The sequence below is a fragment of the Pseudomonas cuatrocienegasensis genome (genome assembly GCF_900110925.1).
In the GTDB taxonomy this organism is placed as follows: domain Bacteria; phylum Pseudomonadota; class Gammaproteobacteria; order Pseudomonadales; family Pseudomonadaceae; genus Aquipseudomonas; species Aquipseudomonas cuatrocienegasensis.
Genome location: NZ_FOFP01000010.1, coordinates 113,916 through 208,132 on the forward strand (window position 1 = coordinate 113,916; position 94,217 = coordinate 208,132).

The 94,217-nt window shown below is 62.8% G+C and carries 77 protein-coding genes, 2 tRNA genes, 1 pseudogene and 1 riboswitch (1 of these 81 only partly in view); of the genes and pseudogenes, 22 read left to right on the forward strand and 58 right to left on the reverse strand.

Translation table 11 applies throughout. The annotated features are described in order from the left end of the window. A protein-coding gene (locus tag BMW49_RS14940; protein WP_425272766.1) for a diguanylate cyclase domain-containing protein crosses the window boundary here: on the forward strand, window positions 1-758 show its final stretch. It extends 1,120 nt beyond the left edge of the window; 758 of the gene's 1,878 nt are visible here — the last part of the coding sequence; the start codon falls outside the window, past its left edge; its stop codon occupies window positions 756-758. On the opposite strand, the gene alr is transcribed toward BMW49_RS14940, so the two are convergent. The 8 genes from alr to rnr all read right to left on the reverse strand — a co-directional run bounded on the left by alr (window position 755) and on the right by rnr (window position 8,985). Beyond that, complete coding sequence (gene alr, locus BMW49_RS14945) at window positions 755-1,831, reverse strand: alanine racemase (RefSeq protein WP_069519633.1); 1,077 nt, start codon at window positions 1,829-1,831, stop codon at window positions 755-757. The two genes, BMW49_RS14940 and alr, sit on opposite strands and share 4 nt — an antisense overlap. An 84-nt stretch (window positions 1,832-1,915) precedes the next feature. Continuing rightward, complete coding sequence (gene dnaB, locus BMW49_RS14950) at window positions 1,916-3,310, reverse strand: replicative DNA helicase (protein WP_069519634.1); 1,395 nt, start codon at window positions 3,308-3,310, stop codon at window positions 1,916-1,918. Between the two features lie 118 nt (window positions 3,311-3,428). After that, window positions 3,429-3,875, reverse strand: a complete 447-nt coding sequence (gene rplI / locus BMW49_RS14955) for a 50S ribosomal protein L9 (protein WP_069519635.1) — start codon at window positions 3,873-3,875, stop codon at window positions 3,429-3,431. Window positions 3,876-3,896: 21 nt separating this feature from the next. Then, window positions 3,897-4,790: a YybS family protein gene (locus tag BMW49_RS14960; RefSeq protein ID WP_069519636.1), complete on the reverse strand. Its 894-nt coding sequence runs from the start codon at window positions 4,788-4,790 to the stop codon at window positions 3,897-3,899. A gap of 34 nt (window positions 4,791-4,824) precedes the next feature. Continuing rightward, window positions 4,825-5,055, reverse strand: coding sequence for a 30S ribosomal protein S18 (gene rpsR / locus BMW49_RS14965; protein WP_069519637.1), 231 nt, complete (start codon window positions 5,053-5,055; stop codon window positions 4,825-4,827). A 28-nt stretch (window positions 5,056-5,083) separates the two neighbouring features. Next, entirely contained in the window at window positions 5,084-5,506 is a 423-nt protein-coding gene (rpsF, locus tag BMW49_RS14970; protein WP_069519638.1) for a 30S ribosomal protein S6, read from the reverse strand. A 231-nt stretch (window positions 5,507-5,737) separates the two neighbouring features. Continuing rightward, window positions 5,738-6,487: a 23S rRNA (guanosine(2251)-2'-O)-methyltransferase RlmB gene (gene rlmB / locus BMW49_RS14975; protein ID WP_069519639.1), complete on the reverse strand. Its 750-nt coding sequence runs from the start codon at window positions 6,485-6,487 to the stop codon at window positions 5,738-5,740. After that, window positions 6,484-8,985: a ribonuclease R gene (rnr, locus tag BMW49_RS14980; protein WP_069519640.1), complete on the reverse strand. Its 2,502-nt coding sequence runs from the start codon at window positions 8,983-8,985 to the stop codon at window positions 6,484-6,486. Before rnr ends, rlmB begins: the two co-directional genes overlap by 4 nt. Window positions 8,986-9,187: 202 nt before the next feature. Between rnr and BMW49_RS14985 the strand changes: the two genes are divergently transcribed. Next, window positions 9,188-9,274, forward strand: a tRNA-Leu gene (locus BMW49_RS14985). A gap of 79 nt (window positions 9,275-9,353) precedes the next feature. Then, a tRNA-Leu gene (locus BMW49_RS14990) sits at window positions 9,354-9,440 on the forward strand. 95 nt (window positions 9,441-9,535) lie between these two features. Here BMW49_RS14990 and BMW49_RS25655 read toward each other — a convergent pair. The 13 genes and pseudogenes from BMW49_RS25655 to BMW49_RS15050 form a co-directional block, all read right to left on the reverse strand. Continuing rightward, entirely contained in the window at window positions 9,536-10,420 is an 885-nt protein-coding gene (locus BMW49_RS25655; protein WP_371850879.1) for a methyl-accepting chemotaxis protein, read from the reverse strand. Next, window positions 10,394-11,461, reverse strand: a pseudogene (locus BMW49_RS25660) (HAMP domain-containing protein); the annotation flags it as partial. The pseudogene BMW49_RS25660 and the gene BMW49_RS25655, both read right to left, overlap by 27 nt. 156 nt (window positions 11,462-11,617) lie before the next feature. After that, window positions 11,618-12,913 carry an adenylosuccinate synthase gene (locus tag BMW49_RS15000; RefSeq protein ID WP_069519642.1) on the reverse strand — a complete coding sequence of 432 codons (1,296 nt, stop codon included), beginning with the start codon at window positions 12,911-12,913 and terminating at the stop codon, window positions 11,618-11,620. A gap of 88 nt (window positions 12,914-13,001) precedes the next feature. Beyond that, window positions 13,002-14,189, reverse strand: coding sequence for an ATP phosphoribosyltransferase regulatory subunit (locus BMW49_RS15005; RefSeq protein ID WP_069519643.1), 1,188 nt, complete (start codon window positions 14,187-14,189; stop codon window positions 13,002-13,004). Window positions 14,190-14,436: 247 nt separating this feature from the next. After that, the gene (hflC, locus tag BMW49_RS15010) at window positions 14,437-15,306 is read right to left on the reverse strand and encodes a protease modulator HflC (protein WP_069519644.1); all 870 of its coding nucleotides are present in this window, start codon (window positions 15,304-15,306) and stop codon (window positions 14,437-14,439) included. Continuing rightward, complete coding sequence (gene hflK / locus BMW49_RS15015) at window positions 15,306-16,463, reverse strand: FtsH protease activity modulator HflK (protein ID WP_069519645.1); 1,158 nt, start codon at window positions 16,461-16,463, stop codon at window positions 15,306-15,308. The genes hflC and hflK overlap by 1 nt, the downstream gene beginning before the upstream one ends. 96 nt (window positions 16,464-16,559) lie before the next feature. Next, the gene (gene hflX, locus BMW49_RS15020) at window positions 16,560-17,861 is read right to left on the reverse strand and encodes a ribosome rescue GTPase HflX (protein WP_069519646.1); all 1,302 of its coding nucleotides are present in this window, start codon (window positions 17,859-17,861) and stop codon (window positions 16,560-16,562) included. Between the two features lie 28 nt (window positions 17,862-17,889). Beyond that, window positions 17,890-18,150: an RNA chaperone Hfq gene (gene hfq / locus BMW49_RS15025; protein WP_069519647.1), complete on the reverse strand. Its 261-nt coding sequence runs from the start codon at window positions 18,148-18,150 to the stop codon at window positions 17,890-17,892. 103 nt (window positions 18,151-18,253) lie between these two features. Beyond that, window positions 18,254-19,249, reverse strand: coding sequence for a tRNA (adenosine(37)-N6)-dimethylallyltransferase MiaA (gene miaA, locus BMW49_RS15030; RefSeq protein ID WP_069519648.1), 996 nt, complete (start codon window positions 19,247-19,249; stop codon window positions 18,254-18,256). A gap of 1 nt (window position 19,250) precedes the next feature. After that, complete coding sequence (gene mutL / locus BMW49_RS15035; protein ID WP_069519649.1) at window positions 19,251-21,131, reverse strand: DNA mismatch repair endonuclease MutL; 1,881 nt, start codon at window positions 21,129-21,131, stop codon at window positions 19,251-19,253. Then, complete coding sequence (locus tag BMW49_RS15040; RefSeq protein ID WP_208600972.1) at window positions 21,128-22,558, reverse strand: N-acetylmuramoyl-L-alanine amidase; 1,431 nt, start codon at window positions 22,556-22,558, stop codon at window positions 21,128-21,130. The genes mutL and BMW49_RS15040 overlap by 4 nt, the downstream gene beginning before the upstream one ends. 8 nt (window positions 22,559-22,566) lie before the next feature. Next, window positions 22,567-23,034, reverse strand: coding sequence for a tRNA (adenosine(37)-N6)-threonylcarbamoyltransferase complex ATPase subunit type 1 TsaE (tsaE, locus tag BMW49_RS15045; RefSeq protein ID WP_069519650.1), 468 nt, complete (start codon window positions 23,032-23,034; stop codon window positions 22,567-22,569). After that, window positions 23,021-24,520: a bifunctional ADP-dependent NAD(P)H-hydrate dehydratase/NAD(P)H-hydrate epimerase gene (locus tag BMW49_RS15050; RefSeq protein ID WP_069519651.1), complete on the reverse strand. Its 1,500-nt coding sequence runs from the start codon at window positions 24,518-24,520 to the stop codon at window positions 23,021-23,023. The genes tsaE and BMW49_RS15050 overlap by 14 nt, the downstream gene beginning before the upstream one ends. A 58-nt stretch (window positions 24,521-24,578) precedes the next feature. On the opposite strand from BMW49_RS15050, the gene queG reads away from it, so the two are divergent. Continuing rightward, entirely contained in the window at window positions 24,579-25,670 is a 1,092-nt protein-coding gene (gene queG / locus BMW49_RS15055; RefSeq protein ID WP_069519652.1) for a tRNA epoxyqueuosine(34) reductase QueG, read from the forward strand. Here the strand turns inward: queG and orn are convergent. Beyond that, window positions 25,660-26,202, reverse strand: a complete 543-nt coding sequence (gene orn, locus BMW49_RS15060) for an oligoribonuclease (protein WP_069519653.1) — start codon at window positions 26,200-26,202, stop codon at window positions 25,660-25,662. The genes queG and orn overlap by 11 nt on opposite strands. Window positions 26,203-26,241: 39 nt before the next feature. Beyond that, window positions 26,242-27,024, reverse strand: a complete 783-nt coding sequence (locus BMW49_RS15065) for a class I SAM-dependent methyltransferase (RefSeq protein WP_341864817.1) — start codon at window positions 27,022-27,024, stop codon at window positions 26,242-26,244. Between the two features lie 108 nt (window positions 27,025-27,132). Here BMW49_RS15065 and rsgA point away from each other — a divergent pair, with 108 nt between their 5' ends. Beyond that, entirely contained in the window at window positions 27,133-28,164 is a 1,032-nt protein-coding gene (gene rsgA, locus BMW49_RS15070; RefSeq protein WP_069519655.1) for a small ribosomal subunit biogenesis GTPase RsgA, read from the forward strand. Window positions 28,165-28,222: 58 nt separating this feature from the next. Here the strand turns inward: rsgA and motB are convergent, their stop codons facing one another. Together motB and motA are read right to left on the reverse strand one after the other, a co-directional pair. Continuing rightward, the gene (gene motB / locus BMW49_RS15075) at window positions 28,223-29,242 is read right to left on the reverse strand and encodes a flagellar motor protein MotB (protein WP_069519656.1); all 1,020 of its coding nucleotides are present in this window, start codon (window positions 29,240-29,242) and stop codon (window positions 28,223-28,225) included. A gap of 8 nt (window positions 29,243-29,250) precedes the next feature. Then, window positions 29,251-30,102: a flagellar motor stator protein MotA gene (gene motA, locus BMW49_RS15080; protein ID WP_069519657.1), complete on the reverse strand. Its 852-nt coding sequence runs from the start codon at window positions 30,100-30,102 to the stop codon at window positions 29,251-29,253. A gap of 118 nt (window positions 30,103-30,220) precedes the next feature. On the opposite strand from motA, the gene BMW49_RS15085 reads away from it, so the two are divergent. From BMW49_RS15085 to BMW49_RS15105, 5 genes are all read left to right on the forward strand, one after another. Beyond that, on the forward strand, window positions 30,221-31,732 hold the full coding sequence (locus BMW49_RS15085; RefSeq protein WP_069519658.1) for an HDOD domain-containing protein: 1,512 nt from the start codon (window positions 30,221-30,223) through the stop codon (window positions 31,730-31,732). Window positions 31,733-31,804: 72 nt separating this feature from the next. Continuing rightward, window positions 31,805-32,620, forward strand: a complete 816-nt coding sequence (locus BMW49_RS15090) for a rhodanese-like domain-containing protein (RefSeq protein WP_069519659.1) — start codon at window positions 31,805-31,807, stop codon at window positions 32,618-32,620. Window positions 32,621-32,668: 48 nt separating this feature from the next. Continuing rightward, a complete protein-coding gene (asd, locus tag BMW49_RS15095; protein ID WP_069519660.1) occupies window positions 32,669-33,526 on the forward strand; it encodes an archaetidylserine decarboxylase in 858 nt (285 codons plus the stop codon). 168 nt (window positions 33,527-33,694) lie between these two features. Continuing rightward, the gene (locus tag BMW49_RS15100; RefSeq protein WP_069519661.1) at window positions 33,695-35,497 is read left to right on the forward strand and encodes a molecular chaperone; all 1,803 of its coding nucleotides are present in this window, start codon (window positions 33,695-33,697) and stop codon (window positions 35,495-35,497) included. Window positions 35,498-35,559: 62 nt separating this feature from the next. Further along, window positions 35,560-37,629, forward strand: a complete 2,070-nt coding sequence (locus BMW49_RS15105; RefSeq protein ID WP_069519662.1) for an EAL domain-containing response regulator — start codon at window positions 35,560-35,562, stop codon at window positions 37,627-37,629. 32 nt (window positions 37,630-37,661) lie between these two features. Here the strand turns inward: BMW49_RS15105 and serB are convergent, their stop codons facing one another. Next, window positions 37,662-38,876 (reverse strand): phosphoserine phosphatase SerB, encoded by a 1,215-nt coding sequence (gene serB / locus BMW49_RS15110; protein ID WP_069519663.1) that lies wholly within the window; start codon window positions 38,874-38,876, stop codon window positions 37,662-37,664. A 176-nt stretch (window positions 38,877-39,052) separates the two neighbouring features. On the opposite strand from serB, the gene BMW49_RS15115 reads away from it, so the two are divergent. Beyond that, a complete protein-coding gene (locus tag BMW49_RS15115; protein ID WP_069519664.1) occupies window positions 39,053-40,570 on the forward strand; it encodes an AhpA/YtjB family protein in 1,518 nt (505 codons plus the stop codon). A 302-nt stretch (window positions 40,571-40,872) separates the two neighbouring features. Here BMW49_RS15115 and BMW49_RS15120 read toward each other — a convergent pair whose 3' ends face one another. The 9 genes from BMW49_RS15120 to BMW49_RS15160 form a co-directional block, all read right to left on the reverse strand. Beyond that, window positions 40,873-41,577 carry a PqiC family protein gene (locus tag BMW49_RS15120; protein ID WP_170829060.1) on the reverse strand — a complete coding sequence of 235 codons (705 nt, stop codon included), beginning with the start codon at window positions 41,575-41,577 and terminating at the stop codon, window positions 40,873-40,875. 183 nt (window positions 41,578-41,760) lie between these two features. Further along, entirely contained in the window at window positions 41,761-44,013 is a 2,253-nt protein-coding gene (parC, locus tag BMW49_RS15125) for a DNA topoisomerase IV subunit A (RefSeq protein WP_069519666.1), read from the reverse strand. Window positions 44,014-44,020: 7 nt separating this feature from the next. Further along, entirely contained in the window at window positions 44,021-44,545 is a 525-nt protein-coding gene (locus BMW49_RS15130) for a retropepsin-like aspartic protease family protein (protein ID WP_069519667.1), read from the reverse strand. Continuing rightward, window positions 44,542-45,531 (reverse strand): esterase-like activity of phytase family protein, encoded by a 990-nt coding sequence (locus BMW49_RS15135; protein WP_069519678.1) that lies wholly within the window; start codon window positions 45,529-45,531, stop codon window positions 44,542-44,544. Before BMW49_RS15135 ends, BMW49_RS15130 begins: the two co-directional genes overlap by 4 nt. Continuing rightward, window positions 45,531-47,429, reverse strand: coding sequence for a DNA topoisomerase IV subunit B (parE, locus tag BMW49_RS15140; RefSeq protein ID WP_069519668.1), 1,899 nt, complete (start codon window positions 47,427-47,429; stop codon window positions 45,531-45,533). The genes BMW49_RS15135 and parE overlap by 1 nt, the downstream gene beginning before the upstream one ends. A gap of 14 nt (window positions 47,430-47,443) precedes the next feature. Beyond that, window positions 47,444-48,064, reverse strand: coding sequence for a YqiA/YcfP family alpha/beta fold hydrolase (locus BMW49_RS15145; RefSeq protein WP_069519669.1), 621 nt, complete (start codon window positions 48,062-48,064; stop codon window positions 47,444-47,446). An 85-nt stretch (window positions 48,065-48,149) separates the two neighbouring features. Further along, window positions 48,150-48,965, reverse strand: a complete 816-nt coding sequence (cpdA, locus tag BMW49_RS15150; RefSeq protein WP_069519670.1) for a 3',5'-cyclic-AMP phosphodiesterase — start codon at window positions 48,963-48,965, stop codon at window positions 48,150-48,152. A 109-nt stretch (window positions 48,966-49,074) separates the two neighbouring features. Beyond that, entirely contained in the window at window positions 49,075-49,527 is a 453-nt protein-coding gene (locus tag BMW49_RS15155) for a DUF1249 domain-containing protein (protein ID WP_069519671.1), read from the reverse strand. Next, on the reverse strand, window positions 49,518-50,135 hold the full coding sequence (locus tag BMW49_RS15160; RefSeq protein ID WP_069519672.1) for an NUDIX domain-containing protein: 618 nt from the start codon (window positions 50,133-50,135) through the stop codon (window positions 49,518-49,520). The genes BMW49_RS15155 and BMW49_RS15160 overlap by 10 nt, the downstream gene beginning before the upstream one ends. A gap of 194 nt (window positions 50,136-50,329) precedes the next feature. On the opposite strand from BMW49_RS15160, the gene BMW49_RS15165 reads away from it, so the two are divergent. Beyond that, window positions 50,330-51,070 carry an RsiV family protein gene (locus tag BMW49_RS15165; protein ID WP_069519679.1) on the forward strand — a complete coding sequence of 247 codons (741 nt, stop codon included), beginning with the start codon at window positions 50,330-50,332 and terminating at the stop codon, window positions 51,068-51,070. Here the strand turns inward: BMW49_RS15165 and cytX are convergent. Then, window positions 51,039-52,325 carry a putative hydroxymethylpyrimidine transporter CytX gene (cytX, locus tag BMW49_RS15170; RefSeq protein ID WP_083251772.1) on the reverse strand — a complete coding sequence of 429 codons (1,287 nt, stop codon included), beginning with the start codon at window positions 52,323-52,325 and terminating at the stop codon, window positions 51,039-51,041. The two genes, BMW49_RS15165 and cytX, sit on opposite strands and share 32 nt — an antisense overlap. A 99-nt stretch (window positions 52,326-52,424) precedes the next feature. After that, window positions 52,425-54,308, reverse strand: a complete 1,884-nt coding sequence (gene thiC / locus BMW49_RS15175) for a phosphomethylpyrimidine synthase ThiC (protein WP_069519674.1) — start codon at window positions 54,306-54,308, stop codon at window positions 52,425-52,427. Window positions 54,309-54,476: 168 nt separating this feature from the next. Then, window positions 54,477-54,584, reverse strand: a riboswitch (TPP riboswitch). A 487-nt stretch (window positions 54,585-55,071) separates the two neighbouring features. On the opposite strand from thiC, the gene BMW49_RS15180 reads away from it, so the two are divergent. Then, window positions 55,072-56,523 (forward strand): TolC family outer membrane protein, encoded by a 1,452-nt coding sequence (locus tag BMW49_RS15180; RefSeq protein WP_069521827.1) that lies wholly within the window; start codon window positions 55,072-55,074, stop codon window positions 56,521-56,523. Window positions 56,524-56,762: 239 nt separating this feature from the next. On the opposite strand, the gene waaA is transcribed toward BMW49_RS15180, so the two are convergent. Further along, on the reverse strand, window positions 56,763-58,049 hold the full coding sequence (gene waaA, locus BMW49_RS15185; protein ID WP_069521829.1) for a lipid IV(A) 3-deoxy-D-manno-octulosonic acid transferase: 1,287 nt from the start codon (window positions 58,047-58,049) through the stop codon (window positions 56,763-56,765). Window positions 58,050-58,349: 300 nt separating this feature from the next. Next, the gene (locus tag BMW49_RS15190) at window positions 58,350-59,225 is read right to left on the reverse strand and encodes a LysR family transcriptional regulator (RefSeq protein ID WP_069521832.1); all 876 of its coding nucleotides are present in this window, start codon (window positions 59,223-59,225) and stop codon (window positions 58,350-58,352) included. A gap of 91 nt (window positions 59,226-59,316) precedes the next feature. On the opposite strand from BMW49_RS15190, the gene BMW49_RS15195 reads away from it, so the two are divergent. From BMW49_RS15195 to BMW49_RS15210, 4 genes are all read left to right on the forward strand, one after another. Continuing rightward, a complete protein-coding gene (locus BMW49_RS15195) occupies window positions 59,317-59,649 on the forward strand; it encodes a DMT family transporter (protein ID WP_069521834.1) in 333 nt (110 codons plus the stop codon). A gap of 49 nt (window positions 59,650-59,698) precedes the next feature. Continuing rightward, entirely contained in the window at window positions 59,699-60,874 is a 1,176-nt protein-coding gene (locus BMW49_RS15200; protein WP_069521836.1) for an NAD(P)/FAD-dependent oxidoreductase, read from the forward strand. Beyond that, window positions 60,871-61,677, forward strand: a complete 807-nt coding sequence (locus BMW49_RS15205; RefSeq protein WP_069521838.1) for an aldo/keto reductase — start codon at window positions 60,871-60,873, stop codon at window positions 61,675-61,677. Before BMW49_RS15200 ends, BMW49_RS15205 begins: the two co-directional genes overlap by 4 nt. 134 nt (window positions 61,678-61,811) lie before the next feature. Next, the gene (locus BMW49_RS15210; RefSeq protein WP_069521840.1) at window positions 61,812-62,729 is read left to right on the forward strand and encodes a metal ABC transporter ATPase; all 918 of its coding nucleotides are present in this window, start codon (window positions 61,812-61,814) and stop codon (window positions 62,727-62,729) included. Window positions 62,730-62,783: 54 nt separating this feature from the next. On the opposite strand, the gene hldE is transcribed toward BMW49_RS15210, so the two are convergent. Then, window positions 62,784-64,208, reverse strand: coding sequence for a bifunctional D-glycero-beta-D-manno-heptose-7-phosphate kinase/D-glycero-beta-D-manno-heptose 1-phosphate adenylyltransferase HldE (gene hldE / locus BMW49_RS15215; protein ID WP_069521842.1), 1,425 nt, complete (start codon window positions 64,206-64,208; stop codon window positions 62,784-62,786). Between the two features lie 38 nt (window positions 64,209-64,246). Continuing rightward, complete coding sequence (msbA, locus tag BMW49_RS15220; RefSeq protein WP_069521844.1) at window positions 64,247-66,064, reverse strand: lipid A export permease/ATP-binding protein MsbA; 1,818 nt, start codon at window positions 66,062-66,064, stop codon at window positions 64,247-64,249. Window positions 66,065-66,099: 35 nt separating this feature from the next. On the opposite strand from msbA, the gene BMW49_RS15225 reads away from it, so the two are divergent. Both BMW49_RS15225 and BMW49_RS24590 read left to right on the forward strand, forming a co-directional pair. Beyond that, on the forward strand, window positions 66,100-66,726 hold the full coding sequence (locus BMW49_RS15225) for a phosphotransferase (RefSeq protein ID WP_069521846.1): 627 nt from the start codon (window positions 66,100-66,102) through the stop codon (window positions 66,724-66,726). After that, window positions 66,695-67,537 carry a BUD32 family EKC/KEOPS complex subunit gene (locus tag BMW49_RS24590; protein ID WP_139133848.1) on the forward strand — a complete coding sequence of 281 codons (843 nt, stop codon included), beginning with the start codon at window positions 66,695-66,697 and terminating at the stop codon, window positions 67,535-67,537. Before BMW49_RS15225 ends, BMW49_RS24590 begins: the two co-directional genes overlap by 32 nt. Here the strand turns inward: BMW49_RS24590 and BMW49_RS15235 are convergent. From BMW49_RS15235 to glnE, 17 genes are all read right to left on the reverse strand, one after another. Beyond that, window positions 67,534-68,262: a glycosyltransferase family 32 protein gene (locus BMW49_RS15235; RefSeq protein WP_069521850.1), complete on the reverse strand. Its 729-nt coding sequence runs from the start codon at window positions 68,260-68,262 to the stop codon at window positions 67,534-67,536. The genes BMW49_RS24590 and BMW49_RS15235 overlap by 4 nt on opposite strands. 52 nt (window positions 68,263-68,314) lie before the next feature. Then, entirely contained in the window at window positions 68,315-69,505 is a 1,191-nt protein-coding gene (locus tag BMW49_RS15240; RefSeq protein WP_069521852.1) for an O-antigen ligase family protein, read from the reverse strand. Beyond that, the gene (locus tag BMW49_RS15245) at window positions 69,505-71,514 is read right to left on the reverse strand and encodes a glycosyltransferase family 25 protein (RefSeq protein ID WP_244168352.1); all 2,010 of its coding nucleotides are present in this window, start codon (window positions 71,512-71,514) and stop codon (window positions 69,505-69,507) included. Before BMW49_RS15245 ends, BMW49_RS15240 begins: the two co-directional genes overlap by 1 nt. An 11-nt stretch (window positions 71,515-71,525) precedes the next feature. Further along, window positions 71,526-72,656 carry a glycosyltransferase gene (locus BMW49_RS15250; RefSeq protein ID WP_069521854.1) on the reverse strand — a complete coding sequence of 377 codons (1,131 nt, stop codon included), beginning with the start codon at window positions 72,654-72,656 and terminating at the stop codon, window positions 71,526-71,528. Then, window positions 72,643-74,397 carry a carbamoyltransferase family protein gene (locus BMW49_RS15255; RefSeq protein WP_069521856.1) on the reverse strand — a complete coding sequence of 585 codons (1,755 nt, stop codon included), beginning with the start codon at window positions 74,395-74,397 and terminating at the stop codon, window positions 72,643-72,645. The genes BMW49_RS15250 and BMW49_RS15255 overlap by 14 nt, the downstream gene beginning before the upstream one ends. A 183-nt stretch (window positions 74,398-74,580) precedes the next feature. Further along, a complete protein-coding gene (locus BMW49_RS15260) occupies window positions 74,581-75,480 on the reverse strand; it encodes a polysaccharide pyruvyl transferase family protein (protein WP_069521858.1) in 900 nt (299 codons plus the stop codon). After that, on the reverse strand, window positions 75,477-76,622 hold the full coding sequence (locus tag BMW49_RS15265; protein ID WP_069521860.1) for a hypothetical protein: 1,146 nt from the start codon (window positions 76,620-76,622) through the stop codon (window positions 75,477-75,479). The genes BMW49_RS15260 and BMW49_RS15265 overlap by 4 nt, the downstream gene beginning before the upstream one ends. Before the next feature lie 43 nt (window positions 76,623-76,665). Then, complete coding sequence (locus BMW49_RS15270; protein ID WP_069521862.1) at window positions 76,666-77,592, reverse strand: glycosyltransferase family 2 protein; 927 nt, start codon at window positions 77,590-77,592, stop codon at window positions 76,666-76,668. Window positions 77,593-77,665: 73 nt separating this feature from the next. Next, the gene (locus BMW49_RS15275; protein ID WP_069521864.1) at window positions 77,666-79,096 is read right to left on the reverse strand and encodes a lipopolysaccharide kinase InaA family protein; all 1,431 of its coding nucleotides are present in this window, start codon (window positions 79,094-79,096) and stop codon (window positions 77,666-77,668) included. Window positions 79,097-79,241: 145 nt separating this feature from the next. After that, the gene (locus BMW49_RS15280) at window positions 79,242-79,976 is read right to left on the reverse strand and encodes a lipopolysaccharide kinase InaA family protein (RefSeq protein ID WP_069521866.1); all 735 of its coding nucleotides are present in this window, start codon (window positions 79,974-79,976) and stop codon (window positions 79,242-79,244) included. Further along, window positions 79,976-80,956, reverse strand: coding sequence for a glycosyltransferase family 9 protein (locus BMW49_RS15285; RefSeq protein WP_244168353.1), 981 nt, complete (start codon window positions 80,954-80,956; stop codon window positions 79,976-79,978). Before BMW49_RS15285 ends, BMW49_RS15280 begins: the two co-directional genes overlap by 1 nt. Window positions 80,957-81,070: 114 nt before the next feature. Further along, window positions 81,071-81,904 carry a lipopolysaccharide core heptose(I) kinase RfaP gene (gene rfaP, locus BMW49_RS15290; protein ID WP_069521870.1) on the reverse strand — a complete coding sequence of 278 codons (834 nt, stop codon included), beginning with the start codon at window positions 81,902-81,904 and terminating at the stop codon, window positions 81,071-81,073. Then, window positions 81,901-83,025 carry a glycosyltransferase family 4 protein gene (locus BMW49_RS15295; protein ID WP_069521871.1) on the reverse strand — a complete coding sequence of 375 codons (1,125 nt, stop codon included), beginning with the start codon at window positions 83,023-83,025 and terminating at the stop codon, window positions 81,901-81,903. The genes rfaP and BMW49_RS15295 overlap by 4 nt, the downstream gene beginning before the upstream one ends. Next, window positions 83,025-84,041, reverse strand: a complete 1,017-nt coding sequence (gene waaC / locus BMW49_RS15300) for a lipopolysaccharide heptosyltransferase I (protein WP_069521874.1) — start codon at window positions 84,039-84,041, stop codon at window positions 83,025-83,027. The genes BMW49_RS15295 and waaC overlap by 1 nt, the downstream gene beginning before the upstream one ends. Further along, complete coding sequence (gene waaF / locus BMW49_RS15305) at window positions 84,041-85,084, reverse strand: lipopolysaccharide heptosyltransferase II (protein WP_069521876.1); 1,044 nt, start codon at window positions 85,082-85,084, stop codon at window positions 84,041-84,043. Before waaF ends, waaC begins: the two co-directional genes overlap by 1 nt. 198 nt (window positions 85,085-85,282) lie before the next feature. Next, the gene (gene ilvE / locus BMW49_RS15310; protein WP_069521878.1) at window positions 85,283-86,206 is read right to left on the reverse strand and encodes a branched-chain-amino-acid transaminase; all 924 of its coding nucleotides are present in this window, start codon (window positions 86,204-86,206) and stop codon (window positions 85,283-85,285) included. A 68-nt stretch (window positions 86,207-86,274) separates the two neighbouring features. Continuing rightward, a complete protein-coding gene (glnE, locus tag BMW49_RS15315; protein WP_069521880.1) occupies window positions 86,275-89,220 on the reverse strand; it encodes a bifunctional [glutamate--ammonia ligase]-adenylyl-L-tyrosine phosphorylase/[glutamate--ammonia-ligase] adenylyltransferase in 2,946 nt (981 codons plus the stop codon). A 269-nt stretch (window positions 89,221-89,489) separates the two neighbouring features. Here glnE and aceE point away from each other — a divergent pair, with 269 nt between their 5' ends. The 3 genes from aceE to BMW49_RS15330 form a co-directional block, all read left to right on the forward strand. Further along, a complete protein-coding gene (gene aceE, locus BMW49_RS15320; RefSeq protein ID WP_069521882.1) occupies window positions 89,490-92,135 on the forward strand; it encodes a pyruvate dehydrogenase (acetyl-transferring), homodimeric type in 2,646 nt (881 codons plus the stop codon). Between the two features lie 11 nt (window positions 92,136-92,146). After that, window positions 92,147-93,778 (forward strand): dihydrolipoyllysine-residue acetyltransferase, encoded by a 1,632-nt coding sequence (aceF, locus tag BMW49_RS15325; RefSeq protein ID WP_069521884.1) that lies wholly within the window; start codon window positions 92,147-92,149, stop codon window positions 93,776-93,778. Window positions 93,779-93,941: 163 nt separating this feature from the next. Continuing rightward, window positions 93,942-94,217: transposase (locus BMW49_RS15330; RefSeq protein ID WP_139205703.1), on the forward strand; the 276-nt coding region annotated here is incomplete at its 3' end.

Sequence of the window (94,217 nt, forward strand, 5' to 3'; positions counted from 1 at the left end):
TCGCCCTGGCCAACCGCATCCAGACCCTGAAACAGGAAAAGGCCAACGCCCTGCAGCAGGCAGACCGCGAAAAAACTGCACGCCTGACCCAGCTGCAGGCCAATGCTGACGAGTTTCAGGATGCCGTGGCTCAGCGCACGGCCGAACTGGCGGCCACCAACGAACGCCTTAGCCAGCGCGAGTGCGAGCTGCAGCATGCTGCCTTCCATGATCCGCTGACCGAACTGCCGAACCGGCGCTACCTGATCGAGCGTTGCGAAGCCGCCCTGGCCCATGCCGAACGCCAGGCAGAGCCCGTAGCCCTGCTGTTGATCGACCTTGATCACTTCAAACCGATCAACGACAAGTATGGCCATGATGCCGGCGACCTGATGCTCCAGGTAATCGCCAAACGCCTGCGCGAACATGTGCGTGCGGGGGATCTGGTGGCACGCCTGGGGGGGGATGAGTTTGCCGTACTGGTCTGCGGCCATGACGCCGAAGACCACACACGAGAAATCGCTACTCGCCTGCTGCATGAGCTGGCGCAACCGGTTCTTTACGGTGCCGAGCGTCTGGTGGTGACCATCAGCATTGGCGCCGCCCTCTACCCACGCCACGCCAGCCATTTTGCCGGGCTCTACAAATTGGCCGACGACGCGCTCTACAGCGTCAAAGGCCGCGGCCGTTCGGGCTGGGCCCTGCAAGGCGAAGACGGCGGCCTGAGTGCGCTCGAGCGCCTGCAGCTGGACGTCATCAAGGTTACCAGCGGGCTCTAGGCCAGATAGCGGCGTGCCACACGCGCAGTCAACTGACTGAGTAAGGCCCGCGGATCGCTACCGACAGCACGTGCCACCTCTTCGACGGGTAACTGCGGCCCCCACAGCTGCACGGTGTCGCCAATCTGCACGTCAGGCAGTTGGGTCACGTCCAGACTGAGTACATCCATGCCGACACGCCCGACCAGCGACACGCGCTGCCCGCGTAGCCACGCCGGCGTACCAGACGCGGCCTGGGCCGGGTAACCGTCACCATAGCCGCAGCTCACAGTGGCGATGCGCGAAGGCCGGGGCGCTGTCCAAGCCCCATCAGGACCTAAAGACTCGCCACAGGCCACTTCGCGGCAGGCAATAATCTGCGCTTGCAACTGCATGGCCGGACGTAGGCCCAGCTCCGCCGCCGATAGATCGGCAAACGGGCTGGCCCCATAGAGCATCAGACCCGGCCGTAGCCAGTCCAGGTGCGCGGCCGGCAACAGCAGCGTGGCAGCCGAGTCCGCCAGCGTGCGCGCCGCGAATGGCAAGTCGAGCAGTTCGGCAAATGCCTCGACTTGCGCCTCGGTCAGCGGATGGTTGCGCAGACCGGCGCAGCTCAGCTCGCTGAGCAGGTTGAGCGAGGCGACAGCCGGCGAGCCCTGTAGGCGCGCATACCAGTCGCGCAGCGCTGCCGCACTGAAGCCCAACTGGTGCACCCCACTGTCCAGGGCCAGCCAGATATCCAACGGCCTTGCCAACTCGGTCTCAAGCAGTTGCTCGGCTTGCCACTCGGCATGCAGCACCACATCAAGGCGCAGCTGCACGGCGAGACGGTATTCCTGCGCGGTAAAGCAGCCGCCCTGCAACAGAATCCGCGCCCCGGCATGCAGCGCGCGGACCTGCGCCGCCTCGTCGAGGCTGGCCACGGCAAAGCCGTCGGCCTGGTCATGCAGCCCGGTCACCACCTCGGCCAAACCATGGCCATAGGCATTGGCCGCAACCACGGCGAATACCCCACGGCCCGGCGCACAGCGCTGAACCAGGGCATGGTTGTGACGGATCGCGGCCAGATCGAGAGTGGCAAGCAGTGGACGCATGCAGGTGGCTCCGGAAACGCAAAACGGGCGATCAGTGTACTCACACTGATCGCCCGTTTTTATTGATCTGGGCAGGGTTGCGGGTCAGTCCTCGTCGAACTGGTAACTGCCCGGCGCGAGGTTCTCGAAGCGCGAATACTTGCCGAGGAATGCCAGGCGTGTGGTACCGATCGGGCCGTTACGCTGCTTACCGATAATGATCTCGGCCACACCCTTGTACTCGGTCTCCGGGTGATACACCTCGTCGCGGTAGACGAACATGATGATGTCGGCGTCCTGCTCGATCGCCCCTGACTCACGCAAGTCGGAGTTGATCGGGCGCTTGTTCGGGCGCTGCTCGAGGCCACGGTTGAGCTGTGACAGGGCGATCACCGGGCAGTTGAATTCCTTGGCCAGGGCCTTGAGCGAGCGCGAGATTTCGGAAATCTCGTTGACCCGGCTGTCGCCACTGGAGCCGGGAATCTGCATCAGTTGTAGGTAGTCGACCATGATCAGGCCGATCTCGCCATGCTCACGGGCCAGGCGGCGCGTGCGCGCACGCATCTCCGAGGGCGAGATACCAGCGGTGTCATCGATAAACAGCTTGCGGTCGTTGAGCAGGTTGACCGCGCTGGTCAGGCGTGGCCAATCGTCGTCGTCCAGGCGACCGGCGCGCACCTTGGTCTGGTCGATGCGCCCGAGCGAGGCGAGCATACGCATGACGATGGAGTCCGATGGCATCTCCAGGGAGTACACCATCACCACCTTGTCGCTGCGCATCAGCGCGTTTTCCACCAGGTTCATGGCGAAGGTGGTCTTACCCATCGAGGGTCGCCCGGCAACGATGATCAGGTCGGCCGGCTGCAGGCCGCTGGTCTGCGCGTCCAGGTCGGTAAAGCCGGTGGACAGACCGGTGATCGCATCGCCCGAATTGAACAGGGTGTCGATGCGGTCGATAGCCTTGACCAGGATGTCGTTGATGCTTATCGGGCCACCGGTCTTGGGCCGCGCCTCGGCGATCTGGAAGATCAACCGCTCGGCCTCGTCGAGGATTTCCTCGCCGGTACGCCCTTGCGGGGCGTAGGCACTGTCGGCGATCTCGTTGCTGATGCCGATCAGTTGGCGCAGGGTGGCCCGCTCGCGGATGATCTGCGCATAGGCCTTGATGTTGGCCACCGAGGGAATGTTCTTCGCCAGTTCGCCGAGATAGGCCAGGCCACCGACCTGCGACAGCTGCCCTTCCTTGTCCAGTTGCTCGGACAGGGTCACCACGTCGAACGGGTGGTTACGCTCGGCCAATTTGAAGATGGCGCGAAAGATCAGACGGTGGTCATGCCGATAGAAATCGCCATCGGACACCGCATCAAGCACGCGTTCCCAGGCGTTGTTGTCCAGCATCAAACCACCCAGCACCGCCTGCTCGGCTTCGATCGAGTGCGGCGGCACTTTCAGCGCGGAGGTTTGCAGGTCGTACTGTTCGGGCAGACTGATGTCGTTCATAGGCTCTGGCAGGCGTTGGTGATTCAAAAAAACAAAAGGCACGACATCGCTTGCGCAATGTCGTGCCTGATTGTCAGCAGGCTGGCACCGGAGTGCAAGCCCGCTAGTCGAGTGGCGATCAGGCCGCTACGACTACAACCCGTACGGTTGCTTCAACGTCGCTGTGCAGGTGCACGGCCACATCGTATTCGCCGATTTGACGAATGGTGCCGTTCGGCAGACGCACTTCAGCTTTGGCCACTTCAACGCCGGAGGCGGTCAGGGCTTCAGCGATGTCGTGGGTGCCGATGGAGCCGAACAGTTTGCCCTCATCGCCCGCGGTAGCGGTGATGGTGACTTCCAGCTCAGCCAACTGGGCAGAACGAGATTCGGCGTAGGCCTTCTTCTCGGCAGCCAGTTTTTCCAGCTCAGCGCGACGGGCTTCGAAAGCCGCAACGTTAGCCGGGGTAGCGGCAGTGGCCTTGCCTTGCGGCAGCAGGAAGTTACGGCCGTAACCGGCCTTAACATTCACTTTATCGCCCAGGTTGCCCAGGTTGGCGATTTTTTCCAGCAGGATCAGTTCCATTTGGTAATAACCTCTTAACTTTTAACCTTCACCGTCCGCGGAGCCTGAGCCGTTCTTGCGCTCGAAGCGTCCGCGAAAATCAAACAGGCTGTCGACAATGGCCAAAACCACCAGTAACGGATACGTCAGCTGCATGAAAATCAGCAGCGTGATGTACAGCCCCACCAACCAGAACCTGGCCAGTCGCCCCTGCGCCACCATGCCGTGTAACAGGGCAATGCCGGCGAACATCAGCGGCACACTGCACAACGGCGTCAACATGGCCATCTGCGCCCCAAGATTGGGGCCCACCAGCATGCCAACCACCAGCAGTATCGCCAGCCGGGGCGGCAGTCGCAGCGCGCGAAATTCGCGGCCAAAACCACCTGGGTTGTACAACAGCGCCTGCCAGTAACGCCCAAGCATCAGGCTCAGCAGGCTGACGATCTGCAACAAAGCTGCCAGCAATCCGGTCAGCACTGGCACGATCAGGCTCTCAAGGCGCGCTCGCTCGTCCACCGACATTTGTTGGTGAACCCCATCGAGCATCTGCGGAACCAGCTTACTCAGCTCGCCCGCCATGGCTTCGATGGGTGAGCGGAATACCGCACCCAAAACCAGACCGAATACCAGGCCCAGGGCCACGCTGCACAGCAGCACACGGGTCCAGGACATATTGGCGCGCAACAACAACGCCAACCCCAGCGCACCGAGCAACACCAACAGGGTGCGCGGTTCACCGAAATACCACCAGCCAATGGCCGGTAGCAGAGCCCAGACGAGGATGCCCAAGGCATCACTCACTCCGCGCCGCAGCAGCACCAGGCTCCCTGCGGCAGCACTCAACCAGAACAGCAGCGGCAATGCCGCAGAAACGACCACCACGAGGGTGGCCTGCATACGGCCGCGCATAATGAATTCAGCGATGGCACGCATGGGTTATCCCTTACTTCTTGTCGAACACCCGGTCTCAGCGGCCGTGGCTGTCGGTGTAGGGCAGCAGGGCCAGGAAGCGGGCGCGCTTGATAGCGGTAGCCAGCTGACGCTGATAACGAGCCTTGGTACCGGTGATACGGCTAGGAACGATCTTGCCGGTTTCCGAGATGTAGGCTTTCAGGGTGTTGAGATCTTTGAAATCGATCTCTTTCACTTCTTCTGCGGTGAAACGACAGAATTTACGACGACGGAAGAAACGTGCCATGGGATTGGCTCCTCAATAGATCCGTGGATTACTCGTCAGCGTTGTCGCTGTCGCTGTTGTCGCTGTCATCGCCATCGGCGGAGTCAGCGCTTTCAGGACGATCACGACGCTCACGACGCTCGCTACGATTTTCCTCAGCTTTCAGCATTTCGGACTGATCGGTAACAGCTTCGTCGCGACGGATGACCAAGTTACGGATCACAGCATCGTTGTAGCGGAAGTTGTCTTCCAGCTCGGCCAGGGCCTTGCCGGTGCACTCTACGTTGAGCATCACGTAGTGGGCTTTGTGGACGTTGTTGATGGCGTAAGCCAGCTGACGACGGCCCCAATCTTCCAGGCGGTGAATCTTGCCGCCGTCTTCTTCGATCAGCTTGGTGTAACGCTCAACCATGCCGCCGACTTGCTCGCTCTGGTCCGGGTGAACCAGAAAGATGATTTCGTAATGACGCATAAATGCTCCTTACGGGTTGTAGCCTGCCGCCAAACGCGGTCAGGCAAGGAGTGAATTTCACTGGTGTGTCTTGCCAAAACGTCTAGGCGCGCAAGCGCCTGCCGTGGCGGCAAGGGGCGCCATTCTAGAGAAGCCCCCGCGCACAAGCAAGGTGAACTGGTGAAAAATTGAGCAGACTGCAAGCGAGCGTGGGGGCGCCACGCTAATGGCGGTCACGCTTTGCTTTTCCGCTTACGACTTGGCGCTGCCTCTCTGACGCAATGCCTCGAACAGGCATACGCCCGTTGCCACCGACACGTTCAGGCTGCTGACGCTGCCCGCCATCGGCAGCTTGACCAGGTAATCGCAGTGCTCGCGGGTCAGGCGACGCATGCCTTTGCCCTCGGCGCCCATGATCAGCACAGTCGGCCCGGTCAGGTCCTGCTCATACAGCGAGCGCTCGGCCTCACCGGCCGTACCGACCACCCACAAGCCGCGCTGCTGGAGTTTCTCCAGCGTGCGTGCGAGGTTGGTCACAGCCACCAACGGAATGACCTCGGCCGCGCCACACGCCACCTTACGCACCGTGGCGTTGAGCGTGGCCGACTTGTCCTTGGGCACGATTACCGCAAGCGCACCGGCTGCATCGGCGGTACGCAGGCAAGCGCCCAGATTGTGCGGATCGGTGACGCCATCGAGCACCAACAGCAAGGGCGCGCCCTCGCTGCGATCGAGCAGCTCTTCGAGCATCTGCTCACCCCATACCTGACTGGGGCTCACATCAGCCACCACGCCCTGGTGCACACCTTCGACCCAGGCATCCATCTCGCGGCGCTCACACTGCCCGACCGCCACCCGCGCATCCGCAGCCAGCGCCAAAAGCACCTGCACCCGCGGATCATTACGCCCCTCGGCCAGCCAGATCTGCTTGACCCGCTTGGGGTGGTGGCGCAACAACGCCTCTACGGCATGCACGCCGTAGATTTTTTCCAGATTGCTCATGACTTGGCCTTGCGCTTGCGCGCACCACCCGCCGAGCCTGCGCCGCTCTTGGCTGGCCCTTTGCGCGGTTTGCTGTCGCTGTCCGTGCGCGCGGCCGGCTTGCCACCACGGCCCGCGGCAGGCTTGCTCTTGGATTCGGCGAGCAGGGCCTTCTTGATATCGCGGCTCTTCTGCACGTCGGTATTACTCGGCGCACTGCCTTCACTGCCACGACGCTTACGCCCAATGGGCGCATCGACAGTACCCTGGCCCAGTTCGAAGTCGATCTTGCGCTCGTCAAGATCGACCCGCATGACCTTGACCTCGACACTGTCGCCCAGGCGAAAGCTGCGCCCAGTGCGCTCGCCGGCCAGGCGATGGTGCACAGGATCGAAGTGGTAATAGTCACCCGGCAACGCGGTGACATGCACCAGGCCTTCGACATAGATGTCAGTCAGCTCGACGAACAGGCCAAAGCCGGTTACCGCGGTGATCACCCCCGGGAAAGTCTCGCCCACACGGTCCTTCATAAACTCGCACTTGAGCCAGTTGACCACGTCACGGGTGGCCTCGTCGGCACGCCGCTCGGACATCGAGCACTGCTCGCCCAACTGCTCGAGTACCGCCTCATCGTACGGGTAGATGCGTGCCTTGGGCATAGTGGCCGCGCCGGTACGCACCACGTGTGGCGTATCCTGCTTGGAGCGAATAACGCTGCGAATGGCCCGATGGATCAGCAGATCCGGGTAGCGACGAATAGGCGACGTGAAGTGTGCATAGGCATCGTAATTCAGGCCGAAGTGGCCCTGGTTATCGGCGCTGTACACCGCCTGGCTGAGCGAGCGCAGCATGACGGTCTGGATCAGGTGGTAATCCGGACGCCCGCGAATACTCTCCAGCAGCAGCTGGTAATCCTTGGGCGTCGGCCCTTCCTTGGATTTGCCGCGGTGCAGCGACAGGCCAATCTCGGTGAGGAAGGCCTTGAGCTTTTCCACACGCTCAGGCGGCGGACCGTCGTGCACGCGATACAGCGCGGGAATGCCGTGCTTTTGCATGAACGCCGCCGTGGCCACGTTGGCCGCCAGCATGCATTCTTCGATCAGCTTGTGTGCGTCGTTGCGCTGGGTCGGACGGATCTCGGCGATCTTGCGCCCGGCACCGAAGATGATCCGGGTTTCCTGGGTTTCAAAATCGATCGCACCGCGCTCATGCCGCGCCGCCAGCAACACCTGGTACAGCGAATAGAGCTGCTTGAGGTGCGGCAGCACTTCCTTGTACTCGCTGCGCAAGGCCTTGCCTTCGCTGCCCTTGGGGTCCTCGAGCATGGCGCTGACCTTGTTGTAGGTCAGCCGCGCGTGAGAGTGAATCACTGCTTCGGAGAACTTGTAGTCGGTCATCTTGCCGGTCTTGGAGATGCTGATCTCACAGACCATGGCCAGGCGGTCGACATGCGGGTTCAGCGAGCACAGGCCGTTGGACAGCTCCTCGGGCAGCATCGGGATAACCCGCTCTGGGAAATACACCGAGTTGCCGCGCACCTGGGCTTCGGCGTCGAGCGCCGAGTCGACCTTGACGTAATGGGAGACGTCGGCAATCGCCACATAAAGCTTCCAGCCGCCGGAGAACAGGCGCCAGTTGCTGCCGTTCTTCTCGCAATAAACGGCATCGTCGAAGTCGCGGGCGTCCTCGCCATCAATGGTGACGAAGGGCAGGTGGCGCAGATCGAGGCGCTTTTCCTTGTCCTTCTCTTCCACTTCGGGCTTGAGCTTGTGTGCTTCCTTGATCACCGCATCCGGCCAGACATGGGGGATGTCATAGCTGCGCAGCGCCACGTCGATTTCCATGCCCGGCGCCATATAGTTGCCAACCACTTCGACGATATCGCCCTGGGGCTGGAAACGCGGCGTCGGCCAGTGAGTGATCTTCACCTCGACGAACTGACCTTGTTTGGCCCCGGCGTTACGCCCCGGCGTCACCAGCACTTCCTGCTGGATCTTCGGGTTATCGGCGACCACGAAGCCCACACCACTCTCTTCGTAGTAACGCCCGACGATGGACTCATGGGCGCGGTGGATCACCTCGACGATGGCGCCTTCGCGGCGACCACGCCGATCCAGGCCCGATACCCGTGCCAGGGCACGGTCACCATCGAACGCCAGACGCATCTGCGCCGGGCTGAGGAACAGGTCATCACTGCCGTCATCCGGCACCAGAAAGCCGAAGCCATCGCGGTGGCCGCTGATGCGCCCCAGGATCAGATCCAGCTTGTCCACCGGTGCGTAGGTGCCGCGACGCGTGTAGATCAACTGACCATCACGCTCCATCGCGCGCAGCCGGCGCCGTAGCGCTTCGATCTGCTCTTCGGTGGTCAGGCCAAACTCGTCGAGCAGCTGCTCGCGGTTAGCCGGGGAGCCGCGCTCGGCGAGGTGCTGAAGGATCAGCTCGCGGCTGGGAATAGGGTTTTCGTATTTTTCCGCTTCACGAGCGGCCTCGGGATCGAGGGATTGCCAATCGGCCATTAGAGGTCATTCACCTTATGTACACAAATTCGTTTTGCCATGTGCCTATTGAAGCGCGAAAGCGCCCTCCGGGTCAGCTTTCAGCGACAATAATTTTTCACCACCGGGGGTTTACAAGGTAAAAGCGCGACCGTATAGTTCGCGCCCACAGCGTCGAGCAGACGTTGTAACACGGAACAGATGAGCAATCATCCGTTTCAGTGCCCAGGTGGCGGAATTGGTAGACGCGCTGGTTTCAGGTATCAGTGGCCGCAAGGTCGTGGAAGTTCGAGTCTTCTCCTGGGCACCAAATTCAACAGGTACGATGGCGACATCGAATCTAGTGTAACGGATGCAACGCTCCGTGTCGGTCACGACGAAGATTGCACGCCCAGGTGGTGAAATTGGTAGACACGCCAGCTTCAGGTGCTGGTGACCTTACGGTCGTGGAAGTTCGAGTCTTCTCCTGGGCACCAATACAAAAAACCGAGTCAGCTGACTCGGTTTTTTATTGCCTGCGATTTACCCCACCACCCTCAAGCGCAGGCCTAAGGCGGCCTGCGCTCAAGCGCTATACGCGAAATTGCCCCAGGCTTGCCTTCAACTGCGCCGCCAGGCCATCGAGCACGCGCCCACTGGCCGCCGTCGCCGCAACCGCCTGCGCCGCCTGCTCTGCCTGGGCATGAATCACTTCAACACGCACGCGCACATCATCAGCCCCCTGCGCCTGATGGGCCGAGGCCTGGGTCGCGGTGTTGATCGCCCCATGCACCTCCTCCACCGCCGCCTGTACCGATTGCTGCACCCGCGCACTCTCGCGCAATGCCTGCAGGCCCAGGGTCGCCTGCTCACCAGCTTGGCCGATGGCCGCCACCGCATCGCGGGCGCCTTTTTGCAGCGCACCGATGTGCGTCTGGATATCGCCGGTGGACTGCTGCGTCTTGCTCGCCAGGGCCCGCACCTCATCGGCGACCACGGCAAAGCCGCGGCCACTCTCGCCAGCCCGCGCCGCCTCGATGGCGGCGTTCAGGGCAAGCAGGTTGGTCTGCTCGGCAATCGACTGGATCACCGTCAACACCTCTTCGATCTGCTCACTCTGGGTTGCCAGCCGCTTGATAACGGTCGAGCCATCCTCGACCCGGCGTACCAGTTCGTCGATGGCACCACCCACCCGCGTGGCGATCGCGGCACTGTCATGGGTCGACTGGCGAATCGCCGCCACCTGCTGCAGCGCACCTTGCATCACCTGGCTTTCCGCCTGGGCTTCACTGGCCATGTGCGCCAATGCCTGCAGGCTCTCAGCCACCTCGTCACGCTGACGCGCCGTAGCCTGCTCTGCGGCAGCACTGCGCGCCGCCAGGCTGGCGATTTCCTGCCCGGTACGCGAAGCGACATCACCCGCCTCTCGCACCACCGGCTGCAGCTTGGCGACAAAGCGGTTAACCGCCTCGGCCATCTCACCCACCTCATCACGACTGTCGAAACTGACCCGTCGAGTCAGATCACCTTCACCCTCGGCCAGGTCGCGCAGCGCGACGATCAACAAGCGCAGACGGCTAAGCACCCGCCAACCAAGCACCGCTGCTACCACCAGTAGCGCCAGCAAGCCCACCACCAGCAAGCCGAGCGCAATGCGCCAACGCAATTGATCAGTCGCCTCGCGCAAAGCGCCCAAGCTGTTCTGCGCCATACCGCTCGCAGCCTGCTGCGCCTGCTCGAGGCGCGCCTGCAAGGCCTGGGTGCTGTCGCGGGCAGCGCCCGCCAGGCTGCTATCGACCAAGCTACCGGCGCTGTCGGTCAGCGCAGTGAAACGCTGATCCAGCGCCTGCAATTCCTGCTCGATGGCCGCCATGGAAATACCCAGCTGAACCTTGCCAATCGCATCCCCCATTGGGCTGATCGACGCCTCGACCACATACACTTGCGGGTTGCGCGAGGCAGCTTCGACGAGTTTCTCAAGGGGTGTTGCGCCCTGACCGTCAGCCACAAGCTCGCGCACCCGCGGGTCGCTGCGATTGAAGTTGCGCGTCAGCCGGTTGCCCTGGGCGTCGTAATACACCGCAAAAAGCACCGCCGGATCACGCTGCACGATCCGCGTGAACGCGGTCAGAGCAGGCACATCCGCATCCCAGATGGCCTTGGGCGCTACGCCGGCCAGCACCTGCGCCATGGAGGCGCCGGACTGCTTGAGATTTTGCTCAAGCACCTCACGCAACTGCGCCTGCTCACCCTTGAGACGCTCGGACAGCGATGCACTCAAACCTTGACGTGTGCTGCTCGCCAGACTCGCCAGGCCCTGCACCACCTCCTGTTCCGCAGCCTCCAGCTCACCGCCCAAACGTTGACCGTCTTCCTGCAAGCGAGCAGATAAGCCAAGCACCAGGCCATCGACCGTGCTACCGGTCAACCAGACAGAGACCACTACCTGAACACCAATGGCCACCACCAACGCAACGAACACCGGGCGCAACAGCCGGCTATGCAATAAGGACAACATGGCGAATACAGCGCTCCCTTCCCCAGATAAATGAAGCCCAACGCCAGATGCATCGGCCACGACACGAAATACTGTAATGCCAGCATCGGCACGCAAAGTCCGCACCAGAAACGACAAAGGGCCGCACGAAGCGACCCTTTGCTCAACAGCAACGGTTTAGGCGAACGGGTGACGCAGGACGATGGTCTCGTTGCGATCCGGCCCGGTGGAGATGATATCGATCGGCGCACCGACCAGCGCCTCTACGCGCTCAATATACGCACGGGCATTGGCGGGCAGCTCATCCAGGGTCTTGGCACCCAGGGTCGACTCGCTCCAACCCGGCAGCTCCTCGTACACCGGCTGCAAACCCAGGTAGCTGTCGGCATCGGTCGGCGCATCCACCAGCACCTGGCCGTCCGCGTCCTTGTAACCGACACAGATGCAGATGCTTTCCAGGCCATCGAGCACATCGAGTTTGGTCAGGCACAACCCGGAGATGCTGTTGATCTCGATGGCGCGACGCAGGATGACCGCATCGAACCAGCCGCAGCGGCGCGCACGCCCTGTGGTGGAGCCGAACTCGTGACCGCGCTTGGCCAGGAAGGCACCGGTTTCGTCGAACAGCTCAGTGGGGAACGGCCCCGACCCGACGCGGGTGGTGTAGGCCTTGGTGATACCCAGGATGTAGTCCAGGTACATCGGCCCGAACCCGGAACCGGTGGCGATACCGCCCGCAGTGGTATTCGAGCTGGTGACATAGGGGTAGGTGCCGTGGTCGATATCCAGCAGCGAACCCTGGGCGCCTTCGAACATGATGTCACGCGATTCGCGGCGCATCTCGTGCAGCACCGCAGTGACGTCGGTCATCATCGGCTTGAGCAGCTCGGCGTAGCCCATGCACTCATCGAGGGTCTTCTGGAAGTCGATCGCCGGCTCTTTGTAGTAATTGACCAGCACGAAGTTGTGATAGTCGAGCAACTCACCGAGCTTGGCGGCAAAGCGCTCGCGGTGGAACAGGTCACCGATACGCAGGCCGCGACGCGCCACCTTGTCTTCGTAGGCCGGGCCGATGCCGCGCCCGGTGGTGCCGATCTTCGCGTCGCCGCGGGCCTTTTCCCGCGCCTGGTCGAGGGCCACGTGGTACGGCAGGATCAGCGGGCACGACGGGCTGATACGCAGACGCTCGCGCACCGGCACACCCTTCTCCTCGAGCTTGATGATCTCGCGCATCAAGGCATCCGGCGCGACCACCACGCCATTGCCGATCAGGCACTGCACGCCTTCGCGCAGGATGCCCGACGGGATCAGGTGCAGAACGGTTTTCTCACCGTCGATCACCAGCGTGTGGCCCGCATTGTGGCCACCCTGGTAGCGCACGACAGCAGCAGCCTGTTCGGTGAGCAGGTCGACGATCTTGCCCTTGCCCTCATCGCCCCACTGGGTGCCCAGGACTACGACATTCTTACCCATAACACTTGTCCTCTTCGCGCAAGCTGGAAGCCGGCCGTGGCCGACACAAACAATTCAGGATAGCCAATCTGGTGATTTCAGCAGCGCCTCAGTGCGCCAACGGCATGACCTGCCAACGCCCGTCCTGCAGCACTAACTGACGGTCGCAATCGGCGGCGACGGCATCGCTCAGCGGCTGACCCGGCAGAGCCTGGACCACGCGCGCGCCTTCGCGGCGCAGGCGTTGCACGGCCTGCCACAGGTAAAGGTCATGATGATCGGGCGCCCAGATACCGCGCGGCGCCTCGCCCAACTCCATCTGCCCGAGCGTAACCAATGTCTTCAGGTCAGTGGAGAAACCCGTCGCCGGCCGCGCACGCCCAAAGTCAGCGCCAATGTCGTCATAGCGACCGCCCTGGGCAATCGCATAGCCCACGCCCGGCACGAACGCCGCAAACACCACACCCGTGTGGTAGTGGTAACCGCGCAACTCGCCCAGATCGAAATACAGCGGCAGCTCGGGGTGGCGCAACTCAAGCGCGTCGGCAATCGCCACCAGCTCGTCGAGCGCGCCATGCACTTCATCCGGCGCATCAACCAGACAAGCCTGGGCCAGGTCGAGCACGTCGCGACTGCCACACAGCTCGCCCAGTGCGCGCAGCATGCGCGCCAAGTGCTCGGGCAACTCAGCGGTGAGCGCATCGATTTCATCCAGCGCCTTGCGCTGCAGGGCGTCGAACAGCTGCTGCTCGACCTCGCCGGAGAGTTCGGCAGCGCGGGCCAGGCCGCGGTAGATGCCCACATGGCCAAGGTCCATGTGCACATCCGGTACAGCGGACAGCTCGAGGGTATCGACCAGCAGGCTGATGACTTCCACATCACTGGCCGGGCTGGCGTCGCCATACAGCTCGGCGCCCAGCTGAATCGGGCTGCGCGAGGTGGTCAGCGCACGCGGCTGCGCATGCAGCACGCTGCCGGCGTAGCACAGCCGGCTCGGCCCTTCGCGGCGCAGGGTATGCGCGTCAATACGCGCCACCTGCGGCGTGATGTCGGCACGAAAGCCCATCTGCCGGCCGGAGAGCGGATCGGTCACCTTGAAGGTGCGCAGATCCAGGTCCTGACCGGCGCCGGTCAACAGCGACTCCAGGTACTCGATATGCGGTGTTACCACGAATTCATAGCCCCAGCGCTGGAACAGATCCAGCACCTGACGGCGCGCGACTTCGATGCGCGCCGCTTCCGGCGGCAGTACTTCTTCGATGCCATCTGGCAGCAGCCAGCGGTCTACCGTTGCCATTTCGCCATTCCCCTCTTGAACCGGGCGGCACAAGCCTTCAGTGAAGCCAAAAGAATGTCGACCCACGCGGGCCCACTCATTGATTGCCGGGCTAAACCCAGGCGGCTGCATCAACATGAAACAGCGCCACAATCCGGCAACTTGAATACCACAGACGCAAAAAAGCCGGGATTTTCCCGGCTGCCGCATGATACCACGTTTTACCGAACGGTCACCCGGCGGACGACTGGCGTCCGCCGGGCGGCCCTCAGGGCTTGGACTGTTCCAGGTAACGGAAGAAGTCGCTGCTCGGGTCCAGCACCAGCACGTCACGCTTGTCCGCGAAGCTTTCACGGTAAGCACGCAGGCTGCGGTAGAACGCGTAGAACTCTTGATCCTGACCATAAGCCTGCGAGTAGATAGCTGCCGCCTGGGCGTCACCATCACCGCGCAGCTCTTCCGCCTGGCGGTAAGCCTCGGCCAGCAGCACACGGCGCTGACGGTCGGCGTCGGCACGAATACCTTCGGCCAACTCCTTACCTTTGGCGCGGTGCTCACGGGCCTCACGCTCACGCTCGGAGCTCATGCGATCAAACACGCTACGGTTCACTTCGCGGGGCAGATCAATCGCCTTGACGCGTACGTCGACCACTTCGATGCCCAGCTCGGTTTGGGCCGCGCGGTTAAGCGAAGCCGTTACGTCAGCCATTAGCGCATCACGCTCACCCGACACAGACTCGTGCAGGGTGCGCTTACCGAACTGGTCACGCAGCGACGCTTCAAGACGACGCGCCAGGCGCTCGTCGGCGATCTGCTTCATGCCCGATGTTGCGGTGTAGAAACGCTCGGCATCCTGAACACGCCATTTGGCGTAGGCGTCGACCATCAGCGCCTTTTTCTCCAGGGTGAGGAAACGCGAGCTGCTCGAATCCAGGGTCAGCAGACGCGCATCGAACTTGCGCACCTGGTTGACGTAAGGAATCTTCATGTGCAAGCCAGGCTGCACGTCCGGCTGGACGATACGACCGAACTGCAACAGCACCGCACGCTCGGTTTGCGAGACGATATAGAAGCTGTTGAAGCCGACGACAGCCACGACCACGATGGCGATCAAGGCAACCAGTGATTTATTGCTCATCAACGGCTCTCCCTTACACGCACATCAGGCTGACGCATGTCGCTACCGACGCGCGCACCGAGCTCACCAGCAGACGCGCCACCCGTAACCTGGCTAGGCGTCGAACCACTGCGGCTGTCGATCATTTTGTCCAGCGGCAGATAGAGCAGGTTGTTCTGCCCCTTGTCGCCGGTCACCAGGACCTTGCTGGTATTGCTCATGAGTTCCTGCATGGTATCCAGGTACAAGCGCTGACGAGTTACCTCAGGCGCTTTACGGTATTCGGCAACCAGTGCGGTAAAGCGGTTGGCCTCACCCTGGGCGCGGGAAACCACTTCGTCGCGATAACCGTTGGCGTCCTCGATCAGGCGCTGCGCCTGACCACGAGCCTCAGGCACCACACCATTGGCGTAGGTTTCGGCCTGGTTCTTCTCACGCTGCTCATCTTCACGCGCGCGGATCACGTCATCGAACGCTTCCTGTACTTCGCGCGGCGCCGCAGCGCTCTGCAAGTTGACCTGGGTCACCAGGATGCCGGTGCGATACGTATCGAGGAAACGCTGCAAGCGCTCCTTGACCTCACTGGCCATCAGCTCACGACCTTCGGTCAGCACCTGGTCCATCTCGGTGGAACCCACGACATGGCGAACCGCACTGTCGGTCGCGTGCTGCAGGCTAACCTCAGGCATGTCGACGTTGAGCACGAAGTCCTGCAGGTTGCTCACGCGGTACTGCACGGTCAGCGGCACTTCGATGATGTTTTCATCTTCAGTGAGCATCTGCCCTTGCTTACTGTAAGCACGCTCGCGCGTCACGTTTTCCTGGAACTTGCGATCGATCGGCGGGAAGTAGATGTTCAGGCCCGGCCCTACGGTTTCGTAGTACTTGCCGAAACGCAGGACAACCGCCTGCTCCTGCTCGTCGACGACATAGATCGCGCTGTACAGCCATACGGCCGCCAATACGGCCAAGCCGATAAACAGCAGGCCGAAGCCGCCGCCTTTGCCGGTGCCCTCGTCACTGCCACGTTTCTTGCCACCGCCGAACAAACCGTTAAGGCTGTCCTGCAGCTTGCGGAAGGCTTCGTCGAGATCCGGCGGACCCTTGCGATCGCCGCCTTTGCGGCCGCCCCACGGGTCCTGATTATTCGAGTTGCCACCCGGCTCATTCCAAGCCATAGCGCTCTCCATCTGATAAAGCAAAGGCGCGCCCACGGCGCGCCGACCAATGCTACCGAATGCCTGCCACCCACGGCAAAGTGACTGCCTCAGGCTTTATTGCAAAGTGTGTTGCTCGATGAACTGTGAAGGCTGCAAACCCTCGCGGCTGACCAGCCGGTTGAGTTCGGCGCGCGGCACCCGCACAGCCAGCAAACTGTTGCCATCTTCGCTGTGCGCTTCGCTTTGCACCACACCCAACTGGAAAAACTGTGCACGCAGACGCCCCAAGCCTTGCGGCAGGCTGAGCGTACCGATAAACAGATCATTGCCCAGCAGCTCGGCCACGGCCTGCTGCAGCAGGTCCAGCCCACGGCCTTCGCGGGCCGACAACCAGACGCGCTGCGGCTTGCCATCGGCATCGCGCTGAATCTGCGGCTCGACACCATCGAGCAAGTCCAGCTTGTTATACACCTCAAGCATCGGCAGGTCCTGCGCACCAATCTCACCGAGCACGGCCAGTACCTGCTCGATCTGCTGATCCCGCTCGGGCTCATGGGCATCGATCACGTGCAGCAGCAGGTCCGAGTTGCTCGACTCCTCCAACGTGGCGCGGAACGCCTCGACCAGCTTGTGCGGCAGATGGCGGATAAAGCCCACGGTATCAGCCAGCACGATAGGCCCGAGGTCGTCGAGTTCCAGACGGCGCAAGGTTGGGTCAAGGGTTGCGAACAACTGGTCCGCGGCAAATACCCGCGACTCGGTCAAGGCATTGAACAGCGTCGACTTGCCGGCGTTGGTGTAGCCGACCAGGGACACCGACGGAATATCCGCGCGACGCCGCCCCCGCCGTGCCTGCTCGCGCTGGCTGCGGACCTTTTCTAGTTTCTGCTTGATCTGACGGATACGCACCCGCAACAAACGGCGGTCGGTTTCCAGCTGGGTTTCACCCGGCCCACGCAAGCCGATCCCGCCCTTCTGCCGCTCAAGGTGGGTCCAGCCGCGTACCAGGCGCGTGCTCATGTGGTCGAGCTGGGCCAGTTCGACCTGCAACTTACCCTCATGGGTGCGGGCACGCTGCGCAAAAATGTCGAGGATCAGACCAGTGCGGTCCAATACTCGACACTCGAACACACGCTCAAGGTTGCGCTCCTGACTGGGCGTCAGCACATGGTTGAAGATCACCAGATCCGCCTCAGTGAGCTTGACCTGGTCACGCAACTCTTCAACCTTGCCGCTGCCAATCAGGTACTTCGCCGTCAGGCGATTGCTTGGCACGCTGAGGAAGGCCACCGCATCGGCGCCGGCAGAAATTGCCAGCTCACGAAATTCTTGCGGATCTTCGCTCGCCTCGGAGTCCTGACCATCCAGATGAACCAGAATGGCCCGCTCACCCCCTTCATGGCGCTCGAAAAACAATACAGCCTCCTTTGCTCAGACGCGTGGATCAGGCGTTACCGGGCTCGGCATCAGCCTGTTCGGTTTCGGATGCGCTCGGCAGACGGACCGGGCGGCTCGGAACCACGGTGGAAATGGCGTGCTTGTAAACCATCTGGCTGACGGTGTTCTTCAGCAAGATGACGAACTGGTCGAAGGATTCGATCTGGCCCTGCAGCTTGATGCCGTTGACCAGGTAGATGGAAACCGGGACGCGTTCCTTACGCAAGGTATTCAGGTAAGGGTCTTGTAGCGAATGCCCTTTTGACATGTGCCGCACTCCTTTAAGGATCAATAAACAAATAGTTTTTAGTAAACCAGCGAACGGCTTAAGGCAGCCATACCCCCAAGGATAGACGGCCAACGGCAAGGTCTCAGGTCAATATGGAGACCGACTTCAGGTATTTCAAGGCACGCGGCAGATTGTCACAGGCCAGGCTGTCCAGCCAGTGTAGATCGCCCCAACCGCGTAACCAGGTGAACTGTCGCTTGGCCAACTGACGCGTGGCGATCACGCCGCGCTCGAGCATTTCGGCCTCGCCAAACTGGCCATCGAGGTAATCCCAGACCTGGCGATACCCCACCGCCCGTATGGACGGCAGCCCAACATGCAAGTCACTGCGTTGGCGCAGGCGTTCGACCTCGCCGATGAAGCCCTGTTCCAGCATCAGCGAAAAACGTTGCGCGATGCGCGCATGCAGCACCTCCCGCTGGACAGGGGCAATGGCTAACTGGGCGACAGTATAGGGGAATTGCCCAGCGCCCGATGCCAACGCCGCGACATTTTCCGCAGCCTGCCGGGCACGGTGCTCGGTCATGGTCAGGCCGCTCACCCGATAGACCTCCAACGCACGGGTCAGGCGCTGCGGGTCATTGGGATGGATACGCGCCGCCGACACCGGGTCGAGCAGGGCCAGCTCGCGGTGCAAGGCCTCCCAGCCCTCGGCCTGACCGCGGGCTTCGAGCTCGGCGCGGACCTGCGCGTCGGCAGCCGGCATGTCCGCCAGCCCCTCAAGTAGCGCCTTGAAATAAAGCATGGTGCCGCCGACCAGCAGGGGAATCTTGCCCCGTGCGCTGATCTCGGCCATGGCAGCCAGTGCATCCGCACGAAACTCGGCAGCCGAATAGCTCTGCGCGGGGTCGAGAATATCGATCAACCGGTGCGGGTAGCGTGCCAGGGTCGCCGCATCGGGCTTGGCCGTGCCGATGTCCATACCGCGGTAAACCAGCGCGGAATCGACGCTGATCAGCTCGCACGGCAACACGTCGGCGAGCGCCAGGGCCAGATCGGTCTTGCCGGCCGCAGTCGGGCCCATGAGAAAAATGGCCGGGGGCCGCTGCGCAAGCACCCCGGTATCAGCATGCAGCATCTCAGCGCCCCCGTAGGAACAGCTTGTCGAGGTCATCCATGCCCAACTGGGTCCAGGTCGGCCGCCCATGGTTGCACTGACCGCTGCGCTCGGTGTTTTCCATGTCTCGTAACAGGCCGTTCATCTCAGGCAGGGTCAGGCGCCGATTGGCGCGCACCGCACCGTGACAGGCCATGGTGCCGAGCAGCTCATTAAGGTGCGCCTGGATGCGGTCACTGGTGCCGTATTCGAGCAGGTCACCCAGCACATCCGCGACCAGTCGCGTGGCCTCGGCCTGCTTGAGCAGCGCGGGAATCTGGCGAATGGCCAGACTCTCCGGCCCCAAACGCTGCAGCTCGAAGCCCAGGCGCTGGAACCACTCGGCATGCTCCTCAGCGCAGTCGGCTTCGCGCTGGCTCAGGGCGATCGACTCCGGCACCAGCAGCGGTTGGCTGCGCAAGCCTTCGGTGGCCATCGCCACTTTTAGACGCTCGTACATGATGCGTTCATGGGCGGCGTGCATATCCACCAGCACCAGGCCCTGGACGTTTTCCGCGAGGATATACACGCCCTTGAGCTGAGCAATGGCATAGCCCAGCGGCGGCACATCGCCCTGGGCCTCTGGCAGGCTGACAGGCGCCTGCGTCGGCAGCGGGGCGAAGAACGCCTGGTAAGCGCCCTGAGCCTCAGCCGCCGGCAACGCCGAGCCGGATGGCGGGCGCTGCCCCTGGTAACCGGCGCCTGGTGAGCGCCACACGGAATCACTCGCCGGGCGCTCAAGCACACTGGCTGCCAGGCCAATCTCGCCCTGCGGGCCGAACTCGCCAGCAGCCGGCCCGGACGGGCGCACCATGGGCGCGATGGCGGCCGGCGCGGCTAGCTGGTCTTCCGGGCGCACTTCACCGAGGGCGCGGTGCAAGGTGCCGTAGAGGAAGTCATGCACCATGCGCCCGTCGCGAAAGCGCACTTCATGCTTGGTCGGGTGCACGTTGACGTCGACCACCGCCGGGTCGATCTCGAGAAACAGCACGAACGTCGGATGCCGGCCGTTGAACAGCACGTCGCGATAGGCCTGGCGCACAGCATGGGCGACCAGCTTGTCGCGCACGGTGCGCCCGTTGACGTAGAAATACTGCAAATCCGCCTGGCTGCGGGAAAAGGTCGGCAGCCCGACCCAGCCCCACAGGCGCAGCCCGCTGCGTTCGATTTCGATCGGCAGCGCCTGCTCGAGAAACGCTGCGCCGCACACGGCGGCCACCCGGCGCGCGCGGCTGACATCATCCGGCGCCTCGTGCAGAGCAAGAATGGTCTTGGCGTTATGCCGCAGGTGGAAAGCAACATCGAAGCGCGCCAGGGCCAGACGCTTGATCACTTCCTGCAGATGATCGAATTCGGTTTTCTCGGCCTTGAGGAACTTGCGCCGCGCTGGTGTGTTGAAGAACAAGTCACGCACCTCGACCGAGGTACCCACCGGATGCGCTGCGGGCTGTACCCGCGGCTGCATGTCGCGGCCTTCGGTCTCCACCTGCCAGGCCTGATCGGCCTCGGCGGTACGCGAGGTGAGGGTCAGGCGCGCGACCGAACTGATCGAGGCCAGGGCCTCGCCACGAAAGCCCAGGCTCATGACCTGTTCGAGGTCTTCGAGCTCACGAATCTTGCTGGTGGCGTGGCGGGCCAGGGCCAGCGGCAGGTCATCGGCGGCAATACCACTGCCATCGTCGCGCACCCGCAGCAGCTTGACACCACCCTGTTCGACCTCGACTTCGATACGCCGGGCGCCCGAGTCCAGGCTGTTTTCCAACAGTTCCTTGATCACCGAGGCCGGTCGCTCGACCACCTCGCCGGCGGCGATCTGGTTCGCCAGCCGCGGGCTCAGCAGCTGGATGCGCGAACCGCCACTCATGGCTGTGCCGCCAGCGCTGTGGCCGGTACCTGCAGGGTCTGGCCCACCTTGATCACATCCGACTTGAGGTTATTGGCGCTGCGCAATGCGGCGAGGCTGACCTGGTAGCGCTGGGCGATCAATGCCAGGCTTTCCCCTGAGCTGACCACATGATCGCGCGGCCCCTGGGCGATCTTGCCGGTGTCACGCAGCCAGGCCACATAGGTCCCCGGCGGCGGATTCTGCTGGAAGAACTGCTTGGCGCCACTGGTAATTGAGCGCGCCAGCGCCTGCTGATGGCTGGCGCTGGCCAGTTTGCGCGCCTCGTTCGGATTGGAGATAAACCCCGTCTCGACGAGGATCGATGGAATGTCTGGGGACTTCAGCACCATAAAGCCCGCCTGTTCGACCCGGCGCTTGTGCAGCGGGGTGATGCGACCCATGTTGGTAAGGACCTTGTTGCCGACGTTCAGGCTGGAAGACAGTGAAGCGGTCATCGACAGGTCGAGCAACACACCAGCGAGCATACGGTCCTTGTCGTCCAGGCTGACGTTGCCAGCACCGCCGATCAGGTCGGACTGGTTTTCCGAATCCGCCAGCCAGCGCGCGGTCTCCGAAGTAGCCCCGCGGTCGGACAGGGCGTACACCGAGGCGCCAAAGGCTGCAGCGCGTGGCGCGGCATCGGCATGAATCGAGACGAACAGATCAGCGCCTTTCTTGCGCGCAATCTCAGTGCGTTTGCGCAGCGGAATGAAGTAGTCACCGGTACGCACCAGCTCACCACGGAAACCCTTCTCCGCATTGATCTGGCGTTGCAGTTCCTTGGCAATGGCCAGGGTCACGTGCTTTTCGTACTGGCCTTTGACCGGCGACAACGCACCCGGGTCCTCGCCGCCATGACCGGCGTCGATGGCAATCACGATGTCACGCTTGCCGTTGGGCACCGGCACCAGCTTGGTCGGCGCCTGGGTCGGCGTCACGGGCACGGGCGGTGCCGAGGCGACTGTGGTGTCGGGCAGGCTCGGCTGGGTATCGGCGCCCTGGTCGAACAAGTCGACTACCAGGCGATCACCGTACTGCTGATTCGGCGCCAGGGTGAAGCTCTTGGGCGTCACCGGTGCTGACAGGTCGATCACCACGCGCAGCTCTTCAGGGCCACGCTGAGCCGAGCGCACACCGGTGATGGGCGTATTGGCCAGGGCCAGGCCGTCAAAGCCGGTCATCGACTTGGCGCCAGTGATATCGACCACGATGCGGTTGGGCGACGTCAGGGTGAACACGCTGTGCTTCACCGGTCCCGACAGGTCGAACACCAGCCGCGTGTTATCCGGCGCCCGCCACAAGCGCACACTGCGCACATCCGAGGCGGCCAGGGCCTCGACAGCCAGCGCTGCCAGCACCATTCCCACCGCGATAACACGCGCGCTTATGCGCATACCCAACCCCATCTTGATAATCATGCTCCGGCGGCCAAAGCGGCACACCAGGCTTCACCACGCGGCCCTTGCGCCTGCAATTGCAGGCGCCGCCCCGCGGCATGCGGGCCAATGGTAATGTGCAGGTCGGCCTTTGGCAAAACGCCGACACCGCGCTGCGGCCATTCAACCAGGCACAATGCTTCGCCGTCGAAGTAATCGCGAATACCCAGGTATTCCAACTCTTCCGGGTCGACCAAGCGGTACAGATCGAAGTGATAGGCCCGCACACCCGGCAGCTCGTAGGGTTCGACCAGGGTAAAGGTCGGGCTTTTCACCGCGCCTACATGGCCCAGAGCGCGAATAATGCCGCGCGACAGGGTGGTCTTGCCGGCGCCCAGGTCACCTTCCAGATAGATCACCCCGCGACCAGCGGTCACACTGGCGATGCGCGCGCCCAGGGCCAGCATCGCCGCCTCGTCGTCGGCCAGCAGTTCAAGCTCGTTCAACGTCCAGCTCCTGTAATAAATGTCGAATGGCTACGCACAGGTCGCTGGCCGCCAGGCCGATCCCCTGCGCCGCCAGGTATTCGCCGGCGCGCGCGTGCAACCACACGCCCAGCCGCGCCGCGTCCAACGCCGATAGACCTTGCCCACGCAAGGCGCCGATCAAACCGGCAAGCACATCCCCTAACCCTGCACCCGCCATCACCGGGTCACCGTGATCGCACAGCCAGAGCTCGCCGCCCGGCGCTGCCACCAGGCTGCCGACGCCCTTGAGCACGCACACCACCTGATAACGGGCCGCCAGCGCACGCGCGGCAGCGGGTCGATCGGCCTGCACCGCCGCCGTGGTTATCCCCAGCAAGCGTGCCGCTTCCGCCGGGTGCGGTGTGACCACACTGCCGGCGGGGATCTGGACCACCCCGAGCGCCAGCAGGTTCAGCGCGTCCGCATCCCAGACCTGCGCAGCCGAACTAACCGCTGCAACCGACAGCAAGCTGCGCGCCCAAGCCTGCTGACCGAGCCCTGGCCCGACCACCCAAACACTGGCCCGCGCGCCCAATGCCAGCAACTGATTACCCGAGGCCACCGCAACTGCCATCACTTCGGGCAGGCGTGCCTGGGCCGCACTCTGGTGCGCCTCGCGGGTCGCCAGCGAGACCATGCCGGCACCGCTGCGCAAAGCACTTTGCGCCGACAACAGGGCCGCCCCCGCCATGCCGTGATCACCGCCCACTACCAACACATGGCCCAGCTGCCCCTTGTGAGTGCTGCGCGCCCGCGCTGGCAACCGCTGCAGATTATTGCGGCTGAGGCGCCGGGCACTGCAGCCCTGCTCGGCCACCAGTGCCGGCTCGGCCTGCAGCCCATCGAACAGCAGCGTGCCGACCTGATCCGGACCGGCCCCGGTAAACAGGCCAAGTTTCAGCCCAATCAGGGTTAGCGTGACATCGGCGCGTACCGCCACACCCAACACACAGCCGGTATCGGCGCAGAGTCCAGAGGGAATATCCACGGCCAGCACCGGCAAGCCACTGGTATTGATCCGCGCGATGGCCTCGGCGTAGGGCGCCCGCACCGCATCGCGCAGCCCGGTGCCGAGCAAGGCATCGAGCACCACGCCATCAAGCTCAGCCTGCCCACCCCACAGGTGTACCTTCACCCCAGCGTCGCGGGCAGCGGCATAGGCGCGTGCGGCATCGTCACGCAGCGCTGCGGGTGCAGCCAGTGCTAGCACCTGCACCCGCCAACCAGCACGCTGCGCCAGCTCGGCCACCAGGTAACCGTCACCGGCATTATTACCGCCGCCCGCCATGACCGTCAGGGCGCCTGCAGCCGGCCAGCGCTGGCGCAACAGGCGCCAGAGCGCATGGGCCGCACGGCTCATCAGGGTGAAGCCGGGAGTGCCGGCGGCGATCAGACGCGCGTCCAGCGCCCGCACTTGGGCAGCGCTGTAGAGCGCGTCGGGAAGATTGTCTGCTGAATGCGGCATGCGCGGGCTCCGATGTCTGGCAGAATTATACGCACCTCTGCTCCGGTTACCTGCCTGTATGCCCACGCCAATACCCGATCTCGCCCACCTCGCCCAGTCGATCAAGGACTGGGGCCGCGAGCTGGGCTTCCAGCAGGTGGGCATCGCCGACGTGAGCCTGGGCGAACACGAGGCACACTTGCAACGTTGGCTGGACGCCGGTTACCAGGGCGAAATGGACTATATGGGCGCCCATGGCAGCAAACGCTCGCATCCTGACGAACTGGTGCCGGGCACGTTGCGGGTGGTTTCGCTGCGTATGGATTACCTACCGGGCGATACGCAGATGGCCGAGCGCCTGGCTGCCCCCGAGCAGGCCTATGTCTCGCGCTACGCCCTGGGCCGCGACTACCACAAACTGATCCGCAAACGCCTGCAGCAACTGGCCGAACGCATTCAGGCGGCCATCGGCCCGTTTGGCTACCGGGCCTTCGTCGACAGCGCGCCGGTGCTGGAAAAAGCCATCGCCGAACAAGCCGGCCTGGGCTGGATCGGTAAAAACACCCTGGTGCTCAACCGCAAAGCTGGCAGCTACTTCTTTCTCGGCGAATTGTTCGTCGACCTGGCGCTGCCGGTGGACCCGCCCCATGCCACGGAGCATTGCGGACGCTGCACGGCCTGCCTGGACATCTGCCCCACCGCGGCCTTCGTCAGCCCTTATGTGCTCGACGCGCGCCGCTGCATCTCTTACCTGACCATCGAGCTGAAAGGTCCCATCCCGCTTGAGCTGCGCGCGCCCATCGGCAACCGGGTATTCGGCTGCGACGACTGTCAGATGGTCTGCCCCTGGAACCGCTTCGCCCGCCCAACTGAGCAAGCCGACTTCCAGCCACGCCACGGCCTGGACAACAGCTCGCTGGCCGAACTGTTTCTGTGGAGTGAAACGGAGTTTCTTGCCCGCACCGAGGGCTCGCCGCTGCGCCGCGCCGGTTACGAGCGCTGGCTGCGCAACCTGGCAGTCGGCCTGGGCAATGCGCCCTCAACCATTCCGGTGCTCGAAGCGCTGAACGCGCGCCGTTTACACCCCAGCGAGCTGGTGCGCGAGCACGTGAGCTGGGCATTGGCGCAACATGCCCAACGCGGCGCGCAGACTGCGGCGCTTACACCTTGAGGAAATGCTCGCGGTAGTAAGCCAGCTCGGCGATCGACTCGCGAATGTCATCCAGCGCCTGGTGCGTACCGCGCTTCTGGAAGCCGTCCTTGAGCTGCGGCGCCCACAGGCCGGCAAGGATCTTCAGGGTCGAGACATCCAGGTAGCGGTAATGGAAATAGGCTTCCAGGGTCGGCATGTAGCGATACAGAAAGCGCCGATCCTGGCCAATGCTGTTGCCGCAGATCGGCGACTTGCCCGCCGGCACCCACTGCTCAAGAAAGGCAATGGTCTGCGCCTCGGCCTCGGCCTGGCTGATGGTGCTTTCGCGCACCCGCTGGGTCAGGCCGCTGTCGCCGTGGGTACGGGTGTTCCACTCATCCATGGCGGCCAGGCGCTCATCACTCTGGTGCACAGCAATTACCGGGCCTTCAGCCAGGATATTCAGCTGGCTGTCGGTGACAATGGTGGCCATCTCGATGATGACATCGGTATCCGGGTCCAGACCGGTCATTTCCAGGTCGATCCAGATCAGGTTGGTTGGGTTCTGCATGGGGCGCTCCTCGGCTAGAGGGCACAGTCTAGCGAATAATCAGTGGCCCATGCGCCACAGCATCAGCCGCGACTGACGCCAATCGTGCAGCGCCAGGGTTTCATCGGCAGGTATATCCGGCACCTCGAAACTGTTGCTGATCAGCCAGGCGCCCGTAGGCAGTTCAGCACTCGCCTTACGCCACAGCGCTGCCATGGGTGCGGGTGAGAGAAAGCAGTAGGCCACATCGAAGTCGGCCAAGTCGGTGCGCCACAGGCTGACATAGCGAATGCGGCAGTTACTCCGACCCAGGCTACGCAGCCAGGCGATGGCAAAGGACAGCGGCGCGGTCTCGACACCGACGAACTGCGCCTCGGGAAACCGCCGTGCCAGGCATAACAACGCGCCTGCCGGGCCACAGCCGAGGTCAACAAAACGAAAATCTGGCGCGCGCCGCTCCAACCAGGTCGCCAGCGCATCGGTGCTACGGGCGCCTGTCAGGTAAAGCGGCACACGCTCACTGATGCTGTTCCAGTTGAGCAACAGCACCAGCACGAAGCCCAGCAAAAACAACCAGGAGGGCAGCGCTGCGCCGTTGGCCAGCAGCACGGCGGGTACAAACGCCAGGCTCAGCCCCCACCACCAAATCGACAACCCCATGCGCCGCACTAGCCAGGCAGCGACAGCGCCCTGCACCAGCCCCACGCTCAACGGACTGAAACGCCAACCCCCGAGCTGCAGCGCAGCGACCACAGCGATAGCCACCACCATACACGCCACCACTTGCGCCAGCAGCGCACCTAACGCCGGATAACGCCCAACCAGCCCCATCCATGCCGCCATCATCACCCTCCCCAGGCCAGGGCCTCAGTGTACCTGCTCGCTCGGGAGCCGGCTGCGCCATGCTAGACTCGCGCGCATCGCAACAATCGCTCATCACTCGGAAGCCCCATGGCCAAACGCCAACTCAACCGCCGGCAAAACTGGCGCATCGAAAAAATCCAGGGCGAGCGCGCCGCCCGCGCCGCCAAGCGCGAATCCCAGGCCGTGCAGATTCTCGAAGGCGGCGACCTCGGCCCCGAGCAGACCGGCCTGATCATCGCCCACTTTGGCGTACAGATCGAAGTCGAAGCGCTGGATGGCGAACTGGCGGGTCAGGTGTTCCGCTGCCACCTGCGCGCCAACCTGCCGACCATGGTCACGGGCGATCAGGTGGTATGGCGGGCAGGCAACCAGGGTATCGGCGTGATAGTCGCGCAGCTGCCGCGCAGCACCGAGCTGTGTCGTCCGGACACCCGCGGCCAGCTCAAGCCGGTGGCGGCCAACGTCGATCTGATCGTGATCGTCTTCGCCCCGCTGCCCGAGCCCCACGCCAACCTGATCGACCGCTATCTAGTGGCTGCCGAACACGCCGGCATTCGTCCGCTGCTACTGCTGAACAAGGCCGACCTGATCGACGAGCAAAACGCCGTGGCGCTCAACGCCATGCTCGCCGTCTACCGCCAGCTCGGCTACCCACTGCTGGAGGTGTCCGCCCATCAGGGCGATGGCATGGAGCAGTTGCAGCAGCAGCTGGACGGCCACGTCAGCGTATTCGTTGGCCAGTCCGGGGTTGGCAAGTCATCGCTGGTCAACAGCCTGCTACCGGAAGTCGACACCCGCGTCGGTCCGCTGTCGGAGCTGACCGGCAAGGGCACCCACACCACCACCACCGCGCGACTGTTCCACTTCCCCCGCGGCGGCGAACTGATCGACTCCCCCGGGATTCGCGAGTTCGGCCTGGTGCATGTCAGCCGTGATGACGTCGAAGCAGGCTTTATCGAATTCGGCGAGCTGATCGGCCAATGCCGCTTTCGCGACTGCAAGCATGACCGCGAACCCGGCTGTGCCCTGCTCAAGGCTCTTGAGGAAGGCCGCGTGCATCCCCAGCGCATGGCCAGTTATCGGCATATTCTGGCCAGCCTGCCCGAACCTGACTATTGACGGGATACACCTACAAAAAAGCCGCGTCGAACGCGGCTTTTTTGTAGGGCGCGGCGGCTTACTGCTGGTCCATCTGCAACACGCCATCTTCGAAGATATTCAAGCGCTCACGTAGCTCACCCGACTGCAGCGGCTCGGCGGCCGGCGGCTGAGCCGGGGCATCGCCTGGCGCCGCCGGAGGCGCTTCGCCGCCCGTTTGCTCACCCTCGATATCGCGCTGGGCACGCTTGGTCAGGACCGTGATGTCGATGCGCCGATTGACCGGATTGAGCGGGTCCTGCCGGTCGAACAGCGCCGACGAGGCATAACCCACCACCCGCGCCAGTTGATCCTCTTCATAACCGCCGGCGATCAGCACCCGCCGTGCCGCATTGGCGCGATTGGCAGACAGCTCCCAGTTACCGAAATCGCCTGCACCGGCAAACGGCTTGGCGTCGGTATGGCCACTGATGCTGATCTTGTTCGGCACGGCCTTGATGGTATCGACCAGGGCCAGCAGGATGTCTTCGAAATACGGCTGCAGCTGCGAGCTGCCACTGGCGAACATCGGCCGATTTTCGGCATCCATGATCTGGATACGCAAACCGTCCTGGGTGATCTCGAACAGAATCTGATCCTTGAAGCGCTGCAGCTGCGGGTCTTCCTCGACCTTGTTCTGCAGTTCCTGCAACAGCAGCTCCAGACGTTCGCGCTCAACTTCCTCGGCAATGCTCTCGGCCTGGGCCGCATCGATCTGCGCCTGGTCGGGTTGGTCGGTTGCTGCCTTCGAGTCTGTATCAAGGGCCTGGCTGTCGGGCTCCGACTCGGGATTGAGCGTGCGGTCCGGCGCCGGCGTCGGTGTGCCGCCCAGGTCAATCACATAGGGGCTGGCGCTTTCGGAAAAGCCGACGGGGTCCTGGAAATAACCGGAGATAAGTTTTTTCTGCTCCGGGGTCGCTGTGGTCATCAGCCACATCACCAGGAAGAAGGCCATCATCGCCGTGGCAAAGTCGGCAAAGGCGATCTTCCAGGCGCCGCCATGGTGACCACCGGCAACCTTCTTGACCCGTTTGACGATGATTGGCTGATTGTTTTCCATGACTGCTATCAGCCCCCACGCATGGCCTGTTCAAGCTCACTGAAACTGGGCCGGTGCGCCGGGTACAGGACTTTGCGGGAGAATTCCACCGCCAGCGACGGCGGCATGCCCGATGCCGAAGCAACCAGGCCAGCCTTGATCGCTTCATAGACGTTTATCTCTTCCTTGGCGTCATGCTCCAGGGCATTGGACAACGGCCCGAAGAAACCGTACGAGGCCAGGATACCGAGGAAGGTACCGACCAGCGCGGTACCCACCTTCTGACCGATTTCCGCGTTATCCGCCTCGGCCAGAATCGACATGGTGATCACGATCCCCAGTACGGCAGCCACGATCCCCATCGCCGGCATGCCATCGGCGACCTTGGCCACTGCATGGGCGGGATGCTCAAGCTCCTCCTTGAGGCTGGCGATTTCCATATCGAACAGCCCTTCCAGCTCATGGGGCGCCATATTGCCGGAGGACATGATGCGCAGGTAATCGCAGATAAACGCGGTCATGCGCTCGTCTTTCAGAATCCCCGGGTACTTGCTGAAGATCGGGCTGGCTGCCGGGTCTTCGACATCGGCCTCGATGGCCATCATGCCTTCGCGCCGACTTTTGTTGAGGATTTCATAAAGCAGGCGCAACACTTCCAGGTAGTAAGTGTGGGTGAAGCGCGAGCTGAACATCTTCAGCGACTTCTTGAACACGGTCATGAAAGCGCTGCCGGGGTTGGCCTGCAAAAAGGCACCCAGCGCGGCGCCGCCGATGATCAGCACCTCGAAAGGGTGGACCAGGGCCATGAACTGTCCGCCAGACAGGATGAACCCGCCCAGCACACAACCAAAAACAACGATGATGCCAAGAATTTTAATCATAAAAACGCAGGAGCCAGAGCCGGTAGTAAGGGTTTTGCAAAACAACCCTTCTATTTATCGGAAGTTGTGCGCGAGACTATAGCCAGTTAAGGCTAAAAGCCAGTTTGGCTCAACCCCCATGAACCTACCGCGCCCCCGCACTCTCGATGCCTGGCTCAAGCTGCTGGAAGGCCTGCAGCTGCCTGTTGCGAGCGAGACTCATCTACAGGTTTGTCGTGCTCTCGGCGACAGCCGCCGCTCGATCCGCGAGATCGCCGGCATGATGCAGGCCAGCCCTGCCTTGGTGCTCGCGGTGATGCGCGAAGCCAACCGCAAAGGCTCGGTGCTCAGCGAGCCAGCGGAAAGCCTGGAAAGCGCCCTGAACCGCCTGGGACTGCAGCGAGCGACGGCACTGCTGGAGCGCCAGCCCAGCCTGCCTGAAAGTGAGATTGCCCCCGCGCTACGCCAGGTGCTGCTGATCAGCCAGCATGCGACACAACAGGCAAACGGCCTGTTCAGCGGCCGCCTGGCCCGCTTGTGGCAGGAAATTCACTGGGGCAGCCTGCTGTTCCTCGCGCCCCTATGGTCGTTGCTGGCGGCATACCCGGAACTGCTAGAGGCCTGGGAGCAGCGGGTGCTGATCAAGGGTGAGCCGGCGATTCGTGTTGAACGGGAGCTGCTTGGCGTGCCCTTGCTCAAGCTCTGCCTGGCACTGGTCGAACGCTGGAATTTGCCAGAATGGATTATCGAGGGTTACCGCCTGCTGGTTGCCGATCGCCGCCTGCTGGTCAAAGCCCTGCATATCGCCCGTAACAACGACCATCCGCTGCAACAGCAGCAGTGCCTGGACGATGACAGTCACCTGCGGCGCTGGCTGACCCACCCGGGCAACAGCATTCTGCTGGCCAACGGCCTGGCGCTGTCGGCCCATGCATCCTGGAGCGGCCCGCACAGCCTGCGCTGGCAGCGTCTGGCTGGCTTGTACCTGCAGGTGCCATTGGACGGCTTGCAACAGCTGGTCCACCAGCAGGCAGTAAGCAGCGCACAAAGCCTGGCCGAACATGGCCTCTGGCACCCCGCCGAGGCATTGCTCTGGCCGACCGGCAGCAGCCATTTGCGCGCCCTGCAACCACCTGCAGCGAAACCTGCGAATGTCAGCCAATGGCGGCAGTTGTGCGGCCAGCTACTGGCCCAACCCAGCACCTTCAGTAACATCCTGCAACTCAGTACCACCGCCTGCGCAGCGCTGCAGGCCTGTGGCATGCAGCGCGTGCTGATTCTGCTTGCCGATCGTCAGCACACGCGTCTGCTCGCACAGCAGAGCGCCGGTCTGAGCAAGGCCGCGTCCGGCCTCAGCCTGGACCCGCAAAACAGCCAAGTGCTGCGTCGCTTGCTGCAGGCACCGGCGCAGTTGCGCCTGACGCCCGCCAATATCGCCCAGTTTTCGGCCCTGCTGCCCGGCGCACTGAAAGGGCTGTTTCCCAGCGAGCACCTGCTGATCCGTTCACTGGCCAACAATGGCCGGGTCGTCATGCTGCTATTCGCCGACCAGGGCGGCACCCCCATTGCAGAGCCAACCCTGCAGGCGGTGGGCAAGACCATGCAGTGCATCGAGCGCGCGCTGGACAGCTTCGCCCACCGTGCACGCTGAGCCCAGCCGTGATGGCAACGCGCGAATGGCCTTTGGGCTACAATCGGGCCTTTCGTTAGCCTGAGGCCGCGCATGTCCGCCTTCGATACTCTGCCGCTGGTGATTGAGCCAGCCGAACTGGCCAGCCGCCTGGACGCTCCCGAGCTGATTCTGGTCGACCTGACCAGCACCGCCCGTTATACCGCCGGCCACCTGCCAGGCGCTCGCTTCGTCGATCCCAAACGCACCCAGCTCGGTCAGCCTCCGGCCCCTGGTCTGTTGCCCGCGCAGGCTGACCTGGAAGCCCTGTTCGCCGAACTGGGGCACCGTGACGAGGCCGTCTACGTGGTGTACGACGACGAAGGCGGCGGCTGGGCTGGGCGTTTTATCTGGCTGCTCGACGTCATTGGTCACGCGCATTACCACTACCTCGACGGCGGCCTGCATGCGTGGCTGGAGGCAGACCTGCCGCTGAGCCAGGAACAACCAGCCGCCGCCAGCGGCACCCTGCAACTGACCCTGCACGAGGCACCCACGGCAACCCGCAGCTACCTGCAAAGCCGCCTTGGTGCCAGCGACCTGGCGATCTGGGACGCCCGTGGCCCGCTGGAGTACAGCGGTGAGAAGGCGCTGACAGCGCGAGCCGGGCATATCCCCGGTGCGGTCAATTTTGAATGGACCGCTGGCATGGACCCGAGCCGCGCCCTGCGCATGCGCCAGGACCTGCCTGCCATGCTGACCGCGCTGGGCATTACGCCCGACAAAGAAGTGATCACCCACTGCCAGACACATCACCGCTCAGGCTTCACCTACCTGGTCGCCAAAGCCCTGGGCTACCCCCGGGTAAAAGCCTACGCCGGCTCATGGGGCGAATGGGGCAACCACCCCGACACCCCTATCGAACGCTGATTATCTACTTCTCGCGCCGCCTCGCTTGCGGCTCTCAAGGAATGCCCCATGAAGCAACGTCTGTTCATCATCAGCCAGTACCTGCTGCCCCATCACCTGCTGTCGCGCTTGATCGGTTGCCTGGCCGAGTGCCGTATCGCGTGGATCAAGAATCCGCTGATCAAGGCGTTTGCCAAGCACTACCAGGTCGACATGAGTGAAGCCCAGGTCGAATCGCTGAGTGCTTACGAGCACTTCAACGCCTTTTTCACCCGCGCCCTCAAGGAAGGTGCGCGTCCACTGGACAACGCCGCCGACGCCGTTCTCTGCCCCGCCGACGGTGCCATCAGCCAGCTCGGGCGCATCGAGCATGGGCGTATCTTCCAGGCCAAGGGCCACAGTTTCAGCGTGGTCGAACTGCTCGGCGGCGACAGCGCCCTGGCCGCGCCCTTCATGGGCGGTGAGTTTGCCACCGTGTACCTCTCGCCCAAGGACTACCACCGTGTGCACATGCCGCTGAGCGGCACCCTGCGCGAGATGGTCTACGTGCCTGGCCGCCTGTTCTCGGTCAACCAGACCACCGCAGAAAACGTCCCAGAGCTGTTCGCCCGCAATGAGCGCGTGGTCTGCATCTTCGATACCGAGCGTGGCCCCATGGCGGTCGTGCTGGTTGGCGCGATGATCGTCGCCTCGGTGGAAACCGTCTGGGCCGGCCTGGTCACGCCGCCGGCACGCCAACTCAAGCGGACCCGCTATGACGAAACGGCGCGCGCGCCAGTTGTGCTGGAAAAAGGCGCCGAACTGGGGCGCTTCAAGCTCGGCTCCACGGCCATCGTGCTGTTTGGCCCCGACCAGGTGCAGTGGGCCGAGAGCCTGGGCGCCAATAGCGGCGTTCGCATGGGGCAGTGCCTCGGCAGCCGTGTCTGAATAAGTGATATTCGCCGTGGCGCCCCTTGGCGAAACGGCGAAGCTGCTGCCACTTATGGGGGCCGACTGAACCCGGCTTGGCTGCGGTGGTCGACAGATACTGCTAGAGTTCGGGACATTACCGATAATCAAAACCGCCCTGCGCCAGTGCTGGAGCCCCCGATTTAGATGGATAAACAGAGCCCCTTCTTGCTACTTCGTGTGCCCACACCGACCAAGCAGAGCCTGTCCTTCTGTGAAGCCACCCCGCGCGAATTGAAGCGCTGGATCGCCGGGTTACCCAAAGCCAATATTGGCGAAACGGCTCGCCAGCTGTACCAGGCACTGGTTGAAATCAATCAGTTGCTGACCCCCTCCGACAACCGCCTGCAACTGCTGGAGCTGCTGCGCCCAGAGGTGTATTTCGTCTGCAAACACCTGGAGCGGCACTTTCTCAGCCAGGCCATCGTCCTCGACGAGCGCCCGCGCAAGGTCGCCAACCTGTGTCAGGCACTGCAGAACCACCTCGCCGTCGGCTACAAGCTGATCATCGCGCGCATGGCTGCGCCGACCGGACGCGAGCGCAACCAGCTACTCAGCATTGCCCTGCAACGGGCCAGTCACAGCCTGTGTGGGCCACTCATTCGCGCCAGCCAGCTGTACTGCCCAGTTCCCGAAGGGCTCTGGCTGGAGCTGCATCAGTTGTATCAGATCGCTCAGGACGCCCAGCTGCAGACAGCGATCATTCGCGACCCACTGGCCAAACACACCGAAGGCCTCAGCGTCGAGCAAACCTACCTGGTTGCCCTGCTGCTGGGCTGCGCACGCTGCAATCAGATGCGTCAAAGCGCAATCGCACGCCTGGCCGAGGTGCTCGAACCCTGGAGCGCCCTGGTGCGCCTGCAACCGCGCAAAGCCAGCGCCAGCCTGTTTGCCGTGGCGCCACAGCTCGACGGCCCGCCGCGTTACACCTCGCTGTACCAGCCGAGCGAATTGCAGAATGCGCTGGGCATCGACCCCACACCCCTGGTCGACGCGATCAAGGAACACCTGGAGGGCACTGCTAGCCCGCGCCTGCTTGTGCCCGAAGGTTTCAGCATCGACATGCTCCAGCACCTCAGCGCCGCCTGGGGCGATATTTCCGAGCGGACCTTCCAGCGTACCCAAGGCCAGGGCGGCATGACCCTGTGCATTGGCATGAGCGCGCTGCACTTCTACCTGGCAGGCAAAAAACCGTTCAAGGATGTCCTGCAGCTACCGGTCGAGGCGAGCCCGACTGCAGTCTTCAAGCTACAGACCGGTGCATCGGACATCTGGGCCAACGCCTTCGATGCGCAAAAGCACAATAACTGGGAAAACGGCATGCCCTTCGAGGAAATCGAATATGCCAAGCCGCCCAGTGGCGATGCCCCTGCCAGTGAAACAAATGGTACAGGCGATAGTTTTCCGACCTTCGAGCTGCCCATCGTCAACCACAGCCCGGGCGGCTACTGCCTGTCCTGGCCCAAGGATGTCCCCAGCCAATTGCAGGCCGGCGAACTGCTCGGCGTCCAGGATTCCCCCGAACAGGGCTGGAGCGTCGCCGTCGTGCGCTGGATCCGCCAGGTCCGTGGTGGCGGTACGCAGATGGGCATCGAATTGATCGCCCCCCACGCCCAGGCCTGTGGCTTGCAACTGGTGCGCAAGGCCGAGCAGAACAGCCAGTACCTGCGCGCCCTACTGCTGCCGGAAATCAGCGCCATCTCGCGCCCGGCCACAGTGATCACGCCGCGCCTGCCATTTCAGGAAGGCAACAAGGTGATGATCAATATCCGCGGCGTCGAACGCCGCGCCGTACTCAGCTCGCGACAGACCAGTACGGGCAGTTTCAGCCAATTCGAATACCGCAGCGTCGAGCAGAATACGCTCGATGAGCGGGCACCCGTCACACCTGCGGGAACCCACGTGCCAGGCGGGGAGGAAGACTTTGACTCACTCTGGAAGTCGCTGTAGATTCCTGGCTCAGCATATTTCGCCGCCGCTTCGCGCCTGCTTGGCGCAGACCTGATCCCGCCATGGCCATCGAGAAAAAAACCATAAGGCTCCTGCTACTCGAGGACTCGCAAAACGAGGCCGAGCGTATCGTAAGCCTGTTTCGCAATGCCGGTAACGCGACGCGCGTGCACCGCCTGACCTCCAGTGACGACCTTGCCCAGGCCTTCCAGCAAAGCTGGGACTTGCTGATCTGCGCGCCCAGCAGCGAAGCGCTCGAACCAGGCGAAGCGATCAATGCGATCCGCCGCCAGGCCAAGGATATTCCGGTCATCCAACTGCTGGCCGACAATGACTCCGACAGCATCACCGACGCCCTGATGCTTGGCGCTCAGGACGCGCTGCCCCAGGGCGAAGACGAGCGCCTGGTGCTGGTGGCCAAACGTGAGCTGGCCAATCTGGAAGAGCGCCGTGCCCGGCGGATGGCCGAAGTGGCCCTGCGTGAGGCGGAAAAACGCTGCCAGTTGCTGCTGGAAAGCTCGGTCGATGCAATCACCTATGTGCACGACGGCATGCATATCTACGCCAACCGTGCCTACCTGGAGCTGTTCGCCTACGAAGATGCCGAAGAGCTCGAAGGCATGCCGATGATCGACCTGATCGGCGGCAGCGACCAGAGCAGCTTCAAGGACTTTCTGAAGAACTACCAGAATGCCGACGGCAGCGCCGAACTGACCTGCAGCGGGGTCAAGGCCGACGGCCAGACCTTCCAGGCGCGCATGAGCTTTTCCCCGGCCACTTACGATGGCGAACCCTGCACCCAGGTGGTGATCCGCGCCGAAGGCTCGAATGCCGAGCTGGAAGAAAAGCTGCGCGAGATCAGCAGCCAGGATCTGGTCACCGGCCTGTACAACCGCATCTACTTCCTCGAGTTGATGGACAGTGCCGCCGAGCGCGCCGTGAGTCACGGCCAGCCAGCCAGCCTCGCCTATATCCGCGTCGATCGCTATGCCCCGCTGCTCGCCGAAGTCGGGCTGGCCGGCATCGATTTGCTGCTCACCGACCTGGCCAACCTGCTGCGCGCACACTTCCCGGACGATGCCCAACTGGCCCGTTTTGGCGATGATGTGTTTGCCGTCCTGCAACCCGGCAAAACCCCCGAGCAGTGCCAAGACATCCTGAAGGCCCTGCTGCGCAAGATCGAAGCTCACCTGTTCGACGTCAGCGGCCGTACGGCCCAGACCACGCTGTCGATCGGTGTTGCTGGGGTTAACGAGAAGACACCCAAGGCCCAGGAAGTCGTTGATCGCGCCCACCGCTGCGCCGACGAACTGAGCGAAGGCAACACCCTCAAACTGTTCAACCCGGCCGACGAACTGGCGGCCGCGGCCAACCGTGGCAACGTCATTGCCATGGTCCAACAGGCCCTGGAGCACAACAGCTTCCGCCTGCTGTTTCAGCCGATCATCAGCTTGCGCGGTGACAACTTCGAGCACTACGAGGTGCTCCTGCGCCTGCTCAGCCCCCAGGGTGAAGAAGTACCGCCACCGGACTTCCTCAATGCGGCCAAAGAAGCCGGTCTAGGCGAGAAAATCGATCGTTGGGTGATCCTCAACTCGATCAAGCTACTCGCTGATCACCGCAGCAAAGGCCACAACACGCGCCTGTTTGTGCACCTGTCCAGCGCCAGCCTGCAAGATCAGACCCTGCTGCCCTGGCTCAGCGTGGCCCTCAAGGCCGCGCGCCTGCCCTCAGATTCGCTGGTCTTCCAGTTCAGCGAACCGGATGCGATCGCCTACCTCAAGCAGGCCAAGCATGTGACCCAGGGCCTGGCCGAACTGCATTGCAAGGTCGCCCTGAGCCAGTTCGGCTGCTCGCTGAACCCGTTCAACACGCTCAAGCACCTGCAGGTCGATTTTGTGAAGGTCGACGGCTCGTTCTCCCAGGACCTGAGCATCCCCGACAATCAGGAAGCCCTGAAGACCCTGCTGGCCAGCCTGCATGCCCAGGCCAAGCTGACCATCGTGCCCTATGTCGAGAGCGCCAGCGTGCTGGCCACACTCTGGCAGGCCGGGGTCAACTACATCCAGGGTTACTACCTGCAAGGCCCCAGCCAGTCGATGAACTACGACTTCTCCGCCGACGACGAATAAGCCTGCGGCCACCGCAAGGTGGCCTGCGCGACTCACTCCAGACTGTCGCGATCGCGAAACCCGAGCAGATAGAGAATGCCATCCAGGCCAAGGGTCGAGATCGCCTGTTTGGCCGATTGCTTGACCAGCGGTTTGGCGCGGAAGGCCACACCCAGCCCGGCGATGGCCAGCATCGGCAGATCATTCGCGCCGTCGCCCACGGCGATGGTCTGCTCCAGGCGCAAACCTTCCTTGGCTGCCAACTCACGCAGCAAGTCGGCCTTGCGCTGGGCATCGACAATCGGCTCAACGGCAATGCCCGTCACCTGGCCATCGACAATCTGCAGCTCGTTGGCAAACACATAGTCGATCCCCAGCTTGGCTTGCAGCTGCTTGGCGAAATAGGTGAACCCCCCCGAGAGGATCGCCGTCTTGTAGCCCAGCCGCTTGAGTTCGGCGAACAGGGTTTCGGCGCCTTCGGTCAGGCGCAGCGAGGCGCCGATGTCTTCGAGGACGGTTTCCGGCAGGCCCTTGAGCAACGCCAGGCGTTCACGAAAGCTGGCGGCAAAGTCCAGCTCACCACGCATCGCCCGCTCGGTAATCGCCGATACCTGCTCACCCACGCCGGCGGCCTTGGCCAGCTCGTCGATGACCTCGGCTTCGATCAGCGTCGAATCCATGTCGAATACCGCCAGGCGCCGGTTGCGGCGGAACAGCGAGTCGCGCTGAAAGGCGATATCGACATTCAGAGCCTGGGCCACGCTGAGGAACTCGGCGCGCAACGCCGCCGGGTCCTGCGGCTCGCCACGCACGGAGAACTCGATGCACCCCTTGCCCTGATCCAGTGGCGTGTCCAGCGGCATGCGTCCGGACAGTCGGTCGATATGATCGATATTCAGGTCATAGCGCGCGGTGATCGCACTGACGCGCTGCAACTGCTCGGCAGTGACCTTGCGCGTGAGCAGCGTGACGATATGCCGAGCCTTGCCCTGGCCGGCCACCCACTGCTGATAGTCCGCTTCGGTCACCGGGGTGAAACGCACCTGCTGGTCCAGCTTGTAGGCGGTGAACAGCACATCCTTGAGTACCGAAGATGCCTGCTCGGTACCGGGAATTTCCACCAGGATGCCAAACGACAGGGTGTCGTGAATCACCGCCTGGCCGATGTCGAGGATGGTTACCCCGCCGCTGGCCAGAACGCCGGTGATAGCCGCAGTGAGGCCGGGGCGGTCCTCACCGGTGATGTTGATCAGGACGATTTCGCGCAAGGCGCACCCTCCGGGGCAGTGATGAACGGTCAAGGTGCAGCGTATACGCGCCCGGACCAGAGAAAAGGCGCACATTCTACCCATATTCCCCGCTGTACGGGCATGCGCAGCGCTTTGCCCTGTGCGGGTCGGTCGTTATACTGCGCGGCACTTTCAGTCGATAAGAGCCGAGCTCTGTGAACCGGCCCGCCCCCGTAAAACCCGATAATTTCTTCCTCCTGCTGTTCAACGCCCTGCGTCAGCGTCGCGTCCCCCTGGCCCTGCGTATCGCCAGCCACAGTTTGCTGCTGGTAGCCCTGGCTCTGCTGATCTACGCCTGGGTCATCGGCATGCAGTTCAAGCATGCGATGCAGCAACAGGCCGAAGCCCTGGGCACCAGCCTGATCACCCAGACCGCGACCTCAGCCACCGAACTGCTGGTGTCCAACGACATCCTCAGCCTCAACGTGCTGCTCAATAACCTGGTGAAAAACCCGCTGGTCGCCCATGCGGCGATCTACAGCGTGGACAACCGCATCCTCGCCGAGGCCGGCAGCCGGCCAAGCAAGAACATGCTGGGGGAAACCGACGGCCTGTATTCGACCCCGATCACCTTCCAGGAAGTGATCGCCGGGCAGTTGCGCATCAGCCTGGACATGCAGCAGTTCGAACAGCCCATGACCATCAGCCTGCAGAGCATGGGCATTCTCAGCCTGATTCTGCTGGCGCTGACCCTGTCGCTGAGCCTGCGCCTGGGCCGCCACATCTCGACGCCACTGCTGCAGCTGCGGGTATGGCTGCGCGACCCGGATGACCCCGCCCCAGGCGCCGGACGCCAGGATGAGATCGGCGATCTGGCGCGCCAACTGCAGGCGCGCCTGGTGCCGGAGAAGCCGGAGGTCGAATACGAAGAAGAGCCAGAGGTCTTCCTCGATGACGACGCCCTGCACCCCCATGACGACGATGACTACGCGGAGGACGAGGCCTTTCAGGTGCGCGACCTGCGTGACGCCAGCTTCGACGACGGCCCGACCTTCGCAGACGAACGCCCTCATCGCCAGGCGGCAATAACGCCAGACGACGATCCCTTCGCCGACCTGCAGGACCACAGGTTCCACGCCCCACCAGTTGCCGCGCCAGCAGCGCCTCAGCCCAGCGCCGTCCTGGCGATTCAATTGGGCGCCCAGGAGCAACTGCGCCGCTTGCCGCGTGCCCGCCTGATGGACTTGCTGGAGCGCTACCGCGACTGCCTCAACCAGGCCGCCGAACTGTATCAGGGCGAACTGCACACACTCAGCGATGGCAGCAGCCTGATGCTGTTCCACCGCCAGGACAGCGGCGAAGACTACCTGACCCACGCCATCTGCTGTGGCGAGCTGATGCGCGCCCTGGGCCATGCCCTGCAGATCGAAGTGGCCGACAGCGGCATTACCCTGCAGCTGCAACTCGGCCTGACCCAGGGCGAAGGCCTGGCGCAGATGAGCCAGGGCGACCTGCTACTTAGTGATACCGCACAAAGCGCCCTGGCCCTGTCGCAGCACAGCCGCAACCTGCTGCTGCTAGAGCGGCAGATTGGTGACGACCCGCTGGTGCGTGAGCATGCGCGGATTCGCGCCATCGCCAGCCCCGAGGGCGCCTGCTGCGTCGAGCGTCTGCTTGAGCCTTACCCGGCGCTGCTGGAGCGCCAGCTGGCGCGTATGCACGAGCACCTGTAGCGCAGCTAAAACACGCTAAGGGCTCAAGCAAAAGTCTATGCCCCAAAACCATGTTGCAGCCCGTGCAAGCCATAACGCAGCGCCCGCGTGAGCCGCCAACATGTGTAGGAGCCCCGCCTCGGGGCGAATCGCTTGCAGCCATTCAGTGACTTCGGCGTGGCCTATGGTATTCACAAAAGCAGTGCCGCCGCGCGACACATATAGGGACATAGCCAAACAAAAAGCCGCGCCCCAATAAGGGTCGCGGCTTTTTTCGTTACCGGATAGTGAGTCTCGCCATGCGGCGCGTTAAAGCGACGTAATCAGAAGCGAAAAACCTCTGCATCGATACGAATCGGCTCAGCCACGGGCATGCGCGGAGGGGCTTCAGGCTTGGCAGGTGTCGCTGGCGCCTTTTTACGCGCCGCGTCTGCCTGGGCCACGCTCTCTGCCTTGTCAGCGCTACGCACTGCAGAGGCCAACTGAGTAACGAGCTTCTGCATGACCCGGCTCTGCGCCTGCACCTGATCCGCCAACCCACCCTGATGAGGTTCCTCCAGGCGAATCAGACGGCCATTGAGCAGCTTGCCGTCCTTGCTCAGCAGGCTCCATTGCGCCTCAAGCACAGCCGGGCGGCTGGGCCCGGAATCCAGGCGGCTGATCGCCAGTTTGATCTGCACCTGGGGCACAAAACCCGGCGCGGCCGGCGCCAGCACCAGGCGTTGGGTGTCCAGTTGCGCGGCCAGTTGCCGCAGCAGTTGCTGATCGATGTCCGCTGCCAGGCTACCTGCCCAACGCCCGCCGGTAGCGGTGGTCAGGCTGCCATCTTCCTGGCGCTGCAGCAGAGCTTCACGCTGCAGGTAGTCGGCGATGGATATTGGGCCGAGCAAGACCGCAATGCCTTCCTCGTTAACCGGCGCATGAGCCGGACCTGCATCGAGCTGGTACAGCGGCACTGGCGCATTGCTTACGCAGGCGCTCAGCACGGTGGCCAGCAGCAGGCCCAGGGGTAGACGTACGACGTTCATCACTCTCTTCCGGCCGGCGAACAGGGCCGGCAGTCAAAATCGGGTTGGCAGGCCAGCGGCTGGGGCATGACGCCGAGCGCGGTCCTGCTCATGGCGCCCGCTATCGGTACGCCACAAGACGGTATCATCCTTGAAACTGCGCCATGACTCCAGCGCCGCCCGCACAAAGGCCCTAAGAGAATCTCAAACCTCGACGAGCAGGCTGTCGACGCGTTGGAAGCCCCGCGGCAACTTGTTACCACGCCGCCCACGCTCACCCTTGTAGTGCTCCAGGTCATCGGCCTTGAGCGACAAGGTGCGCTTGCCAGCCTGCAGCACCAGGGTGGCCCCAGCAGGTAGAACGGCCAGGTCAGTGAGGTACTCCTCGCGGCTGGCGACCCGCTCACCGGGGATGCCGATGATCTTGTTGCCCTTGCCTTTACCCAACTGCGGCAGGTCGGCAACCTTGAACAGCAACAGACGCCCTTCGGTGGTCACCGCCGCCAGCCAGTCCTCCTCGCGCTGGGTCAGGGGTTTGGGCGGTACCACACGCGCACCTGCCGGCAGGCTGAGCAGGGCCTTGCCGGCCTTGTTCTTGGCCTGCAGGTCTTCGCCCTTGACCACGAAACCGTAGCCAGCGTCCGAGGCGATCACGTACAGCGCCTCGTCATCCGGCAGCAGCACGCACTCGAAGGTCGCACCCGGTGGCGGCGTCAGACGGCCGGTCAGCGGCTCACCCTGACCACGGGCCGAGGGCAGCGAATGCGCCGCCAGGGAATAACTGCGCCCGGTGGAGTCGATAAACACCGCGTACTGGTTAGAGCGCCCCGCCGCCGCCGCCTTGAAGCCGTCACCGGCCTTGTAGGACAGCCCTGTAGCATCGATGTCGTGACCCTTGGCGCAGCGCGCCCAGCCCTTCTCGGAGATCACCACGGTGACCGGCTCGGTCGGCATCAGCTCGGTTTCGGAGAGGGCACGGGCTTCGGCGCGGGCAACGATCGGCGAGCGACGGTCGTCGCCGTATTTTTCCGCATCGTCGATGATTTCCTTGCGCACCAGCTTCTTCAGCTTGGCTTCGCTACCCAGCAGCGCCAGCAGTTTTTCGCGTTCCTTGGCCAGCTCGTCCTGCTCGCCACGGATCTTCATCTCTTCCAGGCGCGCCAGCTGACGCAGGCGGGTGTCGAGGATGTAATCGGCCTGAATGTCGGTCAGCTCGAAGCGCGCCATCAGCACGGCTTTGGGCTGGTCTTCGGTGCGGATGATATGGATCACTTCATCCAGGTTGAGGAAGGCGACCAGCAAGCCTTCCAACAGGTGCAGGCGACGCTCGACCTTGTCCAGGCGGAACTGCAGACGCCGGCGCACAGTGCCAACGCGGTACTCCAGCCATTCGCGCAGCAGCTGGCGCAGGTTCTTCACCTGTGGCCGGCCGTCCAGGCCGATGACGTTGGTGTTGACCCGGTAGCTCGACTCCAGGTCGGTGGTGGCGAACAGGTGGGTCATCAGCTCGTCGGCATCCACCCGGTTGGAGCGCGGAATGATGACGATGCGGCATGGGTGCTCATGGTCCGACTCGTCGCGCAGGTCAGCAACCATCGGCAGCTTCTTGGCCTGCATCTGCCCGGCGATCTGCTCCAGCACCTTGGAGCCGGACACCTGATGGGGCAAGGAGGTGACCACGATGTCGCCATCCTCGATGCGGTACACCGCGCGCATGCGCACCGAGCCGCGGCCGGTTTCGTAGATTTTCAGCAGGTCGGCGCGCGGCGTGATGATCTCCGCCTCGGTCGGGTAATCCGGGCCGAGGACGTGCTCACAGAGCTGCTCGACCGTGGCATTGGGCTCATCCAGCAGGCGCACGCAGGCCGCCGCGACCTCGCGCAGGTTATGCGGCGGCACGTCGGTGGCCATGCCCACGGCGATGCCGGTGGTGCCGTTGAGCAGCAGGTTGGGCAGGCGCGCCGGCAGGGTCGCGGGCTCGTTGAGGGTGCCGTCGAAGTTCGGCACCCAGTCCACGGTGCCCTGGCCCAGCTCGGTGAGCAGCACTTCCGAGTAACGCGACAGGCGCGCCTCGGTGTAACGCATGGCGGCGAAGGATTTCGGATCATCCGGCGCACCCCAGTTGCCCTGACCATCGACCAGGGTGTAGCGGTAGCTGAACGGCTGCGCCATCAGCACCATGGCCTCGTAGCAGGCGCTGTCGCCGTGGGGGTGGAACTTGCCGAGCACGTCGCCGACGGTACGCGCCGACTTCTTGTGCTTGGAGTCGGCATCCAGACCCAGCTCGCTCATGGCGTAGATGATGCGTCGCTGCACCGGCTTGAGGCCGTCGCCGATATGCGGCAGGGCGCGGTCCATGATCACGTACATGGAGTAGTTGAGATAAGCCTGCTCGGTAAAGTCGGCAAGGGATCGGCGTTCGACGCCGTCCAGGCTCAAATCAAGGGGTTCGCTCATGCGTGCCTCATTGCAAGGTGGTTTGGCGCAGCACCAGGGTGCCGTCGCGCTGGGTAAATTCGAGTTGTTTCAGGGCGCTCATGCCGAGCAGTACCTCATCGCCGAGCATGCCGGGGGCGATCAGCGCCGCCACGTCATGCAGCACAATGTCACCGACCTGCAGGCGTTCGAGCCGTGTGCGGTGGGCGGTGGCCTGGCCATTGGCGGTTTGAATCTGCACCGGCGCACCGCTGGGCAGACGCAACCGCTCGGCTAACGCCGCCGGCACTGCCACCTGGGTCGCCCCCGTGTCGAGCAGGAAGGTCACCGGCTGCCCGTTGATCTGTCCGTCGGCCACGTAATGCCCCTGGCGACTGCTGAGCAGGCGCACTTCAATGAAGTCCGCACCGTGTACCGAGAGCGGCTGCTGATTGGGGTTGTGCTGACGGGTTTCCCACTCACCGAAAAACTTGGTCGCCAGCAACAGGCCGGCGCCCCAGGCCAGCACCAGCATGACGCGGCCGACACGGCGACCGGCAGGCTGGGTGCTCACCGGGTCGCACCCCAGCCGCCCTTGGGCGCGGCAAAACGCCAGACGATCGGACGCTGCTCGCCGTCGGCACGGCTCATCGAGGCGGTATCCAGACCGATCCAGGCACCCTCGGCATCGACCCACAAGGCCTCAGCCACGCCATAGGACACCGGGTAACGCCGTGCATCGCTGAGCGCCGCCTCGGCGAATGACCAGCAGCGCTCGACACTGCCATCCGCCAGGGCACGCCGACAAATGCGGTGCGCCTGACGCTCGAGGGTAAAGAGTTTCTCGTTGTGGAACGCCAGGCCAGAATAATCCCGCGGTTGCGGCGGCCCGGCCAAGGGTTCGGGGGCCGCCTCGCTGCCGCCTTCATGCTGCAGCACGCAGCCGCCGGTGCAACGCCAGGTCTGTTGCTGGCGATGCAGCACCAGCAGGCCGCGCCGCTTACGTTCGGCAGCCAGCCACAGACGCGCACCCGCCGGGTCCACCGCTATGCCCTCGAACAGCTGGTTGAAGTGCAGCAACATGCCGCTGGCCCGCGCCTGACGCACCATTGCCGGCGGCAAGTCCAGCCAGCGCGCATCGGCCGCAGGTGGCACCATGAGCACGGCCGCACGGCTTTCGCTGACCAGGTAGCGGTTGCCCAGCGAATCGCAGGACAGCCCTTCAAAATCGAGCATGCCGCCGCGCACCAGCCCTGCTGCCCAGGTGCGCATGCGCAGCCCCCAGGGCAGCGGCATGGCCGGCGCAGGTGGCGCGATAAAGTGCTCGGCTTCGGCCTGCCAGACAGACTCGCGAGCATCGAAACGGTAGAGCCGGTCGTCTTCGCGGTCCGAGACGCCCCACAAGGCATCACCACACCAGGCCAACCCGGAGAGGTTGCTGCCCGGCATGCCCTCAATCGGGTGCTCGGACAACAGTGCCAGTTGCTCCAGCGGCGCCTCAGCTTGCGCTGCGCTTGCCCAGCCACCACTCACCAGCAAAGCGATGACCAGCGAGCGGATCAAAGCAGGACCTCGGCCAGGTTGCCCTTGGACTCGAGCCAGCTCTTGCGATCGCCCGCGCGCTTCTTGGCCAGCAGCATGTCCATGATTTCCTGGGTGCCGACGTAATCCTCCAGGGTCAGTTGGACAAGGCGCCGGGTATTGGGGTCCATGGTGGTTTCGCGCAGTTGCGGCGGGTTCATTTCACCCAAGCCTTTGAAGCGCGTGACCTGCGGCTTGCCACGGCGCTTCTCGGCCACCAGGCGGTCGAGGATGCCATCACGCTCGGCTTCATCGAGTGCGTAGAAAATATCCTTGCCCAGGTCGATGCGGTACAGCGGCGGCATGGCCACATACACGTGCCCGGCATCCACCAGCGGACGGAAATGCCGCACGAACAGCGCACACAGCAAGGTGGCGATGTGCAGGCCATCGGAGTCGGCGTCGGCGAGGATGCAGACCTTGCCGTAGCGCAGCTGCGACAGGTCGCTGGAACCCGGATCGAGGCCAATGGCCACGGCGATGTCATGCACCTCCTGGCTGGCCAGCACTTCACCGCCGTCCACTTCCCAGGTGTTCAGGATCTTCCCGCGCAGCGGCATGATCGCCTGGAATTCCTTGTCGCGCGCCTGCTTGGCCGAACCACCGGCCGAGTCACCCTCGACCAGAAACAGCTCGCCGCGCATCGGGTCCTGCCCGGCGCAGTCGGCCAGTTTGCCCGGCAGCGCCGGGCCTTGGGTAATGCGTTTGCGCTCAACCTTCTTGCCGGCCTTGAGGCGGCGGTTGGCGTTGCTGATGGCCAGTTCAGCCAACTGCTGGCCCAGCTCCGGGTGGGCATTGAGCCACAGGCTGAAAGCATCCTTGACCACGCCGGAGACGAAGGCCGCGGCCTCACGGGAAGACAGGCGCTCCTTGGTCTGCCCGGAGAACTGTGCATCCTGCATCTTCATCGACAGGACGAAGGCGATGCGCTCCCAGATATCTTCCGGGGCCAGCTTGACCCCGCGTGGCAGCAGGCTGCGGAACTCGCAGAACTCGCGCATGGCGTCGAGCAGGCCCTGACGCAGACCGTTGACGTGGGTACCACCCTGAGCCGTAGGGATCAGGTTGACGTAGCTTTCCTGCACCGCGTCGCCGCCCTCGGGCAACCACAGCAGGGCCCAGTCCACGGCCTCCTTGTTACCGGCCAGGCTGCCGCAGAACGGCTCGCTGGGCAGGCGCTCGAACTCGCTGACCGCATCGACCAGGTAGGAGCGCAGGCCGTCTTCGTAATGCCACTCGACCTTCTCACCGCTGGCCTTGTCCTCGAAGCTGACGTTCAGCCCCGGGCAGAGCACGGCCTTGGCCTTGAGCACATGCTTGAGGCGGCTGATGGAAAACTTGAAGGAATCGAAATACTTGGCATCCGGCCAGAAGTGCACGCTGGTGCCGGTGTTGCGCTTGCCGACCGTACCGATCACTTCCAGGTCGCTGGCCTTGAAGCCGTCGGCGAAGGTCATGCGGTATTCGTTGCCATCGCGCTTGACCCGCACCTCGACCCGCGTCGACAGCGCGTTGACCACCGAGATACCCACGCCATGCAGGCCGCCGGAGAATTGGTAGTTCTTGTTGCTGAACTTACCGCCGGCGTGCAGCTTGGTGAGGATCAGTTCGACACCCGACACCCCTTCTTCAGGGTGAATGTCTACCGGCATGCCGCGGCCATCGTCGAGCACTTCGAGGGAGTTGTCCTCGTGCAGAATCACCTGGATCGACGCGGCGTGCCCGGCCAGGGCCTCGTCGACGCTGTTGTCGATGACCTCCTGGGCCAGGTGATTGGGCCGGCTGGTGTCGGTGTACATGCCCGGGCGCTTGCGCACCGGGTCCAGCCCGGAGAGGACTTCGATGGCATCGGCGTTGTAAGCAGTCTGTTGAGCCATGGGTCTCGAGTTCGTCAAATAAAAACGGAAAAGTCGGTATCGCGCCACACATGGGCGGGAAAACCGGCGAAAGCCAGCAATCTAGGCAGGCGCTCGGCAAAGCCCTGAAAACCGTGGTCACCACCCGGCTGAATGGTCAGCGCGCAAGCCCGGTAATGGGCCTGGGCATGCCGGTAATCGAGGGTTTCGTCAGCCGTTTGCAACCAGACCTGGTAACGCTGCGGGTCTGCCGGTGGCGGCCCGTCCAGCTCGGCCAGGGCGCTGACGTGATCGGCCGTCAGATCCCAGATCTCGCCGCTGTAATGGTTGGTCTGCGGCCCAAGGTAGCCATCGAACAGCAGGTGCGGACGCACTGCGGGGTTGATCAGCAGAGCGCGCAGCCCGTGGCGTTCGGCCAGGTGCGTGGCATAGTAGCCGCCCAGCGAGCTGCCGACCAGCACAGGGCTGCCCAGCGTGGCGATGAGTGTTTCCAGCTGTGCGATGGCCTGGCGCGGATGATGGGCCAGGGCTGGGACATGCAGTTGCGCCGCCAGCCCCAGGTGGGCCATGGCACGGCTCAGTTGCTGCGCCTTGAGCGAGTCGGGCGAGCTGTTGAGCCCGTGCAGGTAGAGGATGGACGGCAGGCTGGGCATCATGGTCGGTAGGGATCAGACGGACTCGAAGGCAGCAACGGTAGCAGCTTTGCCGGGCACGGCTCCAGCCAGGCAGCGGCGCAGAGGCTCAATAGCCCTTGATGCTGTAGTCGACCTCAAAGTGGATGCTGGTCACCCGCGACACCCCGGTTTGCAGACGCCCATCACCAAACAGGCGCAGCCAACGGTAGCCCGGCGCACTGCTGTCGACCTGAAACTCCTCACTGCCAGGGGCGAACTGCACGCAGGTCGAGGGTGAGGCCAGCAGGCGCACCGCGCCACGCATCTGGTCGTACTCCTGGTGGATATGTCCCCAGAGCACGGCGCGGACCTGACTGAAGCGCTCGATAACGGCAAACAGTGCATCGGGGTTGCGCACCCCGATGGGGTCCATCCAGGCACAGCCGATCGGCACCGGATGGTGGTGCAGGCAGACCAGGTGGTGGCGCTCGGGCGCCTCGCTGAGGGCACGCTCAAGCAGCGCCAACTGCTGGTCGTCCAGGTAGCCGGGTACAGCACCGGCAATCGAGGAGTCGAGCAGGATGATCCGCCAGTTGCCGACGTCGATGATCGGCTCCAGCAGGTCGAGGCCAATACAGGCCGCACGCATCGCCGGGACCTCATCATGGTTGCCCGGCAACCAGCGTACCGGGGCAGGCAGGCCTTCGGTCATCTCGCGAAAGCGCGCATAGGACGCTTCGCTGCCATCCTGGGACAGGTCGCCGGTGCCCAGCACCAGGTCGATCTGCGGCTGCTCCTGCAGCACCTGCTCGATGACGCGCTGCAGGCTGTCGCAGGTTTCCATGCCCAGCAGTTTGCCGGACGCCTCGGCGAACAGGTGGCTGTCGGACAACTGCACCAGCAGCACCGACGACTCGGCAGGGTGAATGGACGCGCTCGGCAAGGCCGTCTCCTTGAACGGAATGCAGTGGATTATGGTGGTTAGTTCGGCCCGGGGTAAACCGTAGAAGTGGGCCTGGGTCACAGAAAATCAGCCGCGACGCCTACACAGCTCAGCGTACCGGTACGGGTTCGTGACCACAGGCCAGGCAATGGCTCAGCCACTCGCCGAGGAACAGGTTGAGCTGGGTTTTCTCGTCAGGCTGGTGCATGGCCTCGTTGGGGTATGGATAAATGCTGCGAAAACGCCGGGCACTCTGCGCACTGACCACCTCGGCCATGCGCGCATCGTGGTATACCCGCACCTCCAGCTGCGGTATCGGCAGCCAGGGCAGGCTGTGCTCCTGGCGCACCTGGAGGGTGGTGGTATAGGGGCAGGTTTCCAGCACCTCGAGCGCCAGCACGCCCAACTGCTGCTCACCCTGGCTAAGCGCCACACGACGGGCGCAGGCCACCTCACGCATGGCCGGCAGCAGGCGCATCAGCCGGGCGTAGTTGGCCTCACAGGCCGCTTGCAACTCGACCAGATCGACCCGGTAGCGCTCCTTGAGCAGAGTTACCCCCACAGCCCCCTCACTTCGGCGCGATTGAGCGCCAGCCACTGCAGCGCGATGATGCTCGCCGCATTGTTGATTCGCCCGTCCTTGACCGCCTGCAAGGCATCCTCGAAAGGCCAGACATGCACACGAATATCTTCGCCCTCCTCAGCCAGACCGTGCACGCCGCCCGCACCTAGGCTGCTGCAGCGCCCCAGGTACAGGTACACATGCTCGTCAGAACCGCCCGGCGAGGGGAAATACTGGGTAATTGGCCACAACGAGGTCAGCTCCAGGTCGGCTTCCTCGCGGGCTTCGCGGTGGGCGACGGCCTCAGGCACTTCATCGGTGTCGATCAGCCCGGCGACCAGTTCCAGCAGCCAGGGGTGGGCGCCCTTCTCCATGGCGCCGACGCGGAACTGCTCGATCAGCACCACCTCGTCACGCTGCGGGTCGTAAGGCAGCACACAGACTGCATCATGGCGCATAAACAGTTCGCGGCTGAGCACCGGGCCCATTTCACCGGAGAACTGGCGATGGCGCAGGTGCAGGCGATCGAGCCGGTAGAAACCGCGAAAGCAGGCCTCGCGCTCGACGATCTCGACGGCATCGGGACCGGGGTTGAAAGGTTCGCTCATGGGCGTTGACTCGTAATTATCGACTGACATTGGCCGCATCCTACCCTTGCCGCGCCAACGACGCAGCCCCCTTTGCAGAGCCGGCCGCCGACTGGGATGATGGCGGGCTCGACCTGCGCGCTGATGGCGAACTCATCGCACGCAGCAGGGTCGAACCCAGCCAAGCCCTTATCCTTCAGCCGGTCTTTTGCCCCATGTTGCTACGCCACCGCCTTGCCCTCGCCAGCCTCGCCCTTCTGCTCAGCGCCTGTCAGAGCTTCGCCCCGAGCCAATCGGAGCTGCCTGTGCAACGCACTGCATGGGAAGCCCATACTCCCGGCTGCGACGGCCCACGCTGCCCCCTGGTAAACATCGACACCCTGTCGTTCGCCAGCGAGCCGGCGCTTACTGCACTGGTCGAGCAGCGCCTGCTGGGCATGACGATGAACACCCCGGACGCCGTGCTGCCCGAGTCCCTGCAGGCCTACCAGGACGATTTCCTGCAGCGCGCCGAGCCGGGCTGGATGGCCTATCTGCAGGCCAAGATCCGCGAACAGCATGACAATCTGGTGGTCATCGAGCTGTCCAGCTACCTGCACACAGGCGGCGCCCATGGCATGCCGGGGCGCGGTTTTATCAACTACGACCGCAAGCTCGGCAAAGCCCTGAGCCTCACCGACATGCTGCGCCCCGGCCAGGAGGCGCTGTTCTGGCAACGTGCCGAACAGGCTCACCAGCGTTGGCTGAAGGCCTCCGGCCTGGACCAGGACGCGCGCTTTCTCGACACCTGGCCTTTCACCACCACCACCAACATCGCCCTCGGCCGCCAGGCGCTCTACCTCAAGTACGATGTTTACAGCATCGCGCCCTATGCCATGGGCCATCCGGAGCTGGTCATCCCTTACGACCAGTTGGCCGATGTGCTCAAGCCGCAGTACCTGCCCGAGCAAGACTGAAGCGACCTAACACCCACTGCAACGCCGCGGCGCTGAACAGCGCCGGCAAGCTGGCGCCGATATGCGGCACCAGATTGGCCAGCAGGTGGAAGATCAGCACACCACTGCCCCAGGCCACCAGGGTGTCCCAGCGCAGCGCCACATTCGGCGCGCGGGCGGCATCGCGGCGACGCAGGATGAAGTGATCGACCAGCACCACGCCGAACAGCGGCGCAAACACTGAGCCAATCAGCAGCAAGAAACTCTGGTACTCGGCCAGCGGCGCGAACCAGGCGATCAGGGTGCAGAGCGCACCAATCGCCAGGGCCAGGTGCTCGACCTTGAACGGCACCAGGATGCCGCTGGACACTGCTGCCGAATGGATATCAGCAAAGGCGTTCTCGGTTTCGTCGAGCAGAATCAGCAGCAGCGGAATACCCAAGCCGGCACCCGCCAGGGCCAGCAACAGCGCATTGACTTCGCTGCTGTCGGCAAACGCCAGGGTGTAGCCCACGCCCAGGCTCATCAGCCAGACATTACCAAGGAAGAAACCCAACGCCGTGCCACCAAACACCCGGCCAGCCGCCTTGCCGAAGCGCGAGTAGTCGGCAATCAGCGGCAGCCAGGACAGCGGCATGGCGATGGCGATATCGAAGCCCAGGGCAAAGGGCATGGAACCATCGCCTGGACGCGCCCAGAGTGTGGCCAGGTCGGCCTTGTCGAAGAGGTTCCAGGTCAGCCACAGGCAGGCACCCAGCAGCAGCCAGATGCCCCACTTGCGCAGAATTCGCCGCACGAATGTGAGCGGGCCGGTGACCGCGAGCAGCGTCGCCAGGCCGCCGAAAAACAACGTCCAAAGCATCGGGCTGTTGAGCAGGCTGCCTTCGCCGAACGCGCGCACCGCCAGCACACTGGCCGCATCGCGCATGACGATAATCTCGAACGCGCCCCAACCGACCAGTTGCAGCAAATTCAACAGCGCCGGCAACACCGCGCCACGCCGCCCCAGGCTGAGTTTGAGCGCCGACATGGCCGACAGCCCGGTGTCGCAGCCGATCACCGCCACCGAGCCGAGCAGCAGTACACCGACCGCCGTGCCGCAGACAATCGCCAGCAAGGCGCCAGACAAGCCCAGTCCCGGCGCCAGCAGCGCGCCGAGTTGCAGCACCATCAGGCCGATGCCGAGGGAGAACCACAGGGAAAACAGGTCACGGGCGCCGAATACACGGCGGTCGAGCGGGACCGCATGATGCGGTGAGTAGCTGGAAGTATTCACGAAAGACTGACCTGAGAAAGGGGAAAACGCACGAAGCCCGGCGCAGAGCACCGGGCTTCGACGACTGACAAAGGTGTGCGCTACCGAGCGCGCAGCGCCTTAGACCTGTTTGTAGATCACCGAGCCTTCCTCGCGGAAACGCTCGGCCTGCTCCTTGAAGCCAGCCTCGACCGCCTTGCTCTCATCCGACAGGCCGTTGACCTTGGCGTAGTCGCGCACTTCCTGGGTGATCTTCATCGAGCAGAACTTCGGCCCGCACATGGAGCAGAAGTGAGCGACCTTGGCCGAGTCCTTGGGCAGGGTTTCGTCGTGGTAGCTGCGCGCGGTGTCCGGGTCCAGGCCAAGGTTGAACTGGTCTTCCCAGCGGAACTCGAAGCGCGCCTTGGACAGGGCGTTGTCGCGGATTTGCGCGCCGGGATGCCCTTTGGCCAAGTCCGCTGCGTGCGCGGCGATCTTGTAGGTGATGATGCCGGTCTTGACGTCATCCTTGTTCGGCAGGCCCAGGTGCTCCTTGGGCGTGACGTAGCAGAGCATGGCGCAGCCGAACCAGCCGATCATCGCCGCACCGATGCCGCTGGTGATGTGGTCGTAACCGGGGGCGATATCGGTGGTCAGCGGGCCGAGGGTGTAGAACGGCGCCTCGTCGCAGCACTCGAGCTGCTTGTCCATGTTCTCCTTGATCAGTTGCATCGGCACATGGCCAGGGCCTTCGATCATGGTCTGCACGTCGTGCTGCCAGGCGATCTTGGTCAGCTCACCGAGGGTTTCCAGCTCACCGAACTGCGCCGCGTCGTTGGCATCGGCAATCGAGCCCGGACGCAGGCCGTCGCCCAGGGAGAAGGACACGTCGTAGGCCTTCATGATTTCGCAGATGTCGTCGAAATGGCTGTAGAGGAAGTTCTCTTTATGGTGCGCCAGGCACCACTTGGCCATGATCGAGCCGCCACGCGAGACGATGCCAGTGACGCGCTTGGCGGTCAGCGGCACATAGCGCAGCAGAACGCCGGCATGGATGGTGAAGTAATCCACACCCTGTTCGGCCTGTTCGATCAGGGTGTCGCGGAACAGCTCCCAGGTCAGGTCTTCGGCCACGCCGTTGACCTTTTCCAGCGCTTGATAAATCGGCACCGTACCAATCGGCACCGGCGAGTTGCGGATGATCCACTCGCGGGTTTCGTGGATGTGTTTACCGGTAGACAGGTCCATCACCGTATCCGACCCCCAACGGATGCCCCAGGTCAGCTTGGCCACTTCTTCCTCGATGGAGGAACCCAGGGCCGAGTTGCCGATATTGCCGTTGATCTTCACCAGGAAGTTACGGCCGATGATCATCGGCTCCAGCTCGGTGTGGTTGATGTTGGCCGGGATGATGGCGCGACCACGGGCGATTTCTTCACGGACGAACTCAGCGGTGATCTCTTTCGGGATCGAGGCGCCAAAGCTCTGCCCCGCATGCTGCGGCTGGAGCAGGCCGGCTTCACGGGCCTCGGCCAGCTTCATGTTCTCGCGGATGGCGACGTACTCCATCTCGGGCGTGATGATGCCCTTGCGCGCGTAGTGCATCTGGCTGACGTTGGCGCCGGCCTTGGCCTTGCGCGGGTTGCGCACGTGGGCAAAGCGCATGGCGGTCAGCTCGGCGTCGTTGAGGCGGCGCTGACCGAACTCGGAACTCAGGCCGGGGAGCTTCTCGGTGTCGCCGCGGTCCTCGATCCAGGCGCTGCGCACATCAGCCAGGCCCTTGCGCACGTCGATGCTGACGCTGGGGTCGGTGTAAGGGCCGGAGGTGTCGTAGACGGTGACCGGGGCGTTGATCTCGCCACCGAAGTCTGTCGGCGTTACGTCGAGACTGATCTCGCGCATCGGCACGCGGATATCCGGGCGCGAACCCTGAACATAGATTTTCTGCGAGCGGGGAAAGGGCTGGATCGACTGCTGGTCGACCTGGGCGGACTCACTCAGGTGCTGTTGTTGTTTTACGCTCATCGGCTGGATTCTCCTGGCTAGAAATGTCGGAGGAGAACCTGATCGCAGCAAGGTAAAGCAACGCCGCGCCTGGGCTGCCAGAGCATGCGGACGTGATCAACGCGCCAGCATGAGCGGACAGCCAGGGCGCGGGCACACCACGGATGTGGTGTGGGGGAAATCCACCAGGGGCGGATACCTCTTGTTCCCTACGCAGGCCTTAACCTGATCAGGTTCAACGGGATCCGGCTTAGCTGCCAATCTCAGCCCCGCATTGGGGCACCCCGACAAGAACCAGGCCAGTCTAAACAACACGCGGGGAGAACACCAATCCGGCGCAGGTCATGCGTCGGGCGGCGAGCCATAGGGTCTGTTCCCGTTTCGTTCGCGGCCGCGCCGGAGCCAGTTTTAGCGCGAGGCAAGGCACGAGATGCGAGGTTTAGCCGGCTAAATGAGCCATCGAGAAACGCAGCATCGCGCTAAAACGGGCCCGGCCCTTCGGGTTGCGCGCAAAATCTCGCCATGCGGTGTTGGAGGACTTGGCAAGGGAACAACCATTCCCTGCGTCCTCCGCCTAGCGGAACGCCGCCCGGCCTGGCGAGATTTTTCGCAGCAACGCGGCTTGCGTCGAAACGGGAACAGACCCTAGATTTATCCGCGCAGCGATTGTTGCATCCAGGCAACATAGCTTGTTGCAAACTACAATCCGGCCGCGTACAGGGATGTTGACCCCCTGCGTCACGCCGCATAGCCTTGCCGATCATCGCCGCCCCAGGACATCCTCATGTTGCGCAGACTTTCCCTGGCCCTCGCCGTGGCCGCCGCCTCCTACGGCACCGCGTGGGCCGACCAGGCCCCTTCCCAGGCTCCCCTGGCGAGCAAGACCGACCTTGTTACCGTCTACCAGGAAGCTGCGCGCAACAACGCTGATATCGCCGCCGCTCGCGCCGACTATCAGGCGCAGCGCGAAGTGGTGCCGCAGGCCCGTGCCGGCTTGCTGCCCAACCTCTCGGCAGGCGCCAACCTGGCCAATACGCGCACCGAGGTCGACTCACCGGCCAACAGCGCGACCCGCAGCGGCACGGTCTACCAGGCCAACCTCAGCCAGCCGCTGTTTCGTGCCGACCGCTGGTTCCAGTTGCAGGCCGCCGAGGCGAGCAGCGAACAGGCTGCCCTGGAGCTGTCCGCCAGCGAGCAGAACCTGATCCTGCAAAGCGCGGAAACCTACTTCAGCGTGCTGCTGGCCCAGGACACCCTGGCCTCGACCAAGGCTGAAGAAGCGGCGTTCAAGCGCCAGCTTGACCAGGCCAATGAGCGCTTCGATGTCGGCCTGTCCGACAAGACCGATGTGCTCGAAGCCCAGGCCGGTTTCGACACTGCCCGCGCCAACCGGATCATCGCCCAGCGCCAGGTCGACGACGCCTTCCAGGCCCTGGTAACCCTGACCAACCGCGAATACCTGGCCATCGAAGGCATCCTGCACACCCTGCCGATCCTCGCGCCGACCCCGGCCGACGCCAAGGCTTGGGTGGACACCGCCGCCGCGCAGAACCTCAACCTGCAGGCGATCAATTACGCTGTCGACGCAGCCGAAGACACCCTGCGCCAACGCAAATCCGGCCACGCCCCGACCCTGGATGCGGTCGCCAGTTACCAGAAAGGCGACAACGACAGCCTGGGCTTCAGCAACAGCGCCGGCAGCATCAACCGCTTTAGCGGCGACGTCGAGCAGCGTTCGATTGGCCTGCAATTGAATATCCCGCTATACAGCGGCGGCCTGACCAGCTCCCAGGTGCGCGAGGCCTATCAGCGCGTCAACCAGAGTGAGCAACTGCGCGAAAGCCTGCGCCGCCAGGTGGTACAGAACACCCGCAACCTGTTCCGCGCAGTGAATACCGATGTGGAAACCGTGCAGGCGCGCAAGCAGTCGATCATTTCCAACCAAAGCGCCCTGGAGGCCACCGAAATCGGCTACCAGGTCGGTACCCGCAATATCGTCGACGTGCTCGATGCCCAGCGTCAGCTGTACAGCTCGGTGCGCAACTACAACAACGCGCGCTACGACTACATCCTCAACAACCTGCGCCTCAAGCAGGCCGCCGGCACCCTCAGCCCAGGTGACCTGGAAGCGCTGGGCGCCTTCCTCAAGCCGGACTACGACCCGGACAAGGACTTCCTGCCGCCGGACCTGGCCCGCGCTGCCGAAGCGCAACTGCGCGGCGACCTGGACTACTGATAGCAATGCCGCTCGCTGGAACTCGGCGAGCGGTGTGCTTAAAAATCTTCGCGCTCTAACGGCTCGCGGCTAAAGCGGAACGCATAATCTGCGCGAGCCGGCGACTACGACCTGTAGGAGCGAAGGGGGCGCCTAGCCTTTATTCGCGATGCTTTTATTCGCGATTGGCCTTGGACACGCTGAAAGCGTCGCGGCTTACCGGAACTCCGGCGCGGCCGCGAGCGAAACGGCAACACCCCTTAGGCATCTAGCAAACGCCGCAACCCCGCCAACAACCGCTCCAACGCCCCCTGATTCGCCTTGAGCACCGCGAGCCCGGCCTGACGCCGGCGTTCAGCCTCCTCAGGCTCGCGCCACAAGTTGGCCACGGCCTGCGCCAAGCCCTCGGCGTCCGCAACCTCAAGCAACGCCCCCGCCTCGCGCAATTGCGCGGCGATATCGAGAAAGTTGAACAGGTGCGGACCACTGAGCACCGGTTTGCCCAGCGCCGCCGGCTCCAGCAGGTTATGCCCGCCGTTAGCCACCAGGCTGCCGCCAACAAAGGCCACATCAGCCAATGCATAGAGAAACAGCAGCTCGCCCATGGTGTCGCCCAGCAACACCTGATCGCCCGCCTGCAGCGGCTCGCCGGTCGAGCGTCGACGCACCGACAGACCACTGCGCTGAATACGCTCATGCACAGCGTTGAAACGCTCGGGGTGGCGCGGCACCAGAACCAGCAGGGCATTCGGGTAGATCTGCAGTAGCTGGCGGTGTGCGGCCAGAACGATTTCGTCTTCGCCCTCATGGGTACTGGCAGCGATCCACACCGGGCGCTCAGCCGCCTGCCACTCGCTACGCAACGCATTCGCCCGCACCGGCAGATCAGCCTCGATGCGCAGGTCAAACTTGATCGACCCCGTCACCTCGACGGTTTCGGGGCGCGCGCCCAGGCTGAGAAAACGCTCAGCCTCGACCTGGGTCTGCACGGCAATCAGGCTCATCTCGGCGAGCATCGGCGCGGTGAGCTTGGCGAAGCGCCCATAGCCCCGCGCCGAGCGGGCCGACAGGCGCGCATTGGCCAGCGCCACCGGGATGCCACGGCGCGCGCACTGGTGAATATGGTTCGGCCATAGCTCGGTCTCCATGATCACCGCCAGCGTTGGCTGCAGCCGATCAAGAAAGCGCGCCGCCGCCCAAGGCAGGTCATAGGGCAGGTAGCAGTGCTGCACCCGGCCGGCGTATTCCGCCCCGCCGAACAGCGCCTGGATGCGCTCAGAACCGGTCGGGGTCATGCAGGTGATGGTGATCGGCAACTGCGGATAGCGCACCAGCAGCTCACGCACCAACGGCGCCGCGGCAATGCTTTCGCCCACCGAGACCGCATGCAGCCAGATACCGCCGGGTTTGACCGGTGGCAGGCCCAGGGCGAAGCGCTCGCCAATGCGTTGGGCATAAGCCGGCGCACGCCAGGCGCGCCAGGCCAGTCGACCGGCCACCAGCGGCAGGCCGAGATGAAACAACAGGGTGTAGAGGGCTCTATTCATGGGCGCGCAGCTTAGGGTCTGTTCCCGTTTCGTCGCAAGCCGCGTTGCTGCGAAAAATCTCGCCAGGCAAGGCGGAGGACGCAGGGAATGGTTGTTCCCTTGCCAAGTCCTCCAACACCGCATGGCGAGATTTTGCGCGCAACCCGCAGGGCCGGGCCCGTTTTAGCGCGACGCTGCGTTTCTCGATGGCTCATTTAGCCGGCTAAACTTCGCATCTCGTGCCTTGCCTCGCGCTAAAACTGGCTCCGGCGCGGCCGCGAACGAAACGGGAACAGACCCTATCGGACAGGCCGCACCCAATCAGCCATTGGCCCGCAGGTGCTGGGCAAAACACTCGGCCAGCCAGAGCGCCGCCGGGCCCAGCGCCTCATCACGCCGGCACACCAGTTCGACCACCAGCGGCGGCGGCGTCCAATCACTGCTCAGCTCGACCAGTTGTCCCTGGTAAGTCGGGTACTGCACCACATGGCGCGGCAACCAGGCCCAGCCAAGGTTGCGCATCAGCAGCTCGGCCATGGCGTAGAAGCTGTCGGTGCGCCAGACCGCCGGACTGATCTGCTCGCCACCGGGGTACTGCGGCGCCATCAGCAACTGCCGATGGCGGGCCAGAGCGCGTCGGTCGACATGCCCGGCAGTGGCCAGGGGGTGGCCTACTCCACACACCGTGACCATGTCGACAGTACCCAGACGCTGGCGCTCAAGGGCATTGGGCATCTGCTCCTGATGGAACAGCAAACCGAGGTCGGCGCGGCGCTCCAGCAGCTTGCAAGCCACCTCGCCCTGGGCGCCACTGGCCAGTTGCACCTCCAGCAGCGGAAATTGCCGGGCCAGCGCCTCCAGGCTATCGAGCACCGGCTGGTAGGGCATAGCTTCGTCCTGGGCCAGACGCAGCAGTACCTCCTCGCCGCGCACCAAGCCCAGCGCCCGACCATCGAGACGCTCGCACTGGCGCAGCACTTCGCGTGCCTCCTCCAGCAAGGACGCACCGGCTGTGGTCAGGCGCGGCTGGCGACCGCTGCTGCGCTCGAACAGCAGCACCCCCAGGTCGGTCTCCAAGAGCGCAATGGCGTTACTCACCGCCGATTGCGCGCGCTGCGCCTGGCGCGCCACGGCGGAGAACGACTGCTGCTCGGCGACCTGTACGAACAAGCGCAACTGCTCCAGGTTCCAGTTCATAGGCGCAACCTATCTTATTTACAGATTGGTAATCACTTTACCCCATCACCCACAGGCTTAGAATTCCGTCATTGTTCAGGAGCCAAACGCCATGCCCGGATACCTCTACCTCGCCATTGCCATCGCTGCCGAAGTGGTCGCGACCACCTCGATGAAAGCCATCGACGGCTTCAACAAACCGCTGCCCCTGCTGCTGGTGATCGGTGGCTACAGCATCGCGTTCTGGATGCTGATTCTGGTGGTGCGCACCATCCCCGTGGGCATCGCCTATGCCATCTGGGCCGGGCTGGGCATCGTCTTGGTCAGCGTGGCGGCCACCTTTGTCTACGGACAAAAGCTCGACCTGCCGGCGATGCTCGGCATGGGCATGATCGTGGCCGGCGTGGTGGTCATTCAGTTGTTCTCCCGGGTCACCGGGCACTAAGCAAACCTCGGGTTATACTGCGCGCCTGTTTTCCCGACGAGATGGGTCCATGACCGAGGCGCTGAGCACTGACATCCTGATCGTAGGCGGCGGTATCGCCGGCCTCTGGCTGAATGCGCGGTTACGCCGCCTGGGCTATGCCACCGTGCTGGTAGAACGCGCCAGTCTGGGCGGCGGGCAGAGCCTGAAATCCCAGGGCATCATCCACGGCGGCGCCAAGTACGCACTGCACGGTGCGCTGACCGGTGCTTCCGAAGCCATCGCCGACATGCCGCGGCGCTGGCGCGAAGCGCTGGAGGGCAGCGGCGAACTTGACCTGAGCGGCGTGCGCCTGCTCTCCGATGCCCACTACCTGTGGTCGCCCGGCAGCCTGGCCGGCAATATCACCAGTTTCTTCGCCAGCAAAGCGGTGCGCGGCCGCGTCGATCAGGTCAAGGGCGAGGCCCTGCCACCGGCGCTGCAGCACCCAAAATTCAAAGGCAAGGTCTACCGCCTGGCCGAGCTGGTGCTCGACGTGCCCAGCCTGGTCGCACGCCTGGCCGAACTGGCCGGCGACAGCCTGCTGGCCGGCGAGCGCATCGAGCCGTTGCACGACGACAACGGGCTCTGCGGCCTGCGCGTCGATGGCCGGGAAATCCGCGCCCAGCGCGTAGTGCTCAGCGCCGGCGCCGGCAATGCCGAGTTGCTCGCTGCGCTCGGGGTCGAGCAACCCAAACAGCAACTGCGCCCGCTGCACATGGTGCTGGCCAAGGGCCCGGCGCTGAAACCGCTGTATGCCCACTGCCTGGGCGGCGGGCCAAAGCCGCGCGTCACCGTGACCACCCATCCAGCGGCCAACGGCCAATGGGTCTGGTACCTCGGCGGCGACCTGGCCGAAGCCGACGGCGTGGCCCGCGACGAAGCGGCGCAGATCCGCGCCGCGCAAAAGGAAATGGCCGACTTGCTGCCTTGGGTCGACCAGCGCGAAACCCGCTGGGCCACGCTGCGTGTCGACCGCGCCGAGCCGGCGCAGTCCGGCCTGGTACGCCCGGACAATGCCTTCCTCGCCGATCAGCAACGCCTGTTGGTCGGCTGGCCGACCAAGCTGGCACTGGCGCCGGATTTCACCGACCGCGTGCTGGCCGCCCTGCAGCGCGACGCCATCGTCCCGCAGGCGCAGCCGCCTCTGCCCGCGTTGCCGCGCCCGCCCCTGGCGCTGCCCGTTTGGGAGACCCTGCTGCCATGACCAGCCTGCACGACCTGCATCGCCCGCTGGGCAGCACCGGCCTGAGGGTCTCGCCACTGGGTCTGGGCACCGTCAAATTCGGCCGTGACCAAGGGGTGAAATACCCCAACGGCTTCACCATCCCCGATGACGCCAGCGTGCGCCGCCTGCTCGACCAGGCCCGCGATCTGGGCATCAACCTGATCGACACCGCGCCGGCCTATGGCAGCAGCGAAACCCGCCTCGGCCCGTTGCTGCGCGGGCAACGGCAGGACTGGGTGATCGTCAGCAAGGTCGGTGAAGAGTTCGACAATGGTCACTCGCACTTCGATTTTTCCGCCGCCCACACGCGCTTCTCGGTGGAGCGCAGCCTCAAGCGCCTGGAAACCGATGTCATCGACCTGGTGCTGGTGCATTCCGACGGCAATGATCTGGACGCCCTGCAGGCTGGGGTCTACGACACCCTCGCGGCGCTCAAGGCCGAGGGCAAGATTCGCGGCTATGGCCTCTCCGGCAAAACCGTCGCCGGCGGCCTGCAAGCGCTGGCCAGCGGTGACTGCGCCATGGTCACCTACAACCTTAACGAACAAGCCGAACGCCCGGTGCTCGACTACGCCGCCGAACACGGCAAGGCAATCCTGATCAAGAAAGCCCTGGCCAGCGGCCACGCCTGCCTGCAAGACGGCGAAGACCCAATCCAGGCCAGCTTCCGCCTGATTTTCAGCCATCCGGCGGCGGCCAGCGCCATCGTCGGCACCATCAACCCACACCATCTGTCACACAATGTGAGTACAGCTGCCGCGATAATTCGCGCTAGTGTTTAGGGTCTGTTGCCGCTGCACGCGCGGCCACGAGTAAGCCAGACACCTGATCGCGAAAGCAGACACCACTGCCTGCATCAAGAACCACGCTGCCCATTCCGCCTAGGTGGCCGACCCCAACGCAAGAAGGAGCCGATATGCCGCGCACGCTGATTCGCAAGAACCCCACCGCTTTCAAGACCCTGCCGTTGTACGTAGAAGCCAGCACCGACGGGCTGAGCTACCAGAGCCTGGGACGCCCGCTGAACTTCACTGAAATGCTCGAACGGCGCCGCCCCGTCGAGGTCAGCGACCCTCAACGCTTCGCTATCGAACTGGCCAACCTCGGCGTCTCGGTGCGTCTGACCCTCAGTTGGCAGGGCAAGGATTACTGGGTACTGGTGCGTCAGCGCCGGCAGGACCGCGGCGATGTGGTGCTCAAGCTGATTTCCGGCTACGTACCGGCCCACGAGCTGAACCTGCCGCTGCTCACCGCCATTCAGGAAGTGGCCGAAGAGTGCCTACTGGAAACCCCGGAGGGCTGGTTGGCCGGGCGCTTCGGCGATACCTGGCTGCCAACGCCTTACCAGGGCACCCTGCACTACCGCGAAGCCGTGCAGTTCCGCCTCAGCCCGCTGTCTGGTGCTGCCCGACCGGTGCAGTGCGCCAACATGACCCTGCTGGAGCGCCCGCGCGCCTACGTGCACCTGCCCACAGCATCCCTGCAACTGGTCTACGACATGCAACTGGAGCTGCCGCGCGAAACGCGCCAACTGAGCCTGTTTCATGTGGATGAATGCTTCGAGGATGGTCAGTTGATTGCCCGCCTCGACCGCGCCCGCCCGGACCTGTACCTGATTCCGCTGGAGCAGGGCCGCCCAACCGCCGAACTGCTGACCCTGAAAAACGGCACCCTGAAAAGCGTCGCCACCCGCGGCCTTTGGCTAGCAGAAAGTTTTGCGGCGCAGGACGGCTGGGTGGTACGTGAAGAGCGTATTCGCTGGCGCGACTGGGTGGCGCAGCAGGGGCTGGAAACCCTCAAGGCCAGCAAAGCGATAAAGCGCAAAGTTGGTTAACCGCTAACTCAGCAACTGGGTAGCCCATGCAGACCATGGGCACCCGGTTCTGAATCAATCCTGGCGGCGGATCTTCTCGACGATGGCCGTGGTCGAGCTGTTTTCCACCAGCCCCAGCACGCGCACCTCGCCACCATAAGCGGTGACGATATCGGCGCCCACTACCTGATCAACGCCATAGTCGCCGCCCTTGACCAAGATGTCAGGCTGCACCTGCTTGAGCAGGCGCTCAGGGGTGTCTTCGCTGAAGCTCACGACCCAGTCCACGGCGCCCAGGCCGGCCAGTACGGCCATGCGCCGGTCGACCGAGTTGATCGGCCGGCCAGGGCCTTTGAGGCGACTAACCGAAGCATCATCGTTGACCGCCAGCACCAACCGGTCGCCCTGGGCGCGGGCCTGTTCCAGGTAGGTGACATGCCCGGCGTGCAGAATGTCGAAGCAACCATTGGTGAACACAATGCGCTCGCCATGGGCGCGGGCATCTTCGATGGAGCACAGCAGCTGGTCCAGGCTCAACACACCGCGCTCGGAGCCCTCTTCGCGCTGTACCGCGCGACGCAGCTCAGGCGCACTGATGGCCGCCGTGCCCAGCTTGCCAACGACGATGCCAGCGGCCAGGTTGGCCAGTGCCACAGCCTGGGGCAGCTCTTCGCCTGCGGCAATGGCAGCGGCCAGGGTCGAGATCACCGTGTCACCAGCGCCGGTGACGTCAAACACCTCGCGCGCCCGCGCCGGCAGGTGCAGCGGTGCGTGCTGCGGACGCAACAGGGTCATGCCGTGCTCGCCACGGGTCACCAACAGTGCACCGAGGTCCAGATCACGCATCAGCGCAGCGCCCTTGCTGACCAGCTCGGCCTCATCAGCGCAACCGCCAACAATCAGCTCGAACTCGCTGAGGTTCGGGGTGATCAGGCTGGCACCGCGGTAGATCGAAAAATCCTTGCCCTTGGGGTCGGCCAGCACCGGAATACCGCGGGCACGGGCCAGCTGGATCAGAGCCTGGTGATTCTGCAACGCGCCCTTGCCGTAATCGGAGAGCACCAGCACCTTGACCCCGGCGAGCATGCCATCGACATCTGCAGCCAGGGCGGCGGTGTCGGTACGAAACGGTTCTTCGAAATCCATGCGCAGCAATTGCTGATGCCGGCTCATCACTCGTAGCTTGACGATGGTTGGCTGGTCGTCAATGAACTGGAAACGCGTCTGCACGCCCGCCGCTTGCAGGCTGTCGGCCAGGCTCTCGGAGGCCTCGTCACGCCCGGTCACCCCCACCAGAAAGGCCGGTGCGCCAAGGGCTGCGATATTCAAGGCGACGTTGGCAGCACCACCGGGGCGATCTTCGATCTGCTCGACCTTGACCACCGGCACTGGCGCCTCCGGAGAGATGCGCGAGGTACCGCCATGCCAATAACGGTCGAGCATGACATCGCCCACCACGAGAACGGGCGCTTGGTCGAAACGGGGCATGGACAACTTCATGGCAACTCCAGAGCCTCAGGTGGCGGGGGTGTAGTTTATCAGGCGATGTCTGCGGCTGGGCTGTCATCCAGCCCCATGGCATGCAGGCGGGCGTAAAAGCCATTGAGCGCCAGCAACTCGGTATGGGTGCCACGCTCGACGATCCGCCCCTGGTCCATGACCAGAATCAGGTCGGCCTTCTCGATGGTCGACAGCCGGTGAGCGATGACCAGCGTGGTGCGCCCAGTCATCACTCGATCCAGAGCTCCCTGGATATGCCGCTCGGATTCGGTATCGAGCGCCGAGGTGGCCTCATCGAGCACCAGCAGCGGCGCATCCTTGAGTAGTGCACGGGCAATCGCCAGGCGCTGACGCTGACCACCGGAAAGCAGCACGCCGTTTTCGCCGACCAGGGTGTCGTAGCCCTGTGGCATCTTCTCGATGAATTCATCGGCAAAGGCATCACGAGCCGCCTGCTGGACGGCTTCCAGCGGCGCGCCGGCCAGGTCGCCATAAGCGATATTGTTCGCCACGCTGTCGTTGAACAAGGTGACATGCTGAGTGACCAGCGCAATATGCCGACGCAGGTTACGCAGGGTGTATTCCTCAATCGCCAAGCCGTCGAGCAGAATCTGCCCCTGGTCATGCTGGTAGAAGCGCGGAATCAGGTTGGCCAACGTCGATTTACCGCTACCGGAGCGGCCTACCAGCGCCACCATCTGGCCTGGTTCGACGCTAAAGGAGATGTCGCTGAGCACCGGTTTCTCGGCACCTGGGTAACTGAAATTAAGACCCCGCACCTCAAGCCGCCCGCTGATCCGCTCACGGGTCTGCGTGCCCTGATCGACTTCCGGCGCCTCGTCGAGCTGCTCGAATATGCTTTCAGCACCAGCCACGCCTTTCTGGATAGTCGAACTGACCTCAGACAGCTGGCGAATCGGCTTGGGCAGCAACCCGGCCAGGGTGATGTAGGCCACCAGATCACCCGCAGACGCATCACCACGCAACCACAGCACCAAGAACATCAACACGGCCATGGCGCTGTAGATCACCAACTGCAAGGAAGGCGTGTAGACCGCGTTGGTCTTGACCATCTTCAACTGCTTGTTCTTGTTGTCTTCGCTGGCGTCGAAAAAGCGCTGTTGCTCGTACTGTTCGCCACCAAAACTACGCACGACGCGATAACCCTGAATAGTCTCCGATGTGACATGGGTGACATCGCCCATCGCCAGCTGGATTTTCTTACTTTGCTTGCGAAATTTCTTGCTGGTGCTGGTCACCATCAAACCGATTATTGGGAGAATCGCTACCATCACCAGGGTCAGGCGCCAGTTCATCCATAGCAGGGTCGCGAATAGAAACACCACCGTCATGCCTTCGCGAACCACCACTTTAATCGCATCCGTCGCCGCCCCAGTCACCATGGTCACGTTATAGGTGATGCGAGAAATTAGGTGCCCGGAACTGTGGTTGTCAAAATAGCGATTCGGCAGGTTGAGCATGCTGTTGAACAGCGCTACACGCAGGTCCTGCACCAGCCCGAGCGAAACCTTGGCCAGGAAATAGTTGCCCAGAAACGACCCCACTCCTTGCCACAGGGCGATCAATACGATCAGCAAAGGCACAGCCTGCAACAGCTTAAGTTCGGCAATCCAGGTGGCATGTTCCAGCAGCCAAGGCACCTCCGAGAAAAGCCCGGCATTCGGATTGCTCAATCCATCGACAAAGAACTTCAACATGTAGCCGAGCATCGGCTGGGTCGACGCGAAGATCAGGAAGCCCAGCAAGCTGATCGAGAACAGCCCCCAGTACGGCACGACATAGCGCAGCAACCGCAAATACACCTTCAGACTGGATTGCTGGGTAGAATTGGACATTCGGCAAGCCCCATACGACTGGCTAGAGGAATAAGATGCGGATTGTAACAGCGCAGCAGCTGGAAAGCTGGCTGGCCACAGGAAGGATTGTTGAGCGAGACGCACGCGGGCCTAAGGTTGTCCAGCTAAGCGATGGTCGCTTCCTGAAAATCTTCCACACTCGCCGTGCAGCGATGCTAGCCCGTCTATTTCCACCTGCACTACGCTTTGCCCGCAATGCCGAATTACTCAAACAGCAAGGTATAGCCGCGCCGCACGTCAGTGAAGCTTTCTGGCTCGACGATCAAAAGGGGCTTAGCGCCTGCCTGTATGAACCATTGGAAGGCTGTTCCTTAGAGCAAATTCTCAAGCAGGACCCTGAGCAACTCGAACGAATACTGCCAGAGCTGGCGCGTTTCATTGCCCAACTTCATGCTAAACGTATCTACTTCCGCTCCCTGCACCTTGGCAATATCCTCTGGCTGAGTAAAGGAGAATTTGGCCTGATAGACTTTCTCGACCTGCGGCGCAAAAGGCTACCGTTGTCAGGCTGGCATGCTCAGCGTAACTTTCGCCACCTTGAGGGCTACCTCCAGCGGCGCAAGATAAATAACTTCCCCCTAAGCACCCTAAAAGGACTTTACTGGGCTTATGCAAATAACTGTAAAACCAAAAAAAACTAACGCTATAACCCTTGTCAATCCGACGCCACACTTACAGACCCCACAAGTTGGCGAATTCATTCGCAGCCTGATCGCAGAACGCCAAAGGCTCGGACGGCATCGCCTCTGGGGTAGCATAAGCACGGCGGGGGGACATCTCTTCATCAAGACTACCCACCTAAGCAGCCTGATTTCACGCTTGCGCGTAACATTTGGGCTACGCCGCCGCTCAGGTGCCCTCGACTGGCCAATAGCGGAATTACGCAACAGTCTAAAGGTCAATCGATTAACAGCTTTAACCCCACAACTACTTGGCTACAGCCATATCCGTGGACGGTTTGGGCTGATCAACGAGGTGGTCCTGATCATTGAAGATCAAACAGGCTTTCTCAACGGCGCTCAGTGGCTAGATCGCTACTCGTCAGCATTACCCCAACTACTCCCCAGGCTCATCGATTGCATCCTTGAGCTCAATAGCCAGAACATTTACCACCTTGATCTCTGGCTGGGAAATTTCATGCTCTCGGACAGTCCAACACCCACCATCAAAGTCATTGACTTTGAGAATTGCTTCCTGCGCCAAACACTTTTCTCTGCGGAAACACTTGGCTATCAGCTGGGCTTACTGTTTGAGTTCAAACTGCATGCTTATATCGATGAGGCGAATTACGATCAACTGGTACATACCAAGCTGATAAAGTTCCCGGGGCTGGATCAGAAGAAATTCGTCGAGTTCTACGAGTATTTCAAGCGACATGGTGCGGGGCGCAAAGAACGCTATTTTATTCCGCAGCAGGGTCAGCTCATTACAGGTAAACCGACTCGCGGCTAGCGATTCGCCAGCCGCCGTGCCGCCCTGTAGAAGGCTAGCCTCAGCAGTGCTTGCAGATTTTCTGGAAGATTGCGCAACAAGCGCCAGGCTCTACTTAAGGCTCCCTTGTTGCGCGTCGAGCGCCAAGTCCCCGCAAAAAGATGACGCGAATAAACGCGATCAGCACACGCCAATTTCCGATTGGCGGCGCCAAAGCACCCAATGGGATAAATCTGCTCGCCCCCCTGCCGCTCATACCCACCCGTACCCAAAAACCCATGCTCCAGAAGCAGGCGGCTGACTTCGTTAACATTGACCAGTTCGGAAACACGCTCTACAGCAAACGTATTTTGGTCGTAGTAAGCCAGCATCCGCTGAGGTAACCAGTGACCTGCTACCGCGGCGATAAGCGATGTGGCGAAGCGCTGCCGGTCCTCAAGACCGATGAAGAAATCCACGTCGAGGCAGCCGTCCAACGAGCTTAATACCTCAACGTCGACATCCAGATAGATTCCGCCTTGCTGAGACAACGCGAACATCCGCACATAATCTGAGACGAAAGCGAAACGACCAGCAGCGTAAGCGTCCGCGGTAAAAGGATGGCTAGCCGGATCGAAACGCTGCTCATCCCAGCGCACGATTTCATAATCCGGCAGGTGATAAGCCCAAGAGGCCAGACAGAGTCGAGCCTGCAGCGGCAGTGGTCGGCCACCAAACCAGCAATAGTGAAGTTTGCGTTCAATCATCCTGACAACCCTTGGAAGAGTTTCCCGCACGGCTCGTGGCAAGCCAAACTAATCATGCAGTTCTCTTATCGCAGCTCTGCGTATACGTGCTCGCGTATTGCGCAAGGCACAAGAAAACCGGAAGCCAAACCGTAAACCACTCCTCCCTAGGCTTTATCCAAGGCCCAACACCATCCGAAAGCAGCGCCAGACCAGAGAAGCAAAGTAGCCCGCACAGTGCCCGTCCTGCGATAGTTTCGCGCGCGCGCCAGGCTCGCATGGCAACAATGGCCAGCATCAGCCCCCACAAGGCCAACCCAGGAACGCCCAATTGCAAAAGAACATGCATAAACAGGTTATGGGCATGCTCGAATACTTGCCCTATCTGCACGACGGTGAGTTGATATTCGGCACCGGCTCCCAGCCCGAGCCAGGGATGCTGGAGAAAGAGCGTCCAGGCATCACGCAGTAGATCGGGACGGTAGGAAAGACCACCGCGCAGGAGAAACTCCGGGAAGGCCAGAATTGCCGATGCGGCTCCTACAACGACCAGACAAGAAAATATCTGGATACGTCGCCCCGGCATCCATAGGCAGGACAGAACCAGCGTAGCTACCACCGCGAGCATCGGCCCCTTGCTGCGCGAAAGCACAACAAAAGCCAGGCATAAACCACATCCGAGCAGCCATACCCAACCTTGCAAATTGGCTGGCAAGCTACGTCGAAGAAACCACAACAGTATGCCCAAGCCGCCTACGACCTGGGCTGCCAGGATCGGATGATCAAGTACACCGCCGCCAACCAGTCGCGCATTTAGCGGCATACCCTGTAGCACGTAAAAAGACAGGATAAACCAGCCAACCCACAGGCCACCGACCAACACGATGCAGGCCAGCAGCGGCCAAAACCGCTCTCGATAGATGCTGCCTATGAGCGCCAAGGCTTGCACGGTCAAGCCGACATACAGCATCTCCTTGATCAACCCGGAGTCGCCCCCCCACAACATGGACAGCAAACTCCAGCCTGCAAAAGCCAGCACGGCGCTGAGCAACCAGCGATCCCAACCCAGTTGCTGCCAAAGCCCAGGCCGGTAGACAGCAAGCCCAGGCAGCCACAGGAAAAGAATCAGCCCTTGGTGGTACAGCTTGCTGTTCGGCAGAAACAGCATGCCGAGGAGGAACCAGGCCAACCCAAAGGCGAGCCAAGCACCCAAATAAGGATTGGTTGTAGCTAATGGCGACAGGCGCCTGATAGTTGTGAGCATCAATTGCGTCCGTAGCGAATTTTTGCCAGACAACGCCTGATCGCCTGGCGCGTCTTGAACTTGGGATGTCGCTCAACCTGCTCGATATCACTCATGTCGAACAGCCGCTGATTGGCCAGGATAGGTTTGACCATATATGCCTCAACAGAGGGCAGCAGGCACTCGGAGTAATACCAGTCGAGCGGTAGGCCAGAGGCCGGGGCTTCTGCCAGTATTCGGTCATACAATGCTGCGCGAACGACGTAGGCATGGGCGAGCCGGACCCGGCTCACCTGCATTAGATTTTTTGACACCCCCGTTCGCTGCCCACCCTTCTTGAGTGTCCCACCCAGATAAAGCATCTGCCAGGAACGCGTCTGCAGCTGGCGCTCGGCACGAGCAAGCACGGCGCGCGAATAAGGTTCGAACTCGCAGTCATCCTCCAGGATCAGCACTGAAGACAGGCCCTGCTCCTTGGCCATGCGAATGATCGCCAGATGACTGCGCATGCAGGCCCAGGTCGCTCGCAACTTGTGCTCGTTGCTCGGCCTCACGCCATCCACTCGCTTGAGGAATGCATCCAACTCGGCGGAAGGCGAATCATTACTGGCGGCAAGGGCGGAAAAATCGACTGCGGAGAATCGCTCGGCAGCGATACCGACCCTTTGCAGGGTGCTCAGCGTCTGCAGCCAGCGGTCGTGGCGGTGGTCCAGGTTAATCACATAGGCACGCTCAAAACAGCACTCTCGGCCTGCCGAGTGATGCCCTACCTGACTATGCCCCGGTAAGGCTACTCCATTGATTTCACCACCAGCCTGCAACACCTGCAGCAGTGACAGGCAATGCGCCAAACCCTCACAACCATGGGCGAGATGGTATTCAGCCAGTGAAGCAGAGCGGGCTACGCTTGCACCATGAAAAGCGGCGACTTCGGCCATTCGTGCAGAGAAATCTTCCAGAGAGGATACGCGTCGCCCCAGGAAGCGCTCCTGGGAAAAGACATCCACGTCCTCACCCGCATTGACATAGATAATTGGCCGGCGCGCCAAGGCAGCCTCGATCACCGCGTTGGACATGATGTTGACGGCCACCGTCGCCTGGCCGAGGGCCTCAGCGAGGCTGCACTCGCGGGGCAAGACCTCAAGGTTATCGAGAGCAGCCGCTGCCTGTTGCCAGAAGGGTACCTCGCTACGCGGATGTGCCTTGACCAGCACCTGGTACTCCGGGTGCAGCGCAGCCCAATCACGCAATAGCCTGTAGGTGGTCTGGTAGCCGGCCTCCTTCTCCTTGTCAGGGCCAACCCCGAGAATCAGCAGCGTGCGCCCATTCGGATCGGCTACCGGCAAGTCGTAGGTACTATCGATCATGTGGGAGCCGGCCAGCACGGCAGTCGAACGACCGAAACGCAATGCACGCCCCTGCAACGCCTCAAGTGAACTCTGACCGAACAGGAAGTTGTAGTCGTAGTCATTCATGCTCAGGCGGCGCGAACGCTCCACCGTCGTCGCATGAGCGAGATGCACCAGAACAAGACCGCGCGTATTCAGTGCCAGACGTAGGAAAGGACTGTAGAGGCTACCGTTACGGTCATTGAGTAAAACGCGAGGCCGGTAACACTCGACTATCCACTCGGCATACGCCGCAAGGCCGAAGTAACGGCTGGGCACCGCACAGGGTGGACGCTTGAGCATGCGTCCGCGGAGTATCGCCCCAGGCTCTTGCAGAGCGGTCTCGACAAGCGTGTAGCCGCGCGCGCGCAAGGCATCAATCAGAAGCCTCTTACGCCGGAAAGCGATGACCTTTGGGGCCGACTGCAACAGAAGAAAATCACAGGGTTCAGCAGTTATGTCCCTAGCAAGCCGCCACCTGGCACGCATGCCAAACCACCAGTCGCCCATAGCCTCTCGGGCAAAGCGCAATGCGCTGCCCAAAACGCCATGACGCTCACGCAGCAATAGCCAACGGTATTGATCCAGCTCTCGCGCTTTCGCAAGCCAGGGATTCTCTCGCATGAGGTCGTCACGCTGCATACACGCGTTTTTCATCGACACACACTCAACATCAGCGGTTTGAATTGCCGACTTACTGCCTCGTCAGAAAATGTCTCTCTGATTCTGAGAACTTGCCTTGCAGCACGCTCACTGAGCTCTGCGGGGCTTGTCGCGGCTGACTGCCTTATAAGCCCGGCCAGGCTGGCGTGCGCACCAAATGGAAATACCTGCCCCACCCCATCCACCACTTCACGCCCGCCACCGCAGTCACTGCAAATCACCGGCACCCCAGCCGCCATGGCCTCCAGCAAGACCATGCCGAACGGCTCATGGTCCGAGGTGAGGGCAAATACATCGAACGCCTTGAAATAGCGACGGCCATCGGCGACCTGACCAAGAAAGCGTACGGATTCGTCGAGCCCGAGACTATGCGCCAGTTGCCGCAACTCAGCTTCCAGCCGTCCCTGTCCCATGATCGCCAGCAGGCTGCCCGGTGGCAGGTCCGGCAGAGCTTGGGCGAAGCCACGGATCAGGGTGGCCTGATCCTTGTCCGGATGCAGCCGGCCCACATTCCCGACAACCCAGGCATCCTGAGGCAACCCTAAATGCTCGCGCGCCACTTCTCGTGAGACTTGTTCGGCCTGGATCGCGGCAACATCAATCCGGTTGTACAACGTCTCGATACGCTCGGTCGGCCAGCGAGGCAACTGCTGACGGATGTCATCACGCACGGCATTGGAGACGCCCAGCAGCAGCAGGCGCGACTGAAAGCGGCTGATAAACAGGCGACGCAAAGGTCGGTCGTATACACCAAAGGCATGATGCACACCGATCACCGGCAGTGCTGTACCGAGCAGAGCAATGTAGATGGGTTTAAAGCGGTGGGCGATGCAGCTCACGAAATCCCGCGAAGCCGCCAACCGGGACAGTTCGCGGATGGCCTGCAGCTTCAGCCCGCGCAACGCGCGGCTGGAGAAGTTGAGGAAGATGACCTCATCGGAAGCCGAGCCCTGCCTGACAGCCTCATTAGCCGCGCCTGTCAGGTAGACCGTGCAGACCCGGTAGCGCGTGCCTACGAATAACGCAGCGTACTGCCGCGCACAATCGAGGAACGGCCCGTCATAGCCATGGCAAAGCTGCAGGATCCAGGGTGTGTCCTGCGCAGCGTCAGCTGGGCGCATACCCGTCCACTCCATCCTTGACGACCAAGATATCTTCCATAATCAGGTACTGCAGGTCGGAGCCGTAAAACATGTTCAACGCATCAGTCGGTGAGCAAATCATCGGCTCGCCGCGGCGGTTCAGCGAGGTGTTCAGCGAGACGCCGTTGCCGGTGAGTTTTTCCAGCTCCAGCATCATGTCGTAGTAACGCGGGTTGTACTCGCGTTTGAGCACCTGGGCGCGAGAGGTGCCATCCTCGTGCACCACTTCGCTGACGCGGGTCTTCCACTCTTCGTTGACCTCGAAGGTGAAGGTCATGAACGGACTCGGATGGTCGACCTTGAGCATCTGCGGCCCAACCGTGTCGAGCATCGACGGGCAGAAGGGGCGCCAGCGCTCACGGAACTTGATCTGCTCATTGATGCGGTCGGCCACGCCCGGAATGCTCGGGCAACCGATGATCGAGCGGCCACCCAAGGCGCGCGGGCCGAACTCCATACGGCCTTGGAACCAGGCCACGGGGTTACCGTCGACCATGATCTTGGCGATGCGCTGCGGCATATCGTCGATCTGCTGCCATTTCGGCGCATTCGGGTGGCGCGCGCAGGCGGCAATGACGTCTTCGTTGGAGTAGGCAGGGCCAAGGTAGACGTGCTCCATCTTCTCCACCGGCACGCCGCGCTTGTGCGACACATAGGCAGCGGCGCCGACCGAGGTACCGGCGTCGCCGGAGGCCGGCTGGACGAACAGTTCCTTGACGTCGTCGCGGGCGATGATCTTCTGGTTGAGCTTGACGTTCAGTGCGCAGCCGCCGGCGAAGGCGATCTTCCCGGTTTCGCGGATGATGTCGCCCAGGTAATGCTCCATCATCTGCAGGGCGAGCGTCTCGAACAGCGCCTGCATGCTCGCGGCGTAATGGATGTAGGGATCGTCGGCGATATCGCCTTCACGCTTGGGACCCAGCCACTCGATCAGTTTCGGCGAGAAGTAGAAGCCCTTGCCCTTTTCCTTGTAGCGGCGCAGACCAATAACGTTGGCATAGTCGGTGTTGATCACCAGTTCGCCATTTTCGAATTTGGCCAGGCGCGAGAAGTCGTACTTACTGGCGTCGCCATAGGGCGCCATGCCCATGACCTTGAACTCGCCGTCGAGCATTTCGAAGCCGAGGAACTCGGTGATCGCGCCATACAGGCCGCCGAGGGAGTCGGGATCAAAGAACTCCTTGATCTTGTGGATCTTGCCGTTCTCGCCATAACCGAAAAAGGTGGTGGCGTACTCACCCTTGCCGTCGATGCCCATGATCGCGGTCTTCTCGGTAAAGCCTGAGCAGTGGTAAGCACTGGAGGCGTGGGCCAGGTGGTGCTCGACCGGTTCGATCTTGATCTTCTTGGGATCGAAACCCAGTTGCTCCAGGCACCAGACGATCTTCTTGCGATAGCGCTTATAGCGACGGTTACCCATAAGGATCGCGTCGAGGGCGCGGTCCGGCGCGTACCAGTAGCGCTTGGCGTAGTGCCAGCGAGCCTTGCCAAACAGGCTGATTGGCGCAAAGGGAATGGCCACTACATCGACATCCGAGGGCTTGATGCCGGCCTGTTCCAGGCAGAACTTGGCCGACTCGTAGGGCATGCGGTTCTTCGCGTGCTTGTCGCGCACAAAGCGCTCTTCTTCGGCTGCCGCGATCAACTTGCCGTCGATATACAGGGCCGCAGACGGGTCGTGACTAAGGGCGCCGGACAGGCCGAGAATGGTCAGTGCCACTTACATACCTCTTGGGAAGCGTTGACCGCTAGGCGATCAGAGTGAGCGGGGGATGCATTGGATGGCCGCGACCACGCGGACCGGCACACCCTGCAAGTGCAAAATAGACAAGCATTATAGCGAGGCGGCTCTCGGCCAGGTATCGCCACTTGCACTTGGCTGCTTACGGGCACGGATGCTCCATTAGTCGATTACCACGTCCAACGCTTCATGGACTCGGTTAAAGGCGGCTCTGAAAGACTCGGATATCTCAACCTTCAGCTCTTCGATATCAAGCGGGGCTGGCGCCCAATCGATCTCGCGGGCGAGCCGCTTATTGCGCAGACGCGCCAGCCAGCCATGCTCGTGCACGTAATGGATGCCTACCAGATCGTCGATCAACTTGACCCGGTAATCATCCCTGCGCGCGTCGTCATAGAGAAACACCACGGGGATCCCCATGGCGATGCAGGGCATGGCGCAGTGAATCTTCGAGGTGATCACCAGCGAGGCGCGCTCGCGATACTGCTTGAGCAGCTCCGCAGCCATGGCCTGCTTGAGCGCTGTATCGGTAATCGGCAACCGCACCTTGGCCTGATCGACCACGATAGCGCGCTTGCGCAAGGCCGCTGGCACCGCATAACGCGCAGTGGGGCTGACGCCGACCATGAAGACCTGCCCCTTGCTGGGCGCAGTGGTACGCCGCGGCAGGGTCAGGGTCACGCAACGGCTGTAGTAGGTTTGCACGCCATGCTCGGCCAGCAGCGCCTGAGTGCCACGATCACGACAGCCAATGGGCTGCCACTGCTTGAGGTAGGCGATACCCGCGGGTGAGCAGATTACTGGCTGGGCCTGTGGCGTGACATGAAAGGCGAAAAACACTGGCCGTACCGCTGGCGAAGGCGGCCAATGCGCACTGTTCATAAAAAAACCGTTGAGCGGGACGGTGCAGGGCTGCTCAACCGCGTCCAGCGCCTCCCGCGAGACATAGCCGTCAACCTGCGGCACCAGATGACTAACCGCCAAGGTCTGGATGTCGTCCCCCAGGTTGGCAAAACGTTCGAAGACCTCGCCGGTATATTCCAACAGACAGATACGCGTCATGCCGCCCCCGTGAATTTTCGGGCAAGACGCAGCCAGCGCTTGCGCCACTTGGCCAGGCGCAGCCGTAACCGGTTATGCAGATGAGAGCGCGCGAGCAAGTTCTGCCAGGCCCGCCCAACGGGGGTCTCGAGCTTGCCGTGCTGCTCCAGCAAACGTAGATTTTCCCGGGCGAATATTTTCAGCGACTCGTCATAAAGCACCAGCGCCAGAATCTGTTCGGCATCCAGCCGCTGAGGGAAGGTCGCACTCTGCTCCAGCACGCCAACGGCATAGAGCGAGGTCATGGTGCGCAAACACTTCTCGCAGACTCCACAGTTGTAGGCGCCTTCGACCCGCTCCCAGCAAACCCGCAGGTGCTGCAACGCCAAGGCCGAGCCCGACAGCGCGACTACCTTGTCGACGCGCCCTGCTTCACAGCCGTCATGCACCACTTGCAGGTCTTCGTCGGAGAACAGGGGGTCGGTCAGCGGATGAGAGGCCCAGGGGCTCAGGTCGGCCTGAGCAAAAGATGAAGGCACATAGAGGCGATCCAGATAGCCGGCCAGGTGGCGCGCTACCGTACCCAGACCATAGCCATGGCTGTGCAGCCCCCAACGACCAAAATCGCGAAACAGGCGGATAGCATTGCTCTCGACCTCGATAAAGCGCACACCGGTAGCCGCCTCGATCGAGCGGCCCATGGCACTGACGGCCTCTCGCCTTGGCCAGTCCTTGAGACCGACGTCATAGCCGTGCACAAAAATCAGGTCGGTGATGTGCTCGCGGTGCTTGAGAAAGCTGTAGAAGGAATCCACTCCTCCCGTGAAAAAACAGCCAACCCGCCCGGCAGGCAGCGCGATCGGCTCTGCAAGGGCGTCAGCCCGAAACTCGACCGACTGGTAACGATCGAACCATTGGCAGAATATGCCCATCAGTTGCTGTTGATTCTGCAGAAATGTCGGAGAGAGCGTGCCGCTGATATGCAGGTCATACCCGGTATCCATCGCCGCAAGCGCACTCAGCGCCAATGCGGCATCAGCCCCCGAACGCAGCGGTGCCCGTGCACAGGCGAAGTAAACCTGGTAATGCCTGGAACCAACCGCAATGTCATAGGTGAGGCGATCTTCATCGCCATGCCCCGTCTGGACCTCAATCGTCGTCATTACCAACCCCGGTGTAGCTGATTTTATTGTTATCGCCGCTGGTCTAGTGCAGTAACAGCCGCATGACTTTTGACAGGTAGCCCCAACGCAATGCCCGCCTTGGTGCCAAGGTGAACGCCTGCTTGTAGTACTGCAGCGCCTCAGGTTTGCGCCCTGCCTGGTAACAGCGCCGGAACATCGACAAACGACATTGTGCCAGATACATACAACGCCAGCGCTGCAGGGCTGACGGCAGATGATGAAAGACCGCCTCGACCATCAGTTCACAATGATCGGGCTCCAGTACTGGCCCGTGCCGCAGGCTTTTCGGATGTTTATGAATCAACACCAGCGGTGTCTCGATCAGCGCCACTGCTGGACTCATCAGCATAAAGGCGAACACTGCGATGTCTTCCCCCTGGCGCAACCCGACCGGATAGGGGCGCTGCGCGACGCGCTCGCGACGGAATACCGAGCAGCCGTGGCTAATCGCGATGCGCTTGTCGAACAGCAAGTCCTGTAGCCGCTGCTCGGCCGTTACAGCGAGACGGCCGGGCCGGTGCATACGGCGACGACCATCGGGACGGCAACTGATATGGCCACCAAGCAAAAAGTCAGTCTCCGGCGCTGCCTGCAGGTGCGCCAGAACCCGTACCAAAGCATCAGGCAGCAGCTCATCGTCGGCATCGACAAACATCACCCATTCGCCACACGCCAGCGCGAGCCCCTGGTTACGCGCCGCCGAAGGGCCCTGATTAGCCTGCCGCAGATACCCTGCTCGGCCCTTGATCGGCGTATCGCGTAACACCTGCGCCGTGGCATCGGTGGAGCCATCATCAATGACGACTAACTCGCAAGCGGATGAAAGCTGCACGCTGGCTGCCGCCAACGCACGCGGCAACAAGTGCGCGTAGTTATAGGTCGGAATAATGATACTCAGACGTATCGTTGCGGGCGCCAACGCCAGCCAATCATCCTCAATCGACTGCATCGGCAACCTCTATGACCCTGAGGGTGGCTGTACTGAACGACGATAAAACGCGGTGCAGCCACATGGGTATGCCTCAGGGCATCGGCAGATTGTGCTCGAACCAATTGGCAAGCGGGCTTGAGCTCGGCCAATTACGGATAAAACGCGCCCGGTCAGCAAGCGCAGCACGCTGCCAGCTCGAATGGCGGCGATGCACACACAGTGCATCCAGATCGATCAGCGCAATGCGGCCATTGTCCCAGAGTAGATTGGTGGCCTTGAGGTCGCCATGGCTGATCCGCGCCGCGCCCAGTTGGCTGAACAGTTGGCAAAGCGCCTCGCCAACAGCCGCAGCCGGCGGCTCACCACCGTCATGGCCGAGCAGTTGGAACAGGTCGTATCCCTCACTATAGGCATTGATCAGATAGGCGCGCTCGCGCAGCCAGAAGCGGCGCCGTTCGATGACCGCCACCGGTGCCGGTGTGGCGATACCGATCTGTGTCAGGTGATGCCCGGCAACCCAGCTATGCCAGGCGCGGCTCGGCCGCCAGCAGCGCTTAAGCCAATGAAGGAAGTTCTTGATGTTGTAGCGCTTGATCACCCAGATTTGCCCACCCGCCTCGATACGCGCCACGGTCGCCGAGCCGCCTTGCTTGAGCGACTGACCTGCGGCAATCGCACCATCAGGATCAGCCAATACCGGCGCCAATGCATCCAGCGTATCGCGGCGCACGGCACGCAGCAGCGATGCCCCTCGCTCGACCGCGAACAGACTGCAGTCGCGGGCGATCTTGCGCAGGTAATCGCGCAGACGCCAGCGTCGCACTGCTGCGATCTCCTCGAGCAGCGCCTCCAGCGGCAGCGCATGCTCACCATTGACCAGCAGGTAATGCACCAGCAGCTCTTCGATAAAGGGCTCCAGGGACGCGGGCAGTTGCGCGAAGAACGTCCCCAGGTTGGCCAGCACTCGCTCGCGTGACAGCGCCTGCCCCGGCGCCTCGACACGCACGCCACCGCCGTCGACCACATACAGCCGCCCGGCATGGCGCATCAGGTTGTCCAGATGCAGGTCATCCTGCCACAGGCCAGCGCGGTGCAACTGGGCGATGGCGCCCAGAGCTTCGCCCAGGACCTGCTGCTGGGCATCACTGCAAGGCGCCTCATATGCGACGGCAGCCCAGGCCTCAGCCAGGCTCTGCGCGCCGTCGAGGTAGTCAAACAGCAGCCAGGCGCCCTGAGCACTTTCTGCAGCCGTAAGCAGAGCCGGCGTGTCCACGCCCTGGGCAGACAGGGCTAATGCCCCCTGCTGTTCGCGCTGGAACTGACGCGCCGCCCGCGGCCCGACCAGCAGCTTGGCCAGCACCGCCTGCCCCTGCCACTGTGCCTGCGCGACATACCGCTGCCCCGGCAACACGCGCAGCCAGCGGCTGATCTGCAGCACGCCGTCCTCGCTGCCTTCAGCCAATTGCAAGGTCATCGGCAAGGCCGGTGAACGCCCGGCACGGACCAGTTCAGCAAGGGTCATATACAACGTTCCTGATTAGTCCTGAGTGGCAACTGCCCCACATGATTCACGCCAACAGCGCACGCAGGCGGCAACTTGCGCGAAGCGCCTTTGGGCCGCACATAACGCTGTAATAGCGCCTCACTTGGGGTCGCACGATACATCGTCATTCGCGCCCTTCGAAGTAATGCAACATTTGCCTGATGCACGCTTTGTCGGCTGCGTTCAGCCGCGCGCGCTTGCAGTAGGCCAGATAAAAACGCAGGCGCTGAGTACGCGACAGTTGGTACTTGGCCACTTTGTCCAGGCAGGCCAGGTCCTTGACGATACGATGGCGCAGCAGCGGCCCCCACCAGAAGGTGCCAGTCGGGCAGTCGATCAGGTACAACCGCCCTTCCTCATCGACCAGCAGGTTGCGCCATTTCAAATCATTGTGAGTGAAGTGGTGGTCGTGCAGGACCCGCGTCGCCGCCGCGAGCTGATCACTCACCCGCGCCACCCAAGCGCGATCGCGCAGGCGCAGGTCGTCTTTATTCGCCAGTTGCGCAAGGTCTTCGGTACCAAGCAGCTCCTGAGTAATCAGCGCGCCGCGCACGAAAGAGCCAGCCTGGCGCTCTAGCCCATGCGCCACAATCGGCGCAGTGGGAATACCCCAGCGCTCGAAGTGCCGCAGATTCTGCCACTCCGCCTTGACGCGCGGACGCCCGACAAAACGCCGCAGGCCCTTGCCCGCACCGTGGTAGCGCTTGATGTAATAACGAATTCCGCCCAGCTCTACACGAAGCACCTCGGACAAGGGGTCGGAGGTAATCCGCTCGCCCTGAAGGGCAAAAACGGCATCCAGGGAACCAAACTCAGCCTTGCGCTCCGAGTATTCCGGGAAGAGCGACCACTCGGCCATCAGCGCGCGCCTCCCAGCCGGGACGTAATACGCCAGAGCGGAACGAAGGGGCGCCACACATAACGGCCCAACATCTTGAAGCTCAAGAGCGGCGCTAATACCTGATTGTTCTCATTGAAACCGGGGCGCCAGACAAAATCTGCCTGTTTGCGAGTGACGGTGAAGCTACGCAGCCCCATTAGAGAACCAAGATGGCCACCTCCCGAATCGTTGCTCACGACAACCGAGCAAGTGCTCAAGTAATCCATCAATCCACGGATATCAGCGAATGTATGCACAGGAAAATCAGCATACATCTGTTTCAGTGGCTCCTGCTCATGCGGCATACCTACAAACTCGACCAACCAACCTTTTGCCAGAAGGCGTCGCGCCAACCAGCTAAACCCCATGGGGGCGTAGTTCTTTTTTAGATGGGGCGTGGTCGGGAATATCGCCACACGCCGGCGCGACTCAGGGCAGTTAACAAAACGACGAAGTGCCATGGGTTGCCGGGCATGAAGACCGTAGACACTGGATGCATATTCCTCGACCCACTGCACCATATTCAAGCCTGAGCGCGACTGCAGACAAAGTGCGCGGCTCGCGCCTGGCAGGGTGTGCTCCCCTACTCGCACTGCACGCCCATCGACTTCAAGGCGAGAGGAGATTTTTTTGGCGGTAACGAAGGCAATATTGCTGCGTTCCAGAAGCGCAGTTACGCGCGAGGCATCCTGGGTCAGCCAGTTGATGTAACTGACGACCAAGTCACTGCTTTCGGACAACGCTATTAAATCCACGCAATCGCTGGGGTCTACCTGCAACCAGTCGAAATACTCCCGGGCCGGGAACAAAGTATTGCTGACAAAACGTACGCGCGCGCCTGCCAAATTGAACAACCAGGCCAGATGCAGATAAATAGTCACGTCACCCAAGGCGGGGCACGGAACAATAGTTACGCACCTGTCCCGCCAATCCATTTGCGTCATATCAACCTCGTGCATCACAACGCATCCCCTTACCACTGCTTGCGTCGGTTAAGTTTTTCAGCCCTGCGTATCAACCCGCCCAATGAAGTTGCCGAATAAACTGATATAGCCTCTTTCATCAGGCGCTACTCACTCATGCACGGCCCCCGGGGCGTACTTGCGGGCATAGCGCTGCAGGAGCTTATCGGCCCGCCGCTGCAGCCAGGCCAGCAGACGTGCTTCGTCGCGCAGCAACTGGCGCAGCGGACGGGGGCTACCGGCGGCCTGGAAATAGGCGCGCAGAAAACGCAGGCGGTCGCCACGGGTCAGGCCGATATGCAGGGCGGAGAAGTACAGCCCGGCCAGGTCCTTATTGCGCCAGCGACGCGGCACCTGGGCACGCACCTGAGCGCGGTGCAGGTCGATCAGTGACAGGCGCAGATTATCCGCGGTCACCGGCGTGTCGGTGTGCAGGAGGAAATGGCAGATATAACAGTCGCGGTGGTTGACCCCGGCGCGGTGCATGGTGCCGGTCATGCGCGCGACTTCATCGATCAGCGCGCGCTTGAGTCGCGGCGCCGGCGCTTGCTCGGCCCAGCCCAGGGTCAATTGCTCAAGGTCGGTGGTCGGCGCCAACTCTTCGGTGACGATAAACGAGTGCTGCATGGCCGGATTGTTGCCGCGCTCGCCGTAGGCCACCGCGGTCATGGTCGGTACGCCGGCCTGCTGCAGCCGTTCGATCGCCCGCCACTCCTGGCCGGCACCGAGCACGGGCAGGCGCAGGCTGGCGAGGTTCTTGACGATCTCGCCCCAGCCGATGCCACGGTGGATCTTGACGAAATAGCCGCGCCCATCGACTTCGGTGCGCAGCGTGCGGCGGCCTTCCAGCTCGCGGTAGACCTGGCCCTGCAACGCCTCGACGGCGACGAAAGGATCCTGGCCAGCCCACAGGCTCTGGAAAGGCTCTTTGAGAATCAGGGTCATGCAGGCACCTGCGCGAGGATCACGTCCGCCGCGCGCTGCGGCATGGAATACAGGTCGGCCGTATCGGCGAACGCCAGGCCATTACGCGACCAGGCCGCGCGCTGCTCGGCATCACTCAGCATCTCGGTGAGGTAACGATCCAGCTGCGCTTGCTCGAACGGGCTGGGCAGCACGCGCCCGGCGTCGGCATCGCGGATGTAATGGGCGTAACCGCAGACCTCGGTGACCAGAACCGGCAAGCCGGCAACCAGAGCTTCAAGCAATACCGTGCCGGTGTTCTCGTTATAGGCCGGGTGGATCAACAGGTCGGCGCCAAGCAGAAAGCGCGGGATGTCGCTGCGCCCCTTGAGGATTTCGACCTGTTCGGACACGCCCAACGCCTTGGCCTGCAACTGGAACGCGCGCGGGTCGTCCTGGCCGATGACAATCAACCGGGTGCGCTGTTTCAACTCGCGCGGCAGCGCGGCCAGGGCCTTGATGCTGCGGTCCAGGCCTTTGGTCTTGAAGCCGGAGCCGATCTGCACCAACAGCAGGTCACTGTCGGCCAGCTTGAATTCAGCGCGGAATTCGGCGCGAATCTCGGCAGCATTAGCCGGCGCCCGGCGGTCCTGGGCGATGCCCGGCGGCAGCAGGTGAAAGCGCTGCAGCGGGGTGTGGTAATGCTGGATAAACAGCGGCTGCTGCACTTCGGAGATCATCAGAATCTCGGTTTTCGACTCAGGGGCAAACACCGCGCGCTCGTAGTCGGCGAAATGCTTGTAGCGCCCCCAGCGCTTGTAAAGCGGGTTGCGCAGGGTCTGCGCTTTATCTTCGTAGCAGCCGTCGGCGGCGTAGTAAACGTCCAGGCCGGGCATTTTGTTGAAGCCCACCACCCGATCGACCGGATCACGCGCCAGGTCGGCGGCCAGCCAGGCACTGAATTTCTCGTTGCGGTGATGGTTGAAGAACGCCTTTACCGGCGCCACCCGCACATCGAAACCGGGCGGCGTTTCGCCTTCCCAGATTGGCGTGTACACGCGGATGGCGTGCCCGCGCGCCTGGCATTCCAGGGCGATACGCAGAAAGTCGCGCTGCAGGCCGCCGTAGGGAAAATACTTGTAGAGGACAAAAGCCAGTTGCATCAGTACCGCTCCTCAAAGACATCGGGCGGTGCCAGCAACAGCGCCTCCAGTTCGGTGCCTACACGTTCGGCATCCAGTCCGTCGAAGCAGGGTTGTTGACGATCGCCACTGCCAGCGCCCGGCCCTGTGGCACACAGGTGTATCTGGCTGCGACCGTAGGCGCCGACCTTGCCCGGCAGGGTCGGCCCGTACAGGGAAATACTGGGTACATCCAGCGCTGCGGCCAGGTGGCCGAGGCCGGTATCGACCGCGACGCACGCCGTGGCGCCAGCGATGACCTTGGCCACCCCGGCCAGGTTGAGCTTCGGCAGCACGGCGGCATGCAAAAGCCCAGTGGCGATGCGCTCGGCACGAGCCTTTTCAGTCGCATTGCCCCACGGCAGGCGCACCGCCCAACCCAGGGCATCCATACGTTCGGCCAGCGCGCGCCAGTCGTTTTCCGGCCAGTGCTTGCTGGCCCAGGTGGTGCCGTGCAGGAACACCAGATAAGGCTGTGGCGTGGCATCGGCCATGGCGGCGCGGTCCAGGCCATAATCGCCAGTGCGTGCCGGCAACGGATAATCCAGGGCCTGGGCAAACAGTTGGCGCACCCGTTCCAGCGCATGCTGGTCCTTGGGCACTGCGTAACAACGATCGTAGAAGCGGCTGGCCAGCGGCTCGCGGGCTGAATCGCGATCGAGGCCCGCCACTGGCGCCTTGACGTAACGGGTCAGCCAGGCACTCTTGAGCAGGCCCTGGGCATCGATCACCAGGTCGTACCTGGTCTCGCCCAGGCGCTGCTTGAAGCGCTTCCATTCACCGGATTTCCAGGTACGCAGCGGGTGCTGGCGCCAGCGGCGGATGGCCACCGGAATGACTTGGGAAACGGCCGGATGCCAGGCGGGAATCTCGGCGAAACCCTCCTCCACCACCCAGTCGAAACGAATGCCCGGAATGGCGCGCGCGGCGTCAGTCAGGGCCGCCAGGGTGTGTACCACATCGCCCAGCGACGAGGTTTTGATCAGCAACACCCGCATCAGTCGTTCTCGACCAGGTCGACGGGGTCGGCCACCAGGCGCTCCAGCGCCTCGACCACCGGCCGCGGTTTGAGGTCGCGCAAGCAGTTGTAGTGGCCATAGCGGCAGGTGCGATCGAAACAGGGGCTGCATTCGATACCCAGGCGCACCACCTCCACCTGCTCGGCCAGCGGCGGGGTAAAGCCTGGTGAAGTGGAGCCGTAGACCGCCACCAGCGGACGGTTCAGCGCCGCCGCCACGTGCATCAAGCCCGAGTCATTGGACGCCACGGCCGTCGCACAGGCCATCAGGTCGATGGCCTGGGCCAGGCTGGTTTCGCCCGATAGATTGACCGCTTCTTCGCGCAGGCCGGGAATCAGCCGCGCGCGAATCGCCTCGCCCACCGCATGGTCGTTCTTCGAGCCGAACAGCCAGACTTGCCAGCCGGCGCGGATCTTCAGCTCGGCAACCTTGGCGTAATGGTCCGAAGGCCAGCGTTTGGCCTCACCGAACTCGGCGCCCGGACACAGCGCCAGCACCGGTCGATCCAGGGTCAGACCGAACGCCGCCAGGGCCGCCTCGCGGGACTGCGGGTCGATTTGCAGGCTCGGCCGCGGATACGGCTTGGCCAGCAACGCACCCGGCTCATAAGCCAACGCCATAAAGCGCTCGATCATTAGCGGGTAGCGGTCTTTATCCAGCGTACGAATGTCGTTGAGCAGGCCATAGCGCAACTCGCCCTTCCAGCCCGTGCGTTTGGGGATGCCGGCGAAGAACGGCACCAGGGCCGATTTCAGCGAGTTGGGCAACAGGATCGCCTGGTCATACTGGCCCGCCAGGGACTTGCCGATGCGCCAGCGTGTGGCCAGCTGCAGCACGCCGTGGCCCAGCGGCAGGCTCAGCGCGCGGCGCACCTCGGGCATGCGCTCGAGTAGCGGGCGGCTCCATTCGGGCGCCAGCACGTCGATCTGCGCCTCGGGGTGACGCTGCTTCAGGCACTGAAACAGCGTCTGCGCCATCACCATGTCACCGACCCAACTGGGGCCTACGATCAGTATGTTCATGCTTAGTCCAGAAACGATCAGGGAGGCTTATCAGACTATTTGGAAGCTACTGCGCTCGGCGGTGCTGCGTTAAAAACTGACTCGCTTGCTCATTGACTAGAGTCAACTCCGCCACTCGCCAGTTTTTGCCTTGCCTCGCCGTCGCTCGCGACGCTTCCAAACAGCCTGATCGCCTCCCTCGTTTACTTAATTCAAGCCTTATTTAACCAATGTACGCCACGCGGCGTGATTACTGGTTTTGCCCGTTACCAGGTCAAAGTAGGCAGTCTGCAGCTTCTCGGTCACCGGACCGCGGCGGCCAGCGCCGATCTGCCGGCCGTCGACCTCGCGGATCGGCGTGACTTCAGCGGCGGTGCCAGTGAAGAAGGCCTCATCCGCGATGTACACCTCGTCGCGGGTGATGCGCTTCTCGACCACTTCAAGGCCATGCTCGGCCGCCAGGGTGAGGATGGTGTTGCGAGTGATGCCATTGAGGCAGGAGGTGACTTCCGGGGTGTAGATCACCCCATTCTTGACCAGGAAGATGTTCTCGCCCGAACCTTCGGCCACGTAGCCTTCCGGGTCGAGCAGCATGGCCTCGTCGGCACCGCCGGAAATCGCTTCCTGCAGGGCCAGCATCGAGTTGATGTAGTTGCCGTTGGCCTTGGCGCGGGTCATCGAGATATTGACGTGATGACGGGTAAAGGAGCTGGTGCGCACCTTGATACCGGCCTGCAGGGCTTCGTCGCCCATGTAGGCGCCCCAGCTCCAGGCGGCCACGATGACCTGCACTTTCAGGCCGCTGGCACGCAGACCCATGGCTTCGGATCCGTAGAACACCATCGGGCGGATATAGGCGCTTTCCAGGTTGTTCTCACGCACGGCGGCGCGGGTGGCTTCGTTGATTTCTTCCTTGGTGTAGGGGATCTTCATGCCCATGATGTGCGCCGAATCGAACAGGCGGTCGGTGTGCGCGTCCAGACGGAAGATCGCCGTGCCGTCCGGGGTGTTGTAAGCGCGCACGCCCTCGAACACGCCCATGCCGTAGTGCAGGGTATGGGTCAGTACGTGGGTGGTCGCGTTGCGCCACGGCACCAGTTCGCCGTCATACCAGATCACGCCATCACGATCGGCCATCGACATAGTTGCCTGCTCCTCAAGTTCGATTCATACGTTCTGCACCTGACCCGAACGGCCACGGCACGTGAAAGTCAATTCAGCCCCAGTGCTCGCCAGATGCGCATCACAGCGCGGCGCTCGTCCTGAAACTGGTCCCCGGCAACCACCCCAGGCTGCTTCTGCAGCGCCTGGCGGTGAGCCGCGGAACGGTAAGCCTTGTAGATCGTCTGCAACAAACGGGCGTCTTCACCCGGCAACAACCCCACCTGCTCCAGCACCTCAAGAATGCGGATATTGTCGGTAAACGCCAGCACCTGCGGGTGCTTGCCCGACCAGGCCAGGGCCGCGTATTGCACCATAAATTCGATATCGACGATACCACCGGCATCCTGCTTGAGATCGAACGGCTGCGCGGCCTCGAAGGCATTGGCCGCCGTACCGGCAAGCGTGGCCTTGCTGCCGAGATTGTCACGCATCTTGGCGCGCATCTCGCTGACCTCACGCCGCAGCACCTCATCCTCACGCGGGCGCTGCAGAACCTCGGCACGCACCGCCTCGAACGCCTGTCCGACCCGCTTGCAACCCACCAGCACCCGCGCGCGCACCAGCGCCTGGTGTTCCCAGGTCCAGGCATCGCTTGCCTGGTAGCGGGCAAAGGCGCCGAGCGAGCTGACCAGCAGGCCTGATGCCCCGGACGGGCGCAAACGCATGTCCACCTCATACAGCTGGCCGGAGTTGGTTTGCGCGGTCAGCAGGTGAATGATGCGCTGGCCCAGGCGCGTGAAGAACTGCGCACCATCAATCGGCTTGGCGCCGTCGGTCTCCGCCTGCGGGTCGCCGTCGTGGATAAACACCAGGTCCAGGTCCGAACCATGTCCCAGCTCGATGCCGCCGACCTTGCCGTAGCCGACAATAATGAAGTCCGGGTCGCACAGGCTGCCATCGGCGCGTTGCGGCACGCCATGACGCGCGACGGTCTGGCGCCAGGCCAGGGCCAGCACCTGGTCGAGAATCGCCTCGGCCAGCCAGGTCAGGTAATCGCTGACCTTCATCAGCGGCAGGGTACCGGCAATTTCCGAGGCGGCGACGCGCAGCCGGTGGGCCAGCTTGAAGTGGCGCAGGGCTTCCATCTGCTGCTCGAGGTCGTCTTCGGGAATACGCGTCAGGCGCTCGCGCAGCTCGGCCGCCAGCTCGGGCGCCAAGGGCGGATGGAACAGTCGACCCTCATTGAGCAACTCATCGAGCAACAGTGGAAAACGGGTGATCTGTTCGGCAATCCATGGGCTGGCGGCGCACAGCGTCAGCAGGCGCTGCAGGGCGCCGGGATTCTCTGCCAGCAGCACCAGATAAGCCGAGCGCCGCGCCACAGCCTCGATCAACGGCAATACGCGCTCGAGCACCAAGTCAGGGTTGTCATGCTCTGCCGCCTGCGCCAACAGACGCGGGACAAAGGCATCCAGGCGCTCACGACCGAGCCGCTGCATCGCCCGCACCTGGTTGCCGTTGCGCAAGCCGACCAAACGCTGCAACGCCGCCTGAGGCTCGCTAAAGCCCGACTCGGTAAGCTGCCGGCAGGCCGCTTCCTCGTCCTGCATGTCATCCCACAGCGGCATCCACTCACAGCCGTAGGTCTCATCGTCCGGCGTGTCGAGCTCCTCGTCGGGGTCAGCGATGACCTGGCGAAAATGCCAGTCGATACGCCCACGCCAGTGCATCAACTGATCATGGAACGCCGCCCAGTCGGCGAAGCCGAGCATCCAGGCGATACGCGCGCGGTCCTGTTCGCTGTCCGGCAGCATCTGCGTCTGCCGGTCATCGATGGCCTGCAGGGCATGCTCGGCATAACGCAAAAAGGCATAGCCGTCGCGCAGCTCGTCGGTCACCGCCGCTTGCAGATAGCCCTGATCACGCAGGGTATTGAGCACGGTAAACAGCGAGCGTTGCTGCAGACTGAGGTCGCGCCCACCGTGGATCAGCTGAAAGGCCTGGGCAATGAACTCCACCTCACGGATGCCGCCGGCACCGAGCTTGATGTTCTCGGCCATGCCCTTGCGCCGCACCTCCTGCTGGATCAGCTGCTTCATGGTGCGCAGCGCGTCGATGGCGGAAAAGTCCAGGTAACGCCGATAGACGAAGGGCCTCAGCATATCGAGCAGGTGCGCACCGGCGAGCTGATCACCACCCACCACGCGGGCCTTGATCATGGCGTAGCGCTCCCAGTCGCGCCCTTGGTCCTGGTAGTACTGCTCCAGGGCGTTGAAGCTGAACACCAGCGCACCACTGGAGCCGTAGGGCCGCAGGCGCATGTCGGTGCGGAAGACGAAGCCGTCGACGGTGATCACGTCCAGCGCCTTGATCAGCTTCTGCCCGACGCGAATGAAGAACTCCTGGTTATCCAGCGGACGCTTCACCCCTTCGGTTTCGCCGCCCTCGGGGTAACCGAAGATCAGATCGATGTCTGACGAGAGATTCAGCTCATGGGCGCCCAGCTTGCCCATACCGAGAATGACCATGTGCTGGGGCTCACCGGTGCGGCGCCCGATCGGTGTACCGAACTGTTCACAGCAGCGCGGGTACAACCATTGATAGGCCTCGTCGATGCAGCAGTCGGCCAGATCGGAGAGGTCACGACAGGTTTCGATGAGGTCGGCCTGGCGGGTCAGGTCACGCCAGATGATGCGCACCTGCTGGCGATTGCGAAAGCGCCGCAGGCAGCGCCCCAGCTCGTCCTCGCTCTGACACCCTTGCAGCGCCTGCTGCAATTGGGCACGCAGAGCACCGCCAGACAGCGATTGCTCCAGCGCACCGCTGACGGCAAGCTCGACAAACATGGGGGCATCGCGCTGCGCCTGTTGCGCGACGAAATCGCTGGCGGCGGCGACACGGCGTAACGCCTCGCGATGCTGGTCGAGCCATTGCCCCCAACCGGGGACCGCAGCCGCTTCACAGACTGCAAACGCACTCGACAGCGCCGCTTCGGCGCGACAGGCTATGGACTCAAGCAAGGCCGGCAACGGGACCTGTGCAGGCAGGCTCATGGTCTATCCTTTTTGGCGGGCCGCAAGGCGGCATTCAAGGCCCGGAACCTGCGTGCCAGACTGCACGCACACCCGAGACGGCTTAGCTAATTGTAGTTTTGCTACTGCTGATTGTGTCCGGAGGGCTGAAATCGCCGTCCAAATGTAGTAAAACTACACGGATGCCGAGTCCACCCTCGGTAAAATCAAGAATTCACGTGTTCCGCTCACGAAGCCGGGCACGAACCCTGGCCTCCGATTCTGGAAGCCTTTCCGCCCTGGAGCAAGCCATGCAAGACCTCGATCCCATCGAAACCCAGGAATGGCTGGACGCCCTTGAGTCCGTACTCGACAAGGAAGGCGAAGAGCGCGCGCATTACCTGATGACCCGCCTGGGTGAACTGGCAACGCGCAGCGGTTCGCAGCTGCCTTACGCCATCACCACGCCGTACCGCAACACCATTCCGGTCACCCACGAAGCACGCATGCCTGGCGACCTGTTCATGGAACGCCGCATTCGCTCGCTGGTGCGCTGGAACGCCCTGGCCATGGTGATGCGTACCAACCTGAAAGACTCAGACTTGGGCGGTCACATCTCCAGCTTCGCCTCCTCGGCGACGCTGTATGACATCGGCTTCAACTACTTCTTCCAGGCTCCAACTGAGGAGCACGGCGGCGACCTGATTTTCTTCCAGGGTCACGCCTCGCCCGGCGTTTACGCCCGTGCGTTCATGGAAGGCCGCATCAGCGAAGAGCAGATGAACAACTTCCGCCAGGAAGTCGATGGCCAAGGCCTGTCGTCCTACCCGCACCCCTGGCTGATGCCGGACTTCTGGCAGTTCCCGACCGTCTCCATGGGTCTGGGCCCGATCCAGGCGATCTACCAGGCACGCTTTATGAAGTACCTGGAAGCGCGTGGCTTTATCCCAGCCGGCAAGCAGAAGGTCTGGTGCTTTATGGGCGACGGCGAGTGCGACGAGCCGGAATCCCTCGGCGCGATCTCCCTGGCTGGCCGCGAGAAGCTGGACAACCTGATCTTCGTCATCAACTGCAACCTGCAGCGCCTCGACGGCCCAGTGCGCGGTAACGGCAAGATCATCCAGGAGCTCGAAGGCGTGTTCCGTGGCGGTGGCTGGAACGTCAACAAAGTGGTCTGGGGCCGTTTCTGGGACCCGCTGCTGGCTAAGGACGTCGACGGCATCCTGCAGCGCCGCATGGACGAAGTCATCGACGGCGAATACCAGAACTACAAGGCCAAGGACGGTGCATTCGTCCGTGAGCACTTCTTCAACTCGCCGGAACTCAAGGCGATGGTTGCCGATCTGTCCGACGACGAGATCTGGAAGCTCAACCGTGGCGGCCACGACCCGTACAAGGTCTATGCGGCCTACCACCAGGCGGTCAACCACAAAGAGCAGCCGACCGTGATCCTGGCCAAGACCGTCAAGGGTTATGGCACCGGCGCCGGTGAAGCGAAGAACACCGCGCACAACACCAAGAAGGTCGATGTCGACAGCCTCAAGCAGTTCCGCGACCGCTTCGACATTCCAGTCAAGGACGAGGAGCTGGAAAACCTGCCGTTCCTCAAGCCGGAAGAAGGCAGCGCCGAAGCCCGTTACCTGAGCGAACGCCGCACCGCCCTCGGTGGTTTCGTGCCGCAGCGCCGGGCCAAGAGCTTCAGCATCCCGACACCCCCGCTGGACACCCTCAAGGCCATCCTCGATGGCTCGGGCGACCGTGAAATCTCCACCACCATGGCCTTCGTGCGTATCCTCGCGCAACTGGTCAAGGACAAGGACATCGGCCAGCGCATCGTCCCGATCATCCCGGACGAAGCCCGTACCTTCGGTATGGAAGGCATGTTCCGTCAGTTGGGCATCTACTCCTCGGTCGGCCAGCTGTATGAGCCGGTGGATAAAGACCAGGTGATGTTCTACCGCGAGGACAAGAAGGGCCAGATCCTCGAGGAAGGCATCAACGAAGCCGGCGCCATGAGCTCCTTCATTGCCGCAGGTACGTCGTACTCCAGCCACAACCAGCCGATGCTGCCGTTCTACATCTTCTATTCGATGTTCGGCTTCCAACGCATTGGCGACCTGGCCTGGGCCGCTGGCGACAGCCGCACCCGTGGCTTCCTGATCGGCGGCACCGCCGGGCGTACCACGCTGAACGGCGAAGGCCTGCAGCACGAGGACGGCCACAGCCACATGCTGGCGGCGACCATCCCCAACTGCCGCACCTATGATCCGACCTACGGCTACGAGCTGGCGGTGATCATCCAGGACGGCATGAAGAAGATGACCGAAGAGCAACAGGACGTCTTCTACTACATCACCGTGATGAACGAGTCCTACCAGCAGCCCGCCATGCCGGCGGGTGTCGAGGAAGGCATCATCAAGGGCATGTACCTGCTCGAAGAAGACAAGAAGGAAGCCGCGCACCATGTGCAGCTCCTCGGCTCCGGCACCATCCTGCGCGAAGTACGCGAAGCGGCGAAGATCCTGCGTGACGAGTTCAACGTCGCGGCAGACGTGTGGAGCGTCACCAGCTTCAACGAGCTGCGCCGCGACGGCCTGGCCGTGGAGCGCAGCAACCGCCTGCACCCGGCGCAGAAGCCCAAGCAGACCTACGTGGAAGAGTGCCTGGGCGGCCGCCAAGGCCCGGTGATTGCCTCTACCGACTACATGAGGCTGTTCGCCGAACAGATTCGTCAGTGGGTACCGAGCAAAGAGTTCAAGGTCCTGGGTACCGACGGTTTCGGTCGCAGTGACAGCCGCAAGAAGCTGCGTCACTTCTTTGAAGTAGACCGCAACTGGGTCGTGCTGGCCGCGCTCGAAGCGCTGGCTGACCGGGGTGATATCGAACCGAAAGTGGTGGCCGAAGCCATCGTCAAGTTCGGCATCGACCCGGACAAACGCAACCCACTGGACTGCTAAGGAGACGCACTGTGAGCGAATTAATCCGCGTACCCGATATCGGCGGTGGCGAAGGCGAAGTTATCGAACTGTTCGTCAAGGTTGGCGACCGTATCGAAGCCGACCAGAGCATTCTCACGCTTGAGTCGGACAAGGCCAGCATGGAAGTGCCGGCCCCTAAAGCCGGCGTGATCAAGAGCCTGAAAGTGAAACTGGGCGACCGCCTGAAAGAAGGCGACGAGCTGTTCGATCTGGAGGTCGAGGGCGACAGCGCAGCGGCCGCTCCGGCGCCTGCAGCAGCACCGGCTGCCGAAGCGCCGAAGGCCGCCGAGGCTGCTGCTCCGGCACCTGCCGCGGCTGCACCCGCCGCCAGCAGCGTGCAGGACGTGCATGTGCCGGATATCGGTTCGGACGGCAAAGCCAAGATCATCGAAGTGCTGGTCAAGGTCGGCGACAGCGTCGAAGCCGATCAGTCGCTGATCACCCTGGAGTCGGACAAGGCCAGCATGGAAATCCCCTCGCCGGCTGCCGGCGTGGTGGAAAGCATTGGCATCAAACTGGATGATGAAGTCGGCACCGGTGATTTCATCCTCAAGCTGAAAGTCGCAGGCGGCGATGCCGCTGCGGCGCCCGCACCAGCGGCCAAGGCCGAAGCTGCACAGGCCCCCGCCGCACCGGCTGAAAAGCCCGCTGCCGCTGCGCAAGCTGCGCCGGCACCTACGCCTGCTGCCCCCGCTCCGGCGCCAGCCGGCGGCAAAGTGCATGCAGGCCCGGCCGTGCGTCAGTTGGCGCGCGACTTTGGCGTCGACCTGGGTGCCGTAGCCGGTACCGGCCCGAAAGGCCGCATCCTCAAGGAAGACGTGCAGGCGCACGTCAAGGCGATGATGCAGAAAGCCAAGGAAGCGCCCGCTGGCGCGACCGGTGGCGCCGGCATTCCGCCGATCCCGACCGTGGACTTCAGCAAGTTCGGTGAAGTCGAAGAAGTGGCCATGACCCGCCTGATGCAGGTCGGCGCCGCTAACCTGCACCGCAGCTGGCTGAACGTGCCCCACGTGACCCAGTTCGACTCGGCCGATATCACCGAGCTGGAAGCCTTCCGCGTCGCCCAGAAAGCCGTGGCCGAGAAGGCGGGCGTCAAGCTCACCGTCCTGCCGCTGCTGCTCAAGGCCTGCGCCTACCTGCTCAAGGAGCTGCCGGACTTCAACAGTTCGCTGGCGCCGAGCGGCAAGGCGATCATTCGCAAGAAGTACGTGCACATCGGCTTTGCCGTCGATACTCCGGACGGCCTGCTGGTCCCGGTGATCAAGAACGTCGACCAGAAGAGCCTGCTGCAACTGGCTGCCGAAGCCGCGGCGCTGGCTGAAAAAGCCCGCACCAAGAAGCTCTCGGCCGATGACATGCAGGGCGCCTGCTTCACCATCTCCAGCCTCGGCCACATTGGCGGCACCGGCTTCACGCCGATCGTCAACGCGCCGGAAGTGGCGATCCTCGGTGTCAGCAAGGCAACCATCCAGCCGGTTTGGGATGGCAAAGCCTTCCAGCCCAAGCTGATGCTGCCGCTGTCGCTGTCCTACGATCACCGGGTGATCAACGGCGCCGCCGCCGCGCGCTTCACCAAGCGCCTGGGCGATGTGCTCACCGACATCCGCACCATGCTGCTGTAACACCGCTTTAAACTTTCGAGCACGCCACGCTCGTATCCTCAACCCCGCTTACATAGGCGGGGTTTTTTTTACCCTCAGGACAAGCATGGCAACAGACTGTAGTGGTCTACTAAACCCGGACACCCATTTAAGGTGAGAATGCTCGCCATAAGAGAGGTGTCTGATGACCAAACAACGCCGTACGTTTACTCCTGAGTTCAAACGCGAGGCAGCCAGCCTGGTACTCGACCAAGGCTACAGTCATACCGATGCAGCCCGCTCGCTCGGGTTGGTTGAGTCGGCCTTGCGCCGATGGGTAAGCCAGCTTCAACAAGAGAGAAACGGTGTAACCCCGACCAGCAAAGCGCTGACACCCGAGCAGCAAAAGATCCAAGAACTGGAAGCCCGGATCAACCGGCTGGAGCGGGAAAAGTCGATCCTAAAAAAGGCCACCGCGCTC

Coding starts and splice junctions, on each gene's coding strand:
- waaC (WP_069521874.1), bottom strand. CDS start 84,041: ATGCGGGTGTTGCTGATCAAAACCTCGTCGCTGGGCGATGTGGTACAC.
- BMW49_RS15165 (WP_069519679.1), top strand. CDS start 50,330: ATGTTGCTACGCCACCGCCTTGCCCTCGCCAGCCTCGCCCTTCTGCTC.
- alr (WP_069519633.1), bottom strand. CDS start 1,831: ATGCGTCCACTGCTTGCCACTCTCGATCTGGCCGCGATCCGTCACAAC.
- hfq (WP_069519647.1), bottom strand. CDS start 18,150: ATGTCAAAAGGGCATTCGCTACAAGACCCTTACCTGAATACCTTGCGT.
- BMW49_RS15005 (WP_069519643.1), bottom strand. CDS start 14,189: ATGGCAACGGTAGACCGCTGGCTGCTGCCAGATGGCATCGAAGAAGTA.
- aceE (WP_069521882.1), top strand. CDS start 89,490: ATGCAAGACCTCGATCCCATCGAAACCCAGGAATGGCTGGACGCCCTT.
- rplI (WP_069519635.1), bottom strand. CDS start 3,875: ATGGAACTGATCCTGCTGGAAAAAATCGCCAACCTGGGCAACCTGGGC.
- BMW49_RS15100 (WP_069519661.1), top strand. CDS start 33,695: ATGGATAAACAGAGCCCCTTCTTGCTACTTCGTGTGCCCACACCGACC.
- BMW49_RS15065 (WP_341864817.1), bottom strand. CDS start 27,024: ATGGCGGCATGGATGGGGCTGGTTGGGCGTTATCCGGCGTTAGGTGCG.
- BMW49_RS15050 (WP_069519651.1), bottom strand. CDS start 24,520: ATGCCGCATTCAGCAGACAATCTTCCCGACGCGCTCTACAGCGCTGCC.
- BMW49_RS15250 (WP_069521854.1), bottom strand. CDS start 72,656: ATGCGCCCAGCTGACGCTGCGCAGGACACACCCTGGATCCTGCAGCTT.
- BMW49_RS15245 (WP_244168352.1), bottom strand. CDS start 71,514: ATGCAGCGTGACGACCTCATGCGAGAGAATCCCTGGCTTGCGAAAGCG.
- orn (WP_069519653.1), bottom strand. CDS start 26,202: ATGCAGAACCCAACCAACCTGATCTGGATCGACCTGGAAATGACCGGT.
- rnr (WP_069519640.1), bottom strand. CDS start 8,985: ATGGCCGATTGGCAATCCCTCGATCCCGAGGCCGCTCGTGAAGCGGAA.
- glnE (WP_069521880.1), bottom strand. CDS start 89,220: ATGAGCCTGCCTGCACAGGTCCCGTTGCCGGCCTTGCTTGAGTCCATA.
- rlmB (WP_069519639.1), bottom strand. CDS start 6,487: ATGAGCAATCTGGAAAAAATCTACGGCGTGCATGCCGTAGAGGCGTTG.
- BMW49_RS15280 (WP_069521866.1), bottom strand. CDS start 79,976: ATGGCCGAGTGGTCGCTCTTCCCGGAATACTCGGAGCGCAAGGCTGAG.
- BMW49_RS15180 (WP_069521827.1), top strand. CDS start 55,072: ATGTTGCGCAGACTTTCCCTGGCCCTCGCCGTGGCCGCCGCCTCCTAC.
- BMW49_RS15000 (WP_069519642.1), bottom strand. CDS start 12,913: ATGGGTAAGAATGTCGTAGTCCTGGGCACCCAGTGGGGCGATGAGGGC.
- hflC (WP_069519644.1), bottom strand. CDS start 15,306: ATGAGCAATAAATCACTGGTTGCCTTGATCGCCATCGTGGTCGTGGCT.
- BMW49_RS15275 (WP_069521864.1), bottom strand. CDS start 79,096: ATGACCCTTGCTGAACTGGTCCGTGCCGGGCGTTCACCGGCCTTGCCG.
- motA (WP_069519657.1), bottom strand. CDS start 30,102: ATGATTAAAATTCTTGGCATCATCGTTGTTTTTGGTTGTGTGCTGGGC.
- BMW49_RS15225 (WP_069521846.1), top strand. CDS start 66,100: ATGCGGATTGTAACAGCGCAGCAGCTGGAAAGCTGGCTGGCCACAGGA.
- BMW49_RS15270 (WP_069521862.1), bottom strand. CDS start 77,592: ATGCAGTCGATTGAGGATGATTGGCTGGCGTTGGCGCCCGCAACGATA.
- BMW49_RS15145 (WP_069519669.1), bottom strand. CDS start 48,064: ATGATGCCCAGCCTGCCGTCCATCCTCTACCTGCACGGGCTCAACAGC.
- mutL (WP_069519649.1), bottom strand. CDS start 21,131: ATGAGTGGCGGTTCGCGCATCCAGCTGCTGAGCCCGCGGCTGGCGAAC.
- waaF (WP_069521876.1), bottom strand. CDS start 85,084: ATGAACATACTGATCGTAGGCCCCAGTTGGGTCGGTGACATGGTGATG.
- BMW49_RS15295 (WP_069521871.1), bottom strand. CDS start 83,025: ATGCAACTGGCTTTTGTCCTCTACAAGTATTTTCCCTACGGCGGCCTG.
- parC (WP_069519666.1), bottom strand. CDS start 44,013: ATGAGCGAACCCCTTGATTTGAGCCTGGACGGCGTCGAACGCCGATCC.
- BMW49_RS15160 (WP_069519672.1), bottom strand. CDS start 50,135: ATGAGCGAACCTTTCAACCCCGGTCCCGATGCCGTCGAGATCGTCGAG.
- rpsR (WP_069519637.1), bottom strand. CDS start 5,055: ATGGCACGTTTCTTCCGTCGTCGTAAATTCTGTCGTTTCACCGCAGAA.
- hldE (WP_069521842.1), bottom strand. CDS start 64,208: ATGAAGTTGTCCATGCCCCGTTTCGACCAAGCGCCCGTTCTCGTGGTG.
- BMW49_RS15195 (WP_069521834.1), top strand. CDS start 59,317: ATGCCCGGATACCTCTACCTCGCCATTGCCATCGCTGCCGAAGTGGTC.
- parE (WP_069519668.1), bottom strand. CDS start 47,429: ATGGCTCAACAGACTGCTTACAACGCCGATGCCATCGAAGTCCTCTCC.
- BMW49_RS15200 (WP_069521836.1), top strand. CDS start 59,699: ATGACCGAGGCGCTGAGCACTGACATCCTGATCGTAGGCGGCGGTATC.
- BMW49_RS15090 (WP_069519659.1), top strand. CDS start 31,805: ATGTCCGCCTTCGATACTCTGCCGCTGGTGATTGAGCCAGCCGAACTG.
- BMW49_RS15265 (WP_069521860.1), bottom strand. CDS start 76,622: ATGACGACGATTGAGGTCCAGACGGGGCATGGCGATGAAGATCGCCTC.
- BMW49_RS15240 (WP_069521852.1), bottom strand. CDS start 69,505: ATGCTCACAACTATCAGGCGCCTGTCGCCATTAGCTACAACCAATCCT.
- BMW49_RS15210 (WP_069521840.1), top strand. CDS start 61,812: ATGCCGCGCACGCTGATTCGCAAGAACCCCACCGCTTTCAAGACCCTG.
- BMW49_RS25655 (WP_371850879.1), bottom strand. CDS start 10,420: ATGGCCGAGGCGGTTAACCGCTTTGTCGCCAAGCTGCAGCCGGTGGTG.
- thiC (WP_069519674.1), bottom strand. CDS start 54,308: ATGAGCGTAAAACAACAACAGCACCTGAGTGAGTCCGCCCAGGTCGAC.
- BMW49_RS15235 (WP_069521850.1), bottom strand. CDS start 68,262: ATGATTGAACGCAAACTTCACTATTGCTGGTTTGGTGGCCGACCACTG.
- BMW49_RS14960 (WP_069519636.1), bottom strand. CDS start 4,790: ATGCGTGCCATCGCTGAATTCATTATGCGCGGCCGTATGCAGGCCACC.
- rsgA (WP_069519655.1), top strand. CDS start 27,133: ATGGCCAAACGCCAACTCAACCGCCGGCAAAACTGGCGCATCGAAAAA.
- BMW49_RS15085 (WP_069519658.1), top strand. CDS start 30,221: ATGAACCTACCGCGCCCCCGCACTCTCGATGCCTGGCTCAAGCTGCTG.
- asd (WP_069519660.1), top strand. CDS start 32,669: ATGAAGCAACGTCTGTTCATCATCAGCCAGTACCTGCTGCCCCATCAC.
- BMW49_RS15205 (WP_069521838.1), top strand. CDS start 60,871: ATGACCAGCCTGCACGACCTGCATCGCCCGCTGGGCAGCACCGGCCTG.
- BMW49_RS15040 (WP_208600972.1), bottom strand. CDS start 22,558: ATGGGGTTGGGTATGCGCATAAGCGCGCGTGTTATCGCGGTGGGAATG.
- ilvE (WP_069521878.1), bottom strand. CDS start 86,206: ATGTCGATGGCCGATCGTGATGGCGTGATCTGGTATGACGGCGAACTG.
- BMW49_RS15260 (WP_069521858.1), bottom strand. CDS start 75,480: ATGACGCGTATCTGTCTGTTGGAATATACCGGCGAGGTCTTCGAACGT.
- msbA (WP_069521844.1), bottom strand. CDS start 66,064: ATGTCCAATTCTACCCAGCAATCCAGTCTGAAGGTGTATTTGCGGTTG.
- BMW49_RS15190 (WP_069521832.1), bottom strand. CDS start 59,225: ATGAACTGGAACCTGGAGCAGTTGCGCTTGTTCGTACAGGTCGCCGAG.
- BMW49_RS15285 (WP_244168353.1), bottom strand. CDS start 80,956: ATGCACGAGGTTGATATGACGCAAATGGATTGGCGGGACAGGTGCGTA.
- rfaP (WP_069521870.1), bottom strand. CDS start 81,904: ATGACCCTGATTCTCAAAGAGCCTTTCCAGAGCCTGTGGGCTGGCCAG.
- rpsF (WP_069519638.1), bottom strand. CDS start 5,506: ATGCGTCATTACGAAATCATCTTTCTGGTTCACCCGGACCAGAGCGAG.
- motB (WP_069519656.1), bottom strand. CDS start 29,242: ATGGAAAACAATCAGCCAATCATCGTCAAACGGGTCAAGAAGGTTGCC.
- queG (WP_069519652.1), top strand. CDS start 24,579: ATGCCCACGCCAATACCCGATCTCGCCCACCTCGCCCAGTCGATCAAG.
- miaA (WP_069519648.1), bottom strand. CDS start 19,249: ATGCTGCATGCTGATACCGGGGTGCTTGCGCAGCGGCCCCCGGCCATT.
- dnaB (WP_069519634.1), bottom strand. CDS start 3,310: ATGAACGACATCAGTCTGCCCGAACAGTACGACCTGCAAACCTCCGCG.
- BMW49_RS24590 (WP_139133848.1), top strand. CDS start 66,695: ATGCAAATAACTGTAAAACCAAAAAAAACTAACGCTATAACCCTTGTC.
- BMW49_RS15105 (WP_069519662.1), top strand. CDS start 35,560: ATGGCCATCGAGAAAAAAACCATAAGGCTCCTGCTACTCGAGGACTCG.
- hflK (WP_069519645.1), bottom strand. CDS start 16,463: ATGGCTTGGAATGAGCCGGGTGGCAACTCGAATAATCAGGACCCGTGG.
- waaA (WP_069521829.1), bottom strand. CDS start 58,049: ATGAATAGAGCCCTCTACACCCTGTTGTTTCATCTCGGCCTGCCGCTG.
- BMW49_RS15120 (WP_170829060.1), bottom strand. CDS start 41,577: ATGAACGTCGTACGTCTACCCCTGGGCCTGCTGCTGGCCACCGTGCTG.